121 protein-coding genes and 2 pseudogenes (2 of these 123 cut by a window edge) are annotated in these 115,343 nt (G+C 26.8%); 32 read left to right on the top strand and 91 right to left on the bottom strand.

All coding sequences use genetic code 11. From position 1 onward, the window contains the following. A protein-coding gene (urtA, locus tag CKV87_RS04000) for an urea ABC transporter substrate-binding protein (RefSeq protein ID WP_012012541.1) crosses the window boundary here: on the bottom strand, positions 1-407 show its start. It extends 868 nt beyond the left edge of the window; the window shows 407 of its 1,275 coding nt (coding positions 1-407); its start codon is at positions 405-407; its stop codon lies beyond the left edge, outside the window. A 165-nt stretch (positions 408-572) separates the two neighbouring features. Between urtA and CKV87_RS03995 the strand changes: the two genes are divergently transcribed. From CKV87_RS03995 to CKV87_RS03980, 4 genes are all read left to right on the top strand, one after another. Beyond that, positions 573-872: a nucleotidyltransferase family protein gene (locus tag CKV87_RS03995; RefSeq protein ID WP_144033638.1), complete on the top strand. Its 300-nt coding sequence runs from the start codon at positions 573-575 to the stop codon at positions 870-872. Beyond that, positions 865-1,227 carry a HepT-like ribonuclease domain-containing protein gene (locus CKV87_RS03990; protein ID WP_012012539.1) on the top strand — a complete coding sequence of 121 codons (363 nt, stop codon included), beginning with the start codon at positions 865-867 and terminating at the stop codon, positions 1,225-1,227. Before CKV87_RS03995 ends, CKV87_RS03990 begins: the two co-directional genes overlap by 8 nt. After that, positions 1,220-1,990, top strand: a complete 771-nt coding sequence (locus CKV87_RS03985) for a DUF2971 domain-containing protein (protein WP_012012538.1) — start codon at positions 1,220-1,222, stop codon at positions 1,988-1,990. Before CKV87_RS03990 ends, CKV87_RS03985 begins: the two co-directional genes overlap by 8 nt. 76 nt (positions 1,991-2,066) lie before the next feature. After that, positions 2,067-2,477: an NUDIX domain-containing protein gene (locus CKV87_RS03980; protein ID WP_012012537.1), complete on the top strand. Its 411-nt coding sequence runs from the start codon at positions 2,067-2,069 to the stop codon at positions 2,475-2,477. Here CKV87_RS03980 and CKV87_RS03975 read toward each other — a convergent pair. Further along, positions 2,454-4,751 carry an ATP-binding protein gene (locus CKV87_RS03975; RefSeq protein WP_012012536.1) on the bottom strand — a complete coding sequence of 766 codons (2,298 nt, stop codon included), beginning with the start codon at positions 4,749-4,751 and terminating at the stop codon, positions 2,454-2,456. The two genes, CKV87_RS03980 and CKV87_RS03975, sit on opposite strands and share 24 nt — an antisense overlap. Before the next feature lie 65 nt (positions 4,752-4,816). Between CKV87_RS03975 and CKV87_RS03970 the strand changes: the two genes are divergently transcribed. Together CKV87_RS03970 and CKV87_RS03965 are read left to right on the top strand one after the other, a co-directional pair. Beyond that, a complete protein-coding gene (locus tag CKV87_RS03970; RefSeq protein ID WP_012012535.1) occupies positions 4,817-5,881 on the top strand; it encodes a hybrid sensor histidine kinase/response regulator in 1,065 nt (354 codons plus the stop codon). Then, positions 5,878-6,540: a response regulator transcription factor gene (locus tag CKV87_RS03965; RefSeq protein ID WP_012012534.1), complete on the top strand. Its 663-nt coding sequence runs from the start codon at positions 5,878-5,880 to the stop codon at positions 6,538-6,540. Before CKV87_RS03970 ends, CKV87_RS03965 begins: the two co-directional genes overlap by 4 nt. Before the next feature lie 7 nt (positions 6,541-6,547). Here CKV87_RS03965 and CKV87_RS03960 read toward each other — a convergent pair whose 3' ends face one another. The 5 genes and pseudogenes from CKV87_RS03960 to CKV87_RS03945 form a co-directional block, all read right to left on the bottom strand. Then, entirely contained in the window at positions 6,548-8,572 is a 2,025-nt protein-coding gene (locus CKV87_RS03960) for a HAMP domain-containing methyl-accepting chemotaxis protein (RefSeq protein ID WP_012012533.1), read from the bottom strand. 350 nt (positions 8,573-8,922) lie between these two features. Beyond that, complete coding sequence (locus CKV87_RS03955) at positions 8,923-10,917, bottom strand: HAMP domain-containing methyl-accepting chemotaxis protein (protein WP_012012532.1); 1,995 nt, start codon at positions 10,915-10,917, stop codon at positions 8,923-8,925. 41 nt (positions 10,918-10,958) lie between these two features. Beyond that, a pseudogene (locus tag CKV87_RS11885) lies at positions 10,959-11,900 on the bottom strand (methyl-accepting chemotaxis protein); the annotation flags it as partial. A gap of 588 nt (positions 11,901-12,488) precedes the next feature. Continuing rightward, positions 12,489-12,962: pseudogene (locus CKV87_RS11880) on the bottom strand (MCP four helix bundle domain-containing protein); the annotation flags it as partial. Positions 12,963-13,395: 433 nt separating this feature from the next. Continuing rightward, entirely contained in the window at positions 13,396-15,792 is a 2,397-nt protein-coding gene (locus CKV87_RS03945) for a methyl-accepting chemotaxis protein (protein WP_012012530.1), read from the bottom strand. A gap of 155 nt (positions 15,793-15,947) precedes the next feature. On the opposite strand from CKV87_RS03945, the gene uvrC reads away from it, so the two are divergent. The 3 genes from uvrC (at position 15,948) to CKV87_RS11875 (ending at position 21,209) form a co-directional block, all read left to right on the top strand. Further along, positions 15,948-17,798, top strand: coding sequence for an excinuclease ABC subunit UvrC (gene uvrC / locus CKV87_RS03940; protein WP_095065851.1), 1,851 nt, complete (start codon positions 15,948-15,950; stop codon positions 17,796-17,798). Between the two features lie 2 nt (positions 17,799-17,800). Beyond that, complete coding sequence (locus CKV87_RS03935; RefSeq protein ID WP_012012528.1) at positions 17,801-18,823, top strand: alanine racemase; 1,023 nt, start codon at positions 17,801-17,803, stop codon at positions 18,821-18,823. Between the two features lie 124 nt (positions 18,824-18,947). Continuing rightward, a complete protein-coding gene (locus CKV87_RS11875) occupies positions 18,948-21,209 on the top strand; it encodes a methyl-accepting chemotaxis protein (RefSeq protein ID WP_012012527.1) in 2,262 nt (753 codons plus the stop codon). A 48-nt stretch (positions 21,210-21,257) separates the two neighbouring features. On the opposite strand, the gene CKV87_RS03925 is transcribed toward CKV87_RS11875, so the two are convergent. From CKV87_RS03925 to CKV87_RS03905, 5 genes are all read right to left on the bottom strand, one after another. After that, positions 21,258-22,385: an iron-containing alcohol dehydrogenase gene (locus tag CKV87_RS03925; protein ID WP_012012526.1), complete on the bottom strand. Its 1,128-nt coding sequence runs from the start codon at positions 22,383-22,385 to the stop codon at positions 21,258-21,260. Positions 22,386-22,422: 37 nt separating this feature from the next. Next, positions 22,423-23,565 carry an NAD(P)-dependent alcohol dehydrogenase gene (locus tag CKV87_RS03920; RefSeq protein ID WP_012012525.1) on the bottom strand — a complete coding sequence of 381 codons (1,143 nt, stop codon included), beginning with the start codon at positions 23,563-23,565 and terminating at the stop codon, positions 22,423-22,425. Between the two features lie 124 nt (positions 23,566-23,689). Next, positions 23,690-24,334 (bottom strand): type A chloramphenicol O-acetyltransferase, encoded by a 645-nt coding sequence (gene catA, locus CKV87_RS03915; protein WP_012012524.1) that lies wholly within the window; start codon positions 24,332-24,334, stop codon positions 23,690-23,692. A 25-nt stretch (positions 24,335-24,359) separates the two neighbouring features. Then, positions 24,360-25,127 (bottom strand): competence/damage-inducible protein A, encoded by a 768-nt coding sequence (locus tag CKV87_RS03910; protein WP_012012523.1) that lies wholly within the window; start codon positions 25,125-25,127, stop codon positions 24,360-24,362. Continuing rightward, positions 25,127-25,696 (bottom strand): adenylate kinase, encoded by a 570-nt coding sequence (locus CKV87_RS03905; RefSeq protein WP_012012522.1) that lies wholly within the window; start codon positions 25,694-25,696, stop codon positions 25,127-25,129. Before CKV87_RS03905 ends, CKV87_RS03910 begins: the two co-directional genes overlap by 1 nt. Before the next feature lie 129 nt (positions 25,697-25,825). Here CKV87_RS03905 and CKV87_RS03900 point away from each other — a divergent pair, with 129 nt between their 5' ends. Continuing rightward, positions 25,826-26,467: an adenylate kinase gene (locus CKV87_RS03900; RefSeq protein ID WP_012012521.1), complete on the top strand. Its 642-nt coding sequence runs from the start codon at positions 25,826-25,828 to the stop codon at positions 26,465-26,467. 35 nt (positions 26,468-26,502) lie between these two features. On the opposite strand, the gene CKV87_RS03895 is transcribed toward CKV87_RS03900, so the two are convergent. From CKV87_RS03895 to ruvA, 35 genes are all read right to left on the bottom strand, one after another. Continuing rightward, the gene (locus CKV87_RS03895; RefSeq protein ID WP_012012520.1) at positions 26,503-28,260 is read right to left on the bottom strand and encodes a YgiQ family radical SAM protein; all 1,758 of its coding nucleotides are present in this window, start codon (positions 28,258-28,260) and stop codon (positions 26,503-26,505) included. 60 nt (positions 28,261-28,320) lie between these two features. Further along, a complete protein-coding gene (locus tag CKV87_RS03890) occupies positions 28,321-30,906 on the bottom strand; it encodes a chemotaxis protein CheW (RefSeq protein WP_012012519.1) in 2,586 nt (861 codons plus the stop codon). Between the two features lie 140 nt (positions 30,907-31,046). After that, complete coding sequence (gene aspS, locus CKV87_RS03885; RefSeq protein ID WP_012012518.1) at positions 31,047-32,816, bottom strand: aspartate--tRNA ligase; 1,770 nt, start codon at positions 32,814-32,816, stop codon at positions 31,047-31,049. 43 nt (positions 32,817-32,859) lie between these two features. Then, complete coding sequence (locus CKV87_RS03880) at positions 32,860-34,053, bottom strand: hypothetical protein (RefSeq protein ID WP_012012517.1); 1,194 nt, start codon at positions 34,051-34,053, stop codon at positions 32,860-32,862. Then, positions 34,050-34,718, bottom strand: coding sequence for a uracil-DNA glycosylase (locus CKV87_RS03875; protein WP_012012516.1), 669 nt, complete (start codon positions 34,716-34,718; stop codon positions 34,050-34,052). Before CKV87_RS03875 ends, CKV87_RS03880 begins: the two co-directional genes overlap by 4 nt. Positions 34,719-34,806: 88 nt before the next feature. After that, a complete protein-coding gene (infA, locus tag CKV87_RS03870; RefSeq protein WP_004510841.1) occupies positions 34,807-35,025 on the bottom strand; it encodes a translation initiation factor IF-1 in 219 nt (72 codons plus the stop codon). Positions 35,026-35,034: 9 nt separating this feature from the next. Further along, on the bottom strand, positions 35,035-35,799 hold the full coding sequence (gene map / locus CKV87_RS03865) for a type I methionyl aminopeptidase (RefSeq protein ID WP_004510840.1): 765 nt from the start codon (positions 35,797-35,799) through the stop codon (positions 35,035-35,037). Position 35,800: 1 nt separating this feature from the next. After that, on the bottom strand, positions 35,801-37,063 hold the full coding sequence (gene secY, locus CKV87_RS03860) for a preprotein translocase subunit SecY (RefSeq protein ID WP_012012515.1): 1,263 nt from the start codon (positions 37,061-37,063) through the stop codon (positions 35,801-35,803). Positions 37,064-37,065: 2 nt separating this feature from the next. Beyond that, positions 37,066-37,464, bottom strand: a complete 399-nt coding sequence (rplO, locus tag CKV87_RS03855; protein ID WP_004510838.1) for a 50S ribosomal protein L15 — start codon at positions 37,462-37,464, stop codon at positions 37,066-37,068. Positions 37,465-37,467: 3 nt separating this feature from the next. Then, positions 37,468-37,908: a 30S ribosomal protein S5 gene (rpsE, locus tag CKV87_RS03850; protein WP_012012514.1), complete on the bottom strand. Its 441-nt coding sequence runs from the start codon at positions 37,906-37,908 to the stop codon at positions 37,468-37,470. A gap of 9 nt (positions 37,909-37,917) precedes the next feature. Next, positions 37,918-38,277: a 50S ribosomal protein L18 gene (gene rplR, locus CKV87_RS03845; RefSeq protein WP_004510836.1), complete on the bottom strand. Its 360-nt coding sequence runs from the start codon at positions 38,275-38,277 to the stop codon at positions 37,918-37,920. Positions 38,278-38,286: 9 nt separating this feature from the next. Further along, positions 38,287-38,823, bottom strand: coding sequence for a 50S ribosomal protein L6 (gene rplF / locus CKV87_RS03840; protein ID WP_004510835.1), 537 nt, complete (start codon positions 38,821-38,823; stop codon positions 38,287-38,289). A gap of 9 nt (positions 38,824-38,832) precedes the next feature. After that, positions 38,833-39,231, bottom strand: coding sequence for a 30S ribosomal protein S8 (rpsH, locus tag CKV87_RS03835; RefSeq protein ID WP_004510834.1), 399 nt, complete (start codon positions 39,229-39,231; stop codon positions 38,833-38,835). Positions 39,232-39,243: 12 nt separating this feature from the next. Further along, positions 39,244-39,429: a type Z 30S ribosomal protein S14 gene (locus CKV87_RS03830; RefSeq protein ID WP_004510833.1), complete on the bottom strand. Its 186-nt coding sequence runs from the start codon at positions 39,427-39,429 to the stop codon at positions 39,244-39,246. After that, complete coding sequence (gene rplE, locus CKV87_RS03825) at positions 39,429-39,977, bottom strand: 50S ribosomal protein L5 (RefSeq protein WP_034226929.1); 549 nt, start codon at positions 39,975-39,977, stop codon at positions 39,429-39,431. The genes CKV87_RS03830 and rplE overlap by 1 nt, the downstream gene beginning before the upstream one ends. Before the next feature lies 1 nt (position 39,978). Beyond that, the gene (rplX, locus tag CKV87_RS03820; protein WP_004510831.1) at positions 39,979-40,218 is read right to left on the bottom strand and encodes a 50S ribosomal protein L24; all 240 of its coding nucleotides are present in this window, start codon (positions 40,216-40,218) and stop codon (positions 39,979-39,981) included. Further along, complete coding sequence (gene rplN / locus CKV87_RS03815) at positions 40,218-40,586, bottom strand: 50S ribosomal protein L14 (protein WP_004510830.1); 369 nt, start codon at positions 40,584-40,586, stop codon at positions 40,218-40,220. Before rplN ends, rplX begins: the two co-directional genes overlap by 1 nt. Then, the gene (gene rpsQ / locus CKV87_RS03810) at positions 40,586-40,837 is read right to left on the bottom strand and encodes a 30S ribosomal protein S17 (protein WP_012012513.1); all 252 of its coding nucleotides are present in this window, start codon (positions 40,835-40,837) and stop codon (positions 40,586-40,588) included. The genes rplN and rpsQ overlap by 1 nt, the downstream gene beginning before the upstream one ends. 10 nt (positions 40,838-40,847) lie before the next feature. Then, positions 40,848-41,039, bottom strand: coding sequence for a 50S ribosomal protein L29 (rpmC, locus tag CKV87_RS03805; RefSeq protein ID WP_004510828.1), 192 nt, complete (start codon positions 41,037-41,039; stop codon positions 40,848-40,850). Beyond that, entirely contained in the window at positions 41,026-41,451 is a 426-nt protein-coding gene (rplP, locus tag CKV87_RS03800) for a 50S ribosomal protein L16 (RefSeq protein WP_004510827.1), read from the bottom strand. The genes rpmC and rplP overlap by 14 nt, the downstream gene beginning before the upstream one ends. Positions 41,452-41,453: 2 nt before the next feature. Further along, positions 41,454-42,158 (bottom strand): 30S ribosomal protein S3, encoded by a 705-nt coding sequence (gene rpsC / locus CKV87_RS03795; RefSeq protein WP_004510826.1) that lies wholly within the window; start codon positions 42,156-42,158, stop codon positions 41,454-41,456. After that, positions 42,158-42,490 carry a 50S ribosomal protein L22 gene (gene rplV / locus CKV87_RS03790; RefSeq protein WP_004510825.1) on the bottom strand — a complete coding sequence of 111 codons (333 nt, stop codon included), beginning with the start codon at positions 42,488-42,490 and terminating at the stop codon, positions 42,158-42,160. Before rplV ends, rpsC begins: the two co-directional genes overlap by 1 nt. Positions 42,491-42,492: 2 nt before the next feature. Further along, entirely contained in the window at positions 42,493-42,768 is a 276-nt protein-coding gene (gene rpsS / locus CKV87_RS03785; RefSeq protein ID WP_004510824.1) for a 30S ribosomal protein S19, read from the bottom strand. A gap of 9 nt (positions 42,769-42,777) precedes the next feature. After that, entirely contained in the window at positions 42,778-43,605 is an 828-nt protein-coding gene (gene rplB / locus CKV87_RS03780) for a 50S ribosomal protein L2 (protein ID WP_004510823.1), read from the bottom strand. Between the two features lie 10 nt (positions 43,606-43,615). Next, positions 43,616-43,897: a 50S ribosomal protein L23 gene (locus tag CKV87_RS03775; RefSeq protein WP_004510822.1), complete on the bottom strand. Its 282-nt coding sequence runs from the start codon at positions 43,895-43,897 to the stop codon at positions 43,616-43,618. Position 43,898: 1 nt separating this feature from the next. After that, complete coding sequence (gene rplD / locus CKV87_RS03770) at positions 43,899-44,510, bottom strand: 50S ribosomal protein L4 (RefSeq protein WP_004510821.1); 612 nt, start codon at positions 44,508-44,510, stop codon at positions 43,899-43,901. Further along, positions 44,507-45,082: a 50S ribosomal protein L3 gene (gene rplC, locus CKV87_RS03765; protein ID WP_004510820.1), complete on the bottom strand. Its 576-nt coding sequence runs from the start codon at positions 45,080-45,082 to the stop codon at positions 44,507-44,509. The genes rplD and rplC overlap by 4 nt, the downstream gene beginning before the upstream one ends. 18 nt (positions 45,083-45,100) lie before the next feature. Continuing rightward, a complete protein-coding gene (gene rpsJ, locus CKV87_RS03760; RefSeq protein ID WP_004510819.1) occupies positions 45,101-45,415 on the bottom strand; it encodes a 30S ribosomal protein S10 in 315 nt (104 codons plus the stop codon). A 206-nt stretch (positions 45,416-45,621) separates the two neighbouring features. After that, positions 45,622-46,839, bottom strand: coding sequence for a hypothetical protein (locus tag CKV87_RS03755; RefSeq protein WP_041644899.1), 1,218 nt, complete (start codon positions 46,837-46,839; stop codon positions 45,622-45,624). A 113-nt stretch (positions 46,840-46,952) separates the two neighbouring features. Then, positions 46,953-47,945, bottom strand: a complete 993-nt coding sequence (locus tag CKV87_RS03750; RefSeq protein ID WP_012012511.1) for a hypothetical protein — start codon at positions 47,943-47,945, stop codon at positions 46,953-46,955. 107 nt (positions 47,946-48,052) lie between these two features. Next, positions 48,053-48,541, bottom strand: a complete 489-nt coding sequence (locus CKV87_RS03745; RefSeq protein ID WP_012012510.1) for an HIT family protein — start codon at positions 48,539-48,541, stop codon at positions 48,053-48,055. A gap of 10 nt (positions 48,542-48,551) precedes the next feature. After that, on the bottom strand, positions 48,552-49,988 hold the full coding sequence (locus CKV87_RS03740) for a Mur ligase family protein (RefSeq protein ID WP_012012509.1): 1,437 nt from the start codon (positions 49,986-49,988) through the stop codon (positions 48,552-48,554). After that, positions 49,975-50,694 carry an alpha/beta fold hydrolase gene (locus CKV87_RS03735; RefSeq protein WP_012012508.1) on the bottom strand — a complete coding sequence of 240 codons (720 nt, stop codon included), beginning with the start codon at positions 50,692-50,694 and terminating at the stop codon, positions 49,975-49,977. The genes CKV87_RS03740 and CKV87_RS03735 overlap by 14 nt, the downstream gene beginning before the upstream one ends. Positions 50,695-50,696: 2 nt before the next feature. Next, the gene (locus CKV87_RS03730) at positions 50,697-51,740 is read right to left on the bottom strand and encodes a D-alanine--D-alanine ligase (RefSeq protein WP_012012507.1); all 1,044 of its coding nucleotides are present in this window, start codon (positions 51,738-51,740) and stop codon (positions 50,697-50,699) included. 18 nt (positions 51,741-51,758) lie between these two features. Beyond that, entirely contained in the window at positions 51,759-52,316 is a 558-nt protein-coding gene (gene ruvA / locus CKV87_RS03725) for a Holliday junction branch migration protein RuvA (protein WP_012012506.1), read from the bottom strand. 108 nt (positions 52,317-52,424) lie between these two features. Between ruvA and CKV87_RS03720 the strand changes: the two genes are divergently transcribed. Beyond that, positions 52,425-54,617, top strand: coding sequence for a methyl-accepting chemotaxis protein (locus tag CKV87_RS03720; RefSeq protein WP_012012505.1), 2,193 nt, complete (start codon positions 52,425-52,427; stop codon positions 54,615-54,617). A 25-nt stretch (positions 54,618-54,642) separates the two neighbouring features. On the opposite strand, the gene CKV87_RS03715 is transcribed toward CKV87_RS03720, so the two are convergent. From CKV87_RS03715 to CKV87_RS03705, 3 genes are all read right to left on the bottom strand, one after another. Continuing rightward, entirely contained in the window at positions 54,643-54,996 is a 354-nt protein-coding gene (locus tag CKV87_RS03715) for a hypothetical protein (RefSeq protein ID WP_012012504.1), read from the bottom strand. Positions 54,997-55,048: 52 nt separating this feature from the next. Further along, positions 55,049-56,113 (bottom strand): tRNA pseudouridine(13) synthase TruD, encoded by a 1,065-nt coding sequence (gene truD, locus CKV87_RS03710; protein ID WP_012012503.1) that lies wholly within the window; start codon positions 56,111-56,113, stop codon positions 55,049-55,051. A 133-nt stretch (positions 56,114-56,246) separates the two neighbouring features. After that, complete coding sequence (locus tag CKV87_RS03705) at positions 56,247-57,068, bottom strand: thiamine-phosphate kinase (protein ID WP_012012502.1); 822 nt, start codon at positions 57,066-57,068, stop codon at positions 56,247-56,249. Between the two features lie 117 nt (positions 57,069-57,185). Between CKV87_RS03705 and CKV87_RS03700 the strand changes: the two genes are divergently transcribed. Together CKV87_RS03700 and CKV87_RS03695 are read left to right on the top strand one after the other, a co-directional pair. Next, positions 57,186-58,577, top strand: coding sequence for a sensor domain-containing diguanylate cyclase (locus CKV87_RS03700; protein WP_012012501.1), 1,392 nt, complete (start codon positions 57,186-57,188; stop codon positions 58,575-58,577). Between the two features lie 43 nt (positions 58,578-58,620). Then, positions 58,621-59,322 (top strand): nitrous oxide reductase accessory protein NosL, encoded by a 702-nt coding sequence (locus CKV87_RS03695; protein ID WP_012012500.1) that lies wholly within the window; start codon positions 58,621-58,623, stop codon positions 59,320-59,322. A 39-nt stretch (positions 59,323-59,361) separates the two neighbouring features. Here the strand turns inward: CKV87_RS03695 and ppnP are convergent, their stop codons facing one another. Next, complete coding sequence (gene ppnP, locus CKV87_RS03690; protein ID WP_004510805.1) at positions 59,362-59,676, bottom strand: pyrimidine/purine nucleoside phosphorylase; 315 nt, start codon at positions 59,674-59,676, stop codon at positions 59,362-59,364. Between the two features lie 116 nt (positions 59,677-59,792). Between ppnP and CKV87_RS03685 the strand changes: the two genes are divergently transcribed. Together CKV87_RS03685 and recO are read left to right on the top strand one after the other, a co-directional pair. Continuing rightward, a complete protein-coding gene (locus CKV87_RS03685; protein ID WP_004510804.1) occupies positions 59,793-60,047 on the top strand; it encodes a hypothetical protein in 255 nt (84 codons plus the stop codon). Next, entirely contained in the window at positions 60,047-60,664 is a 618-nt protein-coding gene (gene recO / locus CKV87_RS03680; RefSeq protein WP_012012499.1) for a recombination protein RecO, read from the top strand. The genes CKV87_RS03685 and recO overlap by 1 nt, the downstream gene beginning before the upstream one ends. Here recO and CKV87_RS03675 read toward each other — a convergent pair. Together CKV87_RS03675 and ychF are read right to left on the bottom strand one after the other, a co-directional pair. Continuing rightward, positions 60,659-61,483: an HDOD domain-containing protein gene (locus CKV87_RS03675; protein ID WP_012012498.1), complete on the bottom strand. Its 825-nt coding sequence runs from the start codon at positions 61,481-61,483 to the stop codon at positions 60,659-60,661. The two genes, recO and CKV87_RS03675, sit on opposite strands and share 6 nt — an antisense overlap. Before the next feature lie 9 nt (positions 61,484-61,492). Further along, a complete protein-coding gene (ychF, locus tag CKV87_RS03670; RefSeq protein WP_012012497.1) occupies positions 61,493-62,596 on the bottom strand; it encodes a redox-regulated ATPase YchF in 1,104 nt (367 codons plus the stop codon). Between the two features lie 194 nt (positions 62,597-62,790). On the opposite strand from ychF, the gene CKV87_RS03665 reads away from it, so the two are divergent. Both CKV87_RS03665 and kccS read left to right on the top strand, forming a co-directional pair. After that, positions 62,791-64,890 (top strand): carbon starvation CstA family protein, encoded by a 2,100-nt coding sequence (locus CKV87_RS03665; RefSeq protein ID WP_012012496.1) that lies wholly within the window; start codon positions 62,791-62,793, stop codon positions 64,888-64,890. 2 nt (positions 64,891-64,892) lie between these two features. Continuing rightward, positions 64,893-65,090: a KCU-star family protein gene (gene kccS / locus CKV87_RS03660; RefSeq protein ID WP_004510798.1), complete on the top strand. Its 198-nt coding sequence runs from the start codon at positions 64,893-64,895 to the stop codon at positions 65,088-65,090. 84 nt (positions 65,091-65,174) lie between these two features. On the opposite strand, the gene CKV87_RS03655 is transcribed toward kccS, so the two are convergent. From CKV87_RS03655 to CKV87_RS03620, 8 genes are all read right to left on the bottom strand, one after another. Then, on the bottom strand, positions 65,175-66,419 hold the full coding sequence (locus CKV87_RS03655) for a PepSY-associated TM helix domain-containing protein (RefSeq protein WP_012012495.1): 1,245 nt from the start codon (positions 66,417-66,419) through the stop codon (positions 65,175-65,177). Positions 66,420-66,430: 11 nt separating this feature from the next. Next, positions 66,431-67,096 (bottom strand): DUF4198 domain-containing protein, encoded by a 666-nt coding sequence (locus CKV87_RS03650; protein ID WP_012012494.1) that lies wholly within the window; start codon positions 67,094-67,096, stop codon positions 66,431-66,433. A 98-nt stretch (positions 67,097-67,194) separates the two neighbouring features. Then, on the bottom strand, positions 67,195-68,475 hold the full coding sequence (locus CKV87_RS03645; protein WP_012012493.1) for a class I SAM-dependent methyltransferase: 1,281 nt from the start codon (positions 68,473-68,475) through the stop codon (positions 67,195-67,197). 12 nt (positions 68,476-68,487) lie between these two features. After that, on the bottom strand, positions 68,488-69,357 hold the full coding sequence (locus CKV87_RS03640; protein ID WP_012012492.1) for an alpha/beta hydrolase: 870 nt from the start codon (positions 69,355-69,357) through the stop codon (positions 68,488-68,490). A gap of 78 nt (positions 69,358-69,435) precedes the next feature. After that, complete coding sequence (locus CKV87_RS03635; protein ID WP_012012491.1) at positions 69,436-71,526, bottom strand: TonB-dependent receptor domain-containing protein; 2,091 nt, start codon at positions 71,524-71,526, stop codon at positions 69,436-69,438. Positions 71,527-71,740: 214 nt separating this feature from the next. After that, a complete protein-coding gene (locus CKV87_RS03630) occupies positions 71,741-72,817 on the bottom strand; it encodes an alpha-hydroxy acid oxidase (protein WP_012012490.1) in 1,077 nt (358 codons plus the stop codon). Continuing rightward, positions 72,814-73,494, bottom strand: a complete 681-nt coding sequence (locus CKV87_RS03625; protein WP_012012489.1) for a Fe2+-dependent dioxygenase — start codon at positions 73,492-73,494, stop codon at positions 72,814-72,816. Before CKV87_RS03625 ends, CKV87_RS03630 begins: the two co-directional genes overlap by 4 nt. 83 nt (positions 73,495-73,577) lie before the next feature. Further along, positions 73,578-75,725, bottom strand: a complete 2,148-nt coding sequence (locus CKV87_RS03620; protein ID WP_012012488.1) for a TonB-dependent siderophore receptor — start codon at positions 75,723-75,725, stop codon at positions 73,578-73,580. 242 nt (positions 75,726-75,967) lie between these two features. Here CKV87_RS03620 and CKV87_RS03615 point away from each other — a divergent pair, with 242 nt between their 5' ends. Together CKV87_RS03615 and CKV87_RS03610 are read left to right on the top strand one after the other, a co-directional pair. Continuing rightward, positions 75,968-76,702, top strand: coding sequence for a response regulator (locus tag CKV87_RS03615; RefSeq protein ID WP_004510791.1), 735 nt, complete (start codon positions 75,968-75,970; stop codon positions 76,700-76,702). Beyond that, positions 76,686-78,539 (top strand): histidine kinase dimerization/phosphoacceptor domain -containing protein, encoded by a 1,854-nt coding sequence (locus CKV87_RS03610; protein ID WP_012012486.1) that lies wholly within the window; start codon positions 76,686-76,688, stop codon positions 78,537-78,539. Before CKV87_RS03615 ends, CKV87_RS03610 begins: the two co-directional genes overlap by 17 nt. A 37-nt stretch (positions 78,540-78,576) precedes the next feature. On the opposite strand, the gene CKV87_RS03605 is transcribed toward CKV87_RS03610, so the two are convergent. From CKV87_RS03605 to CKV87_RS03595, 3 genes are read right to left on the bottom strand one after another with little or no spacing between them, the layout of a single operon-like run. Continuing rightward, the gene (locus CKV87_RS03605; RefSeq protein WP_012012485.1) at positions 78,577-78,822 is read right to left on the bottom strand and encodes a hypothetical protein; all 246 of its coding nucleotides are present in this window, start codon (positions 78,820-78,822) and stop codon (positions 78,577-78,579) included. A gap of 21 nt (positions 78,823-78,843) precedes the next feature. Further along, positions 78,844-80,241 (bottom strand): class II fumarate hydratase, encoded by a 1,398-nt coding sequence (gene fumC / locus CKV87_RS03600; protein WP_012012484.1) that lies wholly within the window; start codon positions 80,239-80,241, stop codon positions 78,844-78,846. A 22-nt stretch (positions 80,242-80,263) separates the two neighbouring features. Next, positions 80,264-80,656: a hypothetical protein gene (locus tag CKV87_RS03595; RefSeq protein WP_012012483.1), complete on the bottom strand. Its 393-nt coding sequence runs from the start codon at positions 80,654-80,656 to the stop codon at positions 80,264-80,266. 150 nt (positions 80,657-80,806) lie between these two features. On the opposite strand from CKV87_RS03595, the gene CKV87_RS03590 reads away from it, so the two are divergent. From CKV87_RS03590 to CKV87_RS03550, 9 genes are all read left to right on the top strand, one after another. After that, entirely contained in the window at positions 80,807-81,274 is a 468-nt protein-coding gene (locus CKV87_RS03590) for a Fur family transcriptional regulator (RefSeq protein ID WP_012012482.1), read from the top strand. 60 nt (positions 81,275-81,334) lie between these two features. Then, complete coding sequence (locus CKV87_RS03585) at positions 81,335-81,649, top strand: hypothetical protein (RefSeq protein WP_012012481.1); 315 nt, start codon at positions 81,335-81,337, stop codon at positions 81,647-81,649. Next, positions 81,649-82,332, top strand: a complete 684-nt coding sequence (locus CKV87_RS03580) for a ferritin-like domain-containing protein (RefSeq protein ID WP_041644894.1) — start codon at positions 81,649-81,651, stop codon at positions 82,330-82,332. The genes CKV87_RS03585 and CKV87_RS03580 overlap by 1 nt, the downstream gene beginning before the upstream one ends. 3 nt (positions 82,333-82,335) lie before the next feature. Further along, entirely contained in the window at positions 82,336-82,590 is a 255-nt protein-coding gene (locus tag CKV87_RS03575) for a hypothetical protein (RefSeq protein ID WP_004510782.1), read from the top strand. Continuing rightward, complete coding sequence (locus tag CKV87_RS03570; protein WP_012012479.1) at positions 82,590-82,940, top strand: hypothetical protein; 351 nt, start codon at positions 82,590-82,592, stop codon at positions 82,938-82,940. The genes CKV87_RS03575 and CKV87_RS03570 overlap by 1 nt, the downstream gene beginning before the upstream one ends. Further along, positions 82,941-83,303 (top strand): YtxH domain-containing protein, encoded by a 363-nt coding sequence (locus CKV87_RS03565; protein ID WP_012012478.1) that lies wholly within the window; start codon positions 82,941-82,943, stop codon positions 83,301-83,303. A gap of 1 nt (position 83,304) precedes the next feature. Continuing rightward, positions 83,305-85,416: a heavy metal translocating P-type ATPase gene (locus CKV87_RS03560; protein ID WP_012012477.1), complete on the top strand. Its 2,112-nt coding sequence runs from the start codon at positions 83,305-83,307 to the stop codon at positions 85,414-85,416. A gap of 187 nt (positions 85,417-85,603) precedes the next feature. Then, entirely contained in the window at positions 85,604-85,834 is a 231-nt protein-coding gene (locus CKV87_RS03555; protein ID WP_041644892.1) for a hypothetical protein, read from the top strand. 66 nt (positions 85,835-85,900) lie between these two features. Further along, on the top strand, positions 85,901-86,380 hold the full coding sequence (locus CKV87_RS03550; RefSeq protein ID WP_012012476.1) for an ankyrin repeat domain-containing protein: 480 nt from the start codon (positions 85,901-85,903) through the stop codon (positions 86,378-86,380). A gap of 25 nt (positions 86,381-86,405) precedes the next feature. On the opposite strand, the gene CKV87_RS03545 is transcribed toward CKV87_RS03550, so the two are convergent. From CKV87_RS03545 to CKV87_RS03530, 4 genes are read right to left on the bottom strand one after another with little or no spacing between them, the layout of a single operon-like run. Beyond that, positions 86,406-87,617 carry an ABC transporter permease gene (locus tag CKV87_RS03545; RefSeq protein WP_012012475.1) on the bottom strand — a complete coding sequence of 404 codons (1,212 nt, stop codon included), beginning with the start codon at positions 87,615-87,617 and terminating at the stop codon, positions 86,406-86,408. Beyond that, positions 87,617-88,321 (bottom strand): ABC transporter ATP-binding protein, encoded by a 705-nt coding sequence (locus CKV87_RS03540; protein WP_020847589.1) that lies wholly within the window; start codon positions 88,319-88,321, stop codon positions 87,617-87,619. The genes CKV87_RS03545 and CKV87_RS03540 overlap by 1 nt, the downstream gene beginning before the upstream one ends. Next, positions 88,311-89,573 carry an efflux RND transporter periplasmic adaptor subunit gene (locus tag CKV87_RS03535; RefSeq protein WP_012012473.1) on the bottom strand — a complete coding sequence of 421 codons (1,263 nt, stop codon included), beginning with the start codon at positions 89,571-89,573 and terminating at the stop codon, positions 88,311-88,313. Before CKV87_RS03535 ends, CKV87_RS03540 begins: the two co-directional genes overlap by 11 nt. 6 nt (positions 89,574-89,579) lie before the next feature. Continuing rightward, positions 89,580-90,794 (bottom strand): TolC family protein, encoded by a 1,215-nt coding sequence (locus CKV87_RS03530; protein WP_012012472.1) that lies wholly within the window; start codon positions 90,792-90,794, stop codon positions 89,580-89,582. A gap of 157 nt (positions 90,795-90,951) precedes the next feature. Between CKV87_RS03530 and exbB the strand changes: the two genes are divergently transcribed. Genes exbB through CKV87_RS03515 form a run of 3 tightly spaced genes read left to right on the top strand, consistent with a single transcriptional unit; the run spans position 90,952 to position 92,429 of the window. Next, on the top strand, positions 90,952-91,380 hold the full coding sequence (gene exbB / locus CKV87_RS03525) for a TonB-system energizer ExbB (protein ID WP_004510771.1): 429 nt from the start codon (positions 90,952-90,954) through the stop codon (positions 91,378-91,380). Beyond that, the gene (gene exbD / locus CKV87_RS03520; RefSeq protein WP_004510770.1) at positions 91,361-91,738 is read left to right on the top strand and encodes a TonB system transport protein ExbD; all 378 of its coding nucleotides are present in this window, start codon (positions 91,361-91,363) and stop codon (positions 91,736-91,738) included. Before exbB ends, exbD begins: the two co-directional genes overlap by 20 nt. A gap of 7 nt (positions 91,739-91,745) precedes the next feature. Then, positions 91,746-92,429 (top strand): TonB family protein, encoded by a 684-nt coding sequence (locus tag CKV87_RS03515; RefSeq protein ID WP_012012471.1) that lies wholly within the window; start codon positions 91,746-91,748, stop codon positions 92,427-92,429. Between the two features lie 27 nt (positions 92,430-92,456). Here CKV87_RS03515 and CKV87_RS03510 read toward each other — a convergent pair whose 3' ends face one another. The 4 genes from CKV87_RS03510 to CKV87_RS03495 are packed head-to-tail and all read right to left on the bottom strand — an operon-like array spanning position 92,457 to position 96,360. Further along, the gene (locus CKV87_RS03510) at positions 92,457-93,869 is read right to left on the bottom strand and encodes a leucyl aminopeptidase (RefSeq protein ID WP_012012470.1); all 1,413 of its coding nucleotides are present in this window, start codon (positions 93,867-93,869) and stop codon (positions 92,457-92,459) included. Next, positions 93,859-94,560 carry a DedA family protein gene (locus CKV87_RS03505; RefSeq protein WP_012012469.1) on the bottom strand — a complete coding sequence of 234 codons (702 nt, stop codon included), beginning with the start codon at positions 94,558-94,560 and terminating at the stop codon, positions 93,859-93,861. The genes CKV87_RS03510 and CKV87_RS03505 overlap by 11 nt, the downstream gene beginning before the upstream one ends. A gap of 17 nt (positions 94,561-94,577) precedes the next feature. Continuing rightward, positions 94,578-95,786 carry a tryptophan synthase subunit beta gene (gene trpB / locus CKV87_RS03500; protein WP_012012468.1) on the bottom strand — a complete coding sequence of 403 codons (1,209 nt, stop codon included), beginning with the start codon at positions 95,784-95,786 and terminating at the stop codon, positions 94,578-94,580. Positions 95,787-95,802: 16 nt separating this feature from the next. Then, positions 95,803-96,360: an adenine phosphoribosyltransferase gene (locus CKV87_RS03495; protein WP_012012467.1), complete on the bottom strand. Its 558-nt coding sequence runs from the start codon at positions 96,358-96,360 to the stop codon at positions 95,803-95,805. A gap of 67 nt (positions 96,361-96,427) precedes the next feature. On the opposite strand from CKV87_RS03495, the gene CKV87_RS03490 reads away from it, so the two are divergent. After that, positions 96,428-97,279 (top strand): DNA ligase, encoded by an 852-nt coding sequence (locus CKV87_RS03490; RefSeq protein ID WP_228126925.1) that lies wholly within the window; start codon positions 96,428-96,430, stop codon positions 97,277-97,279. A gap of 3 nt (positions 97,280-97,282) precedes the next feature. Here the strand turns inward: CKV87_RS03490 and CKV87_RS03485 are convergent, their stop codons facing one another. The 19 genes from CKV87_RS03485 to asnB all read right to left on the bottom strand — a co-directional run. After that, positions 97,283-97,681: a type II secretion system protein gene (locus tag CKV87_RS03485; protein ID WP_012012465.1), complete on the bottom strand. Its 399-nt coding sequence runs from the start codon at positions 97,679-97,681 to the stop codon at positions 97,283-97,285. A gap of 61 nt (positions 97,682-97,742) precedes the next feature. Next, positions 97,743-99,485: a UDP-N-acetylglucosamine 4,6-dehydratase (configuration-retaining) gene (gene pglF, locus CKV87_RS03480; RefSeq protein ID WP_012012464.1), complete on the bottom strand. Its 1,743-nt coding sequence runs from the start codon at positions 99,483-99,485 to the stop codon at positions 97,743-97,745. Positions 99,486-99,494: 9 nt separating this feature from the next. Continuing rightward, positions 99,495-100,067 carry a dTDP-4-dehydrorhamnose 3,5-epimerase gene (gene rfbC / locus CKV87_RS03475; RefSeq protein WP_012012463.1) on the bottom strand — a complete coding sequence of 191 codons (573 nt, stop codon included), beginning with the start codon at positions 100,065-100,067 and terminating at the stop codon, positions 99,495-99,497. Continuing rightward, positions 100,067-101,029, bottom strand: a complete 963-nt coding sequence (locus CKV87_RS03470; protein WP_012012462.1) for an MraY family glycosyltransferase — start codon at positions 101,027-101,029, stop codon at positions 100,067-100,069. The genes rfbC and CKV87_RS03470 overlap by 1 nt, the downstream gene beginning before the upstream one ends. Next, entirely contained in the window at positions 101,026-102,024 is a 999-nt protein-coding gene (locus tag CKV87_RS03465) for a glycosyltransferase family 2 protein (RefSeq protein WP_012012461.1), read from the bottom strand. Before CKV87_RS03465 ends, CKV87_RS03470 begins: the two co-directional genes overlap by 4 nt. Then, on the bottom strand, positions 102,017-103,087 hold the full coding sequence (wecB, locus tag CKV87_RS03460) for a non-hydrolyzing UDP-N-acetylglucosamine 2-epimerase (protein ID WP_012012460.1): 1,071 nt from the start codon (positions 103,085-103,087) through the stop codon (positions 102,017-102,019). Before wecB ends, CKV87_RS03465 begins: the two co-directional genes overlap by 8 nt. Continuing rightward, entirely contained in the window at positions 103,084-104,193 is a 1,110-nt protein-coding gene (locus tag CKV87_RS03455; RefSeq protein ID WP_012012459.1) for a glycosyltransferase family 4 protein, read from the bottom strand. The genes wecB and CKV87_RS03455 overlap by 4 nt, the downstream gene beginning before the upstream one ends. Continuing rightward, positions 104,193-104,960, bottom strand: coding sequence for an AglZ/HisF2 family acetamidino modification protein (locus tag CKV87_RS03450; RefSeq protein WP_041644891.1), 768 nt, complete (start codon positions 104,958-104,960; stop codon positions 104,193-104,195). Before CKV87_RS03450 ends, CKV87_RS03455 begins: the two co-directional genes overlap by 1 nt. After that, the gene (gene hisH / locus CKV87_RS03445) at positions 104,960-105,565 is read right to left on the bottom strand and encodes an imidazole glycerol phosphate synthase subunit HisH (protein WP_012012457.1); all 606 of its coding nucleotides are present in this window, start codon (positions 105,563-105,565) and stop codon (positions 104,960-104,962) included. The genes CKV87_RS03450 and hisH overlap by 1 nt, the downstream gene beginning before the upstream one ends. Positions 105,566-105,573: 8 nt before the next feature. Beyond that, positions 105,574-106,719 (bottom strand): N-acetyl sugar amidotransferase, encoded by a 1,146-nt coding sequence (locus CKV87_RS03440; protein WP_012012456.1) that lies wholly within the window; start codon positions 106,717-106,719, stop codon positions 105,574-105,576. Next, complete coding sequence (locus tag CKV87_RS03435; protein ID WP_012012455.1) at positions 106,709-107,872, bottom strand: glycosyltransferase; 1,164 nt, start codon at positions 107,870-107,872, stop codon at positions 106,709-106,711. Before CKV87_RS03435 ends, CKV87_RS03440 begins: the two co-directional genes overlap by 11 nt. A 5-nt stretch (positions 107,873-107,877) precedes the next feature. Beyond that, complete coding sequence (locus tag CKV87_RS03430; RefSeq protein WP_012012454.1) at positions 107,878-109,080, bottom strand: O-antigen ligase family protein; 1,203 nt, start codon at positions 109,078-109,080, stop codon at positions 107,878-107,880. Next, positions 109,073-110,218 (bottom strand): glycosyltransferase family protein, encoded by a 1,146-nt coding sequence (locus CKV87_RS03425; RefSeq protein WP_012012453.1) that lies wholly within the window; start codon positions 110,216-110,218, stop codon positions 109,073-109,075. Before CKV87_RS03425 ends, CKV87_RS03430 begins: the two co-directional genes overlap by 8 nt. Further along, positions 110,215-110,583 carry an acyltransferase gene (locus CKV87_RS03420; RefSeq protein WP_169712278.1) on the bottom strand — a complete coding sequence of 123 codons (369 nt, stop codon included), beginning with the start codon at positions 110,581-110,583 and terminating at the stop codon, positions 110,215-110,217. The genes CKV87_RS03425 and CKV87_RS03420 overlap by 4 nt, the downstream gene beginning before the upstream one ends. A gap of 161 nt (positions 110,584-110,744) precedes the next feature. Then, the gene (locus tag CKV87_RS03415) at positions 110,745-111,872 is read right to left on the bottom strand and encodes an N-acetyl sugar amidotransferase (protein ID WP_012012451.1); all 1,128 of its coding nucleotides are present in this window, start codon (positions 111,870-111,872) and stop codon (positions 110,745-110,747) included. Continuing rightward, the gene (locus CKV87_RS03410) at positions 111,872-113,110 is read right to left on the bottom strand and encodes a lipopolysaccharide biosynthesis protein (RefSeq protein WP_012012450.1); all 1,239 of its coding nucleotides are present in this window, start codon (positions 113,108-113,110) and stop codon (positions 111,872-111,874) included. The genes CKV87_RS03415 and CKV87_RS03410 overlap by 1 nt, the downstream gene beginning before the upstream one ends. Before the next feature lie 248 nt (positions 113,111-113,358). Continuing rightward, the gene (locus CKV87_RS03405; protein ID WP_012012448.1) at positions 113,359-114,129 is read right to left on the bottom strand and encodes a glycosyltransferase family 4 protein; all 771 of its coding nucleotides are present in this window, start codon (positions 114,127-114,129) and stop codon (positions 113,359-113,361) included. Between the two features lie 58 nt (positions 114,130-114,187). After that, positions 114,188-115,294, bottom strand: a complete 1,107-nt coding sequence (locus CKV87_RS03400; protein ID WP_012012447.1) for a glycosyltransferase family 4 protein — start codon at positions 115,292-115,294, stop codon at positions 114,188-114,190. Then, on the bottom strand, positions 115,287-115,343 hold the 3' portion of the coding sequence (gene asnB, locus CKV87_RS03395) for an asparagine synthase (glutamine-hydrolyzing) (protein WP_012012446.1). Its footprint extends 1,842 nt past the window's final position; only the last 57 of its 1,899 coding nucleotides appear in the window; its start codon lies beyond the right edge, outside the window; its stop codon occupies positions 115,287-115,289. Before asnB ends, CKV87_RS03400 begins: the two co-directional genes overlap by 8 nt.

Below are 115,343 nucleotides of genomic sequence, written 5' to 3'. Positions count from 1 at the left end.
AATACATTTTTAGAAGACTCTTCACCCTCATATTGAACTGGGTAAAATAATAATCCATTTAACTCTTCAACAACTGGAAGAACTGATTTTCTTGAAACTGATGTCCAACAACCAAAAGTTACATCAACTTTGTCTTTTGTTAATAATCCTCTCATTTTTTCAGCAAAAAGTGGCCAATTTGACGCAGGATCAACAACAACTGGTTCAAGTTTTTTTCCTAAAACTCCACCTTTTTTATTTTGCTCTTCAATTAACATCAAAACTGTATCTTTTAGTGTTGTTTCACTAATAGCCATAGTTCCTGAAAGTGAGTGTAAAACTCCAACTTTAATAGTATCAGCAGCGTGAACTATCATACCACCTAACAATGCAGAAGTTACGATTGCTTTTGCAAATAGTTTTTTCATCTGGTCTCCTTTATTTTATTTACAAAAGAAGTATAAAAAAGAAGTGTTGTTTTAGTGTTGTTTTTATTGTAGGTTGGAAATAGTTGGTGTATAGATTTTAGACAAGAGGTGTTTTTTGATTTTATTAGAAAAAATCATAAAATATTTTATGATATAATCTTTCCTATGAAAAAAGAAGAAATACTAAATAAATTAAAAGAACTAAAACCAATATATCAACAAGAAGGCTTAGAAATAGTTGGTCTTTTTGGAAGTTATGCAAAAGATAATGAAACTGAATATAGTGACATTGATATTGCTTATAAATTAAACTATGAAGAGTTCTCAAAAAAATATGTTGGTGGCTTTTCTAAACTTCTAAGAATCGACTCAATCAAAGATGAATTAAAATCAATATTCAAAAAAGAGATTGATTTTGTACCTGATTCAAATAAAAAAATTTTAAAAGATATAATTTATGTGTAAAGTAATACATAGACTAGATAAGATTTTAGAATGTATTGAAAATATTGATTTTATTATCAATGAAAGTAATCTAAAAATAACTCAAGCAATAGAAGATAAAATCATAAAACCAGCTATTAGAATGAATATTATAAGAATTGCTGAACAGTTTGCAAAACTAAAAGATGATAATGAATTCAAAATACTAGAAAACTTCACAAATGAAGATTTGAAAGGTATTAGTTCAGTTAGAAATTATATAGCTCACGATTATGATAGTACTGATGATAATATCATTGAAGATGTGATTAGGTATAACTTGCCTATTTTTAAGAACATTATTGAGAGTATTAAAAAAGAAAATTTTAATGACTGAAGAATTAACAAATTTTCTAAATTCTGATGATGCAATATTTCATTACACAAAAAAAGAAACTGCAATGGAATATATACTAAATGATAAAAAATTAAAATTTGGTTTTTTTCATTCTACTAATGACCCATATGAATATAAAGATAGATTAACTTCTGCCACAGGATTAGGACATATTAATGACTCTTTATTTAATAAATCAATGGATTTAATTGATAATACTATTAAAAATGCACCTTTTTTATCTTTTTGTAAAAATTCAAAGAATAAAGGATATGAAAAACCTAGAATGTGGTCACAATATGGTCAAAATCATTCAGGAATTTGTTTAGTTTTTTCAAAAAAATCACTCATAAAAACTATCAAGAATCAATTATCAAACGATTATCTAATTTATGGTAAAAATATAAATTATAAAAAAATTAGTTTTGAAGATTTATATATTTATGATGATGATTTAAGCGTGAGACAAGTAGTTATAAACAATATAGAAGAAAATTATCAAAATTTTTTATTCCAAAAACATTTAGATTATAAAGATGAAAATGAATTTAGAATAATTTTAATTCAAAAAACTGAGAATAATTTTTATAAAAATATTTTTGTTGATATTTCTGATTCTTTAAAATTTATAATATTGGGAGATAGCTTTCCAAAAGTGTATTTGCCAACTATAAAAGAGTTGTCTTCAAAGTTAAATATTACCTACGAAAAATTAGAGTGGAGAAATAATCAATATTTTTTAGATGAATGTCATAATTCCTAATTTAATGATGTCTAATATAAGAAATTAGTCTTAACTTTAATCTCACAGTTTAATATATCTAAAAAAGGAAAAACAGATGATAAAAACACCATTTTTAGCAGTTGATGGAATAATAAAACTATATGATGAAAATGAAAAATTTCAAGGAATAGTTTTAATCGAAAGATTAAACAAACCTTTAGGTATTGCAATTCCAGGTGGATTTGTGGATATTGGTGAAACTGTTGAAAATGCAGTTATAAGAGAGATGAAAGAAGAAACTTCACTTGATATTACTATTGAATCACTTCTTGGAGTTTATTCAGACCCCGCAAGAGATGAAAGATTTCACACAGCTTCTGTGGTTTATGTTTGTAAAGCTTATGGAGAACCTATTGCACAAGATGACGCAAAAGAGGTTTATGTTTATAAGTTAGATGAAATACCACTTGAGAAGTTAGTTTTTGACCATAAACAAATTATTTTAGATTTTTTGAAAATCCAATAATTCTTGATATTTAAACTCATTTATTAAATTTTTTATATAATTTTGTAGTTTTTTCGATAAGTTATGCTCTTTTAACAGGTTTAAAATCTCATCGTTATTCATCAATAAAACTTCTTTATTTAGTTTTTCTAAAAACTCTTTTGGAAGATTTTTTAACTCTTGAGATATCTCATTTATTTGCTCTTTTTCTTCATATTCAAACTCTAGTTTTAGATATTTTTGAAGTATTTGCAAAATCTCTTTTTCTTCAACTGGTTTTGGTAAAAAGTCATTTGCTCCAGCTTTTATTGCTTGTTTTTTATCATCTTCAAAAACATTTGCACTTAAAGCAATGATTGGAATATTTATACCATTTTGTTTTTCTCTAATAATTCTTATAGTTTCTAAACCATCTAAATCTTCCATCAAAATATCCATAAAAATCAAATCTATTTTTTCATTTTCATTTTGTTTTTCAAAAACCTCAAGAGCCATCAATCCACTATTTGCTTCGAGAGTTTTAAAGCCATAAAAACTTAAAAGTTGCACTATTAAATCTCTATTTTCTTTTATATCATCAACTACTAAAATTGTTTTATTATCTTCAGAATTTTTTATTCCTTTTATCTCTTTTATTTGAGAATTCAAACTTAATTCTCCATTATCTACTTTCTCATAATTGATACTAAAATAAAACTCACTTCCTTTGTTTATTTGACTTTTAACATAAATCGTTCCACCCATTAATGCGATTAATTCTTTTGTAATTGCAAGACCCAAACCTGTTCCTTGTTGTGTGTAATTATCTAGTTTTACTTGCTCAAATGGTTTGAAGATTTTTTCTTGATTTTTTAGGTCAATTCCAATTCCCGTATCTTTTACCTCAAAAAATAACTTATTATTTAAAGAATAAATATTTAAAAAAATTTGTCCTTCATTTGTAAATTTCAAAGAGTTTCCTAAAAGATTTATTAAAATTTGCCGCAGTCGTTGCTCATCTGCTTTTATAAATTTTGGCAAATTATTTGTTTGATTTATAGTAAATTTTAGATTTTTACTCTTGCATCTTAAAGCAAAAATATCCTCTATCTCTTTTATTAACTCACAAAAATCAAAATTCTTAGGATTGATTTCTATTTTCCCAGCTTCAATTTTTGAAAGTTCCAAAATCTCATTTATGATATTTAGTAAGTGTTCACCACTTTTTTTGATGATATTTAGATTCTCTTTTTCCTGATTTGTGGCGTTCATTGATTTTTTTAAGATATTTGCAAAACCTAAAATTGCATTTAGTGGAGTCCTTAATTCATGGCTCATTCGAGCTAAAAATATTGATTTTGCTTGGTTTGCATTTTTGGCATCTTCCATTGCAATTTTTAGTTGATGTTCACTTGTGATTAGTTTTTCTGTATTTTCTTTGAAAATCTCAACAGCTCCTATCATATCTCCCATTTCATCATCAAATTCATTTTTTTCTATTTCTACATTTGTTTCATTTGATGAGAGTTTTAACATCACGATTCTAAGTAAATCCATAGGATAAATAATTCTAAATAAAATGATAAAAAATGACATTAAAAACAAAATTATTGAAAGAATAACTATTGCATTTACATTAAACTCTTGTTCATTTACACTCTTTTTTGCCTCTTCAACTTTTTGTTTTGTTCTATTTTCAAAGGCTTTATAAAACCTATCAAGTGGTTCCATAATTCTTATTTTTGCAAGATGATATTGTGATGAATGCATTAATTCTTTAGCTAAAACAAAATCAGGCTCACCTTTGATTGTATAATTTCCATTTTCATCTTGAAAAATTCCTTTTATTGCATTCATGGCTTTGTGTTCAAGATTTGTTAAATCATCTGATTCATTTTGTGAAGTAAAAAGTAGATTTAACTCTGATTCTGGGAAATTTGCATTTTTCATCAGTTCTCGAAGTGGTATTTTTTCACCATCAAGTAAAGGTTTTGTCCCTTCTAAAGTCAAAAAATCCCAAAAAATTCCATTATATCTTTTTGGTCTTGGAAGTTCTCCGTTTCGTATGGCTAAAACAGTTTTGTATTGTTCTTCAAACATAGGATTTCCAGTTATTACATATGTTCGAGCCATTCTTGTTAAATCATCACTACTTTGTCTTAACTCATCTGCAAGTATTAAAGATTTGTATTGCATATTATAAGCATCTTCAAGTTTTATTGTGGCTTTTTGATATTTATTTATAACAAATGCAACACAAATAAAAGAAACTGTATTTAAAATAAACAGCAACATAAATAAATTCTTTAATTTCAAACTAAATCCTAATTAATTTTTCCATATAATCTTAACAAACTACAATATGTAAAAAGAATAATTATATGGATAAAAAATACACAATACTAATAATAGATGATAAAACAGAAAATTTACACTACTTAAATACTCTTTTAAAAGAAGAAAATTATTTAGTACGAGCTTCAACAGATGCAATATTTGCTATAAACTCTTCAAAAGTAAATCCTCCAAATTTAATTCTTTTAGATATAAAAATGCCAAATTTAGATGGATTTGAGGTTTGTAAACTTCTTAAAAATGAAGAGAATTTAAAAGATATTCCTATTATTTTTATTAGTGCTTTAGACGATGTGCAAAGTAAAATAAAAGCTTTTGAAAATGGTGGAGTTGATTATATAACTAAACCTTTTGAAAAAGAAGAAGTTCTTGCAAGAATAAAAACTCAATTAAATATTTTTGAAAGTAAAAAAACTATCTCAAATCTTTTAGAACAACAAGATTTTTTCCTAAAAAAAATCATCCATGAAATGAACACTCCACTTAGTATAATAAATCTAAATATCGATAATTTAGAATCAACTTTAGGTCATAAAGAGGAGTTTGAAACAATCAAAGCTTCAAGTAAATCTTTATCTTCAATCTACAATGATTTATATTATCTAAGTAAAAAAAAGAAAAGAGTTTCTGAAATATCAAATATAAATTTAGTAAGATTTTTATCTTCAAGAGTTGCTTTTTTTGATGAAATGGCAAATGTAAAAAATATAGACATGAGTTTAGATATTCATGAAGAGTTCGATATTTTGATGGATTCTTATGAGTTAGAAAGAGTTATTGATAACACCCTTTCAAATGCCATAAAATACTCTTTTGAAGATTCAAATATAGATATTCTTTTAGAAGTTATAGATGATATTTATAAACTTGAAATAAAAAATGAAGGAATAGAAATCCTTGATACAAAAGCAATTTTTAATGCTTATTATCAACAAAAAGATAAAAATATAGGTTTTGGATTAGGACTTAGTATTGTAAAAGAGATTTGTGATAAATATGAGATAAGAATAGAGGTAAACTCTTTAAACAATCAAACAACTTTTAGCTACATTTTTCCAAAAGATCTGATTTCTAAAGGAAAAATTTTATGAAAATATTTTTACTTGAAGATGATTTTGCTCTAAATAAAATCATAAAAATTTCACTACAAAATAGAGGTTTTTTTGTCGATAGTTTTAGTGATGGATACAAAGCTGTTGATGTGATTTTAAATAGTAAATATGATTTATATATTTTGGATTTAAATGTTTTGGGATTTGACGGACACAAGATTTTAGAATTTATTAGAAAAGATGATTTAACTGTTCCAATTATTATGATAAGTGCTGAAATTGATATTGAAAATATCAAAAAATCTTACACTTTAGGTTGTAATGATTATATTAAAAAACCATTTGATTTTGAAGAGCTATTTTTGCGAATCCAATATCATTTAAGTCATATAAGAAAAGATGAAAATAGTGATTTTATAGTAGAGTTAGGTTATGACTTTTCCTTTAATTTACTTGAGCAAACTTTATTTAAATCAAACAATGAAATAGAACTGACAAGTAAAGAAAAATTACTTTTAAGCCTACTTGTAAAAAATATAAATAACACAGTTACAAATGAAATGATTCATGAATATGTTTGGGACAACAAAGAGATGGAAGCAGTTAGCATGAGAACAATTGTTCATAAACTGAAAAAAAAGCTTAAAAATGGAATGATATTAAATCTAAGATCTATTGGATATAAACTTATTAAATAAGGAAAGCTTAAAAGCTTTCCCAATCATTATCATTATTTTTAGATACTACTTTTGTATCTTTTTCTGATTTATTTGAACTCTTTTTATTTACAAATGGCGAATTTAATGATTTTACTTTTTGATTATTATTCAACTCTTTTGATTCATTAATATCTTTACCTTTTACTTCATTTTTTCCAATAAACTCTTTTTCATCAGCACTAGAAACAATCAATTTAGCTATTTGGTCTGTCATAGTAGAAATTGTATGAGTTTGCATTGCTACATTTGCATTTTGTTGTGTTTGTTGGTCAAGTTGCGTTACAGCTACATTTATCTGCTCTATTCCTGATAATTGTTCTTTACTTGACATTTCAATATCAGAAATTAAGTTAATTGTATTTATGATGTTTTGATTTAATTCTTTATAACCTTCTATCATATTTGTCGCTATTTGTTTCCCTTGATTTGCTTTACTTGTAGCATTTTCAACTATTGCTTTTATCTCTTTTGCTGCTTCTGCGCTTCTTGATGCTAGGTTTCGCACTTCTTGAGCAACAACTGCAAATCCTTTTCCTGCTTCTCCTGCTGTTGCTGCTTCAACTGCTGCATTTAAAGAAAGAATATTTGTTTGAAATGCTATTTGATCTATAACACTTATTGCTTCATTAATCAAATTAACTTGATTATTTATTTCATCCATAGCAACTGTTGTTTCATTTGCTAATTTTTCACCTTGATTTGCGGAAGCTGTTACATTACTAGAGTAACTTGCCATTTTTGCAATACTCTCTGTATTATTTCTTATATTACTTGTTATCTCTTCTAAAGCAGCTGCTGTTTCTTCTAAAGATGCTGCTGCTTCATTTGAGCTTAGGTTTAGTTTATCTACATTTGCTAATAAAATATTAGAGCTTTTATCTAAAGTTAATCCATTTGTTTTATTATCGATTAACATTTGCGTTATTGAGTCACCTAAGTTATTTACACCACTTGCTAGTTTTAAAAGGTGTTCTTTTAAACCTTTTTGGTCTATTTTATTTAAGTAATTATAGTTACTATATTGTTCTAATACTTTTAATACATTATCTATATTATTCTCTAAATTAGAAGCCATATTATTTAGAACTTCTTTTAACTGCATCAATGCTGGGTTTGAAACACTTAGGTTTAATCTTTGGCAAAGGTCACCTTGTTCAAATTCACCTAATACTGCTATTGTTTCATCTATTAGTTTTCTATCTTCTTCTATTCCTTTTTGTGTTTTTACTATATTCTCATTTACCACTTTTGCCATTTGTCCAAATTCATCTTTTGAGTCTAGGTTTATTAATTCTGCTTTTGTTGATTCTCGGTTTAAATAAGCAAAGAAACTAAATAGTCCATCTTTAAAAACTGTTAAAGCATTTACTAACATTGAAGAAATCAATAAAGATAAAACAATTGTTATTAAAATACCTATTATAGATATTGCTATTATTATATCTCTTGAACTCTCATATAATTTGTTTGTTATTTCATCTTTTTGTTTTAACATTTCCTTATTCATCATTACAAGTTGATTTAAAAGATTCTCACAATTATCAACTTCTTCTCTTCCTTTAGTTTGAGACAATAGTATTGCTTCACTATTATTTTTTGCTAAAGTTAAATCAAATATTTCATTTGCAATTTTGGCATATTTGTTTTTACTATCAATACATCTTTGTAAAAACTCTTTCCCCTCTTTTGAAGCTACAGCACTCAATTCTTTTGCCATAGCATCAAATCTTTTATCATACTCTTCAAATCTATCAATATATTTTTTTGTCTCTTCATCATTTTCAGCTAAAATTGCATTTTTTTCAACTCTTTGCATAGACATTAAAGCAATTGTAATTTGATTTGCAAACTCAATTCTTGGAACATTTGTATCTATAATATCGGTAATTTCACTATTTAATAATGATGATGTAGATAATCCTCGCCATGAAATAGTAATAGCAACAACAGTAAACACTATCAAAATTAATAATAACTTTGATTTAACCTTTAAGTTTCTTAGAAAACTCATTTTATCCCCTTCAATTTAAATTATTTTTTTAGCTCTAAAAATTATTATCTTATCTTATCTTATCTTTCTATTAATTTGCCAATTACTTTATAATTATTTTATAATAAGATTTAAAAGAGAAAATATATAGATTTTTTATTTTATTATTTATCGATATATCAACTAAGTAATAACAAAATAATTGATATTAAAAAATATTCTTATAAAGATTAAATAATATTTTATTTAAGTTTTTTTATTTATTTGAATAATTATTTTTTAGATAAATTTTATTATTTAAATAAGATTATTATTAAATAATATTGATTATAGTAAACAAAATATATTTATTTAAAAGGGAAGAGGAAAGCCTAAAAGCTTTCCCATTCATTGTCATTAGTTTTAGATGATACTACTTTTGTATCTTTTTTTGTTGGTACTATTTTCTTCTCTACTTCATGTATTTGCTTATTATTTGTTCCCATATTCATATTTTTCGCTTTAACATCATGTTTACCAACAAACTCTTTTGCATCTGCATCACTTACTATTAGTTTTGATATCTCATCTGTTATCAATGCTACATCATGTGTTTGACTTGCTATCATTGCATTTTGTTGTGTTTGTCTATCTAATTGTGTTACTGCATCATTTATTTGTTCAATTCCAAGCAATTGTTCTTTACTTGCGTTTTGTATATCACTTATCAAGCTTATTGTTTGAGAAATATTTTGATTTAACTCTTTATATCCTTCTATCATATTTGTTGCGATACTTTTACCTTGATTTGCTTTACTTGTTGCATTTTCAACTATTGTTTTTATTTCTCTTGCTGCTTCTGCGCTCCTAGATGCTAGATTTCTTACTTCTCCTGCAACAACTGCAAATCCTTTTCCTGCTTCTCCAGCAGTTGCTGCTTCTACAGCTGCATTTAAAGAAAGGATATTTGTTTGGAATGCTATATTATCGATTACACCTATTGCTTCATTAATCAAATTAACTTGATTATTTATTTCATCCATAGCAACTGTTGTTTCATTTGCTAATTTTTCACCTTGGTTAGCAGAGGCTGTTACTTCTGTTGATAGTTTTGCCATTTGTGCTATATTTTGTGTATTATTTCTTACATTTGAAGTTACTTCTTCTAGAGCTGCTGCTGTCTCTTCTAAACTTGCTGCTGCTTCATTCGAGCTTAGGTTTAATTTATCTACATTTGCTAATAATACATTTGAGCTTTTATCCAATGTTAATCCATTTGTTTTATTCTCTACTAGCATTTGTGTTATTGAATCACCCAAAGTATTTACACCATTTGATAGTTTTAGAAGATGTTCTTTTAAACCTTTTTGGTCTATTTTATTTAAGTAATTATAATTAGAGTATTGTTCTAATACTTTTAGTACACCAGCTATATTATTTTCTAAATTAGAAGCCATTTTATTTAGAACTTCTTTTAATTGAGTTAAAGCTGGATTATTAACACTAATATTTAATCTTTGAGATAAATCTCCTTGTTCAAATTCTCCTAATACTGATATTGCTTCATCTATTAGTTTTCTATCTTCTTCTATCCCTTTTTGTGTTCTTTCTATATTGTGGTTTACTACTTTTGCCATCTCTCCAAACTCATCTTTTGAGTCTAAGTTTATTAACTCTACTTTTGTTGATTCTCGGTTTAGGTATGCAAAAAAGCTAAATAATCCGTCTTGTAAATTTTTAAGAGAAATAACAATTGAGTTTGTAATAAAAAATGCAATAAGTACTGAAAATAAAATAACAATAGAAATAATAGTTATAAGTAAAACTTTTGAATTTGAGTAAATCTCATCTCCATTTGCACTTGCATCTTGTGCACCTTTTACATTTAAATTAACCAATTTTGATAAATCTGTAGAAAAACTGTCATACACTACTGTACTTTCTCTAATTAGTTTTAAAGCATCGTCTGTTCTGTTATCTCTTGAAACAGCTATTAGCTCATCATGCATTTTTAAATATTTATTAAACTCTTTTGAAAAATCTGCATAGATTGCTTTTTCATTTTCTGAAGAGATTAATTTTTCATATTTTTCAAGATCTTTTTTCATAATATCTAACAGCTCTTTCATTTTTGCTTCATTCTTTGTCATCTCTTCATCTGTTTTTGATAAGATATGATCGTATTCAAGTATTCTATAATCAGATGTTGCTGTATTAATTTTATTTGTTATTACCACGCTTGGTAACCAATTTTCTGAGATTATTGTTGATTGGTCATTTACTGTTGACATCTTTTGTGTTGAAAGTATCCCTAATATGATAACTAAACCTACTATTATCCCAAAACCTGTAAAAAGTTTCTTCGATACCTTTAAATTCTTAAGCATTTTTTCTTCCCTTTATTCTAATTTTAATTTTTTATAAAAGCCTAAAAGCTTTCCCATTCATCACTGTTTGTTTTTGCTGATACCACTTTTGTATCTTTTTTTGATACCTCATTTTTTTCTACTATTTTTGAACTTGATTTCTTAGTTGTAGTAAAACTCTCCTTATTTGAATTTATCTTTTTTGCCTTAACTTCATGTTTTCCTATAAACTCTTTTTCATCAGCACTTGAAACGATTAATTTTGCTATTTCATCCGTTATTGCTGCAACATCGTTTGTTTGATTTGCCACTGCTGCATTTTGCTGTGTTTGTCTATCTAATTGTGTTACGGCATCATTTATTTGCTCAATACCAGCTAATTGCTCTTTACTTGACATCTCTATATCTGAGATTAGATTTATTGTTTGAGAGATATTTTGATTTAACTCTTTGTATCCATCTATCATATTTGTCGCTATTTCTTTACCTTGATTTGCTTTACTTGTAGCATTTTCAACTATTGCTTTTATCTCTTTTGCAGCTTCAGCACTTCTACTTGCTAGGTTTCGCACCTCTTGTGCAACTACTGCAAATCCTTTTCCAGCTTCTCCAGCAGTTGCCGCTTCAACAGCAGCATTAAGAGAAAGAATATTTGTTTGAAATGCTATTTGGTCTATTACTGAAATAGAATCGTTTATTAAATGAACTTGATTGTTTATCTCATCCATTGCAACTGTTGTTTCATTTGCTAATTTTTCACCTTGATTTGCAGAAGTTGTTACTTCACTTGATAGTTTTGCCATTTGTGCTATATTTTGAGTATTATTTCTAATATTCGAAGTTACTTCTTCTAAAGCTGCTGCTGTTTCTTCTAAAGATGCTGCTGCTTCATTTGAACTTATATTTAATTTATCTACATTTGCTAATAATATATCTGAACTCTCTCTTAATGTTAATCCGTTTGATTTATTTTCAACTAACATTTGTGTTATTGTTTCTACTAGATTATTAATACCAACTGCAACTTTTCCATTGTCTTGGATTCTCTCTTTGAAGTCTAGTTTTGCAAAGTTATCTAAAACTTTTAATAGTTCATTTATATCTTTTGCTACACTATTTTTTGTACTTTCTAACATTTCATTAAAAATATTTTTTAGCTCTTCAAGATTTTGATTTTCAGTTGATTTTTCTATTCGTTTAGTAAATTTACCATCATTTACTGCACTTACAACAGCTTTTACATCTTCAATTAATAGGTTATCTTGAACTATCAAGTTTTCAGTTTTTATTATATTTTTATTTATTACTTCTGAAATTTGAGCTATTTCATCTTTTGAAGAAGTATCTAATAATGAAACACTTTTTGTCTCTTTATTTAAAAAATTGAAAAATTCTAGTAAACCATTTTGTAATTTTTTAATTGAATTATTAAATGTTTTACTAATTGCATATGAGAAAAATAGTGTTATTAATATTGTTAATATTGTTATACTCACAAAAGTATTTAAAGATGAAGATATTAGTGACTCAACTTCAATTTTATTTTTCTCAACAATCTTATAAGTCTCATCACTAAAAAAATCTATTATGTCTCTCATAGACTCATAATCTTTTGAGTATGTTGAAAAATAAAATGTTTTTGCGTCATCTATTTTTCCATCTTTTACTAGCTTAATTAATGTTTGAGTATTACTTTTTGTTAAATTATAATATTTGTCAAAATCATCTAACTCTTTTGATTTAGAAGACAATTCATCTTTTAAAAATCCTTTAAACTTATCAAATCTTTGTCTAATTTGTGATAAATTATCTTCTACACCTTTTGTTATTAGCTTTTCAATTTGTTGATTATCTTTTAGATTCATTATTTGACTCAAAGCCAAATTTGATTGATAAGAGTCCCTATCTGCTTCTAATAATACTGTAATACCAGCAAAATCTTTTTCCGCTAAATTATCTGTGTTATTATTGATATTTTTTATATTAAAAGAGACCAATAAACTGCTTATTATTGATACAACTATTAATATTAAAAATGCACCCATTATTTTATTTTTTATGCTCATTTCCTTCTCCTATTAACTGGTAAATTCATATCCTATTTATAATTATATAATAAAAAATCTCATTTTATGCGATGCTATTTGAATGCTATTAAAATAACGATAAAATCGAGTCCTTTTATTAATAATGTTTCTTAAAATTAAGATTTAAAAATAACTTTATCATTATTACTTTTTAGCTGATTATTTACTTTTTTTAATTCTACTAACTCGAGTAACTTTACTTTTATTTTTAAATTTAAAAAACATTTTTTATCTCCTAAATTAATTAAGTAATTATAATATTAGAATGTAAGTAAACTACTAGCAAAATCTGAGGAATCAGAGGAAATCTGAAATAAAATATTTTTTTAGTATGAAGAGTTTATTGATTTTTTTAAAATAAAAAATTGTAATAAATTATTATAAGTTAGATAAATAAAGGGTAGAGGAAAGCCTAAAAGCTTTCCCATTCATTGTCGTTAGTTTTAGATGATACTACTTTTGTATCTTTTTTTGTTGGTGATACTATTTTCTTCTCTACTTCATGTATTTGTTTATTATTTGTTCCTACATTTACATTTTTAGCTTTAACATCATGTTTACCAACAAACTCTTTTGCATCTGCATCACTTACTATTAGTTTTGATATCTCATCTGTTATCAATGCTACATCATGTGTTTGACTTGCTATCATTGCATTTTGTTGTGTTTGTCTATCTAATTGTGTTACTGCATCATTTATTTGTTCAATTCCAAGCAATTGTTCTTTACTTGCGTTTTGTATATCACTTATCAAGCTTATTGTTTGAGAAATATTTTGATTTAACTCTTTATATCCTTCTATCATATTTGTTGCGATACTTTTACCTTGATTTGCTTTACTTGTTGCATTTTCAACTATTGTTTTTATTTCTCTTGCTGCTTCTGCGCTCCTAGATGCTAGATTTCTTACTTCTCCTGCAACAACTGCAAATCCTTTTCCTGCTTCTCCAGCAGTTGCTGCTTCTACAGCTGCATTTAAAGAAAGGATATTTGTTTGGAATGCTATATTATCGATTACACCTATTGCTTCATTAATCAAATTAACTTGATTATTTATTTCATCCATAGCAACTGTTGTTTCATTTGCTAATTTTTCACCTTGGTTAGCAGAGGCTGTTACTTCTGTTGATAGTTTTGCCATTTGTGCTATATTTTGTGTATTATTTCTTACATTTGAAGTTACTTCTTCTAGAGCTGCTGCTGTCTCTTCTAAACTTGCTGCTGCTTCATTCGAGCTTAGGTTTAATTTATCTACATTTGCTAATAATACATTTGAGCTTTTATCCAATGTTAATCCATTTGTTTTATTCTCTACTAGCATTTCATTGATGATTGTTGCTAGGTTATTTATACCAACTGCAACTTTTCCATTATCATTTTCTATTTTAGGTCTAAAATCAAGTTTTCCAAAACTATCTAATACTGCTACAACCTTATTTATATCTATACAGATATTTTGTTTTGTAATTTCTAGCATTCCATTGAAATTATTTTTTAGCTCTTCTAAACTCTCATTTTGAGTAGATTTTTCAATTCTTTTATCTAAATAACCTGCTTTCACCTCATCAACTACTCTTTTTACATCATCTATTAAAATATTATCTTGAAGTATCAAACTTTCAGTTTTTTTGATATTCTCGTTTATCACTTTTGCCATTTGCCCAAATTCATCTTGAGAATCTAACTCTATTAAATGAGCTTTCTTTTCTTCTTTATTTAAGAAAGAGAAGAATCCTAAAAGTCCATCTTTTATTATTGTTAAATTTTTATTTAATATTCTCATACTAATTAGTATCACAAAAATGATTATAGATAAAACAACTATACCCGCAACAATAGAAAAGTTTCTAACAAAACTAGCTTCACTTAAATACTCACTTTCAGGAGCAGTTGCTATAAATGTCCAATAATTTTTTGTATCTCCAAATTGTATTGGATATACATAGTTATAAGAGTCTGTTCCTGTTTTTAGATTTTTAGCAAAATATGAATTTTTTTCACCATTTTTACTTTTTTCAATTGCATTTAATATAGTTTCATTTTTTGTTACATCTTTTATATATTTACCTATATTTTCAGGTTTTGGATGAGCTATAAATTTTCCATAGTTATCAAATAATGCTCCATATCCATTTTCAAACAATTTAATCTCACCTATTTTTTTGTTAAAAAAGTCTAAAGAAAAATCTACTCCAACGGCACCTACAAATTTTCCTTTATAATAAACAGGCGATGAAACTGTTGTTAAAAGTACATTTTTTCCATCTATTTCATAATTATATGGTTCTGTTATAGATACTTCTTTATTTTTATATGGCTTATTTATCCATTCTGATTCTAAACTAAAATCTGATGAAGGTTGAATAGTAAAAGAACCATCACTATTTCTTACAACATAAGGTTGAAATACTCCATCTTTAGTATAATAGTTTGTTTTATCTGAACCATCATTTTTTGTATAAACAAGTGTTCCATCTTCAAAAGTGAACCAAACACCTAATAAAAACTTATTTTGATTTAACACTTCTTTTAAATATTTTATAGTCCCCTCTTTTGAAAGTTTTTCATTATGCTCAATCGCACTTTCATATCTGTTTGCTATATTATTTGAGATAACAATAGCTTTGTCAAGCGTATTTCTTATTTCTAAAGCGTTACTTTTAGCCATTTCATTAACATACTCTTGAGATTGATTTTTCAAAGATTCAAAAGTGTTTGAAGATATTATATATATCATTAAACTTAAAGAAACTGCCGTGATTGAAACTAAAACTAACAACAATTTAGTTCCAAAATTTAATTTTTTCATTTTATTTTCCTCTATCCTAATTTCTAAAATATAATGAATTATATTTTATTTGAATTACAAAACAATTATATATTATATTTTATTATATGTGTTTATTTTTTTGTTCTTTTTATATACTGTTTTATAATTTAATGCTTTTTTGATACAATCCCCAAATGAATTTACAAGAAAAGCTACAACAACTTCCTAATGATGCAGGAGTTTATCAATACTTTGACAAAAATGGTCATTTACTTTATATAGGAAAAGCAAAGATTCTAAAAAATAGAGTTAAATCCTATTTTAAATTTACTCCAAAACTACAACCAGCAGATAAATTAAGTCCAAGAATTTATAAAATGATTAGTGAAGTGGAAAGTTGCGAGTGGATTGTTGTACCAAATGAACATGATGCTTTAATTCTTGAAAACTCTTTAATCAAACAATTAAAACCAAAATATAATATTTTACTTCGAGATGATAAAACTTATCCATACATTTTTGTAGATTTTGATGAAGATTTTCCAAGACTTGATATAACTAGAAGAATTCAAAAAAGTAAAAGTATCAAATATTTTGGACCATACTCAACTGGTGCTAGAGATATGCTTGATTCTATTTATGAAATAGTTCCATTAGTACAAAAGAAATCTTGTGTAAAGGGTAAAAAAGCCTGTTTATTTTATCAAATACAAAAATGTTTAGCGCCTTGTGAAAATAAAATCTCAAAAGAAGAGTATGCAAAAATAGTTGAAAATGCTTTAGAGTACATATATAATAAAACAAAACTAATTTCAAAACTAAATGAAAAAATGCTTCAATATTCAAATGATTTTAGGTTTGAAGAAGCAATGACTTTAAGAGATAGAATAAAAACTATTGAAAAATCTCAAATAAAATCTGGTATTGATTTAGCAACAAATGAAGATATTGATATTTTTGCAATAAATGCAAATAATAAAAAAGCTGTAATTGTAAGAATGTTTTTAAGAGATGGAAAACTAACCTCATCAAGTCATGATTTTTTAAAAATAGATAACTTTGATGAAGAGTTCGAATTTGATTATCAAGAAGCTTATGAAAGAGCAATTATTAACTACTATGATAATGAAATTCCTCTTTTACCAAAAGAGATTTTGATTGCCCATGAACTTGAAATTACAAATGAATTAGAAGAGTTTTTACATACAAGATTTAACAAAAAGATTAAACTAATAAATCCTAAAAAAGATAAAAAAAGAGAGATTGTAAATATAGCTTTAAATAACTGTGATGAATTATTAAGAATTGAAAATTCAAAAAATCAAACATCAATTTATGAAGAATTAAAAGAGTTGTTTAATCTTCAAACTCTTCCATATTTAATAGAGAGTTTTGATAACTCTCATATGATGGGACAAGCAACAGTTGGAGCAATGATTGTTTGGAATGAAAGTTTAAATACTTTTGATAAAAAAGCCTTTAGACATTATAATCTTGAATCAAAAGATGAATACTCTCAAATGAAAGAGATGTTAATAAGAAGAATTGAGAGTTTTGAAAAAAATCCTGCTCCTGATTTATGGATAATAGATGGAGGAGAAACTTTACTAAAATTAGCTTTTGATATAGTGCAATCTGTTGGTGTAAATCTTGATATTATTGCAATAGCAAAAGAAAAAATTGATGCGAAAGCCCATAGAGCAAAAGGAAAAGCAAAAGATATAATTCACTATAAAACAAAAAATGGTGAATTTAAAAGTTTTAACTTATTAACAAGTGATAAAAGACTACAATTCGTTCAAAGACAAAGGGATGAAGCTCATAGATTTGCAATAACTTTTCATAAAAAGCAAAAAAGAGCACAAGATAAACAAATCTCTTTATTACAAATCAAAGGTATTGGTGAAGCAAAAATCAAAAAGCTTCTTTTATATTTTGGAGAATTTGAAAAGATTAAAAAAGCATCATTTGATGAACTAAAAACTGTTTTAAACGAAAAAGATGCAAGTACAATTTTAGATTATTTTACTAATTTCAAGGATTAATTTTGGCAAAAATTTTATTAAGCAAAGAGAATCTATTTTACAATTTAGATGTTATTTCAAAAAAAGCTGGCTCAAAAGAAAAAGTTGCAGTCGTTCTAAAAGATAATGCATATGGACATGGTCTTGTAGAAATTGCAACTTTAGCAAAAGAATTTGGAATAAAAAAAGCAGTAGTTAGAACAATAGATGATGCACTAAAAATTGAAAAATTATTTGACTTTATTTTAGTATTAGCAGAAAAATCATTTCACACTTATTCACATACTTTTCACATTGCATTAAATAGCCTTGAAGATATAGATAAACTACCAAATAATAGTAATGTTCACATAAAAGTTGATACAGGAATGCACCGAAATGGAATCTATCCAGAAGATTTAGAAAAGGCTTTTTTAGGGCTTTTGGAAAGAAATATCAAGGTAACTGGCGTGTTTACGCACCATAGAGGGGCAGATGAATTGTCAACAGATTTTTTCTGGCAAAAAGAGAATTTTTCTCTTGTGAAAAAGAGTGTAAAAAATATATGTGAAAAACTTTTTTTACCAATTCCACTATTTCATTCTTGTAATTCAGCAGCACTTTTTAGAACAGAAAATTTTGATGAAGATTTTACAAGAGTTGGAATTGCAACTTATGGTTATTTAGATGATTCTGATGTTTTTAATTTTCCAAAGTTAAAACCAGTTATGTCACTTTGGGCAAGTAGATTATCAACTAGAATTTTAAAAAAAGGACAAAGTGTTGGTTATGGTGGAACATTTACAACAACTGAAGATATGCTAGTTTCAACTTATGATGTAGGCTATGGAGATGGCTTTTTAAGGTTAAATGAAAGAAAATCTTACACAACACCAAAAGGATATAAAGTTTTAGGAAGAGTATCTATGGATAACTTATCTTTAAATACAGATGATGAAAAGGTTTGTATTTTTGATGATGTAAGAGAGTTAGCAAAAATTCACGATACAATTACTTATGAAATAACAACTACTTTAAACCCTAATATAGAAAAAGAGATAATTTAATCTCTTTTTTAACTTTCGCTTTTTCTATCATATTTCATACTAAATAAATAATATTTATTAATTTAATTAAAATTGACTATAATTATGTTCAAAAGACAAATTTACATAATTTTTAGGACATAAAATGGATTTTTTAAAAAAATCAGTAATTGCAAAAGTAATTTTTGTATCGATTATTTCTATTATCATTTCTATGAGTATTTTAACTTTTTTAGTATCAAATAATACTTTTGAAGCAATGAAAAAAAATACTGAAAGTACAGTACATAAAGAGATATCTTTATTAGTTGAAAATATTAATACTTTTAATAAAGTAGCAAAAACTGGAGCAGACACAATAGGTAATATATTTTTAGATATGCTTCAAGGAATAAAAATAGATAAATCTCAAAACATAAAAGTTGGAGATTTACAAACACCTGTTTTATCAATAAATGGTAAAGCTTTAAACCTTAACTTTGATATTGTTGATAAATTTACTGAAATGACAAATGGTTCAGTTGCAACTATTTTTGTAAGAAAAGGTGATGATTTCATAAGAATTTCAACAAGTTTGAAAAAAGAAGATGGAAATAGAGCAATTGGTACAAAACTAGACATCAATCATCCTGGGTATAAAAAAGTATTACAAGGTGAGACTTATTTAGGAAAAGCTACATTATTTGGGAAAAACTATATGACAAAGTATATTCCAATAAAACAAGATGGTGAAGTTATTGCAATTGCATTTATAGGTTCTGATATTAGCAAAGATTTAGATAATTTAACACAAACAATAAATAGCAAAGTTATTGGAAAAACTGGTTATTACTATATTGTAAATTCTAATGAAAAAGATTCAAAATATGGTAATTTTATAATTCATCCAAAACTAAAAGATACTTCAGGATTAGAGCTAACTGATAAAAATGGTCTATTGATAGTAAAAGAGATGTTAAAAGCTAAAAATGGTGAATTAACTTATCTTTGGAATGAAGGTGAAAAGTTTGTAGTATTTGAAAACTTTGAAGAGTGGAATTGGCTTTTAGTAGGTGGTGTTAATTCAAGTGAAATATTTGCAGATGCGAATAAAATAATGGTTTTAATCATAACTTTATCTATTATAACAGTAGTTATAATATCTTTATCAATATTTATAACAATGAGAATTTCACTAAGATCTCTTAAAAAAATAAAAGATGGTCTTTTATCTTTCTTTGAATATTTAAATAGAGAAATTGTTCACGCTGAAAAAATAAATATTGATACAGAAGATGAATTTGGAGTTATTGCAAAACAGATAAATGAAAATATAGAAAAGATTGAGAAATCAATTGATGAAGATAGAAAACTAATAGATGAAACAATAGCAGTATTAGGTGAATTTGAACAAGGTGATTTATGCCAAAGATTAAATATAGAAGTTTCAAATCCAGCTTTAATGCAACTAAAAAATGTTTTAAATAATATGGCAAATACTCTTGAATCAAATATCGATAATGTTTTACATATTTTAGAAGAGTATTCTCACTATAACTATTTAAATAAGATTTCAACAAAAGATTTAAAAGAACATCTTTTAAATCTTGCAAATGGAGTAAATATTTTAGGTGATTCGATAACTGAAATGTTAGTTGAAAATAAATCAAATGGTTTAACACTAAGAAAAAGCTCAAATGTATTATTAACAAATGTTGATAAACTAAATACTAGTTCAAATGAAGCAGCAGCTTCTTTAGAACAAACTGCAGCTTCTTTAGAGCAAATTACTTCAAATATTAGAAATAATACGCAAAATGTTTCAAAAATGTCAAAATTCTCAAAAGAGTTGACAAATTCTGCAATAGAAGGTGAAAAACTTGCAAGTAAAACAACTCAAGCAATGGATGATATCAACAATCAAGTAACAGAAATAAATGAAGCCATTTCAGTTATTGATAACATAGCTTTCCAAACAAATATTCTTTCACTAAATGCTGCTGTTGAAGCTGCAACTGCTGGAGAAGCTGGAAAAGGATTTGCTGTTGTTGCACAAGAGGTGCGAAACCTAGCAAATAGAAGTGCTGAAGCTGCTAGAGAAATAAAAACTATAGTAGAAAATGCAACTTTAAAAACTAATGAAGGTAAAGAGATAGCTAATAATATGATAAATGGTTATAAAGAGTTAAATACAAATATTTCTAACTCTACAAAATTGATTTATGATATTGAAAATTCTTCAAGAGAACAACTTTTAGGTATTGAACAAATAAATCATGCAATAAATCAACTAGACCAACAAACACAACAAAATGCTTCTATTGCATCTCAAACTCAAGAAATTGCAGTTTCTACAGATAACATAGCAAATTTAATTGTAAGTAAAGCAAATGAAAAAGAGTTTATTGGAAAAGATAAAATAAATTAAAAGCAGTTTTTTTAAATTTGAATGGATTTTAAAATCCATTCAAATCTTTTATATCATATTATTTAAGATTTGTTCTAACTGCTCTTTTGAAAACTCTTGTTGATTTGATAAGTTTTCTATAATCTCAGGAATATTCTCTTTTGATAAATTAAATTGATTTAATCTTGTTGGTGTTCCTATTTTATTAAACCAATTTTCTAAAGCTTCAATTCCTTCTAATGCACTATTTTTAGCAAAAACTTCTTTTGCAAATCTTATAAATTGAGCTTCATTTTGTTTATAATACCACTTCATCCAAGCTGGCATTACAACAGAAAGCCCTGCTCCATGAGGAACATTATAAAGTGCTGATAAAGAGTGTTCAATTAGATGATTTGGAAAAGAAAAATCTTTTGTTCCAACTGTTGTTGTTCCATTTAAAGCATTTGTAGCTGCCCAAGCAAACTCTCCTCTTGCACTATAATCATCTTTATTTTCTATTAAAATTTCTGTTGTTTCAATAACTGTTTTTATGATAGATTCAACAACCCTACTCATATAAGTTGGTTGAATTTTTGCAGTAAAATATCCTTCAATACAGTGAGCAATAATATCAGAAGCAGAATAAACTAAATACTCTTTTGAAACACTTTTTTGAAGTTCTGGATTAATAACTGATACTTTTGGATAAATACATGAAGACCAAATAGATAACTTTTGTTTTGTTTTTTCATTTGTAACAACTGCATATCCGTTCATTTCACTTCCAGTTGCTGCTAAAGTTATAATATCAAATATAGGTAATGCATCTTCTATTACTTTTTTACCAACAAAAAAATCCCAAACATCACCATCATATAAAGTTCCAACAGCTATTGTTTTTGAACTATCAAGTACAGAACCTCCTCCAACACTTAAAATAGCTTCAATATTTTCTTTTTTTGCAATTTTTATAGCATCTTGAATTGTTCCTAAAATTGGATTACTAATAACTCCACCAAACTCTATAAACTCAACACCATTTTCTTTTAAACTATTTGTCACACTATCAAAAAGCCCATCTTTTTTTACTCTTTGACTTCCATAAACTAATAAAACTTTTTTTATATTATATACACTAAGATATTTTCCAATGTTTTTTTCTTTATCTTTTCCAAACTCAATTTTCGTTGGATTATAAAAACTAAAATTTTCCATAAATTTACTCCTTTTTTGTAATTTTATCTATATTCTTCTAAAATGTAGAAGCATCAATAACATATCTAAATCTAGCTTTTTTATCTAAAACTTTTTGCCAAGCTTCATTTATTTGTTCTGCTTTTATTATCTCAATTTTTGGTAAAACTTTATTTGTTGCACAATAATTTAATACATCTTGAGTATCTTTCATCCCACCAATAAGAGATGATTTAAAATTTACTCTATTTTGTGCCATCAAAAAGCTATTTATTGGTAATTCTGATTTTGGTAAACCTAATTGAACAAAAGTTCCATTTGGTTTTACGACATTACAATAAGCAGAAATATCAAATACTTCGGGAATTGTTGAAATCATATAATCGACTTTTTTATTATATTTTTTTAATATTTCTATATCATCTACAACAATTACTTCTTTTACTCCAAAACTTTTAATATCTTCAATTTTATCTTTTGAAGTCGTAAAAGCATAAACTTTTGCACCTTTTGAAATAGCTAATTTTACTGCCATATGTCCAAGCCCACCAATTCCTGCAACACCTACTTTCATACCTTTTTTTATTTTTGCTTTTATTATTGGTGAATAAGTTGTAACTCCTGCACATAAAAGTGGAGCAGCTTTTTGAAAAGTAATATTTTTAGGAATAAATACTGCAAAATGACTATTTACAACAATGTTATTTGAATATCCACCTTGAGTAATTCCTGTTGGTTCTTTTGAAGTTTCATAACCATAAGTAAAAATTGTATCTTCACAATATTGTTCTTTATTATTTCTACAACTACCATCAACCATGCAACCAACACCAACTCTATCTCCAATTTTAAACTTTTTTACTTTTTTTCCAATTGCACTTACAATTCCAACTATTTCATGTCCTGGAACTTGAGGATATTGCTGTTGTAACCAATCACCTTTTATATGATGAATATCAGAGTGACAAATACTAGTATATTTTATATCTATTAAAATATCATTTTCGCCAACTGCTTTTCTTTCAAAACTCCAAGGTTTTAAAATACCTGTTTCATCAAAAGCTGCATAACCACGAGATTTGATATTACTATTTTTTTGAAAAGAGAAAGAATTTGTAGGATTTACTGCAAAAAATAAAGCTGTACTAACTAAAGCTGATTTTTTTAAAAATTCTCTTCTTGTATTATTATCTTTATTCATTTTACTTCCTTTCTCTTAATTTTATCTATATACTAAATTTAAATCAAATGAATAAGCAATTTCTAATAAGGTTGTTTTACAAAAGTATTGATGAAGAGACAAAAGAGCAACAAATACTAAATCTTTATAAATACTTTTCAGGTTCATTACACCATTCTTGCAATTTATTAATAAACTTAGCAACATGAAATCCATCACAAACAGCATGATGTATTTGAATAGTAACAGGTAGCACTATTTTATTTTCATTTTTATCATATTTACCAATTGTGATAATTGGTTGGAAATAATCATTTAAATGTGGAAGATTTAAATTAAAACCACTATATTTTATCCAAGGTAAACAAGAGATATTAAAATGATTTTCTGGAATATTAAACTTTGGGAAAAGAGATTTATTATTTTCGTAATTGGTACAATCTTTTTCAAATTCATCAAAAAAGATTGTTTTATCGTCACTATATTCACTCCAAATTGAAGAGAAAGTTTCCTCTTTTTGATGGAAAATTGTATAACTTGGATGTAAAACATCCCAAGTAACAATTTCATTATTTTTGATTGACATCCTAAATTCAAAAGTTGAATTTACTAATTTTGAAATTAAATATATAATCGATGAATAAAATTTATATTTATTTTCTTTTAAATATTGTAAAAATGTAGTAATTTCAATCTCTGAAGTTAAACTAAATGAACATTGTAAATTTCTATAATGTTCAAAATGTTCTTTTCTATTCCATGAATTAATATCAAATTTTTTATATTCCATATTATTCCTTCAAAATAAGTTGTTATCAATCTTTTATATTATGTATATCTTCTAAAATATACTCTTTTTTAAATTCTATACAAAAATCTATAAATAGCTGAAAATAAATATCTACTTGAACTTCATCATATCCAGCAAGTGAAATGACAACTTTTCTTTCATTTCCAATAAACTTTGGTAATGATGAAAAATCAAGTTCTTTTGGTATTTTTTTCATAGTATCTATTAAATCATTTTCAGTTGAGTTTATAGTCATAACTTTTCTATATTTATTTTGTGATTTAGGATATAGTTTATCCAAAGCTTCAATAACCATAGCTTGACTCATAGATGGAAAACCTGGTGTGAAAAAAAATCTATCTTCTAAATAAAATCCAGATACATTATTTACTACATTTTTAAGAAGTTTTGCATTTATTGGTAAATATGCCATATTTACTCGATGAGGATAAGCATCATCTTTAAATTGATTTATTATATTTGTTTTTGCTTCTTCGTGAAATTCCATTTTCCCACTTGTAAAAGCTTGTGATGCAATTTGCCTTGTATAATCATCAGGTGTTGCACCAATTCCTCCAAAACAAAACATCACAGAATTTGGATCTGATTTTATAAGATTAAAAATATTTAACATAAGTTCAGGGTCATCTTCAATCACAAAAGAAGCTTTGTGTTCCCAACCACGGTCTAAAAGTTGTGCATTTAAAAAAGGAAAATGAGAATCTTTTCGACGCCCATTTAAAAGTTCAGTTCCAATAATTACAGAATAAAAATTGATTTTTTTATTTGTCATTAGATTCTCGATTGTATAAATGTATCCATTTCATCAACAATCTCTTTTATAGTGCCTTCACCATTTATTATTTTTAATAAACCTCTTTTTGAATAAAATTCTTTTATCTGCTCTAAAGGCTCTTTATAAACTTTCATTCTATTATTAAATACTTCAATATTATCATCAGCACCTCTTGAACGACCAAGAACCCTATCTCTTGCTACTTCTTCAGATACTTCAACTTCTATACAATTTAGTAATTTTACTGCATCTTCTTTTTCTAAATATTTATCTAATTCCAACATTTGCTCAATACTTCTTGGGTATCCATCAATAACAATAATATCTGTTGGTGCATTTTTAATAGCCATTAGAATAGTTTCAATTGCAATATCAATTGGTACTATATTTCCAGCTTTTATATAAGTATCAATTATTTGACCTCTTTGACTTCCACTAGCTACTTCTGCTCTAAACATATCTCCAGTTGAATAGTGAGTTACATTAGTATATTTTGAAGCAATTAATTCTGCATCGGTAGTTTTACCAGAACCAGGAGCTCCAATAATTAAAAATAATTTTTTCATATATTCCCTTTGAATTTTCGAGGTACAATTGTATCAAAAATCATTTAAATTCTTGGTGTAGTGTGAAAACCTTATCTGTTATTAAAAGCTTTTTCTATACAATATGCGAAAAAGTAAGGAAAGTAAACTATGAATTTAATGCTATTTGGAGCACCAGGAGCTGGTAAAGGAACTCAAGCAAAGTTCTTAATCGAAAAATATAATATTCCTCAAATCTCAACAGGTGATATTTTAAGAGCTGCTATTGCAGATAAAACAGATATGGGAATGGAAGCAAAAAAATTTATGGATGCTGGACAGTTAGTTCCAGATTCGACAATTATTGGAATTATTAAAGATAGACTTGCAGAAGCTGACTGTAAAAATGGTTTTATTCTTGATGGATTTCCAAGAACTTTAGCACAAGCTGAAGCTTTAAGCGAATTAATGTCATCTATGAAAATCTCTCTTGATAAAGTAATCTCTTTAAATGTTCCTGATGAATTAATCGTTGGAAGAATTACAGGAAGAAGAGTATGTTCTAAATGTGGAGCATCTTTCCATGTAGAATTTAATCCATCAAAAGAAGAAAATGTATGTGATTATTGTGGTGGTGAATTAATTATTAGAAAAGATGATAATGCGCAAACTGTTATTAGCAGACTTGACGCATATCATACACAAACTGCACCACTTATTGATTTTTATAAAAAAATGGGTGTATTTATGGAACTTGATGGAACAAAAGATGTTTCAGAAGTTACAGCTGATATGTTTAACGCATTAGCATAAACTATTTCTTTATTAAAAAGGGAGTTTATCCCTTTTTATCCTTGCATTCCAGAGCTAAAACTTTTTTTATTATTTCCAGCAAATTGTTTTTTTGCTATTACAATCTCTTTTTGTCTCTCTTTTCTTCTTGGGTCTTTTTCTACAAATATTTTTTTCTTCGTAAATGGATCAAGTTCTGTGTAATACATAACAGCAGAGTAAGTTCCAGGAGTTGGAGTAAAGATTTGAGCTTGTTCTGGATTCATTTTAAGTTCATGAGTTGTAAACTGTTTTAACTCGTGCATATGTTTCTCTTCACAGCCTGGATGTGCAGCAATCAAATAATAAGTTAGATATTGTTTTTTACCACTCTCTTTATTTAAATCATCATACATCTTTTTAAAATCAATCAGTGTTTGTTTTCCTGGTTTTCCCATATGATGTAAAACCTCATCATTTGTGTGTTCAGGGGCTACTTTCATTTGACCTGAAATATGATGGTCTATCATCTCTTTTAAATACTCTTTTCCATGGTTTTTATCAGCAGTTATCAAATCATATCTAACACCTGAAGCTACAAAGGCTTTTTTTATTCCTGGAACTTTTCTAATATCTTTTAAAAGTTGTATATTTCTATTATGGTCAACTTTCATAGTTCGGCAAAGTCTATGCGCATCAACACATCTTTTATTATCTATACAAGTTCCAAGATTTATTTTTTTCTTACACTCATATCCATACATATTAGCTGTTGGTCCACCAACATCTGAAATAATTCCTTTAAAATCTTTCATGCTGACAAAGTGTTTTGCTTCTGCTAAAATATTTTGTTCACTTCGTGTTCGTATAGTTCTTCCTTGATGAGCTGCAATTGCACAGAAGTTACACTCTCCCCAACATCCATGATGAGTCATAATTGAAAATTTGATAGTTTCTAAGCATTTAACTTTTCCATCTTTTGCATGATACGGATGAGCATCTCTTTGATATGGGAAAGATGCTATTTTATCCATTTCCTCTTCTTCCATATGCCTACTAGGTGGATTTTGTATTAGATATCTTCCATCAACTTCTTGGCAAAGTCCTTTTGAATATATTGGGTCATTATTATCATAAAAAGTTCTAAAAAGGTCTATATATTTTTCTTTATTTGTTAAACACTCTTTATGAGAAGGAATTTGAATATAATCATCTTTAGGCTCTTTTGAAATATAACAAAGCCCTGCTATTGTTCGTACATCTTTTCCCTCTTTTAAATATGTTCCTAAATCAATAATAGCTTGTTCTGCCATACCATAAACCATATAATCAGCTTTTGAATCAAATAAAATTGGTTTTCTAAGACTATTTGACCAATAATCATAGTGAGTAAGTCTTCGCAAGGAAGCTTCAATTCCACCTAAAACTATTGGAACTGTATTTTTAAAATATCTTCTTATAAGATTTGTATAAACTAAAGTTGCACGATCAGGTCTTTTATTGTTTTTTCCACCAGGAGTATAATCATCATCATTTCTAAATTTTTTACTTGCAGTATAGTTTGAAACCATAGAATCTATACTTCCACCACTTACTCCCCAAAAAAGTTTAGGTTCACCAAGTCGTTTTACATCTACATCACTATTAACATCTGGTTGCCCAATAATACCTACACGAAGTCCAATATCTTCTAAAATTCTTCCAACAACAGCAATTCCCATAAAAGGTGAATCTATATAAGCATCACCTGTTATTAAAACAACATCAAGTTCATCCCAACCTCGTTGTTTCATCTCTTCTTTTGTTGTAGGCAAAAATTTATTTAATTTACTCATCTATCTTCTTTTTAAATATATATTACTAATATAATACCCAAATAGATTTTATGATACGATTTAAACCCTTTTTGTGAAGTTATCATCTAACTTTTTAATATTTAAAAGCATTGCAATTTTTGAATCTTCACTATCTTTTATATCTACAAGACTTTCAATCAATGTTCCACTTCCTAAAAAGTGATTTTGAATATGTTGAATTGATTTTTCTTCAACTGTACAAATAGTTTCAAGTGATGATACTAAAAGCCCCACACAATGTTCAACATTATCTTTATCATATTCTACTAATATTATATTTTTAAGAGTTCCATCTTCTATCTCTTCATTTACAAAGTCTCTTATATCTAAAACAGAAATTAGTTTATTTTTATGTAAAACCATTCCTTTAAAGTGATTTTTCTTATCCATTTCTATTGATTCTTGAAGTTCTTCTATTCCAATAGATTCTATTACATTTTTTGAATTTACTGCAAGCAATCTTTTACCTAAATAAAAAGTTGCTAATTCAATAGTTTCTCCTATAAATTCTCTTTTTTGAGAAGTTAAAAATTTTGTTTTTGAGTGAGATAAAATAACATTTGAATTTGCTTTTCCAATAAGTATAAATACAAAAGATAAAACATCATTTTTATAATCATCAACTGCACTTTTATACTCTCTATATCCACTTGAACATTTTACTCCAACAGCATAATAATTCCCACGAAACTCTATAATACGACTTAAGTTTTGACCATTTTTCAATTTAAAAAATGAGTCATCAATATCCAAATATGAATTTACTTCAAAGTTTGTACTTGTTGTAGCGATAATTTGTTTATTTTTATCAGTGAAAAAAGCATAAACTCCTTTTTGTTTATTTCCATAAATATCTTTTGGTAAAATCTCATCAAGCATTGTATAAAATTGTGCAGAAGAATCAAAAACAATAGCAATTCCTCCTACAACATCATTATCATCTTTAAAAGAACGTATCGCACTACAATATATATAAGTTGATTCATTTTCATAAAGATTTGTTTTCTCAAATTTTGAAACACAATATTTTGAAGTATCTTTTAAAGTTAAAGTTTTTTCTATCCAATCTTGAGTTAAAATTTTTCCAATAAGATACTGCTCTTTTTCATTTGAAACAGCAATAATTTTTCCATTTTTGTCAAAAATTATTAGATTTGAATAGACTGTATATAAATCATTTATATATTTTAAAATAGAACTTATTTCTTCTTTTTTTTCACTAATAGTTGAATAATCATCTAAAGCTTCTTTAAAATAAGAGTTTAAAGCCCACCATCTACAATCATTTGCTCTTTCATAAAGATTTCTATCCATAATATCAATAGCAAGTGAAGATAAAAATTCACAATCCTTTAGTATAGATGAGATAATAGTTTGATTTAAATTATCCAAAGAAGAATTTGCTTTATTTCCTGTAATACCTATTTCATTTAATAAAGCTCTTGAAAACTCTCTATTTGTTGAGTTTAATTTACTTTGAACAATATTACCATTCCAAATAACTCTTATTAAGTTATCTTGAATTGTTTTACTATTATAAAAAACTTCTTTTAACTCTTTTGAAAAATGTTGTTCATTCTCCATCATAGAATTTATAATATTTTCATCAACAACCAAACTATTAAGTTCATCACTTAAAAAAGCATATTCAAGAGGTATCATAATATGTCCATACCACTTAAGCCCATAAAACCCTTGATAACCATTTGTCTCACAAGTTTTAGCAATATAGTCTCGTCCTGCATAAGATACAATTTTATAGTTTTCATTTAAAACTATAGGAAGTTTTACTCCTAAATTTATATGTTCTTTATCACTACTTGCTATTACATAACCATCTTCATCTAGTATTGTTAAACACTCTTTATTTTTAGTATCTACTAAATTTCCAAAAATTGCATTCATTTCATCTGTAAATCTAAAACAAAGAGCTAAAACTCCTAAATCTTTGCTTCCTGAATCATTTGATTTTGTTACTTTATATGAATAAACTAATGATTTTTTATATTGAGGAAGGAAATCATGATATTTATAACTTTCGATGTAATCATCACTTGTATTTAAAACTTTTTGAATAAATGAAGTATCAACTTTTTCTAAATTTATATCTTCATTCAATCTTACAACTATTTTTCCATGAACATCAAATAAAACAATATCAAAATAGACAGAATATTTTGAGACATATTCTTTGAATTTTTTTTGAATTTCTTGTTTTATAACTAGACTATTTTCATCATATTTTGACACAAAGTTTTCTAAAAATAGTCTAATATCATCATCGGTTGCTAAAAATCCTATATCAGCTGTTCTTTCAAATAAGTTTCTAATCAATACATCAATAGTAACTTGTGACTTAAATCTCATCTCTTGAGTTACTTTTTTTATTTGTTGAAAACTTAAGTGATTTAATAAAGTTGAAGTTAGATTTAAAAAGTTCTCTTTTGTTTTTCCTATATCTATGTTTATATCACCAAGTTGTCCTAAAAGTGCTAACATATCCCAAGAAGAACTTAAAGTTCCCAATTCGTCTTTATATTTATCTACATCTTCAATATATTTTATAATTGGATATAACTCTCTTTTTATAGTTATACCTTTATAACTTATAGTTTCGTTTAACATATAATTTCCTAATACTTATTAAATATAGAAAATTATATAACTTTGGTTAATTTTTTTATTTATACAAGTGTATATAAAATATACTTTTGGAGAATTCTTGAGATTTTAGGAGTTTAAAAAAGGTTTAGTAGTAGCTAAAATTAGCTATCTACTACTGTTTTTCTTATTCTTATACTTAACTCTTTTAATTGTTCTTCATCAACAGCTGAAGGAGCTTGAGTTAGTAAACATTGAGCTTTTTGAGTTTTAGGGAATGCTATAACATCTCTGATTGAATCAGTTCCAGCTAAAAGCATAATCATTCTATCTAATCCTAATGCAAAACCACCATGACTTGGAGCACCATAAGAAAGTGCGTCAAGTAAGAATCCAAATTTCTCTTTTGCTTCTTCTTGGCTAATTCCCATTAGTTTAAATACTTTTGATTGAATCTCTTCTTTGTGGATTCTTATACTTCCACCACCAAGTTCTGTTCCATTTAAAACAATATCATAAGCTATTGATTCAATCTCTTCTAAATCTTCAATATTATCTAAATCATATTTTTCAACATTTGGCATTGTAAATGGATGGTGAAGTGCTTTAGTTCTTCCATCTTCAACTTCAAACATTGGGAAATCAATAACCCATAAAAATTCATAAGCATCTTTTGGAACAATATTCATCTCATTTGCTAAGAACAATCTAAATCTTCCCATATAATCCCAAACTACTTTTTTAGCTCCTGCGCCAAAGAATACAACATCACCAACTTCAAGTTCTGTAACTTTGATAATCTCTTCTAAATCAGCTTCACTAAAGAATTTAGTTAATGGACCTTTTAATCCATCTTCTTTCATTTGGAAATAACCTAAACCTTTAGCTCCAAATTTTCTTACATAATCTTCAAAGCTTTTCATTTGTCTTTTTGAGAAGATGTTATCTCCATTTTTACATTTTAAAGCTTTTATTCTATTATTCTTTTTATCTTTTGCAATTTCAGCAAAAATTTCATTTGTTGAGTTCGCAAAAATATCAATAACATCAACAAGAGGCATATCAAATCTTAAATCTGGTTTATCAGAACCATATTTTTCCATAGCTTCACTATATTTCATTCTTCTAAATGTTGAAGGAACATTTTTTCCACATTTTGTAAAAATATCATAGATTAATTTTTCAGCAACTTTTATAACATCTTCTTGATTACAAAATGACATTTCAACATCTATTTGTGTAAACTCAGGTTGTCTATCTGCTCTTAAATCTTCATCTCTAAAACATTTTGCTATTTGGAAGTACTTATCAAATCCTGCAACCATTAAAAGTTGTTTAAATAATTGTGGTGATTGAGGAAGTGCATAAAATTCACCAGCATGAACTCTTGAAGGAACTAAATAATCTCTTGCTCCTTCTGGAGTAGATTTTGTTAAAATTGGAGTTTCAACATCTAAAAAACCTAATTCATCAAGTGTATTTCTTGCTTGAATAGTTGCTTTACTTCTTAATTGGAAAATATCAAATGATTTTTTGCTTCTTAATTCTAAAAATCTATTTCTCAATTTTATTTCATCATTTACTTTTTCATCATTTATATCAAAAGGCATTGGTCTTGATCTATTTTCAATTACAAGGTTTTCTAAAATTATTTCAATTTTTCCTGTAATTAAATTTGGATTTTCTAATCCTTCTCCTCTTGCTCGCACTTTTCCTGTTGCTATTAAAACAAACTCATCTCTAACAGTTTCTGCAATAGCTAAAGCATCTTTACAATCTTGTGGATCGGCAACTAATTGAACTAATCCACTTTTATCTCTTAAATCTATAAATATAATTCCACCATGGTCCCGTCTACTATTTACCCAACCAGCAACAGTAACAGTTTGACCAATAAGTTTTTCAGTAACATCTGTACAATAATGTGTTCTCAATTTCAACTTCCTTTTCTAAATAATTCGCGATTTTACCTAATTTCTACTTAATTTCTAAAAAGCCTATGTCTGTGCTTTTAAATAATCTTGGAGTATAAACTGCTTGATTATTCTCTATTTTTGTTGAAATCAAAGATGAATTACCATTTGAAAACAAGTAGTTTGTTCCAACTAATGTTGAGTAATCAACCCATTCAAAAGTTATATTTCCACCCACTGTTGCTATTTCATCTTTTAATTTTGAATCAACATTACCAATAGAATTTGCAATAATTAAATTTTGTCTATCCCTTTCTTGCGTTAATACCATAAGCATTGGGTCAAATAAAATTTGAGTTGCTAAAATAGTATTTGGATTTATCTCATAAACTGTCATTTGAGATAAAATCAAAGAGCTTTTAACTAAATCTGTATTTAAAAATAGTGATGAATTTCTCAATCTTGAATCATTTACTATATTTTTAAAATTTTTTTCATCGTTACTTATCTCTTTTCTTAAATTAGAGTTTCCAATAACAAAATCATAACTATTTTTTAATTTAGTTCCTAAATATGTCTCTTGGTAAAATGTACTATTTTTTCCATTTGAATAATAACTTAATTTTTTAAGTTGATCATCATAAGAGATAGAACCAAAAATTAAATTATCATTATTTTCTAAACTATCCTTTTTTTCAATCAATGGCAAATAAACTTTAAAATCATCTGTTACAATTTTATTTAAATTATTTAAAGCATTTGGAGTAAATAAAGCTATAACTTTTGTAACACCCTCTTCTTTTAACTTAGAAAAAGCATTATTTATATTCTCATAACTCTCATTTTTGCTATCAACCACAATTAAATTATAGTTTGCTTGTTTATATGATAAATAACCAGAAATAGTACTTAAAGAACTTTTTGCATATTTTGAAACTAAAGTTGATGGATAAACAAAAGCTAATTTAACATTAGCTCTTGTTTCATCTATATTTATATTAATACTTTGTTGTGCAACTGTTTCTTCATCAGCTTGAGGTTGCACTGTATTCATACTTCCATTATTGCTATTATCAATAACTTCCTCTTTAATTATAGAATCATTCGAAATAAACTCTTCAACAACAGTTGTTTTGTCTTCTTTAACTTTTGTAGGAACACTTTTATTTTGATTTGGCATTTTTAGTTGTACTACTTGTTTTTGATTACAACCTAAAAAAACAAATGCAACAAATAATAAAGTCAATAATTGTTTCAATTTAACTCCTCCATAAAACTTTTAATTTTTAACATATCATAATAAGCATCTTTTTTTAAAGAAGGATTTCTTAATAAAAATGTTGGTGAATATACTGCTATTAATGCAATTGAATTAAAATTTAGCATTTTACCTCTAATTTGAAAAAAATTATCACCATTTTTCATTAAATAAGAATAAGTTTTTTCACCTAAACTAACTATTAATTTAGGTTTGATTAATTCAATTTGTTTGAGTAAATAATCGTTACAAGTATCAAAACTTGAATTTGTAGCCCCATTTAAGCTTTTACATTTTACCAAAGTAGTTATATAAACATCCTCTTTTTTAATATTTAGCACATTTTCTATCATTTTAGATAATAGTTCACCACTATTTCCAACATAAAAAGAGCCTAATTCATCTTCGCTTTTTGTAGGTTCATCACAAATAAACATAATTTTTGAATTTATATTCCCATATCCAAAAAGAACATTTTTTCTTACCTTACAAAGTTCACATAAATAACAGTGTTCTACACTATTTTTCAACTCTTTTATGTCATTTGGTAATTTGAAATTTTTTATCTCTTTAGAAAAAATATCAAAAGATTCATGGTATGAAAATCCAAATGATTTTAAATTATATAAATATCTTAAAACTTGATTCTTAACTGATTTTGTCATACGTGATTCTACAAAAATATTACTTTAGTACAATTTATGTAGTTTAGAAGATTAAATAAGGAATAAATCCTTATTTAAATTTTAGATACTATTTGTATCTGTGAGTAATTCTACCTTTATCTAATGAATAAGGTGTAATTTCTACTTTTACAGTATCGTTAGGTAAAATTTTAATGTAGTGCATTCTCATTTTTCCTGAGATATGACATAAAACTACATGCCCATTATCTAACTCTACTCGAAACATTGCATTAGGCAAAGCTTCTATTACTTTACCATCAACTACGATTACATCATCTTTTGCCACATTTTCCCCTTAATTTTCCGAATTACTTAAAATAACAGCTCTACCATCAATAACAGCAACTGTATGTTCATAATGACTACCTCTTAAACCATCAGCTGAGACAACATCCCAACCATTTTTTAGAATAACAGGATTTCTGTCTTTACAACAAATCATTGGTTCTATACAAAATACCATTCCATTTTTAATTTTTGGTCCAGATTTTGTATCTCCATTTTCTAAATAATTTGGAATTTCTGGCTCTTCATGTGGTTTTTTACCAATACCATGACCACAAAATCTAACTAGTGGTTGATATCCTCGAGCAACAATAAAGTCTTCGATTTTTTTAGATAACTCTTTAAATCTCATGCCTTCTCTTATAATATCAATTGCATAATATAAAGAGTCTTTCGAACAAGCAATTAAAGCTTCATCTTCTTTTGAAATTTTACCAATTGGCATAGTAATAGCACTATCACCATACCAACCGTCAACCTCTGTACCAATATCAAGTCCAAGGATATCACCTTCTTTTAAGACAACATCACTTGGAATTCCGTGTATTATAACTTCATTTAAAGAAGTACAAATAGCATTAGGAAAACCATATAAACCTTTAAATGCAGGTCTTGCACCTAAATCTCTTATAAACTTTTCTCCCATTGCATCAACTTCTTTTAAAGTCATTCCTGCTTTTACATTATCTCTTAAATAGTTTAATGTTTTTGCAACAGCAACATTTGCTACACGAAGTTTTTCAATCTCATTTGGTTTTCTCAATGGAATTGCCATTTTAAAGCCCAACTGCACTTAATGTTTGATATTTATTCATATATTGTTGTGCTTCTATTTTTCTCATAGTATCAATTGCAACTTGAACAACGATTAAAACAGAAACCCCTCCAAAATAAAAAGGTACTCCCATAGCTTTTACGATAAGCCAAGGCAATGTCGAAATTAGTCCCATGTAAATTGCACCCCAAAAAGTCAATCTACCTGCAACTTCATTTAAGAAATCAGCTGTACTTGCTCCTGGTCTAACACCTGGAATAAATCCACCTTGTTTTTTTAAATTTTCTGAAATATCTTTTGCATTAAATGTTATTGAAGCATAGAAAAATGCAAAGAAAACAACAAATAAAAACATAAATAAATTAAATGTATATGAATTTGGATTAAGATAATCAGCAATCATAACTAGATATTTATTTTGACTTCCTTGTAAAACTGTTGCAGGGAACATCAAAATAGCACTTGCAAAAATTGCAGGAATTACTCCACTTAAATTTACTTTAATAGGAATATAATTCATAACTCTTCTTTTTTGATTCTGCATCATAACTTTTCTAGAATATGAAACAGGAACTCTTCTCTCACCTAATTCAACATAAATAATAGCTCCAACTGTTGTTAAAATAACAACTAAAATTCCAATTACTGTTAAGAAGTTCATTTGACCATTATTTACTAAGTCAATTGTTCCACCAATAGCACCAGGAATTGCTGAAACGATACCAGCAAAGATAATTAATGAAATACCATTTCCTATACCTTTTTGAGTGATTTGTTCACCAATCCACATTAAAAGCATAGTTCCAGTTAACATTGAAATTGCAGAAACTGCAATAAAAGTATTCATATCAATAGAAATTGCACCTTGTCCACCTTGTCCAGTTAATGAATTAAGACCAACAGAAACACCAATTGATTGAATTAATGTGATTACGATAGTTGTATATCTGATGATTTGCATATATTTTTGCATACCATCTCTTTCTTTTTTCATTTTACCAAGTGCTGGGAAAGTTGCTGCTAGAAGTTCCATAATAATAGAAGCAGTAATGTAAGGCATAATTCCTAGTGAAATAATACTTAGTCTTTCAACTGCATTTCCACTAAACATATTTACAAGACCTAATGCATTATGTGCATTTGAGTCAAAAAATTCTTTAACTACATCTATATTAACTCCAGGTACTGGCACATATGCCAGTAGTCTGTAAAGAAAAATAAAGCCTAATGTAATAAGAATCTTATTTATTAGATCTTTACTCATAATTATTTTCCAGTAGTTGTAACGTTTTCGTCTTTAATCTTAGCTACTAAATTTTTTGCAGTTGTTCCAATTAATTTAACTTTTTCAACAGATTTTGATAATTTATACACAGATTTAATTGAATCTAATGTAATTTCATCTAAAGTTGAAATTTGAGTTATTCTATCAACATTAATTGAATAAGGTTTTACTGTTCTTGAAGTAAATCCAATTTTTGGAAGTCTTCTAGCTAATGGTTGTTGACCACCTTCAAACCCTCTTTTTACGTTATAACCAGATCTTGCTTTTTGACCTTTGTTACCTTTTCCAGCAGTTTTACCTGTACCGCTTCCTTGACCTCTACCGATTCTTTTTACGTTTTTTGTACTACCAGCAGCTGGTTGTAAGTTATCTAATACCATATCTTATCCTTTTATCTTAGCTAGTGCTTCAACAGTAGCTTGTACAAGGTTGTTAGGATTATTTGAACCTAAAGATTTTGCAATAATATCTTTAACACCAGAAAGCTCAAGAACAGGTCTAGCAGCTCCTCCAGCGATTAGCCCAGTACCCTCAGATGCTGGTCTTAATAAAATTTTACTTGCATTATATTTATGTTCAATATCATGTGCTATTGTAGTTCCTTTAATAGAAACAGTAACTAAGCTTTTAAACGCATCATCTAACGCTTTTTTAATTGCATCAGGAACCTCTTTTGCTTTACCTGTTCCAAATCCTACTGTACCGTTTTTATCTCCAACAACAACTAAAGCTGTAAATCTGAATCTTCTTCCACCTTTTACAACTTTTGTTACTCTACCGATCTTAACGATTGCTTCTTGAAAGTCTTCTCTATTTACTGCCATCATTAACCCTTATAATTTAATACCATTTGCTCTTAATCCGTCGGCAAATGCTGCTACAACACCATGATAAAGATAACCGTTTCTATCATAAACTACTGATTCAATACCAGCTGCTTTTAGATTTTCTGCAAGTTGTGCTGCAACTTTTCCAGCATTTTCTTTATTTACATTTAAACCCATAGTTTTAGAGCTAACTGCTGCTAAAGTTACACCTTCAACATCATTAATAGCTTGTGCACTAACGTATCTGTTAGATTTAAAAATTGATACTCTTGGTTTTTCAGCCGTACCAAAAATGTTACCTCTAACTCTTTTTTTTCTTTTGATTCTTAAAGCAACTTTTTTTGCTAAATCTTTTTCTCTACTCATAGTTACACCTTACTTCTTAGAAGTTTTTCCGGCTTTTCTGATGATTTTCTCATCAGTATATTTAACACCTTTACCTTTGTAAGGTTCTGGTTTTCTAAAGCCTCTAATAATTGCAGCAGCCTGACCAACTTGTTGTTTGTCCGCACCTTTTACACTAACTATATTTTTTTCAACAGTGATTTCTAATCCTTTTGGGATTTCATAGTTGATTGGATGAGAGTAACCTAATGCTAACTCTAAAATATCACCTTTTAATGTTGCTCTATATCCAACCCCGTTGATTTCTAAAGATTTAGTGAATCCTTCGTGTAAACCATTAATTGCGTTTGCAGTTAATGCTCTATAAGTTCCCCAAAATGCAGAAGACTCTTTTGTATCACCATTTCTAGTTAATATAACTTGTCCATTTGCAACTTCAATACCAACTCTTCCATGAGTTTCAACAGTAGAAACATTGTTTCCTTTTTTTACACTAATTAGTGTTCCATTTACTGTTACTTCAATTCCTGCTGGAATTGTGATAGGTTTTTTACCAATTCTTGACATTACACTCTCCTACCATACAGTACAAAGTACTTCACCACCAACATTAGCTGCATATGCTTCATCATTAGCAATAACACCTTTGTTAGTTGAAACGATAATAGTACCGTACCCATTTTTAAAGTTTTTAATTTCAGAAGCACTTTTATAAACTCTTCTTCCTGGTTTAGAAACTCTTGTTATTTCATTAATTACTGATTTCTCATTATCATCATATTTTAATTCAACTTGAATTGTTTTTTTATTGTTTTGACCGTCAATAACTTTGAATCCAGCAATATACTCTTTTTGTAATAAAACGTTTAAAACACCTACTACTGTATTTGAGTGTAATAATGTTGCAACTTCTAATCTTCTCATTGCAGCATTTCTAATTCTAGTTAAAGCATCTGCGATTATATCATTCATCATAGCTTATATCTCCTACCAACTAGCTTTTCTAACACCTGGTAATAAACCTTCGTTAGCCATTTTTCTTAAACAAACTCTACATAAACCAAAATCTCTATAAACAGAGTGAGGTCTTCCACAAACAGAACATCTTGTGTATGCTCTTACAGCAAACTTAGGTGTTCTTTGTTGTTTAGCGATCATAGATTTCTTTGCCATTACGCTCTTCCTTTTGTAAATGGAATTCCTACTAATTCTAATAATCTGTATGCTTCAGCATCATTAGTTGCACTAGTAGCAATTGAAATATTCATACCGTGTGTTTTAATGATGTTATCATAAACTACTTCAGGGAACATTAATTGCTCATCTAGTCCAAAGTTAAAGTTTCCTCTACCATCAAATCCATTTTTATTAAGACCTCTAAAGTCTTTAACTCTTGGTAATGCAACATTGCATAGTTTATCTAAGAAATGATACATTTGTTCACCTCTTAAAGTAACTTTAACACCAACTGGCATACCTTCTCTTACTTTAAATCCAGCTACTGATTTTTTAGCAATAACTTTAACAGCTTTTTGACCAGCAATTAAAGAAATTGTATCTTCAATATTTTGAATTAATTTAGAATCTTTCATAGCTTCACCAGCACCAACAGAGATAACTACTTTCTCTAATTTTGCTGTTAAAGTTTTATTTTTTGGAAATTCAGTTTCTAAAACTGGTTTAATTTCTGATTTATATTTTTCAAATAATCTTGATGCCATTTTACTCACCTTCTACTTTTGCTACATTTGAAATATCAATTGGCATTTCTTTGTTTACAAATCCACCTTCTGGATTTTTTTCTTGATCAGGTTTAACAGTTTTTTTAGCAACTTTGCAATCTTTAACGATTACTTTTTTTTCTTTTGGTAATACAGCTAAAACTTCTCCAGTTTTACCTTTATCATCACCAGCGATGATTTTTACAGTATCACCTTTTTTAATTTTTAATTTAATTGCCATTATAATACCTCCGGTGCAAGTGAAACGATTTTCATGAAACCTGAATATCTAACTTCCCTAGCAACTGGTCCAAAAATTCTTGTTCCAACTGGTTCTCTTTTTGCATCAAGAATAACAGCTGCATTATCATCAAATCTAATTAATGAACCATTTTCTCTTTGAACTTCTTTATGAGTTCTAACAACAACAGCTTTTACAACTTGACCTTTTTTAATTTTTCCAGTTGGTAGAGCTTTTTTAACTGAAGCAACAATAACATCACCAACAGTTGCGTATCTTCTTTTAGAACCACCTAAAACTTTGATACACATAATCTCTTTAGCACCTGTGTTGTCAGCTACATTTAATCTTGTAAAACTTTGAATCATTATTTAACTCCTGTAGCAACTATCGTCTTTAATCTAAAAGATTTAGTCTTTGACAATGGTCTACACTCAATAGCGATAACACTATCACCAACATTTAACTCATTTTTTTCATCATGAATTAAATATTTTTTAAATCTTTTTACCGTTTTGTGATATTTTGGGTGTAAAACAGATCTTGTAACTAATACAGAAGCAGTTTTATCACCTGATTTTTTTACCACTACACCTTGAATCTCTCTTTTATGTGTCATACTTAGATCCTTAGTTAGCTTTTACAGCAGTTAAAGCTGTTTGAATTTTTGCAATATCTTTTTTTGTTGCTCTTAATTCAGAAGTGTTAGTTAACTGCATAGTTTTTAGCTTAGCTTTTAATTCAAAAAGAAGCACCTTTTTCTCTTTTAATAATACTTGTAATTCATTCAAGTTTTTGTCTTTTAAATCAGTATAGTTCATTTTCGCTATCTCTTGTTACAATTTTAGTTTTGAATGGTAATTTGTGCATAGCTAAAGCTAAAGCTTCTCTTGCTAATTCTTCACCAACACCTGCCATCTCAAAACAAATTCTTCCAGGCTTAATGTTCATAACCCATTTATCAACTGAACCTTTACCTTTACCCATTCTTGTTTCTAATGGTTTAGCAGTAAGTGGTTTGTCTGGGAATACCATAATCCAAACTTTAGCTTGTCTTTTTACTTTTCTTGTCATAGCAATTCTTGACGCTTCAATTTGTCTTGAATCGATTCTTCCATGCTCAACAGCTTTAATTCCGAAATCTCCGTACGCTAAAGAGTTACCTCTATGAGCCATACCTCTATTTCGTCCTTTCATCATTTTTCTAAATTTAGTTCTTTTAGGCATTAACATAATTATTTACCTCTTTTCTTTGCTGGTCTTCTTTTTGGTTTAGAAGTTGTTTCTTCAGCTTTTTCAGTAGGAATACCTTTTGCTAATACTTCACCTTTAAAAATCCAAACTTTAATACCAATACAACCATAAGTTGTATGAGCTTCAGCAAAACCATAATCAATTCTTGCTCTTAAAGTATGTAATGGAACTCTTCCTTCTAAATACCACTCAGTTCTTGCCATTTCAGCACCACCAAGTCTTCCAGAAACAGATACTTTAATACCTTTTGCTCCACCTTTTAATGCATTTTGCATAACTCTTTTCATAGCTCTTCTGAATGCAACTCTTCTTTCTAATTGTTGAGCAACATTTTCAGCAGATAATTGAGCAGAAATTTGTGGTTTTCTTTCTTCTTTGATGTTAACAGCGATTTCTTTACCAACTAATTTTGAAAGTGCATCTTTAAGTTTTTCAACATCTGCACCTTTTTTACCGATAATAATACCAGGTCTAGCAGCAACAACTGTAACTCTTACTTTTTTAGCAGTTCTTTCAACAACAGTTTGAGCAATTCCAGCATAGTATAACTCTTTTTTTACATACTTTCTGATTTTGTCATCTTCTGCAACGTTTGCAGGCATAGTTTCAAATTTAGGAAACCATCTTGATTCCCAGTTTCTATTAATACCTAATCTTAGTCCAATTGGATTAACTTTTTGACCCATTATTTGTCTCCTTTAGTTGCAGCAGCTACTTCAATCATAATATGTGCAGTTGGTTTATGCTTTGGTGAAGCTGAACCTCTTGCTCTTGGAGTAAATCTTTTTAAAACTGGTCCTTTATCTACTCTAGCTGATGTAATAACTGCATCAACTGGATCTAAACCTGCATTTGCAACAGCAGATGCGATAACTTTAGAGATAATTCCAGCAGCTTTATTTGGAGTAAATTGTAAAGATGCAATAGCATACTCTGCATTCATTCCTTGAACTTCTCTTGCAATAAGTCTTGCTTTAATAGGAGAAACTCTAATAAATTTTAATATTGCTTTAGCCATTCTTATGCCTTTCTTTGAACAGAACCTTTATGGCCCTTAAATGTTCTAGTTGGTGCAAACTCACCTAATTTATATCCAACATGGTTCTCTGTAATTAATACAGGAACAAAGTTTCTTCCATTGTGCACATTAAAAGTTATTCCAATCATTTCTGGTAATACAGTTGATCTTCTTGACCAAGTTTTAATTGGTTTTTTATCATTAGCACTATTTGCACTAAGAACTTTTTTCATTAGGTGTGCGTCTACAAATGGTCCTTTTTTTATTGATCTTGCCATCTTAAACCCTTACTTCTTTCTTTTTGAAATGATTAGTTTGTCACTAGCTTTTTTCTTTCTAGTTTTATAACCTTTAGTTGGCATACCCCATGGAGTAACAGGATGTCTACCAGAGTTAGTTTTACCTTCCCCTCCACCGTGTGGGTGATCGATAGGGTTCATCGCAGATCCTCTTGTTTGAGGTCTAATACCAAGGTGTCTACTTCTACCAGCTTTACCAACAACCATATTTGTATAATCTTCATTTCCAACTACACCAACTGTAGCCATACAAACACCAAGAATTTTTCTCATTTCACCAGAAGGTAATCTTAAGATAACATATTTATCTTCTCTACCCATAATTTGTGCATATCCACCAGCAGCTCTAGCAATTTGAGCACCTTTTCCAGGTTTTAATTCAATGTTATGAACCATTGTACCAACTGGAATATTACTTAGTTGCATTGCATTTCCAGGTAAAATATCTAATCCTGATTCAGCAGCTTGTACTTTATCACCAACTTTTAATCCAGAAGGTTGAATAATATATCTTTTATCACCATCTAAATAAGAAACAAGACAAATTCTGCAGTTTCTGTATGGGTCATATTCAACAGTTGCTACTGTACCTTCAATACCGAATTTATTTCTTTTGAAATCAATAATTCTATATAATTTTTTAGCACCTGCTTCTTTGTGTCTAGATGTAATTCTACCGTTATTATTTCTACCAGCGCTTGCTTTTACTTTTACAAGTAAAGATCTAACTGTTGGTTTTGAAGTAATATCAGAAGTATCCATAACAGACATAAATCTTCTTGCAGGAGTTATTGGTCTAAATTTTTTAATTGCCATTTTTTACTCCTTAAGCTGATAGGTTCGCAATAGCTGCGCCCTCTGGTAATGTTACATAGAATTTTTTGAAATCAGCTCTTTTACCGATTTTTCCTCTAAATCTTTTAACTTTACCATCTTGTCTCAAAGAATTAACTTTTGATGGAGTAACACCAAAATACTCTTTAAATACTTCTTTTAAACCGTTTTTAGTCATTCTTGGACTAGTTTGAACAACGATTACACCATTTTCTTGAAGCTCAATTGTTTTTTCTGTATATAATATTGCTTTAATATCTGTAATATCTGCCATCTTAAGCCTCTTTTGTTAATGCATCAAGTACTGATTTTTCAATTAGTACTGAGTGGTAAACAGCAATTAAATAAGCGTTAACTTCTTGCTTTTCAACCATATAACAGTTTTTAATATTTCTAAATGCTAAATAAGTTTTTTCATCAATAACATCACATACTATTAATGTATCTCTCTTATTTATTTTACTTAAAACTGCAACTGCTTCTTTTGTTTTACCTGATTCAATTTTTAATGAATCAACAACAAATAACGAACCATTATTAGCTTGTGCATTTAAAGCATATTTTAATGCTAAAGCTTTTTGTTTTTTATTTACTTTTTGGTTATAGTTTCTTTTTGTAGGACCAAATGCTTGTCCTCCACCAACAAATAATGGTGATCTTTTTGAACCCCATCTAGCTGCTCCAGAACCTTTTTGCGCTTTAGGTTTTTTACCACCACCGCTTACTTCTGCTCTAGTTTTAGCTCTTGCAGTGTTTGCTCTTAATGAAGCTAAATATGATTTTACATATAAATATAAGTTGTGAGAGTTAATCTCTTCATAACTTGCTGGTAAAACTACTTCACCATTATTTTCAAATTTTTCATTTAATACTATAGCTTTGCTCATTTAGCAACCTTTATTTTTCCTAATGAACCATTTGCACCAGATACTGAACCTTTTAAAACTAAAATTCCTGTTTCAGCATCAAATGAAATAATTTCATTTTTTACAGATACATTTGTATTTCCGTATTGCCCTGGCATTTTTTTACCTGGCTGAACTCTTCCTGGCCATTCGCAGTTACCGATTGAACCAGTTCTTTTACCCATTCTGTGACCATGAGATGCTCTACCACCAGCAAAATTCCATCTTTTAACAGCACCAGAGAAACCTCTACCTTTTGTTTTAAAAGTTGATTTTACTACTTTAGCTTCACCTAATCCAGAAACATCTAAATCACCAGCTTCAGCATTTGCTACAGTAATTGTTGCAAATCTATTAAACTCTTTAGATAAGTTGAATTTTTTTTGTTGACCTTCAATAGCTTTGTTAAATTTTTTACCATTGCTATAAGAAACTAGTGCTACACCTTCAGTTACTTCACATACTTTTGTATCAAGAACTCTTAAAAGTGTAACAGCTGTACTTGGAACAGAAACTGTTCTACTCATACCGATTTTTTGAACTATAAATTCCATCTTGTATTACCCTTTCTTTTATTCTTGACCCATTGATCTAACTTCAACATCAACTTCAGGAGCTAAGTCAAGTTTCATTAATGAATCTACTGTTTCAGGAGTTGCAACTATGATATCAATAATTCTTGAATGAACTCTGATTTCAAATTGTTCTCTTGAATCTTTATTTACGTGAGGACCTTTAATAACTGTGTATCTTCTGATTTTTGTTGGAAGAGGGATTGGACCTCTCAAATCAGCACCAGTTCTTTTTACGGCTTCAACAATTGAAGCAACACTTCTGTCTAAAACTCTATGATCATAAGCTTTAAGCTTTAATCTGATTTTTTCCATTTAATTTCCTTTAAAGAACTCGTTAGATGTGTAAAATTACACCCTAACCACATTTAGTGGACGCGGATTATAACTTAATTTGAGTTAAATGTCAAGTATTATGGGAGTTTGATTAAAAATACAGTAAATTTATTTCCTTATAAAAAGGAATAATATATAAAATAGTAGCTAAAAAAGATATATTTTAAGTTTCATTAAAGAGCAACTTACTCTTTAATGTTATTTCCACAATTCATACAAAAATCTAATACACTTATAGTTTGTTTATTACATACTTTGCATTCAATTTTTAACTGATTTTTACAACAAGGACAATAATTCATAAAAATATAATCAACTTTATTTCCACAAATATTACAAATGTTTTTATTATAAGAATCATATATTGATATTTTATTATTTTTTAATTTTTCATTTTCTTCTTTAAATCTTTTTTGTATTCTAATTATAATAAAAATGAATAATAAAATTGCAATTGCTATAGCAAAATAATAGACAATAAAAGGCACTTCTAAGTTATAAAAAAACATCAAAAGTTTTTCTAAAAATATCTTTGGAATAAATATATTTATCAAACTAAAAATAGAAATTAAAGTTGGTATCATAGTAACAACTAAAATGTTTTTATATATGATGTATAAAACATATTTATCTTTTTTTAAATAGTTTTTCATTAGATAAAAGAAGATTAAAACTAAAGGGATTAAAAATAATAAAATTACAAATTCATATTTAATTGAATAATATTTTTCAACTTTTTTAATATCATTTAATACTGAAGTTTTATTTGAATTTATGTAAGAACTTAAATCATTTACTAAGTTTTCTTCTTTAAATTTATTAGATAAATCATCTTTTAATTTAGTTATTTCTTCTAATTCTAATAATAGATTTTCATACTTTTCTTTGATATTTTGTGCTGTTAAATTACCTTCAACAATAGATTTATCTACTTCTTGGTTACTGATTTTTTCAAATAATAAAGTATTATAATTTTCTTTTAAATATGATATTTGATTATTTAATTCATAAGATTTATTTGATAACTCATCGTTTTTCTTTTTTAAACTTTTAATATCTATATTATTTTTAATTAAACTTATTTTTTCAAATATTAAGCTACATCTACTATCTAATTCCAAATCTTTAATATTTTGATACTTTGAATTATAATTTTGAGCATTGTAAATATAATTATTAAAGTCATCTACATTTAAATTGTAAGTAAAAATATCTCTACAATCGTATGGGAATTTTGTCATTGGATTATTTAAAACTCTTGTTTGAAAATCTATTCCTTTATCAAGAATAAATAAAACTAAAATATTTAAAATAATCAAAGATAAAATAGTGAGTTTCGAGAGTTTTTCTTTTCCTTTATAAACAAAATTGTTTGAAAAGAAATTTTTAATTTGATTTTTCATCATCTTTCCTATTTATAAAATAAGAAATGATTGTATCATATAAAATATTTATCCATTTATTATTTCTTTTAATTGCAGATGTTGTGTATCAGTTGACATTTTATACTCCTTACTTATTCTTTATTTAAAATTTTAAGAACTTCAAATACTTCTTCTTTTAAACTATCACAATTGTTTAATGATTTCACTAAATTTTTTAACCATGAAGTTTTCCTAAATATATATGATAATAAAGGTTTATCATATTCTACTTCTAAATTTATACGCAAATTTTCAATATCTCTTATACCTTTAAATAATTCTTTATATTTTGAGTTTTGACAATCTACTTTCAAAGTTTGATACTTATCTATATTTAATAAATATGATAATATCCTTATTTCAAAATATTTATTATCAATTAGCCGTTTATCATCATTGTTTATTAAATAATGTTGATATAAATTATAAACACTATTTATATCATCTAAATATTTTCGTTCTAGTATTAAATTAGATTTTTTTTCTATCAAATAATCATATATAAATCTATTAACTAAATCCAAATATTCAGTAAGAAGCATATTCATCATTCTTAACTTATTATCTTTTATAAGAAGTGCATTATATTTAAAGTCAAGTGTTCCTAATCTTGTGATTTTATCTAGTATCTCTTCATAATATTTTTTATACTCTTCTTCTGTTTTAAAGTCTTTATCATAGCGAAGAGAGTTATCATTATTTGATGTCATAGCCCCTATTCCATATATTTTTCTATAAAGTAACATATACCAAAATACATCTTCTGCAGAAGTTTCTGGAAGCAATGATTTTCCTTTTTCATAATCTTTATTCATTTTATATAAGAATGGTTTCATCAAAAAACTATCATAATTCACAAAATTATGTAACCTTTCAATATAAGATGCTACTCCCATAGCATCTATAAAATGTTCTGTTGCTTCTGGATTTGAAGATAATTGTGGTTGAAACATCTCTTTTATTGTTTTTATTTGGATTCCATATTGAAAAATAGCTAATGAACCTATAAAAAGAATTATCAATATAAAAATTCTTAGTTTTATATTTTTTATTTGAAATATTTTTCTAACTATTTGTTTAACCATTTTTATCCTTTTAAATTCTTACTTTGAAATCAATTATCACTTTAATATAAAACTATAACAAAAAGTTGTCACAGTTTGCGTCACAATTTCAAATAATTTAAAAAGATTTATACAAAATATTTAGAAGCGTTATCTTTTAGTTTTTTAAATATTTCATCAAAAGAAGCAGGATAAACTCTTGTTCCACCAATTGTACTTATAAAATTTGTATCACCAATCCATCTTGGTAAAATATGATAATGTACGTGTTGTTCTATTCCAGCACCTGCTGCACGTCCAAGATTCATTCCAATATTACAACCTTCACAAGGCATAATTTCTTTTAAAAGCTTAACAGCTTGTCTTACTCTAATGCTTATTTTTAACCAAACATTTTCATCCAAATCTTCGATATTACAAGTATGAAAATAAGGAATAACCATAATATGACCTGGACTATATGGATATTTATTCATAACAACATAACAATATTCATCACTAAATATTACTTGTAGTTTTTCATCCTTTAAGTTTTTTCCAATATGACAAAAAACACAACCTTCTATTTTATCTTCACTTACATATTCATATCGCCAAGGTGCGTAAAGGTGTTCCATTTAAAAAACCTTATATAAAATTTGGTGCATCGTTTGCAAATAAAATTAAATCACCAGTTCTTGTAAGTTCTGCTAAAACTTCTTGCATTTTTGATTTATCTTTTAAAATATAGACTTTATTTTCATTTATATTTGCTTTTAAAAGTTGAGTATTTAAACTTCCAGTCAAAATAACATAATCAAAATTTTCATCTATTGCTTTTGCTAAAAGTATATTTGCTTCGTCAGTTGATTCTACAAGCCCAGGAGTTATAATAACTTTTCTACCTTCATAACTTGAACAGATATTCACAGCTTCAAGCATTCCTTCAAGATTTCCATTAAAAGAGTCATCTACGATAATTTTTCCATTTGCTTCAATTTTTTGTAACCTATGTTCAACTTGAGGTAAAGTTGTAAGTGCTGCTTTTATCTCTAAAATATCCATTCCTAGATAATGTGCAACTAAAATAACAGCTGTTAAATTTATAGCATTAAAACTTCCTAAAATTGGTGCATAAAAATGTTCAATATTTCCACCAACTTCAACATCAAACCAAATACCATCTAAATTACTTTTTACTATATGTAAACTATTTGGGAATTTTGTAATATTTTGACTGTTTGAAATTGGAACTGATTCATGTACAAATCCCATTTTCATATTTGGAGATTTTAAAATCTCCATTTTTGTATTTATAATATTTTCTAAAGTTTTAAAATACTCAATGTGTTGTTCACCTACACTTCCAATAACACAAATTTGAGGTTCTAAAAACATAGTTATTTCTTCAATATCACCTTTTACTCTAGCCCCTGCTTCTGCTATATAAATTTGAGTATCAGCTGGTAAATCTTTATTTACATCAAGAACTATTCCTGCAATAGTATTTACACTTCTTGGTGTTTTATAAACTTTATATTTATTTTTCAAAATATGATAAAGATAATTCTTAATTGAAGTTTTACCAAAAGATGCAGTGATTTCTACTATTTTTAAATCTTTTATACTTTTTACTCTTTTTTTACCTTTGTGCTTAAAAGAGATAAAAAACAGTTTTTCTAATAGTGTAGAAAAGATATAAGCCAAAAGTAATGGAGTAAAAATAAATAAATTTGCACAATTTGGATTAGATAAACAAAAAGAAATTATAGCAAATGTACTCAATAATAAAATCACTAAAAATCTTTTAACTCTTGAAGTTAAAACTAATCCACGATCTAATTTTTTATTCCATAAAACAAAACTTGTCAAAAATACTAGAAAAAAATAAATAGTAAAATAAGGTTCAGGAATGATATAAAATAAAACAATAGGAGAAAGAAAGTATGTGATATGCCATTGCCATTTATGATGTTTAAATATAACTCTATCTAATTTATAATTGTACCATTGCAGATTAGTTATCAAATACCAACCTAAACTCATTATTAAAACAATGTGTGTGATTATATTAATATATTCCATTTTCTATTCTTTCACAAATATTTTTTGCTTTTTTTATAAAAAAGTAATGATCCCCTTCAAAAGCTTCAAAAGTAGATTTTTTTATCAAATTTGCTATTTTTTGTCCAGATTCTAAAGAAGTTGCTTTATCATCTTTGCCCCAAAAAATAAAAGCTTTATTTGAAAAATCTGAAAAATAAGAAGAAAAATCTTCATTTACAACATTTTTAAAAGTTGCATACATATTTTCACTCATTTTATCTACATCTTTACTTCTAAATCTTTTTGTTATATTTTTTAAACCTAAAAAATTTAAAACTTTTGCAAAAAAGATTTTTAGTTTCACATCAAAAGGTTTTTCTTCTAAAATTCCAGCGCTACTTAAAAGTATAAGATTTTGTGGATTAAGCAAAGTTGCCACTTTTCCACCATAAGAATGTCCTGCTATAAACTCTTTAGAAGAGTGAAGAAGTTTTAAAAATTCTGAAGTAATATTTACATAATCATTTGTAGTTAAAACATACTCATTTGGACTTTTTCCAAAACCTGGTAAGTCAATATAGATATGTCTAAAATCTTTTAGATATCTAGAAAATGCACTTTTCATAATATCTTTATTTGAACCCCAGCCATGAAGAAAGATTATATCCTTTGTTGCACTTGGATTTATAATCTCATAAGAAATATCAAAAATTTTATTATCAATAACTATATTTTTGATTGCCAAAGTTATTTTCCTTTAGCTGAATGAATTTTATTTACATACTCATAAGTTATTGGAATATGTTTTTTTCTAGGAAGATTTTTTGCTACTTGATGAAATAAAGATTGAAAATCTTCAAATAAATAGTTTGCCATAGATCCTGGAATTGAGTTGATTTCATTTAAATAAATCTCATCATTAATCACAAAAAAATCACATCTTATGATTGAACCTTCAAACAGTGTGTTATAAAGTCTTTTAAATGACTCTTTTATTTCATTATTTAACTTCTCGCCTAAATCAACCTCTTTTGCTTTTGATGTTCTTGAAAAGTCTAAATATTTTTTATCAAAATCTAAAAATTCAGCTTTTTGTGGTTCTTCAATAATTGAAAATTTAAACTCTCCATTTACTTTTGTTCCAGCTAAGTTATACTCTTTTACTCCACTAATAAAAGGTTCAATTATAATTGCATCATCAAATTCAAAAGCAACATCTAAAGCATATTGAAGTTCTTCTTGAGATTTAACTATTGCTACACCAATTGAACTTCCTAATTTTACAGGTTTTAAAATAATAGGGAAACTATCTACTTCAATTTTGTCATCTTTTGTAAAATATTTGTAATCTAAAGTATTAACATTAACACTTTTCGCATAACCTTTTGTTAAAAATTTGTTTGAACTAACAACACAAGCTTCTGTTCTTGGTGCAATAAAAGGAATAGAATAAAAATCTAAAACAGAAGATAAAATACCATCTTCTCCATCTCCACCATGAGAAAGATTTAAAACAACATCAAAATCTATATTTTTATCTTTTGAGAAAACTCCACCTTTTTTATAAAAACCACCTTTTTGAAAATAAACTTTATCAAATTTTTTGTATTCACCACTGCTAAAAAGTTTTGATTTTATAATATTTGTTGGAATATGATACATCTGTCTTGAAGAGTCTAAAAACAAATAAATTATTTCATCTTTTTTTAAAACATCTTTTAATGCAATTGAACTTACTATTGAAATTTCATGTTCAAAACTTATTCCACCAAAAACTATTGCTACTTTCATTAATAAACCTTTTTTATACTATTTTTGTAATTTTTTTAATGCTTCTTTTACTAAATCACTTGTATTTGAATTAACACAAGTTTTTAATACACTTGATACTAAATCTTTTTTAAATCCTAAAGATTCTAAAGCTAAGGCAGCTTCTAAAGCTGAAGATGAACCACTTGTTTCATCATTTGAATCAATAATAAATCCAGATAATTCTACTAAAATTCTACTAGCACCTTTAGGTCCAATTCCTGGAACTCTTTTTAACATTGAAACATCATTTGAGCTTACTATTTGTGCAAATGATGTTGGTGTAAAAGTAGAACAAATTGCAAGTGCAACTTTAGGTCCAACTCCATTTATTTTTATAACTGTATCAAAAAGCTTTTTTTCATTTGAATCCAAAAAACCATATAAACTTTGTGCATCTTCTCTTATAATATGAGTTATTTCCAATTTTACATCATCAGAAACAATCTTTGAACTACAATTTAATGAAACAAAAACCTCATAAATAACTCCATTTACGTTTACATTTAACTGTGTTGGTTCTTTTTTTATTATTTTTCCTATAAGTCCTACTATCATAAACTATTTTTTTTCTCTTTGTAAAAATTATAATTTTTATTTAAAATTAATATTTAATAAATAAACTTCATTATATAATAAATACACTTAAATAAAAAGGCTTGTACGATGTTTGAAATTATAACTAAAAAGATTAGTAATAAGATCATAGTTGCTCTATTTGCATTGATGTTTATTAGTAGTACCACTATTGTATATATAACTACATCTAAAGTTACCAAAGATTCTATTGCTAATGCTAAAGAAAATTTAGGGATGCTAAACGCATCTATGTTTCAAACTCTAAGAAATACTATGAATACAGGAGATCCTGCACTAATTGCAAAGGCTGAAGAAGAAGCTAGACAAATAAAAGGTGTAAAAAATCTAACTGTTGCAAAAAGTCAAGCTTTACTTGAATTATATCCTTCAAATACTCAATTTACTACAGACAAAGAGATTCTAAAAACTTTTGAAACAAAACAACCGTCAATTATTCAAAGTGATGATAAAAATGGTCACTCTTTAAGAATGATTAAACCTATGATTGCAACAAGTGAATGTTTGATGTGTCATGCGAATCAAAATGAAGGTGATGTTATAGGAGTTATGGACTTAACTTTCTCTTTAGATGAAGTAGATGTTTCTATTAGTCGTTTAGTGGCTGATATTTCAATAATGTCATTAATCTTAGGTTTAATCACTATTGGTCTTATCTTTATAATTGTTAGAAAAGCAACAAATCCTATAGATGATTTAAAAGATGGTTTTTCAAATCTTTTAAATTCAAATGATTCTAATATCAATTTAAACATCAAATCAAACGACGAGATTGGTGATGTTGCAAAACTATTCAATGCTTATATGGATAAAGTAAGAGATGGTTTAAAACAAGATGAAAAAGTTATTGAAGAAGTTAGCAATGTTATAGAAAAAACATCAAATGGTTTCTTTGTTTATAATGTAAATTCAAAAGCTGCAAATCCTCACGTAGAAGATTTAAAAAATAAATTGAATATTATGATAAGCACTATAAAAGAGACTTTAGATAAAATAAATGAAACATTAAGACACTATTCTGAATCAAAATATGATTTTATTATGAATGATAATATTCATGGAAACTTAGGTTCTTTGGTATCTGGTATAAAATTAGTTGGTAATAATACTTCAGAAATTCTAGCTATGATTATGAATGCAGGAAATGCTCTAAACCAAAATAGTAAAACTTTAACTGAAGCTTCGAAAAATTTATCTCTTTCGTCAAATGAACAATCTGCATCTTTAGTTGAAACAGCTGCTGCAATTGAGCAAATCACAGCAACAATTCATAATAATACAACTTCAACTGTAGAGATGTCTAAACTTGCACAAAATCTTATAGATTCAGCAAAAAATGGACAAGTTTTAGCAAATCAAACTGCACTATCTATGGATGAAATAAACAAAGAAGTAAGCTCAATAAATGAAGCTATTGAAGTTATTGATCAAATTGCATTTCAAACAAATATCTTAAGTTTAAATGCAGCAGTTGAAGCAGCAACTGCAGGAGAAGCAGGAAAAGGGTTTGCTGTTGTTGCAGCAGAGGTACGAAATCTTGCAAATAGAAGTGCTGAAGCAGCTAGACAAATAAAAGATATAGTTGAAAATGCTACAAATAAGGCAAAAGAAGGTAAAAAAATCTCAGATAATATGATACATGGATATACTGAGCTAAGTGGTAATATTGCAACTACATTAGAAACAATTGATGATGTTTCTAATTCGTCAAAAGAGCAAGAAAAAGGTATTGTTCAAATTGGAAATGCTATTACTCTTTTGGATAAAGCAATACATAAAAATACTGAAATTGCAAAACAAATTTCAACAATAACATCAAATATTAGTTCAATGTCAAGTTCACTTATAACTGTAGCTTCAAGAGCATCATTCTTAGAAGATTCTTTAGATAAAGTTTGTGATATTGACTTAGTTTATGATACAGCTTTAATTAAAGTAGATTTATTAAATACAAAAGATGGAATTTATGGAAAACTTGGAAGTTATGACAATTTTAGAATTGAAAAAAATCAAAATCTAAAAAATTGGCTAACTAATGTATCTGCTTCTAATAAAGAAATAGATTCTGAATTTATAGAAGAATTAAATAAACTAGATGAAAGTTTCCACAAAACACTTCAAGAATTAGTTGAAATAAATTCAAATAAAGATAAAAATACATTTTTAAATAAAAAAGCTGAAGAGGTTGAAAATAAATTAGCACAAATTTTTGAAAATTTAAATAATCTAAAAAAATACCACTGTAAAGAAAATCAAAAATAAAAGAAGATTTTTCTTCTTTTATTTATCAATCTTGCATCTGTTTTATCAAAGCTTCTAATTCTTCATCTGTTAAACTATCTTCTGTCTTATCAATAGTTTTTGCACTTGGCGCTAAATTATACTGACTCTTGTCAATATCATTTTTTTCACATACATAATTTACTACTCTTTCAATTTTTTGTCTATATAAATCTTGATGCTGTAAAGAACCATAAATATTTGATATCAAAGTAGTTATTTTTTCTCTTTTATATAAAGGGATTTCTAAGTCTTCAATTATACTTGCTATATCTTCAGTATTACTAAAAATTTGCTCTGCATCATTTTCAGACTCTTTTATCACTTCACAAAGTTGTGTTATCAATTCTTCGTATTTCATTCTTTCCCTTTATATATAGTTTAAAAAGTCTAACTTATTTTAACTTAATAAATTAATGAATTATTTCTGCAATTACTTCAGTTGCATAAGAACCTTTTGGAAGATAAAATTGTAGTTCTATCCAATTTTTATCCTCTTTATAATTACTTTCTAATTCTTCAGGGAAAATCCAAGCAAATCTTCTTGCTCCATCTTCGTTTATATCTTCTTCAAACTCTTTTTCTATTTCGTAAGCTAAACCTTCAGAATTTTTTACTCTTTTACCACACAAAAGACCAGTTGGTACTCTATCTCTTTCATAAAATTTTAAAGATTCTGTTTCTAAATCTTCAATAGTAAAAATTTTTCCAAAAGGATAATGTGATAATAAATCACCTGTCATAATTTTAAAAGGGTGTTTTTGTTTTTTCATTCTTTTTACAACTTCAAGTGGAAGATTTAATTTTTGATAAATCTCTTTTGGTTCAAAAGCATCAATAAGTTTTGAAATTTCTATTCTTTTAGAAAGCCAAGAATTAAAAAGATAACTTTGATAAGCATTGATATACATTTGTTTTAAGTTTCTATTTCTCTCTTTTAATTTTCCATCAATTATATCTTTACCTTTTTTATAATTATCACCTTCTATTCCAAATCTTTGGAAACCAAAGTAATTTGGAATTCCAAAAGTAGCAATTTGACCTAAAGCTTCTTCAATTTTTCTTTTTTCTACAAGCCCTACTCTTTTTAATCTAATAAAAAATTTATTACCTTTTAAATGTCCAATTTTGATTTTATTATTATGATAAGTTGTTTCAAGTATTTTTATATTTTCGTGTTGAAAGTTTTGTAATTTTTCTTCAAACTTTCTATGAATAGAAATAGATTGGATTGTCATCGCATTTTTATCTTTAAGTCCTGCATATCCAAACTCTCTTGTACTACACTCTAAATATCTTGCTAATATTTCAATAGCATCCCAAGTTGCTAAATCTTTTTTTCTTAATTTTAATATAAGATGTTCACCCTCACCTGAGAACTCATAAAGTGGTATTTCTGTAACCACAAAATCATCTTTGCTTTGCTTAAATACTACATCTATTTTAGAGTGATTTAAATATCTTTGTAATTGTTCCAAATTTTTTCCTTTAAATTAAGTTCCTAATTTTAAGGAACCGATACATTTTTAACTACTTTTAACAATTTATAAAAAATTGTTAAAAGTAGCAAAATACTAAAGAGAACAACGAGTTGTTCTTTCTACTTCTTAACTAAAAATGATGATTTTTACAATCTGTTTTGTATTCACCTTTTATCGCTTTTGCAAAAATATTTAGTTTTATTTTATGTTTTTTTGCTATTTTTTTTATTTTACTTAAATTCTTTTTATTAAAAGAAAAAAGTATTTCATATTCTTCACCAGAAGTTCCTATTTTTTCATCTATTTCATGAAAAAATTCAAAGCCTACTTTACTTGCTTTTGATAAACGTTCAAGTTCAAAAAATAATCCATCAGAAATATCAAGTGAAGCTGTGACATAAGAAGATATTTCATAAAAAAATTCTGGATTTAAAATGGGTTTTATAAATTTTGATTTTTTAGATATTTTTTTATCTTCAAAAAGTTTTTCTAAATCTTTTTTTGTAGTTCCTAATTTTCCAGTATAACAAAGAATTTCACCTTTTTTTATACCATTTCTAAATATTGGATTTGATGTTTTTGAAATAATTGTTACACTAATATCAAGTTTTTCATTTGCTATTGTATCTCCACCAATTATTTCTATATCAAATTCACTAGCAGCTTTTTTAAAACCTTTTGCTAACTCTTGTAAATCTTCATTTGAATATGACTTTGGAATAGCAACACTTAAAAGTGCATACAAAGGTCTTGCATTCATTGCAATCGCGTCAGAAATATTAACTATCATTGATTTATAAGCAATTTGTTTTAAACTCATCCACTCTTTTTTGAAATGAACATTCTCAAAAAAAGCATCCATTGAGTAAACAAAACCATCAATAAAAGCTCCATCATCACCAATAAATTTATTATTTGAAAATTGTTTTATAAAATATTCTTCTTTATTCATTAGGACATTATATCAAATATAACTGCTAATTTTGTTTTATTAGATTTAATAATTTTTTTATTTACTATATCTTTATTTTTATGTATAATTAACTTATATTTTTTATAAGGTTAATAAATGAAAGGGATTATCTATTTAAAAGAATTTTCACATCTTTTAAAAATCAATAAAAATAAAATTGTTGATTACTGGCTTGAAATGCAAGAGGTAAAGGATATATGTCTAACTGCTCAGTTATCAAATGAAGAAAAAAGAATATTTTATGATTTTTTTGATTGTATAGTTAATGTTCTAAAATGGGAACTTACAATGTCAGATTGTCCTATTAGAAATGACTTTTTAAAACTATTAAATAAAAATTCATTAAATATTATAAATCTATTTACACTTTTATCATCTCTAAAAGCATCTCTTTTCCGTTTTTTTTATGAGGAAGAACTCTTATCATTTGCTTTGCAAACGGACATAGAAAAAAACTTTTTATTAATAAAAAATGAACTTTATATTGATTATGAACATTTATTTAGTCAAAAATATAATATAAAAGATAATCATTCTAATTTACTTTCTGAATATAAAAAGGCTGTTGATTTAAGCAATATTGTTTCAAAAACAAATCCCAAAGGTCTTATTACTTATGTAAATGATAAGTTTTGTGAAGTTTCAGGTTATAGAAGAGAAGAATTAATAGGAAAAGCTCATAATATAATAAGACATCCTTCAATGCCAAGTAAGATATTTAAAGAATTGTGGGACACAATAAAAAATAAAAAGCCATGGCAAGGGCTTATTACGAATTTGAGAAAAGATGGTAGAAGTTATGTTGTTTACTCAACAATTGTACCTATTTTAGATATTGACGGAGATATTGTTGAATTTATTGCAATAAGAAATGATGTAACAGAATTTGAAAATGCTAAGGAGCAATTAAGCACTCTAAATAAAGCTATGAAACACAAAGTTGATGAGCTTTATTCTATGGCACAAACTTTAGAACAACAAGCCTCTATCGATATTTTAACTGGTATATTTAATAGAATGAAGTTTGAAGAATTTTTTGATTTAGAAGTACAAAAAGCAAAAATACAAAAAAATCCATTAAGTATTATTTTACTAGATATTGATGATTTCAAAAGAATTAATGATACTTTTGGTCATGATGAAGGAGATGAAGTAATAAAATCTATTTCAAATTTACTAACAAAAAATGTTAGAGGAACAGATACTCTTTCAAGGTGGGGAGGAGAAGAATTTGTAATTCTACTTCCAAATACTTCTCTTGAACAAGCAAAAATAGTAGCAAATAATTTAAGAAGAATTATATTTGAACATGATTTTAACGTATCACAAAAGAAAATAACTTGTAGTTTTGGAGTTGCAATTTATAATTATGAAGATACAAAAGAAAAATTATTTAAAAGAGTAGATAAAATTTTGTATAAAGCAAAAAATAGTGGTAAAAATATAGTTTTAGGAGAAGATGAACTAAATAATTTAACAAAAAATTAACACCTTTTTTATATAATTAAATATTTTAAAACAAAGGAAATTTATGAAAAAAAGTATATTTTTCATGTTTGTTGCTTCTTTATTTACGAGCTTAAATGCTCATGACATGATGTCACATTCTAATCATATGGAAGAGACATCAAAAAAAGTAGATATAAAAGAAACATTAATTGCAAAAAAAGGTAAAAAGATATTTGAAGAACTGTGTGATAAAAATCAAATTAAAGATTTTACTTCACTAGATGAAGCAAAAGAGTTTTTAACAGCAAATGCTATTTGTAAAAATTTAGATGAAGATAAAGTTGAAGCTGTAAGTCTTTATTTATCAAATCCACTTTTAGCAAATGAAAAATCTCAAGTTATTGATGTTCCTAAAGATGCTAAATGTCCAGTTTGTGGAATGTATGTAGCAAAATATCCAAAATGGGTAGCAAAAATTTCAACAAAAAGTGGAAATTCTTACTATTTTGATGGTGTAAAAGATATGTTAAAATTTTATTTTGATCCATCAAAATATAGTAAAAATGAAGTTAACATAGATGAAATAACTGTAACTGACTATTATTTCCTTGAAGCAATTAATGCTAAAAATGCTTATTTTGTAATAGATTCTAATGTTCATGGTCCTATGGGAAAAGAGATTATTCCTTTTAAAGATGAAACTCAAGCTAAAAAGTTTATGCAAGACCATTTTGGGAAAAAAGTTTTAAAATTTGAAGAATTAGATAAAACTATCTTTGAATAAATTACATTACAATGCGATTTTTTCGCATTGTTAGTAAAATTAATTTTTTATAAAAGAACAACAATAATCAGTTAAATTATGTACTCTTAGTTTAAATTTTGAATTTGCTGGAACTTCAAAAGAAGCAGGAGCATCATATTTTTTCCACTCTTGTGCTGGTAATAAAACTTCTAAAGAACCCATTTGAATATCAATAATCTCTTTATTTACTGTATTTAACTCATATTCACCTGGAAGCATAATTCCTAAAGTTTTTTTAGAACCATCTTCAAATGTAATTGATCTACTAGTAATATTTCCTCCATAAAGAATGTTTGCTGCTTTTGCAATAGAAACACCTTTGAACTGTGCCATATATTCTCCTTACTATCAAATATCTTATATTCTAACACAGATATTATACTAAATAATTGAAGCAAAAGGGTAACTCTTTTTTGTTATAATTACCAAATTTAAAAAAAGGTGTAAAAATGACTATCCAAAAAGAGTTAGAAAAATTAATAAAAGATGAAGTTCTTATCGAAATAGAAGATTATATTGATGATTTATTTGAAATTATTGCTTCAAAAAAAGATGATGAAAATGTAAAAGAAGAGTTAAAACATATGCAAGAAATGAAAAAAGATTTTGAAGATATGTTAGAAGATTTGGGAAATAACGAAATTGATGATGAAGAGTGCAAAGAGATAATTGAAGAGATAAAAGAGATGCTAAAAGAAGATTAATGCAAGGTTATATTCTAGATATAAAACCTGTAAAAGACGATGATTTAATCGTAACTATTTTAACTGAAAATGAACTTCTAACAACTTATCGATTTTATGGTGCTAGACACTCAAATATAAATATAGGATATAAAATCGATTTTGAATTAGAAAAAACTAGATCAAGTATTTCAAGGCTTAAAGATGTTTTACAACTAGGATTTCCTTGGATACTTGATAATGAAAAAATGTACTGTTGGCAAAGATATATAAAACTATTTTATCCCCATTTAAAAGATTTAGAACAAGTTGATAGTTTCTATTTTTACTCTTTAGATAATTTAGTTCATATTATTTCAAAACAAAATGTATTACGAGCAATTTGTGAATCTTATATATCTCTAATAGAGTTTGAAGGAAGATTACATAGTGATTTTGAATGTTTATTATGTGAATTACCAATAGAAAATGAGATTTCTTTAATTCGTGGATTTATTCCTGTTCACTCGAAGTGTATATTAAAATCTAAAGTTTTTGAGATTTCTAAAATAAAAGAGTTATTTAAAGAAAAAAAAAGCATTCATCTAAGTGATAGTGAAGTTGAATACTTATGGAATATTCTACTTCAAGGCTTATAACATATTGTCAACTCTATCTTTTAAAGTAGTTATTGCATTTTTTAAACTTGTTATATCTAGTTTATATTTTGAAGCTTTTTCTATAGCTTTTTTAACATTTTCATCACTTAATGGATTTTTTATATAAGCTGCTGTTTTTATAACTTCTAAAATTTGAGTCTGTTTTTTATATTCATCATTAACATTTGAGATATTATCAACATTTTCAATCATATTTACTAATTTATCACTTAGTTTCCAATGTCTAAAAATTTGAGCTGTTACTTGAGAAGTTGTAATTCCTAATAGATTTCTTTCAACATCTTCAATCAATTCACCTGAATCAACTTTTCCTCTAAATGTCTCAGATAAATTTTCTTGTTTAATATAATCAGCTAAAATAAATTTTCCAGTTTCTTGTAAAAGTGCAGGTAAAACAATCTCTTCTTTTAAAGCTAAATCAATTTTTGAAAGCCACAAATTTGCTAAAATTGAGGCGGTATTTGAAGCTTTCATAAAATCATTTACATTTACACCATAAGGTTCTAAATCTGATTTTAATAAATTTTGTACAGTTCCTGCTATTGCAATAGAAATTGTGAAATTAATTCCAAGCAAACTTACAGCACGAGCTGGCGTTTCAACTCTTGATCTAAATCCAAACATCGCTGAATTAGATATTTTTAATAAAGTTGAAACAATTAAGGCATCTTTTTCAATAATCTTTAATAAATCAGCTATTTCTTTATTTGGTTTTTTTCTAAATTCTTCAACTTCTATTATCGTTTTTGGTAAAGGAGGTAAAGAATCTATCTTATTTAAAATATTAGTTGAAAACAAATTTTATTCCTATACATTAAATCTAAAGTGCATTACATCCCCATCTTGTACAACATAATCTTTTCCTTCAAGTCTTAACTTACCTGATTCTTTACATTTTGTCTCTCCACCAAATGTTATAAAATCTTCGTAAGAAATAACCTCAGCTTTTATAAACCCTTTTTCAAAATCATTATGAATAACGGCTGCTGCTTGTGGAGCTTTTGTATTTTTTCTAATTGTCCAAGCTCTAACTTCTACTTTTCCAGCTGTAAAATAACTCATAAGACCAAGTTTATCAAATGCTTTATGAATAATTTGCTCTAATCCTGATTCTTGTACACCTAAATCTGATAAAAACTCTTTTGCTTCTTCATCAGAAAGTCCAACTAACTCTTCTTCTATTTTTGCACATAGCATAATAACATCAGCATTTACACTATTTGCATGTTCTTTTACCATATCAACATATTTATTTCCACCATCAGCTAATGAATCTTCATCAACATTTGCTCCATAAATTACATCTTTATTTGATAAAAATCTTAACTCTTTATCAAGTTGTTTGAAAGCTTCATCTTCAAGTTTTTCAAAAGTTTTAACTGGTTGTAATTCACCAATATGAGCATATAACTCTTCTGCAATAACTAATTGAGAAGCAGCTTCTTTACTTCCTTTTGCTTGTTTTTTAAGTCTATCTATTTTTTTCTCTAATTGAGAAATATCAGCATAAATAAGCTCTGTTTCAATAATCTCAATATCTCTTAAAGGATTTACATCACCTTCAACGTGAGTAATATTTCCATCTTCAAAACATCTTACCATATGTAAAATAACTTCAACTTCTCTAATATTTGATAAGAATTGATTTCCTAAACCCTCACCTTTTGAAGCTCCTCTTACAAGTCCTGCAATATCAACAAAGTCAATAGTTGAATGCTGAATTTTATTTGGATTTACTATTTTTGCTAACTCATCAAGTCTTTTATCAGGTACTGGAACTACCGCTTTATTTGGTTCAATAGTACAGAAAGGATAATTTTGAGCCTCTGCATTTTGTGCTTTTGTTAAAGCATTAAAAGTTGTTGATTTACCAACATTTGGAAGTCCTACTATACCTACACCTAATCCCATATTTATCCTTTTAACTACTATAATTTTGGCTGATTATAGCTAAAATAGATAAAAAAAAAGATAAATTTTTATTTAATTTATCTTTGTTACTTTTCGTACTCTCTTATCCGATTTTTTGCCTATTTGATTAAATTTTTTTATAATAATGTGTTATACTAAATTGCGATTTCAAAATTAATAAAAAAGGCTAGATTATGAACAAAATTCTATGGTTTTTTGTTGCTTTGCTTGGGGCTGTTTGCTTTGGGTACTTAGCACTTCAAAACGGTGAAACTGTTTCAGCTATGTATTTAGTTGTTGCAGCGGTTTGTATCTATATGATTGGATATAGATTTTATGGTAGATTTATTGCTTATAAAGTTTTAGAACTTGATAAAAACAGAGCAACACCTGCTGTTGTTCAAGATGATGGAAGGGATTTTGTTCCTACAAATAAATCTGTTTTATTTGGTCATCACTTTGCTGCTATTGCTGGTGCTGGTCCACTTGTAGGTCCAATTTTGGCAGCTCAAATGGGTTATTTACCTTCTATGTTATGGATACTAGTTGGTGGAGTTTTTGCAGGAGCCGTTCATGACTTTATCGTTCTATTTATTTCTACAAGAAGAAATGGTAGATCTTTAGGAGAGATGATAAAAGATGAATTAGGAACATTTACTGGTGGAGTTGCAATGATTGCAATTTTTGGGATAATGCTTATTATTATTGCTATTTTAGCGATGGTTGTTGTAAAAGCACTTGCTGAGTCACCTTGGGGATTATTTACTATTGCAATGACTATTCCTATTGCTATTTTTATGGGAATTTATATGAGATATTTAAGACCAGGAAAAGTTGGAGAAGCTTCAGTTATAGGATTTGTTCTCTTAATTTTAGCAATTCATTATGGAAGTGTAATTGCAGCAGATCCAGTATGGGCAGCTAGATTTACTTTTGATGCTCCAACTTTAGCAATTATTATGATGGCTTATGGTTTTATTGCAGCAGTTTTACCTGTATGGTTTTTACTTGCTCCTAGAGATTACCTTTCAACATTCTTAAAAATCGGTGTAATTGTTCTTATGGCTATTGCAATTGTTATTGTTGCACCTGAAATTCAAATGCCAAAAACAAACTCTCAATATTTTAATGGTACTGGTCCAGTATTTGCTGGTGCATTATTTCCATTCTTATTTATAACAATTGCTTGTGGAGCTATTAGTGGATTCCATGCTTTAATTTCAAGTGGAACAACTCCAAAAATGTTAGAAAATGAAACTCATGCTCTTCCTGTTGGTTATGGTTCAATGCTTATGGAAAGTGCTGTTGCAATTATGGCTTTAATTTGTGCAACTATTTTACATCCAGGTCTTTACTTTGCTGTAAACTCATCTGCTGCATTTATAGGAACTGACATAACACAAGTTGCAACAACAATTTCAAGCTGGGGATTTACTGTTAGTCCTGAAGAAATTATTTCATTAACAACAAATATTGGTGAACAAACAATTTTATCAAGAACTGGAGGAGCTCCAACATTTGCTATTGGAGTTGCATTAATCTTACATGAGATTTTTGGTGGTGTTGATATGATGGCATTTTGGTATCATTTTGCTATTTTATTTGAAGCTCTATTTATTTTAACAGCAGTTGATGCAGGAACAAGAGCTTGCAGATTTATGGTACAAGATATTTTAGGAAATGTTTACAAACCATTAGGAAATATTCATAGTTATCCTGCAGGAATACTTGCAACAGCACTAAGTGTAGCTGGTTGGGGATATTTTTTATATCAAGGTGCTATCGATCCTAAAGGTGGAATTTATTCACTTTGGCCACTATTTGGAGTAAGTAATCAAATGCTTGCTGGTATGGCTTTACTTTTAGGAACTACTATTTTAGTAAAAATGGGAAAAGCAAAATATACTTGGGTTACAGTAGTTCCTGCTGTTTTTGTTTTAACAGCAACAATGTATGGTGGAATTCAAAAAGTATTACCATTCAAAGAAGGTGATAGAGTTCACAACGCAGTAAGTCACGTTGCTGTTGCACAAATTCAATCTAAAAAAATTCAAGATCTTGAAGCTTCACTTTCAACTATGACTGATCAAGCAGAAATTGAAAAAGCACAAAAAGCAATTTCAGCTGCTAGTAAAATCAAATTTTCTAATATTGTAAATGCTATTTTATGCGTATTCTTTATGATTACTACTCTTTTAGTTATTATTGCAACTATTGGAATTTGTTTTGGAAAAATCAAAATCCCACTAAAAGAATCACCTTACGTAAAGTTAGATAGTCTTCAAAAGGCTTAAAAATGTTTGACAAAATAAAAACATTTTATGAAAAATCTGAAAAGTTTTTTCATCCCCTTGTGGGGCTTTCAAGCTATGAAAAATATTTAGAACACATGAAAAGAGTTCATCCAGATAAGGAAGTTTTGAGTCGAGGTGACTTTTTTAAAGAGTGTATAGAAAGAAAATATAATAGTGGTGGTATTAATAAATGTTGTTAATCTCTTTAGGATAAAGTTTTTATCAACTCTTATATTTTCAACATTATAAAAGGAAGAAGTTTTTAACTTCTTCCTTTTTTTTATTTAAGATTTTATTTTTTGAGTTTTTGAATTTTTCTTTTTATGTCTATTTATAAATAACATATATCCTGTAACAGTAAATAATATCATCAGTAAACAAGCAATAAACATTAAAGTTTGCCCAATAATACCAAAATATTCTCCTGAATGAAGAGGAAATATACTTTTAAGTAGTTGCTCATTTAAACCTAAATTCTCAAATCTATCATGTTTTAGCATTTTTTCAGTACTTATATCTATTTCTAAACTATTTATTTCTCTAAAATGTGTTGCATTTTCGTCTAAATATGTAAATTTATAAACTGTACCTTTTTGAGGAAAAGTAACACTTGCATTTGTATATGCTCTTTGCACAAAATTGTTAAACAATAAAACAGCTTTTTCATAATCCTCAAAATTTGCTTTAGACATTTCTCTTACCTGATTTTCAGAATTTTGTACTCTATCTGTTTGAGTTTTTTGCTCTTTCTGGGCTGTATTATTTTGAGATTTTTCTGCTTGCATTTTTTGTGCATTTTGTTGATTTGCTTGTTGTGGCATATTTCGTACAGGTTGTTCAACTCCTGCTATATTAAATAACATTCCACGATACCAATCATAAGACCAATAAAGTCCTGTAAAACATGCTAATAGATAAAAAATCAATACCCACATACCAACAGCACTATGCATAGTTGATAAAAATGCTCTTCCATTATGTTTAAAACTAAAAGTAAAACTCTTGAAGAATGCTCTTTTTACTCTTGGCCAATAAATAATCAATCCTGAAATAGACAAAATTATTAAACTAATAGTTGAAATAGCTACAATTTGTTTTCCAATAGGTTTTAAATCACCTTCTAAAGCAAACCATCTGTGAAATAGCATTACAAAAGTAAAAAAATCATTTCCTTTAATCTCAGGTAAAATATCTGCATTATATGGATTTACATAATATCTTTTTCCACCTCTTGCATTTCTATCTTTTGATTCAATAGTTATAATAGAAGAAGACTCTACATCACTTGAAAATGTTATACCATTTATTTTTGCATCAGGAAATTTTGTTTGAAAATTATCTAACATATCTTTTGTTGATAATTTTATTTTATTTTCAGGCACACTAACAATATAACTATCTTTGTTTATAAATTTAGTTATCTCTTTTTGGAAAGATAAAATAGCTCCACTTACTCCAATAAGCAAGAGAAAAACTCCTGCTACAACTCCTAAAATCCAATGGATTTTAAACCATATCTTTTTATGCATCTACTACCTTTTTATTTTTTAATTTCCCAAGATAAACCTTGATTATTTTCGATAGTATAAGTCATAACATGAACTGTTTTATCATAAGCTTTCCCATCAACTTCACCTTTTGTTTCATCTTCATATTTTGCTTGAATTAAATACAAACCTTTCCAAGGAGTAATAATAGTAAAATCACCATTATCATCTGTCATAAAAGTTTTTTCCCATCCAGTTGGAGAAATAACTTTGATTTCTGATTTTTTCACTCCTTGATTGTTATATATTAACTTAAAAGTATTACTATTTTTTTCTATAGGAACTATATCAAATGCTGTTATAACCTCAGTAATTGTTCTACCTGCTTTTATATATGCAATTCTTTTTGTAGTTATACCTGTGTCTCTATTTTTTCTAGGTTCACTTTCTTGAACTACTACAATATCACTTTTTTTAGAAAGAGTATATGTAATATTGTCATTATTTCTTTTGATTTCTTTTATTAAATCTTTTGGATAAGTAACACCCTCTTTTATTCTTTCGAACTTTTCACCACTTTCTTTTTGATTATCAGCAAAATGTCCGAAAAACAACTGAGCTTCATTTTTTTTATCATCTAACTTTAACCAAACTTCATGAGCATTTGCTCCTAATATTACAATTGATGATAACATCATCGTATAAACTAATTTTTTCAAGATAAACTCCTTTTTTAATAAAATAAGATTTTAACATACCAATTTTAATCATTTTTTAACAAATTGAGAATTGTTATTATAATAATTTTGACTATATTTTATATTGCAGTACAACATTTTGGATAAATTTCTAAATTTATTCCATCTTTTTTCATTTTGTCATTAAATTTATCAACAAAATGCTTATCTATATATTTTTCGTTGCTTGAAACTACTTGTAAATAGTTTGCATTCATAAGTAAAAATATTGTTTCTATTAAAAACATTGGTTTATTTATAAAACTTTTTAGAGTAGATAATTCTTCAAAACTCATTTCTTTTTTTGACAATTTTTCCAACATTTCTGAAATAACTTCTTTTGGTGCTTCTATATCTCCAATTAAAGTATTAAAAGTTATGGCACCATTTTTTGGTGCATTTGGAAGAAGTTTAAATTTTAATTTATTTATTACTTCTATATGTTCCTTATTTGAAAATATTTGTGGATTTTTTTGAAAAATGTCAACTCTTTGTTTGGAATTTCTAGCTAAATCTTTTAAATACTCTTTTAAATCTGGTGCTTTTGTATTTTTTATAATCTCTTGCATTTTAGAAGGAATACTTATATTATCAAGATTTTCAATAACATTTGCGCTACCTAAAAATGTAGCTTTTGCATTTTCAAAAACCATTTTATGAATATCAACACTAAATAAAGGATTCCAATAATCTGTTAAAAACTCATGAGCCAAGTATGAGTTACTATTTTCTAAAGTTTTTACAATAGAATTTATTTTGGGATTATCAACAAAGGTTCCTGCATTATTTAAATCATTAAATAAATTTTTACCTATTTCAATACTTTTATTAGATGACTCATTTACATGATGATCAACTAAATTTAATAATTTTTGAATTGGTAATAGTGGAGTTGAACCAGGATAACACATATAATGAAGATAAAGAATTCCTAAGTCATTTAAAAATTCTGATACTATTTTCAAGATATTTTTTTGGTTAGTTGGCGAAATCCAAGAAAAAGTACCATGATTTACGATAAAATCAAATTTGTTATGATTAATTTCTAAAAATGTAGCAAAATCAGAGTGTATAAACTCTATATTTTTAAGTCCAATAAAATTTGCATCATTTTTTGCTTTATCTATATGTTCTTTATTAAAATCTACCCCTATAAAATGTCCATTTGGATTATTTATTGCACTAATTATTAAGTTTGTCCCTGTTGCACAAGCTAGTTCTAAATATGAAAATTTTTGTAAAATATTTGGTGTTTTAAAGCCCAAAAAATTTATAGTACTATTTAACCAAAGTGGTTGCATTTCCTTATAAAAAAATATTGGGTAAGAAACATCTAAAATATAGCCATCTTTTTGTTTCATATATATCCTTTTTTATTCTATCGATTCTAATTTAAAAATTTCATTCAAGGCAGGAAATAATGCTTCAAGATGAGAAGCATTAGAAATATTTAGAATTTTTATTTTTAAATTCTGAGTATTTTTTAAATATGAAGAAAAAGTCTCAATATCGCTTGGATTCTTCCCTTTATTCTCTATCTCACCAACACTTAAATATAATCTTGTAGGATTTTTAACTTCTAAATTTTTATTTTTTAACTGATTTAAAATAAAAAAATCATTCCACCAAATAGATGGACTTGCTGCTATGAAGTTTTGAAAATCTTGATTATGATTTAAAAAAGCATATAGAGTAAAAAGTCCACCATAAGAGTGACCAAACAAAGTCTGTTTTTTTGTGTTTATTGGATAATTTTCTTCAATTATTGGTTTTAACTCATTTTGTAAAAAATTATAAAATTTTTCCGCTCCACCTTGTACATGCTCTGAACTTCCACGATTTGATATAGTTTTTAATTCACCTTTATATGGTGGTGTATAATCGAAACTTCTAGCTTTTAAATCAAAAAGTTCTCCAGAAGTATAACCAATAGCAACTATTAGTGGTGGGACTTTTTTTGTACGATAAGACATATCATCAATAGCTTGTGCCATAACAGAAGCATAAGGAAAAGTTGCATTTCCATCTAAAATGTAAACAACATCATAGCCATTTATAGGCTTTTCTGCTTTTGGCTTATAAACTTGTATTAAATATTTTTGTTCATTTGAAGATATAACAAATTCTTGATTATGTTCGTTTCCAATTAATGAAATACCTTTTTGTATATTTATATTAGAATTTCCAAACAAATAAAGATTTAAAAAAGATATAAAAAATAATAACTTTATTAAATTTTTCACTATATACTCCTTACGATTTCTTAGAAATTGAATTTAATTCACAAATTTATAAAACAAGGATTAAAATCCCTGTTCATATTAAAATTTTAGATTCATAGCAACGCTATATCTTCTACCGTCTATATCTCTTTCATTATCTGCATCTTCATTAATTTCATTTGATATATTATAAACTCCAGCTAAAAACTGCAATTTATCATCATATTTATAAACTCCACCTAAATCAAGAAGAGTGTAGGCTTTTCTTTCAACATAAGAAGAACCTCCACCACCTTGAGATTTGCTACCTGTTGTTTTACCATTATAATTAACTTGTGTCCACAATAATAATTTAGAAGTTACATCCCAATCAAGTCCAGCATTAAACATATGTTTTGGAGTATCTGTGAAAGGTCTTCCTTTATCAGTTCCACTTTTTTGTTCTGTTTTGTTATATGTATAAGAGTGTCTATATTTTAAATTTTCTAAAATATAATAATCTGTTGTAAGTTCTATTCCCTTACTTTCTGCCTCATCAACATTTTTTGTTTCAGTATAACCCCATTGATGAGGAGCATAAGTCGTCCCTTTATATGTACAAGGTTGATTTGCTTCGCAAACTTTTGGATTAGTAATTCTCATAAGTTTATCTTCAAAATCTGTTTGAAATAACATTAAGCTCCCAGCAAGTCCTAAGTCAGAATTATCATAAGCTAATCCAGCCTCATAATTCATACTTTTTTCAGGTGTTAAGTCTGGATTTCCTAACATTACTCCACCCATAGAAACTCCTGCAAAATCTGGAGCAGATTGTCTTAAGCTTGGTGCTTTATATCCAGAAGTAACTCCTCCTTTTAAGTTTAAATTATCTGTTAAACTATATACTGCATAAGCTTTTGGTGAGAAATTACTTCCAAATTGTTCATTGTAATCATATCGTCCACTTAAAGTTAAAGCTAAATCATCAGTTACGCTCCAAGTATCCTCTGCAAATAAAGCCCATTGATATCTTTCCATTTTTACAATATCATTTATATTTGCAGGTAATCCATTTGTAGCACCATCTTCAAGATTCTCTTTTTTATAATTTGCACCAATAGTTACTGAATTTGTATCAAAAAAATATGTACCTTGGGAATTTAAAGTTGTTGTTTCGAATTCAATTCCATTTCCAGTTGTTGCATTTACTCTTGATGGATTTTTATCTTTATCATAATTAACATATGAATCAATTACAAACTTATCATATTTAGCTTGATGATCAATAAAATATTTATTTTTTATTGATTTAGAATAACTCTCAGTTTGTGCTACTGGAACACCCATACTATTTAAAAGTTCTTTAGGAATACTTTTCCCGGGAGTTGAAGTTCTTTCTTGAATTGTGTAAGAATATCCAAGATTTACAGTATTATTTTCATCTGGAGTTACAACAAATCTTCCACCTGCATTTTTTCTTTCAAATTCGCTATCCCCAGATAAAGTTGTACTTTCTGAACCATTTGCATTTTTTTTAACTTTAAAAAAATCACTTTCACTTGTATCCATAATACCTGCATCAAATTGAAAAGATAAAGTTTTTTCAATAAGTGGTGCATTTACATATACACTTGTATTTGATGTAGTATCATTCACTTTATTAGATTTATCTGCTTTTATATATTCTGTTTTGATACTAGCTGTTGCTTTATCCATATGTTTTTTTGTAATTATATTTATAACTCCGCCCATAGCATCACTTCCATAAAGTGAAGAAGCAGGTCCACGAATTACCTCTATTCTTTCAATAGCTTCTAAAGGTGGTAAAAAGTTAATAGGAGCACCAACAACTCCTCCATTTGGATTAAAAGCATCATTTCCTTGTACTGGCTTTCCATCAATCAAATATAATGTATACTCTGAACCCATACCCCTTATAGAAATTGTTTTATTAGCTCCACTACCGCTTACATTAATACCTGGAACATTTTTAAGAGCGTCAGATATATCTCTATAAGATTTTTTCTCTAATTCTTCTTTTGTAATAACTGAAATTGTTGCTGCAGCATCTTTAATATTTTGTTCATACCCACCAGCAGTAGTTACAACTTGTACCTCATCTAATGTAGTTGTTTCATTTGCACTTAATAATGTTCCACTGCTTACAACTAAAAGAGTTGCAACACTTCTTGCCATTTTAATTTTTATCATAATATATCCCTCTTTTAAAATTTGATCTATTAGTTTGATATATTTAAATTTTTTATATCATCAACTATATATCATTTTAATAATGAATGTTAAAATTATAATATTAAAAAATGACAATAAAATGACATTTTGATAATTAGTATTAAAAATTGTCAAATAATAATTTAATAAATCGAAATAAAAAATGATGAAGATTTAGTTTTTTATACTATATTTATTGTACCAATATTGTTTCATCTATACTTTGTATATCTTTACATCCTGTAAATATCATAGAAACTTCTAACTCTTCTTTTAAAATTTTTAAAGTATGAGCAACACCTAAAGCACCAGCAGTAGCCAAACCATAGATAATAGGTCTACCAATTAATACAGCATTTGCACCAAGTGCTATTGCTTTTAAAACATCTGTTCCTCTTCTTATACCACCATCAAATAAAATAGGTATTTTTTTATTTATAACTTTTGCAATTTTAGGTAAAAGTTCTATTGAAGCAGGAAGAGTATCCAAAGTTCTTCCTCCATGATTTGACACAACAATACCATCAATTCCTAAATCTAAAGCTTTTTTTGCATAACTTACAGAAGTTATTCCTTTTAAAATAACTGGCAATTTTGTATTCTTTTTCAAATATTCTATATCCTTCCAAGTTGGAAGATATTCGACAATATCAAATATATTTTCAAAATTATCAGTTGTTTGGAATGGATTTTTTATATTAATAGCACTTATTCCATCAGGTAAAAAAAATCCCATTCTTTGTTCAACATTTCTAATACCACTTATTGGTGCATCTATAGTTATAACTAAAGCCTCATAACCAAGCTGTTCTACTTTTTTTATAAGTTCTAAATTTACATTCATATCAGGTTGAATATATAACTGAAACCATAAAGGAGAATTTGTATATTTTGTAATATCATCAAAAGTTGAACTAGAAAATGAACTCACAATCATACAACTATTCATAGCATTTGCAGCTTGTGCCGTTGCTATTTCACCATCAATATCAACTAATTTTTGGTATGCAACAGGAGCTATAAAAATAGGAGTTTCATAGTTTTTTCCAAATAATTGTATATTTGTATTTGCATGGCTTAAATCTTCCAATGTTTTTGTTTCTAAAAAAATCTTTTGAAATGATTTCTCATTACTTTTATAAGTAAGCTCATCACCAGCTCCACTACAAACATAAGCCAATGAATTTAAACTCATTCTCTCTTTTGCATATCTTTCATAGTCATATAAACTTACCAAATCATTTGGTATATAATCTAATTTTTGTTTCAAAGTTCAGACCACTCTTGAATTAATTTATGATAATGAATAGACAAATTTAAAGTTTCTTCTATTTCTCCATAATTTACTCTCAAACTTTGAATAGTATTGTCTAATTCAAATAAAATACTTCTTTTCCAAGCACTTCTAATCATACTTTGTATCCACATAAAACTAACCATTCTTACACCTTTTGTTACAGGTTCAACTCTATGCAAAGAAGTTGAAGGATAAAGTATCAAATCACCTGCAGGAAGTTTTACTTCATGAGTTCCAAAAGTGTCTTCAATTACCATTTCTCCACCCTCATACTCTTCGGGGTCAGTAAAAAAAAGAGAACATGAAATATCTGTTCTAAAAGCCTTTTTTTCATTCATATCAAATAATATTGAATTATCAACATGATTACCATAATTTCCACCATTTTCATATTTATTAAAAAATGGTGAAATTATATGTTTTGGTAAAGCAGCACTTATAAATAAAGGATTAGAATTTAATGCAGTTTTTATAATATCTCTTAAATAATTTGTTAAAGGGTCACTTTCAGCTAATTGAAAATTATTTTTTGCATTTATCGCTTGATTGCCAGCAGTTATTTTCCCATCTATCCAATTTGCTTTATTTAGTAAATTTCTGCATTCAGTTAATTGTTCTTTACTAAGAACTTCTGGTATATGTAGTATCATGTTTCCCCTTTGATTACTTTGTAAATAAAAACTTTTTATTTTATCTACAAAATAATAAATTCAATCCTATTAGGATTGAATTTTTAAAATTTATAATTTAAAGAGAATAATCCACTTCTTGAAGCACCTGGTGTATATCTTCTTCCTGAATTATTCATATTTGCAACATACTCTTCATCAGTTAAATTATACACATTTAATTGATAAGTAATATTTTTATTATATTTGTACGAAGCCATAACATCATAAACAACATAAGAATCAATTTTAGGAGTAGTTGATGTTGTATTTGTTTTAACATCTTGACTTCCTACATATCTTGCACCAGCTCCAAGATTAAATGCTGGTGTAAATTTATATGTTGTCCATAAAGTTGCTGTGTGCTCTGGAGCAAATCTTAAACTTAAACCTTCACTTGTTGAAGTAGAATTTGTATACTCTGTATCCATTTTTGCAAATCCTGCACTCATACTCCATTTATCAGTAATATCTCCAACTATTCCAAATTCTATACCTTTAACCTCTTTCTCTCCATTTTGAGAAGTAGTTCCATCTGATTCAGTCATTGTTTCATTTTCAACCACTGTTTTATAAATCGCTGTTGTTATAGATAGTCTATTATCTAATAAATCCCATTTTGTACCAATTTCGTCTGTTACAGATTTTTGTGGTTCCATATCTGGATTATTTGCATTTGTAGTTGTTGCACTTAAAGTAAAGTTAGCTCCACCTGGAGGCAATTGTGTTGTAGCTCTTGAAATATAAACACTTCCATTATCAAGTGGTTTGTAAACTAAACCTGCTTTGTAACTATTTAAGTGTCCATCATCTTCTAAAGTTGAAGGAACTAATGTATTTGAAACTATATCATTTGTTGTATCATATCTATCAAATCTTCCTCCTCCTGTTAAGATAAATTTCTCACCAATATTTATTGAATCAAATAAGTATGCACCAACAGTTGTAGTTTCTCCATCACTTTTTTGACCACTAAAAGATAAATCATTCCATGAAATATTTGTTGGATTATATAAACTTGTTACTTGTGCTGCTTGAGAAACATAATTTTTTGTAAGTTGATTTTCTTTTGTTAATTCTATACCTGTACTTATTTTATGTAATAATATACCAGTTTGTATTTCTGTTGTAAGATTTAATTGATTTGTTAATATCTCATTTTCTTGCCATCTTGCATGCATTCTTCTATCAACAGTTGAATTCGTTGTCGAATAATTAAAAGGTGAAGTTAATAACATCTCTTGGCTTGTTTTTGCATATCTTGCAGTATTTGTAAACATAGTATTATCTGATATATCTTGTTCAAATTTTATAGTAAATGTATCACTTTTTGATTCTTCAAAATCATCAGAGCTTCCATAAAATTTAGAAGTATCAGCTTTTTTTGCACCACCATTTAAACCTACTGTTGGGATTCCACCATCTGGAACATCATCTTGTTCTGTATGTTCATAATTGATAGTTGTTCTTGTAGCAGTTCCTATTCCAAAAGCAACAGAAGTAGCAATTCCTGTTCTATCTATTTCAACTTCATCACGTCCTGCAACATCACCTTTTTGTTTCAATACATTTAATCTAATACCTGTAGTTTCATTTAATGCTTTATTTAAATCAGCTGTTAATCTAGCATTTTTTGCAGTACTATATCCAGCTGTTCCAGAAGCTTCATCAACATTTTTTGCTGTTTTTGAAACTTGATTAATATATCCAGAAGAAACACCTCTTCCATTATCAGAACCAACTGCGCCTTTTGTAACTTCAACTGCTTCAGTGTTGTACATATCTTTTACTGCATTTGATAAATCTCTAATTCCATCTTTAAAAATACTTCCTTGAACATCAAAACCTCTCATATTGATATTATCTTTAGCATTTGTATTTCCATTTTCACCAAGATTTAAAGTAATACCCGGAGTATTTCTAAGTGCCTCTTGTAAAGTTGTAGCTTGTTGTTCATCCATTACTTTTTTTGTAATAACTTGAACAGTTTGAGGAGTATCAATTAAATCTTGTGTAATTTTTGAAGAAGAAGATTTATCAACTTTATAACTTTCTGAATAATTATCTTTTTTTTCATTAACATTAATTTCATCCAATACAGTTTCTGCACTTAAAATAGCAGGTGTTGATAATAAAATTGTTGCAGTAATAGCTGATGCAGTTAAATATATTTTTTTATTTGCATGTTGTTTACTTACAATGTAGTTTTTCATTCTATTCCTTTTTTTATATTTTTAACTTTGTAAAGTATTTTGAGAATTGTCCTTACTCTTATCATTAAATCAATAATGAATCCTAGAATTATAATATTTAAAAATGATAAAAAAATGATATTTTGATAATCATTACTATAAAATTAACAAAAAATAAACACTTGATTAATGATTCACAAAGAATTAAACCATTTAATGATAAAATAGTGATAATAATTATTATATCTAAAAGGAAACACAAATTGTCAAATAATTTATTTTCAAAAAAACACTTTGACATACTAATCGTAGAAGATGAACCAATACTAGCCATGGCGATGGAAGTAAAACTCAAAAAACTAGGTTTTGGTGTTAGTGGAATAGCTACATCACCTGATAATGCAATTTTACATACAAATAACAATCATCCAGATCTTGCAATTATCGATATTAACTTAAATGCATCAAAAACAGGAATTGAAGTAGCGTGTTATATGTGGAAAAATTTTAATATTCCAATTATTTTTTTAACTTCATACTATAACGATAAGATTTTAAATCAAGCTATGGAAGCTGAACCTTACGCATATTTAATAAAGCCTTGTAAAAATGAAGAACTAAAAGTTGCAATAAATACAGCATTACATAAACATCAATTCTTTTTTAAAAATAAAAATTTAATAAATTCTCAAAATAATAAATATATTCAAATTGAACAAAATATAAAGTTTGATTTGATAAACACAGAATTATATGTTGATGAAAAAATTGTAAAACTTACTAAAACAGAAAAAAAACTTTTTGAGATTCTTACATCACAAGCTGGTAAAATTGTTAGCTTTGATACTATTTTTAACTTTATTTGGAGAGAAGATGTATATGATTTATCAAAACTTCGTTCTTTAATATACAGAGTTAAAACAAAATTAAACTTCAACCCATTTGAAAGCTTTTATGAAGAAGGTTATAGGATAAAAACTCTTGAAAAAACTAACTAAACTTTTTAATTTTAATTCTTACTCATTTTCAACAAGAGTTATTTGTTCTTTGATTTTATTTATTGTATTTTTTATATTTATCAAAATTGCTTTAACTAGTACAAAAATAGAAAATAATAGTTTAAACAATGAAATAGATTATATAACCAAAACCCTACTTTTAACAAAAGAACAGATTAAAATAATTGGTAAATCTTTAGGAATGCAAACTGAACTTGAGATGGACTTAACAAAAAAGATTATTGAAGATGAGATAAAAAATATCGATTTAAAAATAGACAAATACTCTTCAAAAGATTATATAACTGACATTTTGCAAAAAAGTGCTATTTCAAATTATTGTTCATACAAAACATCAAATGATATTAAATACATAAAAGATGATGATAATTTTGATAAAAATAATCTTGAGATTTTAAAAGATTGGCAAATTGTTAAAGTAGAAGAAAAAAACAAAACTTTTTCTAAAAAAAATTATTTTTTATATAACTATTTACTAAAAGAACAAAAAGTTTTACTAGAAGTTGGTTGTAGTAAATCATTTTTAAATCTAAATCATATGGGATTTGAAATGAGTTTAAAAGAACATCTTAAAGCAAATTTACTAATAGACCCAACATTAAGCAGTACAAAAATGGCTATTGTTTGGATAAATCCAAAAGCTCTGGATAATTTGAACTCTATTTTATTTGAAGAAAATGAAGAAATACGAAAAAATAAATATACAATAAGTATGTTATCAAATGTTGAAAATATTCCAACAGGTAATTTAACATTAGGAGAAATTTTAAATCAAAAAGATACACATAAACCAATTTCTCATAAGATAGATAAAGAAGAAGTTTTAACTTGGATAATAGATTTAAGTACAAATAATAGTTCAAGGAAATTATTGCTTTTATATAGTGTAGATAAAAAACAATTAGAAGAAAAAAATCATTCACAAATATTTTTCTTATTGCCTGAAACATTATTAGCTATTAGCATTAGTATTGTTTTAATACTTTTTTTCTTTAGACGAATAATAAATAATATAAATACTTTGACAAAAACAGCAATAAAAGTAAATAAAGGTGAAAAAAATATTCGAAGCAATGTAAAAGGCGATGATGATATAGGAATACTTGGAGAGTCTTTCGATTCTATGCTTGATATTTTTGAAAATAATATTAAAATTTTAGATGAAAAAGTTGAAGAAAAAACAAAAGAAATTACAAAATCATTGGAAGAAAAAGAGATTTTATTAAAAGAAATTCACCATAGAGTGAAAAATAATCTTGCATTAACAATTAGTTTAATTGAACTGCAAGAAGAAGAAATAGAAGATGAAAAAACAAAAAAAGTTCTAGTTGATATTCAAGAACGAATTTATACAATGGAACTTTTACATAGAAAACTTTATGAATCAACAAATCTAAATAAAATTCCTTTTAAATCATATACTTTAGATTTAATAAAAACTATTTCAAAAACTTATGATAAAGATGAAAAAGTAAAAATTGAAACTTCAATAGAAAATATTGATCTGAATATTGAAACAGCTATGCCTTATGGAATTATTTTAAATGAACTTATAACAAACTGTTTTAAATATGCATTTAAAAATCAAGATGAACCAAAACTTGAAATTACTATTTCAAAGAAAAATAATGAAGAAATATCACTAATATTAAAAGATAATGGAAAAGGGTTATCTAAAGATTTTTCTAAACTTAGCAACGAAACATTGGGACTAAGACTTATAAATATGATAGTAAATTTCCAACTTATGGGAAAAGTAATTTATGAATTTGACAATGGTGCAAAATTCACTATTTTAGGAAAAATCAAAGAGTAAAAAAGAGAACATTTTCGTTCTCTTTTTACTCTTTTAATTAAGAACTCTCTTTTGCATTTTTCAAAAGATTTACATACCAATCATCATTGATATCTTCACTTTCTAAATCAGCTAGAATTATTTCTAACTCATCATCTTTCATATTTAACTCTTCTATTTTATCATCAGGTATAAAAAGAACTTCTGTACAATAATCATAAAGTTGTTCTTCACTTTCAACGTTTTCCATTCCCCAACCATCTTCAAATTCATCAATTATAAAGTATTTTTCAAACTCTTTCATTAGTCAATAGTGCCTTCTTTTTTATAAACTAGGTTTTATCATATTTTCTGGTTTTACATAAGAGTTAAACTCTTCTTCACTTAAGATACCAAGATTTATTGCTTCTTGTTTAAGTGTTGTTCCATTTTTATGTGCTGTTTTTGCTATAAGTGCAGCTTTTTCATATCCAATATATGGATTAAGTGCAGTTACAAGCATAAGCGAATCATTCAAGTATTTATTAATATTTGCCATATTTGGTTCTATTCCAATTGCACAATTATCATTAAATGCTAGCATTGTATCACTTAAAAGTCTTATTGATTGTAAAAGATTTAATGCAATTACAGGTTTAAATACATTTAATTCAAAGTTTCCTTGCGATGCAGCTATACTTATAGTTGAATGATTTCCCATAACTTGAACAGCAACCATTGTCATAGCTTCACTTTGAGTTGGATTTACTTTTCCTGGCATTATTGAACTTCCTGGTTCATTTTCTGGAATATTAAGCTCACCTATTCCGCATCTAGGACCTGATGAAAGCCATCTAATATCATTTGCTATTTTCATAAGATTTGAAGCAAGTGCATTTAGTGCTCCACTTAAAAATACTTCTCCATCATGAGCTGTTAAAGCATGAAATTTATTTGGATGAGATTTAAAAGCATATTTTGTTTTTGTTAAATCATTTAAAGTATCACAAACCATTGGTGAAAAATCTGGATGTGAATTTAATCCAGTTCCAACAGCAGTTCCTCCAATAGCAAGTTCAACAATATATTTCATAGCATCATCAACTTGTGCTAAAGCTTTATTTAGCATATCAACATATCCAGAAATTTCTTGTCCTAATGTAAGAGGTGTTGCATCTTGAAGATGAGTTCTTCCTATTTTTACAATATTTTCAAACTCTTTTTCTTTTTTTTCTAAAGTAGTTTTTAAAATATTTATTGCAGGAATTAATCTTTTTTGTACATCAAGAACAAAAGCAACTCTCATTGCCGTTGGATAAGTATCATTTGAACTTTGTCCTTTATTTACATCATCGTTTGGATGAATAAGTTTTTTTGTTCTAAAATCTTCTCCTAAAATTTCCGTTGCTCTTGAAGATATAACTTCATTTACGTTCATATTTGATTGAGTTCCTGAACCTGTTTGCCAAACAACTAAAGGAAATTCACCATCAAGTTTTCTTTCAATTATTTCATCACAAGCTTGACTAATAACTTTTGTTTTCACATCATCTAGTCTTTTTAATTTGTTATTTACAATTGCACAAGCTTTTTTCAAATATGCAAAACCTTCAATAACTTCTTTTGGCATTTTTTCATCACCAATTGGAAAATTTTCAACACTTCTTTCCGTTTGTGCTTGCCAGTATCTATCTTTAGGTACTTTGATTTCACCCATCGTATCTTTTTCTATTCTGTAATCCATACTTTTCCTTTTTTTGATTTAACTATAAACGAATATTTTTTTGTAAATAAGAAATCATATCTTTATTTACTAAATTTAGTGCATTTTTATCAATCTTTTCATTTTGGCTAAATTTATTTAGTCTATTTAGATAATCTTCTATTTTATTTTCTAAATTTCTATCATTTACCAAAAGAATAATCTTTGCACATGTTCTTTTTATCTCTTTAATTTGTGCTTGAAAATTTTCTAAATCAACCACTATTATTTCTTCTGTTAATTTTGAGAAAAGTTCTAATTTTGTACTTCTTAACCATTTATTTTGTTCAAATTTATTATTAATTTTTGTAGAAACAAAAGTATCCACCAATTTAGTAGCAACTGCACCAACTAAAGCACTTTTTGCAACTGATGTTAAAACTGTAATATTTAGCATAAAAAATCCTTATAAAATTTTTTTGTCATTATTAGATATAAAAAATTAATTTACTCTTAAAGTGATAATTAAAATCACTTCTTTATTAAGAATAATAATGTTAGAATCAAATTTATTGTATAATTTTTTTAAATTAAGAGGTTTTATAAAGTGGAAAATAGTCAAGAAATGGCATTTAATATCTTTTTAGATAGTTTTAAAAAAAATGTTTCAAAAGTTGGATTTAAAAATACAATTCAAAAAGATTATATTCTAAAAACTTTATATCTTTCAAAAAAACATTTAACAGCTGATGATATTTTCCTTGAAATAAAAGAAAAATATAATATGAGCGTTGGAATGGCTACAATTTATAATGCTATAAAATTTCTTCATGAAATGCATCTTGTAAATCTATTAAATATTGGTGATGGAACTATTCGATATGAATTCAATCACGAAATCCACCACGATCATCTAATTTGTACTAATTGTAGTTCAATAATTGAATTTACAGATGAGATTATAGAAGAACAACAAAATACAATTGCTAAAAAATATGACTTTTATTTAAAAGAACATATAATGATACTTTATGGAATTTGTGAAAAATGCCAGAAAGTTGATAGTAATTCTTAATTTATAATAAGTTAAATTTAATATTAGAAAAGAAAAAATACAATTCAAGAAAGGATTATTGTGATACAAACAGAGGATATTATAAAAATTGCTAGTTTTTTTTCTATTATTGCACATACTCCTGGAAGATTAAGAGTAAGAGTTAATCCAAAAATTACTCAAGCTTCTGGGAATATAACTTTGAGCGATATAGAAGATTTACCAAATAAAATAGATGGAATAGAAAATATTAAAATAAATAAAATCATTGCGTCTGTTACTATTCATTATAACCCAGATGTTTTCCAACCAAAACTTTGGGAAGATTTGGTTAAAAATGAAAATATTGAAGAGTTATCAATTTTAATAAATAAACTTGCAAAGGAGGTTATTTGATGAATGAAAATCTTGATGAACAACTTTTAATTAGTGCAAGAGTTGATATAAATAGTCCTATTCCAATTAGAACACAAATTTTAAGAATAGCTGTTTATGATGAATTTAAAGCATATGAGACTTATTCAAAAATTATTGAAAAGTTTGGTTTAGTTCAACCTTTTGTAAATATAAAAGAGGCTGAAGCTATTCATTATTCTGCACTTATTCAACTAATGCAAAAATACAATATTGAAGTTCCTTTCAATAATTGGGCAACTAAAATAGAAATACCAAATACTTTAATTGAGTGTTGTGAAATGGGAGTTGCAGCAGAGATAAATAATATTGCTATGTACAATAATCTGTTATCTTATGCAACTGATAATGACGTAAGAGATGTTATATTTAGACTTCAAGCAGCTTCTTATAATAATCATTTACCAGCATTTAGAAATTGTGTTTTAACTCATTACAATGCTAGTGTAAACAATGGTGATTTATCACAAGCAAATATCATGGAAAAATTAGGAGAATATCAAGTATTACTTGATGATATTATGTCTGGAAATATTGATGAAAGTTCTATTTCACAAATTTTTTCAAAACTAAATATGTCTATGGTTAGTGGAGCAGTTTTTGGTGGTGCAATAATCGCACTTTTAAATAACTATATTTCAAAACAAAATCAAGAAGAGGAGTAAATTATGGCTTTACCATTTCTATTAGGATTGGCTTTAGGTGCTGGTGCTGTTGTAGCTTATAACAAAAGTGATAAATTAAAAGATAAAACTTCAAAAATACTTGAAAAAACAAAAGATGGTCTTGAAGAAGTAAAAGAAAAAATCAATTCTACAAAAGAGACTATCAAAGAAAAGTTTGAAAAAAAAGAAGAAAAAGCTGAACAAACAAAAGCAAAAAGAAAATATGTAAGAAAACCAAAAGCTAAGGAAACAAAATAATGAAAGATTTAACAATCAACACAGGGACACCTAGAAATGTTTTAGGTCATGTAATAAGTGGAGCAATTGCAAGTGCTGTTGTAAGTAGTGCAATTAATTATAAAAAAGTTCAAAGTAAACAAATTTCAAGAAATGATGCAATAAAAGATACAGTAAAAAGAACTTCTCAAGGTGCTATTGCAACTGGAAGTGCTATTGCAACTGCAAATTATATTGGTCAAAATAGTTGGCTTAAAGCAGTAACAGCTTTAAGTATTGGAGCTGCTGGAATTTATGCACTTGAAGTATTAGAAGAAAAAATTGAACAAAAATATTTAACAAATGAAAATATTGAAATTGAAGGAGAATAAATGAATACAAATAAAAACCAAAATCAATATGATTTAAATATAGATAATACAAGAAATCAAAATGGACAAACGGGAATTAATATAAACCAAAATCCTTATTTAAATCAAAATTTTAACCAAAATCCTCAACAAATAGTACCAACAAATAATCCAACAACGCAAAATGGATTTTTAAATGGAGATTTTGTAAAAGGTGCATTAATTGGTGCAGCAGTTACATATTTACTAACTAATAAAAATGCTCAAGAAACAATTTTTAAAGTATTTGGAAAAGGTAGTGAACTTTTCTCTGCAGGAATTGAAGAACTAAAAGAGAGATACGAAGACGCAAAAGCGCAAATGCAAGCACAACAAGAACAGTAAAATGAAAAAAAACTTTGAAAAAGTACATCAAACTCCTTCAAGAGTTCGTTATAAATTCTCTTTATTAAAAGAGAAATTTATTGATGAAGATATTTTAAAAAACTATTTTCTTAAAATAGATGGTGTACGAAGTGTTAGAATAAATAGAAAAGCTTATAGTATCATTTTTGAATTTGATAAAAATATTATAAGTTCTTTAGAAAAAATTCTGAACTCGTTAACTATCGAGGGATTGCTAAAATCTTGTGAAAATGAAATGGCAAGTGTTTGTGTTTCATGTGTAAGTAGTGATGAACCATCTATGAATGGTACTATTAGAGCAACTAGTGCATTAGTAGCTGAAAGATTTATCACAAATAACACTTTAAAAGCTGGTGTTACAACAGTGGCTTCTGTTCCTTTATTAATTGAAGGTTCAAAAGAGTTATTTAAAGAAGGATTAACATCAAAAGTTTTAGAAAGTGCAGCAGTTGCAATTTCAATATATAGAAAAGACTATTTAGCAGCAAATTCAACAAATGCAATGATTGAACTTGGTGAATACATAGAAGAGACAACTGTACATAAAAGTGATGATTTATTAAAAGAGTTATCAAAACCAAATGTTGAAGAAGCTTGGATAGAGAAAAAAATAGACGGTAAAATAACTGAAGTTTTAGTAAAAAGCGAAGATATCAAAGTTGGCGATATTGTTGTAGTTGGTGTTGGAAATACAATAGCTGTTGATGGACATATAGTTGAAGGAAGCGGTAGCGTAAATCAAGTTTCTATGACAGGAGAAGCACAACCAGTTGTTAAATACAGAGGAGATAGAGTAATCTCTGGAACTATTGTTGAAGAGGGAAGATTTAGAATTTGGGCTGAGCATGTTGGAGCAAATACAGCAACTCAAAGAATAAAACACTATATAGAAAACTCTTTAAATGAAAAATCATCAGTTCAACTAAAAGCAAATCGTCTTGCAGATAAACTTGTTCCCGTTACATTAGGACTTGCTGCTTCTTCATATATTTTTACAAAAGATTTTGAAAGAGTAGCTTCTATATTACAAGCTGATTATTCTTGTGCATTAAAACTTGCAACTCCAGTTGCTTTTAAATCAACTATTTCAAAAGCTGGTCATAATGGGATTATGATAAAAGGTGCAAAATCAATAGAAGCTTTAAGTAGTGCGGATACTTTTATTTTTGATAAAACAGGAACTTTAACTGGTGGTGAACTTGAAGTAATAAGTGTAGAATCATATAATCCAAAATGGACAGAAGAACAAATACTAAATCTAACTGCTTCAACAGAAGAACACTATTTTCATCCAGTAGCAGAAGCTGTTGTAAAAGCTGCAAAACAAAGAGGCTTTGTACATATGCACCATGAAGAAGTCGAATTTATTGTAGCACATGGAGTGAAAACTGAAGTTAATGGGAAATCTGTAATTATTGGAAGTCGTCATTTTTTAGAAGATGATGAAAAAATTGATTTTAGCGAACATAAAGCTAATATTGAGAACTCTTTAAAAGATGGAAAAACTTTACTTTATGTTGGTTATGATGGGAAATTATTAGGTACTATTGGTCTTTCTGATGAGTTAAGATCTAATGCAAAAGAATCTATTTCAAGACTAAAAAAACTTGGTGTAAAAGATATCATTATGTTAACTGGTGATACAAAAGAAAAAGCTCATAGAATAGCAAAAGAGTTAGGAATAGATGAAGTAAGAGCAGAACTTTTACCTCAAGATAAAGCAAGTATAGTAAAAGAGTTTATGCAAAAAGGTAAAAAAGTTGCATTTGTAGGAGATGGTATAAATGATGCTCCTGCTTTAATTTCAGCTCATGTTGGTATTTCTATGAGTAGAGGTGCAGATATAGCAAAAGCAACAGCAGATATTAGTTTATTAAAAGATGATATAGCAGCAGTTGTTGAAGCAAAAGAGTATGCAAATAAAACAATGAATTTAATAAATAACAATTTTAATGCAACAGTTGGTATAAACTCTGCTATTTTAGCAGGAGCAACATTTGGAGTATTTTCTCCAATAGTTACAGCTGTTCTTCATAATGGTACAACTATTGGATTATTGTTAAATTCTATAAAAGGTGTAAATATCAAATAATTATTCCAATAATAGTTATCAGTTCTATTTAAGTTTTTCTTGATAGAATGCTGATAATTATTATCAAAGGAATTTATTATGCCAATATTATTACCAATTGCAACTGCTTTAACAGCAATTTTAACTGTAAAAACTGTAAATAAAACTATAAAAACTGTAGAAAGAAGAAAAAAAAGGAGTAAAAGATATGAAATTTGATTTAGAAATGCAAAAAGAAGTTGCAAAAATCGGTATGACTGCAACATTAGGTGCAACTGTTGTAACTTCTATGTTTATGAAAAATAGTCTTGCTAAAAAAACTCATGTAATAGCTGGCGTTGCATTATGTGGTTTTGCTCTATGGCATCATATGCTTTATCAACCTAAAACATCTAAAAAACTTAAAAATTCAAAAGAAGAAAATCTACAAGCAAATTAATTTTTAAATTCATTTTAAGTTTATTTATATTACGATACTAATTATCATTAATATAAAGGATTTAAAATGTCTAATAACTTCCTAATCGATAAAAATATAAATAAACAAATTGTTTCAAATATATTTTCATCATTAATTGCAGGTGAAAAATGGGATATGTTAATCGAGATATTTAGATTAAAAATTTTAGATATAAATGCTAGAGACTGCAATGGTAGGAATGCTTTATATTGGGCAATTTTAAAAAATAAAACAGATATAATCAAAAAATTAATAGATTTAGATATAAGTACAGAAGTATCTCCAAACTTCTTAGCAATGAATTTTGCAGTTTATAATGACAATATAAAAGTTATAAAATGTTTAAAAAATTGTGGTCTAAATATTAATGTAATTGATGATATTAACTCTACTCCACTTATTTATGCAATATTGTACAATAAGCAAAATAGTATAAAATATTTAATCGAAAATGGTGCGAATTTAGACCATGAAGATTTTTTAGGTAATAGTCCTTTAAATTTGCTAAATAACTTGAATAAATAGATATTTAAAAAATATCTATTTATTTTTACTCATATCTTAGAGCATCTATTGGATTTAACCTTGCAGCTTTTCTAGCAGGAAAATATCCAAAAATAATACCTATTAAAGTTGAAAATACAAAAGATATTATAATAATTTGATTATTTATAATAAATGGTAATTGCATCATATTTACAATTGTATAACCTATTCCTAAACCTAAAAATATTCCTATTATTCCACCCCATGTAGATAAAACTACAGCTTCTACTAAAAACTGCAATAAAACTTCACTTTCCATAGCTCCAATTGCAAGTCTAGTTCCTATTTCTCTAGTTCTTTCAGTTACAGAAACTAACATAATATTCATAATACCAATTCCGCCAACAAGTAAAGAAATTGCAGCAATTGAACCTAAAAGATAAGTTAACATATTTGTAGTTGAAGTCATAGTATCTAATATATCTTTCATATCTCTAATATGAAAATTATCTGGTTCACCTATTTTTACAGCACGTCTTTCTTGCATTAAAGATGTAATTTCTGTTTTTGCATTTTCTATATATCTCTCTTCTGTTATTGAAATAATAATTGAAGAAACATCTTTATCACCTTTAATTTTTCTTTGATACATTTTTAATGGAACGATAACTATTTCATCTTGGTCATTCCCAAAAGCAGCAGCTCCTTTTGAAGCTAAAACTCCAATAACATTACAAGTCATATTTTTTAATCTAATACTTGCACCAATTGGATTTTCATCTCCAAAAAGTTGAGTTACGATAGTTGTTCCTATAATACAAGATGATTTTCCACTACTTAATTCACTATCATCGAAAATTCGTCCATCTTTCAAAGCCCAATCTTTAATTATGAAATAATCATTATTTGTTCCAATTACTGATGAGTTATTACTTTTATTTCCATAAACTATATTCATTTTTGTTGAATTTTCAGCAGCAACAGCTTTTATATTTTGTATTTCATTTTTAATTGCAATTATATCTTCATTTTGAAAAGCTTTTGAACTATTATCTTCTCTTGGTGGTCCTCTTCTTTCTTGCCCTACTCTTAAAGTTAACATATTAGTTCCAAGTTTTGTAATACTCTCTTTTACACTAGCTGTTGTTCCATCACCAATCATAACCATTGCAATAACTGACGCAACTCCAATTACAATTCCTAAAATTGTAAGAATAGAACGTAAAATATTTCTTCTTATTTCTTTGATTGCTATTAAAAAGGCATTTGATAACATTATTTATATCCTTTTTTTAAACTATCTTCTATATGCCCATCTCTAAAATATATTATTCTATCTGCATAAGCAGCCATTTCTTCTTCGTGAGTTACCATAATAACCGTAATATTAGACTCTTTATTTAATTGTTTTAATAAATTCATAATCTCTACACTTTTTATACTATCAAGATTTCCTGTTGGTTCATCTGCAAGTAAAACTAAAGGATTTGTCACTATTGCTCTTGCTATTGCAACACGTTGTTGTTGACCACCTGAAAGTTCAGCTGGAGTATTTTTTATAACACTTCCTAATCCTACTTTATCTAAAGCTTCAGTAGCTAAAATTTCTCTTTGTTTTGCTGGAATTTTTCTATAAATCAAAGGAAGTTCAACATTTTCTAAAGCAGAAGTTCTTCCTAAAAGATTGAAGCCTTGAAAAACAAAACCTAAATAATTTCTTCTTAACAAAGCCATTTGATTTCTATTTAGTTTTTCTACATTTATTCCATTAAACAGATACTCTCCGCTAGTTGGTTTATCTAAACAACCTATCATATTCATAGAAGTTGATTTTCCACTTCCACTAGCTCCCATTATTGCTACAAATTCACCTTCATATATTTTTAAATCTACTCCATTTAAAGCGTGAGTTTGAGTATCACCAGAACCATAGGTTTTTACAATCTTTTTAAACTCTATGATAACTTTTCTATTTTCCATCATCACTCTTTTGCGAAATTATTACCTCATCATCTACTTTTAGTTCTTCTGATTCTATTGAAGTTAATTTTCCATCACTATCCAAAACTTTTACCATAACTCTTTTTGGTTGATTATTTTCTAAAATAAATATAGGAGCTAACTCTTTTTTACTCAAATCTCTTGCAACATTTGCAGGTCTATTCATATTTGGTCCAACTAAATTTACACCACCATTTTTTTGCTCTTGCATTTTTGGCTTAAATCTTAATGCTCCATTTGGAATAAGAAGTTTATTTTTACTCTCTTTTGTAATAATTTTTGCAGTTGCTGTCATACCTGGTTTTAAAAGTAAATCTTCATTATCAACAGAAACAACAGTTTCATAAGTTACAACTCCATTTGTATCGACTGGATTTAGCCTTACTTGTTTAACTTTTCCATTAAATACTTTATTAGGATACGCATCAACAGTAAATGTCACAGGTAAATCTTTTTTTATATCAGCAACATCAGCTTCATCAATACTTACAATCAAATCCATATTTGTCAAATCTTTTGCTATTGTAAATAACTTTGGAGCAGACATAGTTGCTGCTAAAGTTTGTCCAACTTCAACTTCTCTATTTAATACAATTCCATCAATTGAAGATTTAACTGAAGCTTTTTCAAGATTTTGTTTATCCGTTTTTAAATTTGATTGAGATTGAAGAACTTTTGCTTTTGCAGCTTCTAAAGACTCTATTGCAGCTTCATAAGAAAATCTTGTATCATCTAATTCATTCTTTGAAGGATATTTGCCACCTGAATTTTTATACATATTCAAAGTTCTATCATAAAGTGTTTTTTTATTGTTTAATAATACTTGGCTCTCTTTTTGATTTGCAACTGCTATTGCTAAAGCTGCTGTTGAACTATCAACTTGAGATTGAAGTTTAACTGTATCAATTTTTGCTAAAATTTGTCCAGCTTTTACTTCATCATTAAAATCAACAAAAATCTCTTTTAAAGTACCTGAAACTTCAATCCCTATTTCAACACTATTTGTTGGATTTAAATTTCCTGTTGTGCTTACAACTACACTTAAATCACCTTGTGTTACTTTTTTTGTAATATATTCAATTTTATTTGATTTATCATTTCCATTAAATATAAAAAATAAAACAATAGCTAAAAATGAAACAATAGCAGTGGCTATATAAATTAATTTTCTATTTATTCTTTTCTTACTACTAAAAGACTCTAACTCTTCTAATAAATCTTTATTTTGCATTTTATCTTACCCTTTGATTTTAAAATATAGTTTTGAATATTGTAATTTAATGTTAATATCATTTATTATTAAATCATATTCATTTATCTGTTTTGTATTTCTTAAAATATCTAAATCATAAACAGAAGTCATTCCTGCTTCATTTGATATTTTATTTGCAGCAATTAAATCATCATATAGTCTAATATTTTCAGCAATTGTTTTATTTTGTTTTTCATATGTATTTATTTGATTTAAAATTTGCTCATAATCATAAGCTATTTCATTTTTTAAATCATTCACACTACTTTTTTGTTTTAAATAGTTTAACTTTGCTTCTTGAAGTTTATTTGATTTATTATAATCGTATAAAGGCATAGATAGAGTCAAACTAGCACTTGATTGAGCATCATCTTTGTTAGTATCTCTTATCATAATATTTTCTTTTTCATCTGAATTACTATAACTTGCTTTTGTAGATAATGCAACTTTTGGTAAATAGTTTGTTTTCATTTTTTTATAATTCGTATTTAACATCTCTACTTTTGAATCTTCTTGTAAAATATCTAAATTTTGATTTATAAAATCCTCTTTTGAGACATTATTAAAATCCAATATTTCTATCTCATCATATTTTAAATCTGTATATTTTGATAATTCAAACTCTTTATCTTTTAAAGAATTTTCTAAAGCTATATTATTTTTTATTTGAGTATTTTTACTCATAACTGCATTATTTAACTCAACAATATCAGTTTTTCCAGCTTCATATTGTATTTTTTTTATAATTAACTCTATATCTTTATTTTCAAGTTGGTATTTACCTTGAATTATTTGAAATTTTAATTTAGTAATTTCTAACAAAGTATCATACATAGATTGCAAAATTTGGGAATTTTGATTTTCCCAAGACAATAAATCATATTTAAATTTATCTTTTGCATATTGAATAGTAAACTCTATTCCTCCTGATTCATAAATACTTTGTGTAAATCCTATTGATGCAGATTTTCCAAATTTATTACTTTTATTTTTATCACTTTCATCTGAAAAAGAGTGAGTTTGTGATAAACCTGAACTAAAATCTATTGAACCTATCCAATCATTTTTTAAGCTTTCATAACTTGATTCTATATACTGTTTTTCAAGTTCTCTTGACTCTTTTTTGTCTTTTTGCAAAAGATCTAAATTATTTGCAAAAGCTAGGCTACAAAATAAAGAGCATACTATTATTTTACGCAAATTTCTTTCCTTAAGTTATAATTAGTGAAAATTTATTGATGAAATTCTACACAATCTGTTTTAATGATTATTTAACAAATTTTTAATTTTTTCTTACAATTAAGATAATTATTATCACTATATGACTATAATAACAGAAATTTTTTTAAGGACGCATATGGAAAATATTGAAACGTTACAACATTTAGTTGACTATGGAGTTATCGTTTTACTTGTAATTATGAGCTTTATAGCTGTTTTCTTTTTTATTGAAAGAATTATATTTTATAAGAATATAGATATAAAATCTTATAAAAACAAAAAACATTTAGATATCGCACTAACAAAACATTTAACAATTATTGGTACTATTGCTTCTAATTCACCTTATATCGGTTTATTAGGAACTGTTTTAGCAATTATGCTTACGTTTATGAATATGGGAAATGGTGACATAGAAGCTGCAAAAATTATGGAATCTTTAGCATTAGCATTAAAAGCAACTGCTGTTGGTCTTGTTGTTGCAATTATTTCTATGGTATTTTATAATATCTTAAGTAGATATGTTGAAGTTACGGAGAGTTTATATGAAGCTGAAGAAATATGATTCAATAAATGTTATTCCATTTATTGATGTATTACTTGTACTTTTAGCTATAGTTTTATTAACTTCAACTTTTATTACAAGAGGTATTATTCCAATTTCATTACCAAATGCTTCAAATGCGGATAATTTAAAACCTGACAAAGAAGTAATTATTGTAATTCAAGAAGATGGACAATTGATGATCGAAGACAAACCTGCTACTTTGGAAAGTATTGAAAGTGAAATTTTACAAAAAACTGTAGAAACACCAATTCACATAAATACAGATAAAAATACAAGATTTGAATCATTTGTACAAGTACTTGATATGCTAAAAAAGAATAATTACTCTAATGTGTCAATAGTAACAAAAAAGTGATGAGAAAATGAACAGATATTTAAATTCTTTTTTTATTACAAGTGGTGTATATTTTATTGCAGCTTTTTTTCTATTTTTTGTTTTTGCTGATATGTTAATTACACCTCCAGCAAAAGAGGAAATAGTTACAAAGATATCACTAAATAGTGTATCTATTGTTGAGCCTCAGCCAGTTGTTGAACCAACTCCTGAGCCAATAGTTGAACCTCAACCTGTAATAGAGAAACCAAAACCAGTAAAAAATAAACCTGAAAAACCAAAAAAAGAGCATAAAAAACCTGTAGAAAAAATTGTTCAAAAAGAAGAAGTTACTGAAGTTGTTGCAGCTGTTCCTCCTCCAACAAAAACACCACCAAAAGAAGAAGTATCAGCTCCAAGTATTAATCAAAATCAAATCGATACTATTGAAACAAAATATTTAGCAAAAGTAAGAGCAACAATTGAAAAAAATAAAATTTATCCAAAAGCTGCGAAAAGATTAAATCAAACTGGAAAAGTAAATGTTAATTTCGATATTTTAAAAAGTGGAGAAATTAGAAATGTTAAAGTTTTAGGAAAATCTTCATTTGCAAAATTAGATGAAGCATCTATTGAACTGTTAATTAAAATAAGTAATTTTGATGAGATTCCAGAAGAATTGAAAAAAAGTGTTTGGAATGTTACTATTCCAATAGACTACTCGATAAACTAATATGTAGGAAGAGAATCTTCCTACTTTTTATAATAGATTTTGTAAAAGTTTTATAGTTGTTCTAACACCTATACCACTTGCTCCATAAGGATTGTATCCCCAAGCTTTCTCAACATATGCAGGACCTGCTATATCAAAATGTATCCATTTATTTTTATTTTCTTCATATATAAAATTATCTAAAAACATTCCAGCTGTTATTGCTCCACCATATCTAGTATTTGCAACATTACAAATATCTGCAATCTCTGATTTTATACACTTTTTCAAATATCTATTAAAATCAAGTGCAGTTGCATATTCTCCTGCATCTAAAGCACTAGAAACCGCTTTTCTTTTTAAAATCTCACAATTTCCCATAACTCCAGTTGTATATTCACCAACTCCAACAACACAAGCTCCTGTTAAAGTTGCATAATCAAATATATAATCAATATTTTTGATTTCATCTTGAGCATAACATAAACAATCAGCAAGAACAAGTCTTCCTTCAGCATCAGTGTTTCTTACTTCTATTGTTTTACCATTTTTAGCTTTTAGTATATCATCTGGTTTATAAGCATTTCCACCAATCATATTTTCAACTGCACCTAAAATAGCATGAACTTCAATAGGAAGTTCAAGTTTAGCAATAGCCCAAATAGTTGCTAATACTGCACAAGCTCCTGATTTATCTGCTTTCATTGTAACCATAAAATCACTTGGTTTTAAAGATAAACCACCTGAATCATAAGTTAAGCCTTTACCAACAAGTACTATTTTGTGTTTTGCTTTTTTTGGTTTATATGTTAAGTGAATAAGTTTTGATTCGTGAACTGAGGCTCTTCCAACACTATGCATTGCCATCATTTTATGTTTTTCTAAATAACTTTCACCATGAACTTCGCAAGATATATCTACATCTTGCGCTAATTTTTGTGCCATTTGTGCCATAATTTGTGGATAAAAATCAGCTGGTGCACTATTTACCATATCTCTTGCTTTATTTACAGCTTTTGAAATTATTGTTGATTCTTTTAAAATATCTTCTAATTTAGAATTTTTCTTTTCAACAACAAAACTTAATTCAATCTTTTTTGTCTCTTTTTCACTTTTGTATTCATCAAATGCATATTGACCTAAAAGTGCTCCTTCAACTAAAGCATTAAAATTATCTTCTAAACATTTATCTAAAGTTATTTTTGCACTTTTAAATTTTGTTGATTTTAATTTTTTAATTGCCGTTGCAATTGCAATTGCTAAACTATCATAAGAAGATTCTTCATATCCAACATATATCTTTTTTGATTCAGCTAATAATACACAACTTTCATCTTTTGCTTTAAACTCTAAAATTTCTAATATTTCTTTGTCTTCTTTTAAAGTTTCAATATCTTTTACAAAAATTATTTCTGTATCAAAACTCTTTTTTTTATTTATTTCAACAATATTAATTTTCATGTCTCATCCTTTTTTCAACTTTTTGTGTTGCTTTATGAAAATAGTAAACAATGCTTCCTCCAACTACAACTGCAATAGGAATTGCCATATACCAGTGTTGTTTTGCCCAATGTAATACAATCATAATTTGTTCTCCAAAATACCAAACCGGCACTATTGTAAGAGCAGCCCAACACCAAGCTGAGATTAGATTTATAAAGGCGAACTTTCTAGCATCATATCTTGTTAATCCTATTGAAATAGGAATTATTGTTCTCATTCCATACATATATCTTTGAATAAAAATAATAGGCCAACCATGCCTTTTTAACAAAAGGTGCGCAAATGCAAATTTTCTTCTTTGCCCTCTAAATTTTCTATGAACAGACTCTTTATTAAATCTTCCTATGTAAAAATATACTTGATCACCTGCAAACCCACCAAAACCTGCAACAAATATAGCCAAATACAAATTCATCATCTCTTTATGAGCTAATAATCCTGCCATAACAAGCCCAGCTTCACCCTCAAGCATTCCCCAAACAAAAAGTATTATATATCCATGCTTTTCTAGTAAATATTTGAATTTCTCATCAATTCCTTCAACTGGTGCTTGAGATAAACTATATATTAAAAAAGACATAAACAATATAAGGAATACTGCAAATATTTTTCCTGAATAGGGTTGGATTTTTCTAAAGAGCTCTTTCATATAAAATATTCCTTTTTTTAATTAAAATTCAGCAAACTTTTTGCTTGAATCATATCTTTATCTCCCCTACCAGATAAACAAACAATAACTGTTTTCCCTTTTATTTTCTCTTTTGCTTTATTCAAATATGCAATTGCGTGCGCTGATTCAAATGCTGGAATAATTCCCTCACGTCTACTTAACCAAACAAAAGCATCTAAAGCTTCTTGATCTGTAATTGAATCATAACTTATTGATTTATTATCTTTATGAAAAGAGTGTTCTGGACCAATTCCTGGATAATCAAGACCTGCACTCATACTATGTGCTTCTAAAACTTGTCCATCTTCATCTTGAAGCAAATATGAGCATTGACCATGAAGAATTCCTGGAGTTCCTTTTTCTAAAGAACATCCATGTTTATTAGTATCAATTCCTAATCCACCTGCTTCAATTCCAATACATCTTACATCTTTATCTTCTAAAAAGTGAGAAAACATACCAATAGCATTTGAGCCACCACCAATACATGCAACTACATAATCAGGAAGTTTTTCCTCTTTTTCTAAAATCTGTTTTCTTGATTCATAACCAATAATTGATTGGAAATCTCGCACCATCATAGGATATGGGTGAGGGCCAGCAACTGTACCAATTATATAAAAAGTATCTCGTGCATTTGTAACCCAATATCTTATTGCATCATTCATAGCATCTTTTAAAGTCTTACTTCCACTTTGAACTGAAATAACTTTTGCTCCTAAAAGTTTCATTCTAAAAACATTTAGTTCTTGTCTTTCAACATCTTTTGCACCCATAAAAATAGTACATTCAAGTCCCATGAGTGCTGCAATTGTTGCAGTTGCAACACCATGTTGTCCAGCCCCTGTTTCTGCAATTACTTTTGTTTTACCCATTCTTTTTGCTAATAGACCTTGAGCTATTACATTATTTACTTTATGAGCACCAGTATGATTTAAATCTTCTCTTTTTAAATAAATTTTTGCATCTAACTCTTTACTTATATTTGAAGCAAAATATAATGGATTTTCTCTACCTACATAATCTTTTAATAAAGCATTAACCTCTGCCCAAAACTCTTTATCAAATCTATATTTTTTATATGCAAGTTCTAAGTCTTTTAAAATTGGCATCAAAGTTTCAGGAACATATTGTCCACCAAAAATACCAAATTGACCTTTTTCATCTGGGTCAAAAATACTAGGTTTTGGAATATAATTACTCATTTTTTTTCTTCTTTTTTCAAATTTCTAATACACAATAAACTGGTGATATTTCACTTAATTTTTTTGCACCATCTAAAATAGCAATATTCATCAAAAAACATGATTCAACTAAATTTACATTCAATTTTTTTATTAAATTAGCAGCCGCATAAGCTGTACCACCACTAACAATAATATCATCAATCAACAAAACATTTACATTCTTTTCATTATTAAAAGCATCAAGATGAAGTTCAACTTCACTAAAACCATACTCTAATTCATATTTCTCACAGATTGTTGTACTTGGTAATTTTCCTTTTTTTCTAACTGGAACAAAACCAATTTTCAATCTACTAGCAAGTGCAGAAGCAAAGAAAAAACCTCTTGCTTCAACTCCTGCAATATAGTCTAAATTATATGATTTGTATCTTTCTTCTAAATGGTCCATTAAAAGATTAAATGCATTTTTATTATTCAATAAAGTAGTGATATCTTTGAAAATAATTCCAGGTTTTGGATAATCATTTATAGTTCTTATGCTATCAAGTAATATATTTTTGCTATTTTCATCTAACACATTTTTTTCACTCAAAGTAAGTCCTTATATAATATTTGTGAAAAGCGATCTATTTTAACCAAATATTTATTAGGGTTTTATGATGTTTTTTAAGAATATTAAAAATATAATAAATTTATTTGGTGGTTTAATTATGAAACTTTTATTATATTTTTTTCTTGCAATTTATGGATTTTCTTTTGAACTACAAAAAGCAAATATTTATGATGAAAAAAAAGACAACATAAATAACTGGTATATGAGTGAAAAACTAGATGGAATAAGAGCTTATTGGAATGGTAAAGAACTCTTAAGCAAAAATGGTAATAAAATTTATGCACCAAGTTGGTTTATACAAAATCTTCCACCGTTTGAACTTGATGGTGAACTTTATACAAAAGTGAATGATTTTGAAAATATTCAAAGTATAGTTTTAGATACAAAACCTTCGAAAGCTTGGGAGAAAATAACTTATAATATTTTTGAAGTTCCTAATACAAAAGGTGATTTTGACACAAGACTAAAAAGACTAGAAGATTGGCTAAAAATAAATCCAAATAATTTTATTAAAATCATTCCTCAAATAGTTTGTAAAGATAAAGAGCATTTAGATAAATTTTTAAATCAAATGTTAAAAAAACAAGCTGAAGGAGTTATGATAAAAAATCCATTTTTGGAATATCAAGAAGGACGAAACTCAAATATACTCAAAGTAAAAACTTTTTTTGATGAAGAAGGAGTTGTGATTTCTCATAACTATAAAAATGGAAAATTTAAAAGTTTAGTTATAAAACAAAAAGATGGAATAACTTTTAATTTAGGAAATGGTTTTACAAATAAAGATAGAGAAAATCCACCAAAAATTGGAGATATTGTAACTTTTAAATATTATGGTTTAACAAAAAATAACAAACCAAAATTTGCTTCATTTTTAAGAGTTAGAAAAGAAGAATAAAATCTAATATAACTCTACACTTTTAGATACTAATCCTGCATCTCTTAATTTTTTGCATATTGTTGTCTCTTTTGTAGAATCAACAACTAATTCGATGTTTTTTGTTTCATTTGAAGATGTTTTTACTTCAATAGTTAAACAAGAGTTTTTATCAGTTAATTTCAAATCTTCTACTTTCCAATTTGAATCACTTATTTCCATAGCATCTGTTAGCTTTTCTATTTTTTGATTTAATAAATAGTAACTTTGTATAGAATTTATAGCTGTATTTACATCCCTTTTTATAGTTGATACTAAAGCACTATCTCTAGTATCTAAAAACTTTGGAACAGCTACAGATACTATAATTCCTAAAACAACTATGGCAAAAATCAATTCAAGTAAAGAAAAAGCTGGTTTCATAACTAATCCTCAATATAATATTAATGATATTGATTATAATTCATATTATATTAAATATTTATTAGTTATTTAATCTATGCTCAAATTCTGGAACAATCTCTTTTAATTTTGCTACTTTATCTTCACAAATTAATAATTCTTCTATTTTTTTATTTAGTTCTTTTATATAAAATTTTGTAGAATTTGCAACTGTGATTGATTCATATTTTGTTTTTTGATCGCTATCATTTATTAATAATTCTTCATATAATTTTTCACCAAGTCTTAATCCACAAAACTCTATATTGATGTCATTTCTACCACTCAGTTCAATCATTTTCTTAGCCAAATCAACTATACGTATTGGTTCTCCCATATCAAGAATAAATATCTCTCCACCTTTTCCAATACTCGCAGCTTGAAGCACAAGTTCACAAGCTTCAGGAATAAGCATAAAATATCTTGTAATTTCTGGATGAGTTACTGTAATATTTTTACCTTGTTCAATTTGAGATTTAAATTTTGGAATAACACTTCCACTACTTCCTAGAACATTTCCAAATCTAACTGCTACAATCTCTGTATTTTTTGATTCTACATTTTGAGCATAAAGTTCACAAATTCGTTTTGTTGTTCCCATAATATTTGTTGGACGAACTGCTTTATCTGTTGATATAAGAACAAACTTTTGAGCACCATATTTTATAGATAAATCTATACAATTTTTTGTTCCAATTATATTATTTGTAATACCTTCTAAGATATTGTACTCAACCAAAGGCACATGTTTATAAGCTGCTGCATGAATAACTATTTGTGGTTTATATTTTTCAAAAGTACTCTCTAAAGCTTTTATATCTCTTACACTTTGCATAATAGGAACTACATTTTCACCTTTTAATTCTTCTAAAATTGAATAAAGATTAAATTCACTATGATCTAAAAGTATCAGCTGTTTTGCTCCATACACTTTACACTGTCTTGATATTTCACTTCCTATACTTCCACCTGCACCTGTAATTAAAACTATTTTGTCTTTTATAAAGTTTTCTATTTGTTTTTTATCCAAATCTTTTGGATAACGTGCTAGTAAATCTTCTACGCCAATATCTTTAAGTTGTTTTGTGAATTCTTCTTTTTTCAGAATATTATTCATCGAAGGCAAAATTTTTATTTTTTCAAACTTATCTTGCATAAATTCATAAATTATTTTTATTTGTTCTTGAGAAGCTGATGGCATAGCAATAATCATCAAATCAAATTTTTGATTTTCAAATAAACTACAATATTTTTCTTTTGAATATATAGAAATACCATCAATACTTCTATGGTGCAAGATTTCATCATCATCTATAAAACAAACAAGTTTATATTCACTATTTAAAAACTCTCTTTGAAGTTGAAGTCCAGCTTTTCCTGCTCCATATATTACTAAACTTTTCGTTTTTTTGTTTTTTCCAACAGAGTGATAATATTTATATACATAAACTAAAATATTTATAATAAATGTATAAAAAATCAAATCGATAAATAAAAGATTAAAAGAAATATGATAAAAATAATATAGGATAGGCATATAAATCATAAAACTTATTAATGCAAGTATGATCTTCATCAAACCTGTTTTTGTAGATGCTTTTGACCAAGAGAGTTTGTAATCATCAAAAAGTAAAAATGAAAACAATATTCTAGTTATAATTATAGTAATCAAAGTAAATAATGAGAGTTCTTTATGTATTAAAAAACTAACTAAATAAAGAGAAAATGTAGATATAACGATAGTTACTAATATTCCAAGAAATCTCTTGTCTCTTAAATAATTCATTTTTACCTTCTAATAATAATTTTTATTGTACATAAATGGTGAATTTGTATCTTTAAAAGCTAATAAATTTTTATCAGCTTCAGAAACAATGACTGATTCTTTTTTTATTTTCCAATCAATATTTAAATCTTCATCATTATATCTCACTCCAATACTCTCATCTAAAGCAAAGTATCTATCGACTTTTATCATAACTAAAGCATCTTTGCTTAAAACTGAAAAACCATGTAAAAATCCTCTTGGTATGAAAAGTTGTTTATTTTCTTCACTATTTAACTCTATACTTACCACTTTACCAAAACTTGCACTTCCTACTCTAAAATCAACTGCAACATCAAGAATTTCACCTTTTAATACATTTACAAGCTTTGATTGAGAATAGTTTAAAGTATTTGTATGAAGTGCTCTTATAACTCCATACATGCTATAAGAAATATTATCTTGGCAAAAATCTACTTCAAATCCTAAAAAGTTATTAAAAGACTCTTTTTTAAATGATTCATAAACAAATCCACGATTATCTTTATGAAAAGTTGGTTCACAAAGTACTAAATCTGGAATTTCTAATCTTTTATAATTCATTATTCAAAAGCTTTTTTACTATCTATAAATTTCATAATTAAAACTAAAACTAAAAAAGAAAATAAAAAAGATACAAAGATATTTGATATAAAATATACAACTGCAAATAGTAATATATTTAATCCTATAGAATAATTTGTAACTTTGTAGTGACTCCAACCTGCTTGTGTAAGTCTCTGATATGCATGTTTTTTATGTGCAAGAGAGAGTTTTTCTTTATTGAGTTTTCTTCTTATTAAAGTCAAAGTTGCATCAAACCAATAAACTCCAAATAATATAATCCATATCCAAAAGTTTGTTGGTTCTTGATTTGCATAATATATAGTAAAAATTGCTACATTATATCCTAAAAGAGTACTTCCAACGTCTCCCATAAATATCTTAGCTTTATTCCAATTCCAATATAAAAATCCTAAAACAGCAACGGTTAAAACTAAAAAATGATTTCCACCAAATAGAATAAATCCAGCAAGACTTAAAAAAATGGCTTCACTTCCTGCATAACCATTGATACCATCTAAAAAATTATAAAGATTTATAAACCAAATTATCATAAAAAAAGCAAAAATATTTGTAAAAATGGAATTTTGTATATCAAAAATACCAAAAGCAAGAGTTTCAAATCCACCTAAAAGATATAATCCACCAATAGCTACAATAGCTTGAATTATAAGTCTTAATTTTGGACTTAATTCATAAATATCATCAAAAAAACTAACTATTGAAATAACTGCTCCAAAAAGTAAAGCATAAAAAAGATTATTTTCTATTTGTCCAATAAAATAAATATAAAATAAACCTATAAACCAAGTAATAGCAATAGCTATTCCTCCACCATGAGGTGTTGGAACTGTATGAGAACTTCGTTCATTTACACTGGCAACCAATGATTTTTTTATCATATAATTTTTAATAAAATATGTAAGAAAAAAAGAAAATAGCAGTAGAATTAAATAAATCATTTCTTAATTTTTCTTTTTAATATCTCAAATATACCACATAAGGAACCTAAACCATAAGAGAAGTGTAAAATAAAATATCCAAACAAAATATAAAAAGAAATAAAAATATCTTTTTTAATTTTTAAAGATCGTAAAAATAATATTGAAGAATAAAATACTACTATAGATATAAAAAAATAAAAAAAATATTTATTTAGAAATCCTAATAAAAAAGACAAAATGATATTTGAAGTAAAAAATAATGGTATTAAATGTCTGAAACTTATACTTTTTAAGCTGTTTGTAAAATAAAGAGATAATATTACCCATTTACCAGTATCAAACCTATTTTTAAAAAATGATTTAAAAGTTTCTCTAGGGTAATATGTACATGTAATATCAGGAACAAGAAATATTTTTCCATTATTTTTTTTGAGTCTTTTATTTAACTCTAAATCTTGAACTCTAACTAATCGTTCATCATAAAATCCTATTTTATTAAAAACCTCTTTTTTGTAAAATCCAAAAGGTACAGTATCTACCTCCAAAGGTTCTTTTACTCCAATTCTAAATAAAGAATTACCAACTCCTAATTTATCTGACATTACGAATTGTATAGCTTTAGCAATATTAGATTTTGATTTTATATCTGTAATACAAACTGCTCCTACATTATCTGCATCAAGTTTTTTACTCCAATTAAGTAATTCTGAAATATAGTTTACTGGATACTTTGCATGCGCATCTAATCTACAAATATAATCACCAAAAGAAGCTTTTATAGCCAAATTCATAGCCGATGGTACTATCTTTTTTTCATTTTTTATCACTTTTATATAAGCATACTTTTCCATATATGATTCTATAATAGTAACTGTCTTATCATCACTCATTCCATCAACAAAAAGAACTTCTAAATACTCTTTATTATAGTCAAAATTTATAATTGATTCTATACAATCTTTTATATATCTTTCTTCATTTCTAACAGGAATAATTATTGAAACTTTATTCATAAGACAATAACTCTTTTATAATATTTTCACTAGCTTTTCCACCACCGTATAAATTTAATTTTGAATTTTGTTTATTAAATTCACTATTATTTCTATATGATTCAACTATTTTATCTTTATTTGCCCCAACTAATGTATTTGCTCCACATTCTACAAGTTCTACCCATTCTGTTTCATCTCTTAGCGTTATACATTGTTTTTCAAAAAAATATGCCTCTTTTTGAAGTCCTCCACTATCTGTCATCACAAAATCACAATTATCTATCAGCCATACCATTTCAAGATAACCAACAGGTTCAATAATAGTAAGATTATTTATATCTAATTTTAAATTTTCTAATATTTTTTTAGTTCTTGGATGAAGTGGTAAAATAACTTGTTTTTCTTTTGCTATTTCTTCCAATGCTTCAAATATATTTTTTAGTCTTGTTTCATTATCTGTGTTTTCTGCTCTGTGTATTGTACAAAGTATAAAACTATTTTTTATCTCAATATTTGGCTTTACTGCTAGATTTTTATAAAACATCGCTCCATCTTGCATAACATCACCACTTTTTACAATCTTACAATCAAGATTCTGAAACCCTTCATTTTTAAGATTTTGTATAGCAGTATCAGTTGGGCAAAATAGTATATTACTTACTCTATCAGTAAGTATTCTATTTACTTCTTCTGGCATTTTCATATTGAAACTTCTAAGCCCTGCTTCTATATGAGCTAGTTTTATATGAAGTTTTGAAGCAACTATAGCACCAGCTAAAGTTGAATTTGTATCACCATAAACCAAAATCCAATCAGGTTTTTCTTTAAGTGCAACTTCTTCAATCTTTTCTATCATTTGTCCAGTCATAGCACCATGAGATTTTCCACCAATTCCTAAAAAATAGTTTGGTTTTGGTATTTGCATCTCATCAAAAAATATATCACTCATATTTGCATCATAGTGTTGTCCAGTATGAACTATGATTTCTTCTATCTCTTTATATTTAGCTATTTCACGACTAATTGAGCCAGCTTTGATAAACTGTGGTCTTGCTCCTAAAATTGTAAGTATTTTTATCATCTCATTAATCCCTTATATACTTCAAATAATTTTTTCTCTTCAACACCCCAATTGTACTTTTCAAGAACAGCTTTTTTACCATTTTGTCCCATTTCTTTAGCTTCATTTGAGTGAGTTATAATATATTCAATAGCTTGTGCTATCTCTTTTGGCTCAAGTGGATTTATACATATCCCACAATTATTTCCTTCAACTATTTCTTTCCATAATGGAAAATTTGAAGTAATAATAGGTAATCCTGCACTCATATATTCAAACATTTTATTCGGTTGAGCATCTATATGATTTGGTAAAGGATGAAAAGTAACAATACCAGCTTTTGAACAACTCATTACATTTGCAACTTCATTTCTTCCCAAAAATCCAAGTTCATTTACTTTTTGCCATCCAAGATAAGATTTTGTTTCTTCTTCCACGACTCTTTCACTAAATGTACCTACAAGATTTAACCTTACATTAGAAATAGCAAATTCCATCGCTTTTACTACTTCCTTTATCCCTCGTATTTGTGTTATTCCACCTACATAACAAACTTCATCTTTTTTTTGATTCCAAGAAGTATCATTTGATAGCTCATCCAAAATTGGAAAGTTATTTATGTCAATACAATTCTTATTTATCTTTAAAAATTTATCTCTTATATATGGAGTTGCTGTAATAATATAATCAAACTTTTTACAGGCATATCTTTCATATATTTCAAAACCTTTTGAAAGTAAAATTTTGGCAGGTTTATTTAAATATGGTTTCCCTAAAAGTTGTTTTGGTAAATCTTCATGAGCATCAAATATCACTTTTTTACCCATTTTTTTAAGCTTCAATCCTATTGGTATAAGTTCTGGATCATGAAGATGATATATATCACTATTTAATTGAACTGCTTTTTGAAAAACTTTTTTTACAGTTCTTGTCATACGAGAGATTCTACCACCAGTTTTTCCACCAACATCTACTATATTTACACTGTTCTTAGTTTCATTTCCTTTCCCATCTGCTACTATTAAACTAACTTTATAGTTTTCATTTTTAGCCAAAGAACTGCACATTTTAAGAAATATTCTTGTGTCATATCTGGGATGTGCTGAAGTTAAGTGAACAATTTTCATTATTTATTCTTTAACAATTCTTGAATTTTTTGATATGAAGGATAACTAATGAGTACACCTTTAAGTGGTCCTTGATACACAAACATACTTCCACAAGCTACAGCATCTACTTTTGAACTTTCAAAAACATCTTTTATATGATTTAGATTTCCAGCTCCTCCAAGAGCTATTATTGGTACTTTTGTATTTTCTTTTATTTCTTTTAAAAGTTCAATATCATACCCTTTCATAATTCCATCATTATCACAAGAGTTTATCACTATTTCGCCAGCACCTAAAGACTCTACTTGTTTTATAAAATCAATAGGATTCAACTTAGTGTTTTTTTTACCATTATTTATAAAAATTTTCTTATTTCCCCAAAAATCTTTTTTTATATCTATTGTTACTATTACTGATTGATTCCCAAATAATCTAGCTGCTTCTTTTATAAGATTTGGATTAATTATTGCTTGACTACTTATAGATACTTTTTCAACTCCAAGAGCATATATTTTTTTCATTTGTTCTATATTCTTAACTCCACCACCATAGCATAATGGCATAAAACACTCACTTGCAATATCTTCTATCATTTTATAATTTGGTTCTCTATCTTCTACACTTGCATCGATGTCTATAAACATCAATTCATCTACTTCTTTTTCATTGAATATTTTAATAGCATTTATAGGGTCACCTATATATGTAGGTTTTTTAAATTTTTCAGTTTTATAAAGTCCACCTTTATGCAAAAGTAAACATGGAATTACTCTTTTTTGTAACATCACATATCTCCAAAGTTTTTAAGTAGTTGCATTCCAAATTTGTGACTTTTTTCTGGATGAAATTGAACACCATATATATTATCTTTATATATACTACAAGTAAAAGTTTTACCATAATTGGCTGTTGCTAAAATATTTTTCTGATTGTTGCAAACTACATGATAAGAATGTACAAAATAAAATCTATTTTCTTCTAAATTTTTGAAAATATCATTATTATTTGTAGCATTTACTTTATTCCATCCCATATGAGGAATCGATAAACTCTTATCCTCTAAATCAAATTTTATAGTTTGTGCATCTATCCAGCAAAGGCCTTTTTCTTTTCCTTCTTCACTTGAATTCGTCAAAAGTTGCATCCCAAGACAAATACCTAAAATAGGTTTTTTATTTTCTAATACCTCATTTTCTAAAGTTTTGAAAAAAGACGCACTCTTGAGACTATTTATTCCATGGTCAAAAGAACCAACCCCTGGTAAAAGATATTTATCAGCATTTTTTATAGTTTCAATATCTGATGTAATGATTGATTCAACTCCTACTTTTTTAAACATATTATAAATAGATTTTAAATTACCAATCCCATAGTCAATTATTGCTATCATTTTTTACCTTATGAATAATTTGACAAATTTTTGCCAAGTAGTTTTGATACAAAATTTTGAACTTTTTTCATTCTATTATATTTTTGTGTCATATTTGTAAAATCACTATATTTGTGTGATGGCATTTGTAAAATTTTTTCAAACTCTTCACCACTAACACGAAGTTTTTTAGCTATATACTCTTTATCTTCTTTTAACTCTTTTTCATCATACAATGGTTTTTTAAGTTCTTCTAAAGCTTCTTCTCTAGTCATTTGGCCTGCTACAATAAGGCTAGATAAGTGGGGTTTTCTTTTATCATAACCAAATTTCATAGGTAGCCAATAGTTTTGGAAAAATTTGGTAAATACTGATTCTCCATGTTTTCTAGCATACTCTTTATATCCTAATTTATCTTTTAATTCTTGTAATGCTTCACTTTTTATATATGGAATAAAATTAAGTGGTCTTATAGTTTTCATTTTTTTGATAAATGGATAATAAAAATATAATTCATAAAATCCTATAGTTTTATAATTTCTTAGTTTTTTTGAACCAAATTTATTATGAATAGCACATAAATTATCTGCATCCATAGCACTCCAATGCCAAGCTTTTGGAAATATACTTTCAGTTGCTAAATTTCCTCCACTAATCACATAATTTATTCCATACTTTGTAGCAAAATGATAAAGTGATGCAAAAAAAGCATGGTCTTGTGGTACATCTTGATTTGCTATAGCTGATTTTAAATATGCTAACTGTAAATCTCTCATTTCTTCCCAATCTATTACTATTGTATGTAAATGCCATCCACAATAATTTACAATATTTTCTATATTTTGTACAGCTAATTCACTATTCCATCCGCCATCTACATGAACAACTAAAGGTCTAATACCAGCTTCATAAAGTTTTAATGCAAGATAAGAACTATCTACTCCTCCACTAAGACCTAAAATACAATCATAATCTTTATGAGCATTTTCTTTTTTCATTTTTTCATAAATAGATTCAAGCTTCTTTGCACCATTAGCATTTGGGAACCATCTTCTTGATGTAAATTCATCAAACTCTCTGCAATGATTACAAACTCCCTTTTCGTCATAACTTATTTCAGGGTCTGTTGTATCCATAACGCATCTCGTACATATTTGATAGTTTCTATTCTTCATTATCTATTCTCACTTTATAATATTTTATAACATTTTCTATAAAAGTTTTTTCTCCAAATTTTTCTTTTGCACCATTTCTAAGTTTTTCTCTATCATATTTATATGAATTTTCATACATATAAAGCATAGCTTTTTTTAACTCAAGTTGATTATTTGTTTTTATCAAAATTCCATTTTGTTTATTTACAATATCTTTTGGTCCACCACATTCTGTCGCAATTAATGGTAATCCACAAGCAAGAGCTTCTATAAGCACTACTCCAAAAGTTTCAAAATTACTTGATAATACAAAACAATTTGACTTCATCATTTCATCTCTTACTTTTTCTTGTGATATTCGGCCTAAAAAATTAACTTGTTTTTGAATATCTAACTTTTTAACTAAACTTTCTAAATATTTTTTCATATATCCGCTTCCAGCAATATTTAGATATACATTATGGTTTAATTTTGCTATTTTTTCAAAGCTTTTAATTAATAATTCTTGATTTTTATTTTTATCAAGACTAGCAATATGTAAAAAAATAAAATTTTTAGATATCTTATTTTGAAATTCTTTTTGAAAAAAGAAATCATCTACTATATTTGGTAATAAATCTATGTTAGTTTTAGTATATTCTTTTAAAATATTATTAAAGCTAGAACTAACTGCTGTAACTTTTAATGCATTTTTTGCTACATTTTCTATTGATTTAATTTTTCCACTTGATAGCTTATTTCTAACAAAAGAAGAACTATGTTCTGTTACAATATAATTTACTCCATATTCATCTTTTATAAACTTAGCAATTATTCCAGCATATAAAAAATTGTGTGCATGAATAATATCCGGTATTCCGAATTCTTTAATATACTCTTTGTATAACTTATCAGCCATTTTTATATAATTGGCTTTCAAAACCTTGAAAGGTATATATCTATGAGGAAAATATAATTGCTTATATTCTCTTTTAATATTTATATTTTCTTTTTTTTCTTCTTTTTTATAAATATATTTGCTAACTAAATATCTAGGTGTAATATATCCAACAGAAAGTATACCTATTTGATGTCCAACATTATTCAATGCTTTTGCTTGATGATATTGAAAAATACCTCCTAAAGGTTGTATTTGAGTTACAAAATGCTCAGATGGAATTATTAATATATGCATTAATCTTATCTTTTAAAAAGTACTGGAGCTATTAGAATATATGGAAAAACCAATATATAATGTGTAAAAAAATTATTTGTGAACATTACAAATAAGCCAGATCCTAAATATGCAAAAAGTGTATAATATAAAACTTTTTCTTTAGAATCTAGTTGATTAATTCTAATTCTTTGTTTTATTACATAAAGTGGATAAATCATAGCAAGAATTACTAAACTAAAACCAATAAGTCCATATCTTCTTAAAAGAATAAAGTGTTCTCCATCAACTACAGTATCATGTATTCCTTTTGCAACTCCCCAGCCAAATATTTTAGATTGATAAAATATTTCCAATGCATCTTTCCAAAGTCCAAATCTTATATTTAAAGAAGCGTCTTTTAATTGTATTGCATTTAGTAATGTTAAAATTCTATTAATATAACTACTCATATATGGATATATGCTAATTAATCCAATGAAGATAAATATTAATAATATTATTTTATTTTTAACTGAAATAGCTTTTGTGAATATAAAAAATAATAAAAAAAATACAATAGCAATTAAAAAAGCTGTTCTACTTCCTGTATTTAAAAGTATATAAATAAGAAGAATACTACTAATCATATAATAATATTTTCTATATGTAATCAGCATACTTATACTAAAGAATAGAAAAAAAAGAGTAATAACTGCTCCATCATTTGGATTCAATGTTGTGGCATTAATTCTACCTACTCCATTTTGAAATTCTGAAGAATATATATTTATAAAGAAATCATTTAAATATGGTATTTTTAAACTTTCACTCAAACCTACAAAGATAAAAAATATCATAGCCAGAATCAAAAATTTAAAAAGTATTTCTTTATATATATCTTTATCTATAAGTAAAAGAAAAGAAAATAATAGTAAAGGTTTTAACATTCGAATTAATTCATTCACATCTCTCATGTTAAAAGGAACATCAAGTACTATATAGCCATATAAAGTACTAAATAGCATCGATAAAAATATAGTTGACAATATCTTTACATAAATTGATATTGTCAATTCTTTATAAAATAAGAGAATTGTAAATGGTAAAATAAATAGAATAACTATATCATCTATTCTAAAATAAATATTATTTATGTTTAAAATAGGTGGAATAAAAAATATCGATATTGCAATAAACAAAAAAGTAATATTTAAATATTCATATTTTAGGTTCAATTTGTTACTCATAATTTTCCTTTAAAATAGAAATAAGTTTAATGAGACCATATTCTCTAGAATAAGTATAACTATCAAAGTTATTTTTACTTAATTTTAAATTATTCTTAATAATATTTAAAACATTTTCAATATCACTTTGATTATTATTTACCCAGTAAGTATAAGGATAATCTTTTAAAATATCATATAACTGACCTGTTTTAATTTCTCCATCTGTAATAATTAAAATTACTTTATTCAATGCTATATAGTCAAAAACTTTTGTAGTAGATTCAAAAAAATGTCCAGAAGTAAATATAGTGCATACATTCATCGTGTTCAAAGTACTTATTGTTTCATAATATGACATAAAACCTAATGAATGTATCTGTTTTGAATTTCCTGATATATATTCACTTCTTTCACCTATATGATAAAATTCAACATCTTCAAAATTCTTTAGCGTATTAAAAAATATTTGTGGATTTCTATCTGCATATAGTTTTCCCGCATAAGCAAATTTAATTATTTTATTTTGCATATTAATATTATTATTTTGCATATTAATATTGGTAAATATTTGTTCATCATATCCATTATCTATAATTCTCATCTTATAAAAGTATTTTTTATAATTTTCAAATAGCTCTATACAATACTTATTTACTGTAATAATAAAATCTGCTTTTGATAAAAAATAATTTTCTATTTTTTTTAATGCAAAATGCTTAATTTTTTTAATTAATGTATCTTTTACTACTCCTCTAGGATTATTTGCAAAAGGATCACGAAAATCTATAATAGTTTTTATTCCTAAATCTTTAAAATCATTTACAATAAAAAAATGTAAAAAGGGGTCACCAGTTAAAATTACAAAATCATAATCATTTTTATTAATATTATTTTTAACAAAATTTTTTAAATTGTACAACCAGCTAGCACCTCTATCGAACTTGATAAATTTCCTTAATAAACCTTCATTTGTATTTTCAATATAAAATACATTATCAATATAATCAAATTTACTAACTTGAGGTATTGCCGTAATAACATCACATTTTGTAATAATATTATTAATTCTTTTTAAATTTTTTGCCCAATATGAAACTCTCTTTGCTCCAACACCAGAAAAAGGTTCAAAATAGTAAGCTATAAATAAAACTTTCATCTTCTTTTTATTACCCTTGCTGGATTTCCAGCAATCACAGAATATTCATCAAAACTTTTGATTACAACAGAACCAGCTGCAACTATGCTTCCTTGAGCAATATCAGACATAATAATGCTTCCCGTTCCAATCCAAATATCATTTGCAATAAAAATTTTTTCTTGTTTTCCATTTTGTTGATTAATAGGGATATCTCTTCTTTCATAATTATGTTGATTTTTACCACTTAAAAAATGCACATATTGTCCAATCAAAATATCATTGCCAAAATCAACTAAACCAATGGTATTATATGGTCCAAAACGAACATTATTACCTATAGAAATATCTTTATGAGAAAAAATAACTCCGTATGAAAAATGCACATTATTACCAATATTTTTTAACACTTTTTTATAAAAATGAAAACGAAATTTATCTCCTATAGAAAAAGGGATTTTAGAACAAAACACACTCATATTATAAAATGAAGTAAATCTTAAAGCTATAATAAATGGTATAACTAATATATTAAAAATTAAAGTAATCATTTTTTTAAAATCCCACGAATTTTTTGATATATTTTATACCACAATTTATTGTAATCACTTTTATATTCTTGATGTTTTTTTAATGGCAAGTTCATAATTTTATTCCACTCTTCAAGCGTTATATCTAGTTTTTTACATATATATTCTTTATCATTTTCTAACTCTTTAACATCGTATAATTTTTTTGATAATTCTTCCAAAGCACTATCTTTTGTTAATTGATTTGAAACTATTAAATTTGATAAATGTGCTTTTCTTTTATCAAAACCAAACTTTGTAGGTAAATAATAAGATTGAAAGAATTTTGTAAACCTAGATTCAAAATGTTTACCTCCATAATCTCTCCATCCTAATTTTTCTTGAATAAATTTTTTTATTTCTTCTTTATTGTAAGGAACATAATACAAAAATCTATGAGATTTAACAGGAAAAATCCAACGATAAGTAAACATTCTGTCAAATAGTGAATATCTTGGATATTTTTTTAAAGGTATTTTCCCAAATCTTTTATGTATATCTAGTATATGTGTCAAATCATTACTATCATAAGACCAATTTCTAGGAAGAATATACTCCGTAACTATATTATGCCCACTTACAATATGTTTTATTTTATTCTCTTTTGCGATTTTATTTAGTAATGCAGGAAAAACATGGTCTTGTGGAATATCACAATCTGGAACAGATGCTTTAAAAAATGCAAGTTGCAAATCCTTCATCTCTTCCCAATCAATAACATGCGTATGTAAATCTAAATTTAATATATTTACAACATTTTCAATATTCTGAACAGCTATTTCAGAGTTCCATCCAGTATCTATATGTACAACCAAAGGTCTTAGTCCAAGTTCAACAACAAGATATGCAAGATATGTACTATCTACACCACCACTCAAACCCAATATACAATCATAATTTTTATTTTTACCATCTTGTTTGATTTGTTTTACAATTTGATTTAATACTTCTTTTGCTTCTTCTCGATAAGGAATAGTCTTTATTACACTATCATATTCTCTACAATAATTACATACTCCATTTTGATCAAAGCATATATCTTCAACTGTTGTATCTAAAATACATTTGGTACACTGTTCTATATTACAAGTTATATTATTATTCATTACTTTTCTCCCAAACTAAAATAATACGATAAGATTAAATATAATACTTGATATATAGATATAACAAAAGATAAAAGAATCAATAGTGTTTTATCATCATCTTGCACTATACCAATAAATATTGCAAAAATAATAAAAATTAATAAAAATATTTGTCCTAAAAAATCAATCTTTTGTTTTTTAGCGATATAGAAAGTATAACTTAATGGATTTGATATCATTTTTAAATAAATCATAGGTGTCATTATCTGTGCAAATTCACCAGCTACTTTCCAATCTTTTCCAAATATAAAAGCAAATATTTCAGGTGCGAAAATACCTAAAATAGTAAATGGTATTATTCCAAGTATTACTAAACTTTTAAATGTCTTTATATATATATCTTTACAGTTTCCATATTTATTATAATCTTCAGTTGCTCTTTGTTTAAATACATCCAACACTGTACTTGAGAGTAGACTTATTGGCATCATCAAAACTTTGTACATCAAAGAATAAAATCCTACAACTCCTAATCCAAAAAATTTTCCAAGTGCTAAAAGTGGAAGCTGATTTGCTACCACATTTACAAGAACAGATGGTACATCATATTTTGGAAAGTTTTGATACTCTTTTGCTACTTCTTTTATCGAATTTTTTTTAAAATGAAAATATTTATTTACTACTTTACTTCTGATAATGAAATATATTGAAATTATATAACTAATAATATTTCCAAATAATAATCCAAATCCATTTGAAATAGCAAATTCATATCCAAGTTGAATTGAAGCATTTGTAGTGGAAACAATAACTTTATTTGTAGATAATCTTTTAAAATTTTTTTCTCTGATTAAAAGATAATTATATACTTGATATATTCCAACCAAAAAAACAGATATTGGTAAAAAATATAACCAATTAGATATTTCTTTATTTTGAAATAGGTTTGTAATTTCATTGTTAAAAATGAAAACTATTAAAAAAGTTACAAAAGTAACAATTGATAGCAAAATTATAATGAGTTTTAGTATAGATTTAACATTTTTTTCTTCTTTTGGAAGCATAATAGCCATTTCATATCTACCTGTAGCTATAACTGCTATTATAGAAGTTATAGCTAAATATATAGCAAATATTCCAAAATCTTCTGGAGTATATATCCTAGTTAAAATTGGGCTTATAGCAATAGGTATAGCTTGTGCTATTGTAGTACCCGTCATAAGAGTAATAATATTTTTACTAAACTCTGATTTCATTTTTAATCTATAGAATATTTTATTCATTTTAAATTTTTAGTAGTTAGAAGTAAATAAAACAGTATAAAAAGCATAATAAATACACCTAAAATATATATATCATCTCTTACTTTAAATCCTAAACCTATATATACAAAAATTAATTGTAAAAATATCAAAATTAAAGATGTTTTTCTTACATTCTTATTTTGTTGAAATAAGATTACATGATGAATATGTGTTTTATCTGCTTTAAATGGATTTTTCTTTTAGCTTATCCTTCTAAACATAACAATCAAAGTATCCAAAATGGGAACAGCAGCAAGAAGCAGTACTGTCACTGCACTAATATAGTTAGAATTTATCGAATATATAGATAAAACAACTATTACAAAGCCTAAAGAAAGACTTCCTGTATCTCCCATAAAAATCTTTGAAGGATACCAATTAAAAACTAAAAATCCACATAAAGAAAATATCAAAGTCATTGAAATATAAAATAAAAAATTATCATTATATTTAAATCCAATATATGCAAAGGATATTAAAATAACTATTCCAATACCAGATGAAAGACCATCCAATCCATCTATCAAATTCATAGCATTTATAAACCCAACTACTGCAAAAAGCAAAAATAAATAAGCTATAGAAGGTGGCATAATCAAATCAACCTTAGAAAAAACTCCAATAGAATTTATAAAATATCCATCAATATATAAAAAAGTTGCTGCTACCATTATCCAAAAGAATTTTATTTTTGAAGAAAGATTTTTTATATCATCGTATATTCCAAGAAAAAATATTATAAAAAAACCTAAAACTAAATAAAAAGAAAGATTTACATTAAAAAAAATCAAACCTATTATAAAAGATACAAATATTGCAATACCGCCAGCCCTTGATTTTTCTACTTGATGTAAACTTCTTTCATTTGGTTTATCTATTAATTTTAATTTATGAGAGTAATTTATTAAAATTTTATTAAGTATTAATGAAATGAAAAAAACAATAGTTAAAATATATAAATTATAATCCAAAATAAATATCCCTTTTTATGCTGAAAAGGTAGATTATACAAAACATTGACTTAATAATTTAAAATTGGTTTATCTCAAATAAATATTTATTTATAACTATTTTTTCATCATATTCTTTTAGAATTTTTTTTCTTCCAGATATTCCCATTTTATCACGCTGATTCTTATCTAGTAAAAACATTTTTTCCATTGCATTTTTTAAACTCTCAATACTCTTCACATCACATAAAAAACCATTTATATTATCATCTACAACATCTTTACAACCTACTGCATTTGTTGTAATAATGGGTTTTGCCATACTTGCACTTTCTAAAAGAGTTCTAGGAGTACCTTCTCTATAAGAAGGTAAAACTACACAATCTGCTTGTTTTATAATATCTTGAACATTGTCAGTTGTTCCTAAATAATTTATTATTTTTTTATCTACCCAATTATCTACTATTTCTTTAGGTACAGCAGTTTTATTTACTGCATCCAAAGAACCTAAAATTTGAAATTCTATATTCTGATATTTATTTTTTAACTCTTCAGCTGCTTTTACATATTCTGCAATTCCTTTATCCCAGAGAACTCTAGCAATAACTAAAAATCTAAAAATATTATCTTTTTTATTATATATAATTGGAGAAAACTTATCTGTATCTACTCCACTACCAGGCAAAACATCACATTTATTTTTAGAAATGAGTTTATTTTTTATGAATAATTCTTTGTCTTCATTATTTTGGAAAAAAACTTTTGATGATGTTTTTAATGAAAACTTATATAAAAATTTTGCTATTTTTGTAACTAAATTTTCATTTATAAATACAGTACCTAGTCCTGAAATATTATTTATTGTATTAATACCTAATAGTTTGCAAGCAATATTTCCATAAATATTTGGTTTTATAGTATAATTTAAAACAATATCTGGTTTTATTTTTTTATATAATTTATAGAATTCTATTAAAGTTTTTAAATCTTCTTTGGGATTAGTCCCTTTATTACTTATATAAATATCATGATATTCAAATTCTTGCTTTAAAAGCTCACTGTATTTATCATAAGGTGCTACTAAAATCACTTCATATCCACTTTTTTTAATAGCTCTTGCTAAATTTAATCGAAAATTATAAATATTCCAAGATGTATTTACACATACAACCACTTTTTTAAGCAAGCCATTCCTCCTTCCACATCTGATATATTAAAATAAACCAAATAGTTGT

Origin of the sequence: Aliarcobacter butzleri (genome assembly GCF_900187115.1) — a bacterium.
GTDB classification, from domain to species: Bacteria; Campylobacterota; Campylobacteria; order Campylobacterales; family Arcobacteraceae; genus Aliarcobacter; species Aliarcobacter butzleri.
Note: the sequence above shows the minus strand (reverse complement) of the source record. Positions and strands in the feature narration are given on the sequence as shown.

What these genes read in the sequence shown, in the direction of transcription:
- CKV87_RS03995 (WP_144033638.1), top strand. Translation starts at nt 573, where the DNA reads ATGAAAAAAGAAGAAATACTAAATAAATTAAAAGAACTAAAACCAATA.
- CKV87_RS03990 (WP_012012539.1), top strand. Translation starts at nt 865, where the DNA reads ATGTGTAAAGTAATACATAGACTAGATAAGATTTTAGAATGTATTGAA.
- CKV87_RS03985 (WP_012012538.1), top strand. Translation starts at nt 1,220, where the DNA reads ATGACTGAAGAATTAACAAATTTTCTAAATTCTGATGATGCAATATTT.
- CKV87_RS03980 (WP_012012537.1), top strand. Translation starts at nt 2,067, where the DNA reads ATGATAAAAACACCATTTTTAGCAGTTGATGGAATAATAAAACTATAT.
- CKV87_RS03970 (WP_012012535.1), top strand. Translation starts at nt 4,817, where the DNA reads ATGGATAAAAAATACACAATACTAATAATAGATGATAAAACAGAAAAT.
- CKV87_RS03965 (WP_012012534.1), top strand. Translation starts at nt 5,878, where the DNA reads ATGAAAATATTTTTACTTGAAGATGATTTTGCTCTAAATAAAATCATA.
- CKV87_RS03960 (WP_012012533.1), bottom strand. Translation starts at nt 8,572, where the DNA reads ATGAGTTTTCTAAGAAACTTAAAGGTTAAATCAAAGTTATTATTAATT.
- CKV87_RS03955 (WP_012012532.1), bottom strand. Translation starts at nt 10,917, where the DNA reads ATGCTTAAGAATTTAAAGGTATCGAAGAAACTTTTTACAGGTTTTGGG.
- CKV87_RS03945 (WP_012012530.1), bottom strand. Translation starts at nt 15,792, where the DNA reads ATGAAAAAATTAAATTTTGGAACTAAATTGTTGTTAGTTTTAGTTTCA.
- uvrC (WP_095065851.1), top strand. Translation starts at nt 15,948, where the DNA reads ATGAATTTACAAGAAAAGCTACAACAACTTCCTAATGATGCAGGAGTT.
- CKV87_RS11875 (WP_012012527.1), top strand. Translation starts at nt 18,948, where the DNA reads ATGGATTTTTTAAAAAAATCAGTAATTGCAAAAGTAATTTTTGTATCG.
- CKV87_RS03925 (WP_012012526.1), bottom strand. Translation starts at nt 22,385, where the DNA reads ATGGAAAATTTTAGTTTTTATAATCCAACGAAAATTGAGTTTGGAAAA.
- CKV87_RS03920 (WP_012012525.1), bottom strand. Translation starts at nt 23,565, where the DNA reads ATGAATAAAGATAATAATACAAGAAGAGAATTTTTAAAAAAATCAGCT.
- catA (WP_012012524.1), bottom strand. Translation starts at nt 24,334, where the DNA reads ATGGAATATAAAAAATTTGATATTAATTCATGGAATAGAAAAGAACAT.
- CKV87_RS03910 (WP_012012523.1), bottom strand. Translation starts at nt 25,127, where the DNA reads ATGACAAATAAAAAAATCAATTTTTATTCTGTAATTATTGGAACTGAA.
- CKV87_RS03905 (WP_012012522.1), bottom strand. Translation starts at nt 25,696, where the DNA reads ATGAAAAAATTATTTTTAATTATTGGAGCTCCTGGTTCTGGTAAAACT.
- CKV87_RS03900 (WP_012012521.1), top strand. Translation starts at nt 25,826, where the DNA reads ATGAATTTAATGCTATTTGGAGCACCAGGAGCTGGTAAAGGAACTCAA.
- CKV87_RS03895 (WP_012012520.1), bottom strand. Translation starts at nt 28,260, where the DNA reads ATGAGTAAATTAAATAAATTTTTGCCTACAACAAAAGAAGAGATGAAA.
- CKV87_RS03890 (WP_012012519.1), bottom strand. Translation starts at nt 30,906, where the DNA reads ATGTTAAACGAAACTATAAGTTATAAAGGTATAACTATAAAAAGAGAG.
- CKV87_RS03875 (WP_012012516.1), bottom strand. Translation starts at nt 34,718, where the DNA reads ATGACAAAATCAGTTAAGAATCAAGTTTTAAGATATTTATATAATTTA.
- map (WP_004510840.1), bottom strand. Translation starts at nt 35,799, where the DNA reads ATGGCAATTCCATTGAGAAAACCAAATGAGATTGAAAAACTTCGTGTA.
- secY (WP_012012515.1), bottom strand. Translation starts at nt 37,063, where the DNA reads ATGAGTAAAGATCTAATAAATAAGATTCTTATTACATTAGGCTTTATT.
- rplO (WP_004510838.1), bottom strand. Translation starts at nt 37,464, where the DNA reads ATGGTATTAGATAACTTACAACCAGCTGCTGGTAGTACAAAAAACGTA.
- rpsE (WP_012012514.1), bottom strand. Translation starts at nt 37,908, where the DNA reads ATGGCAGTAAATAGAGAAGACTTTCAAGAAGCAATCGTTAAGATCGGT.
- rplR (WP_004510836.1), bottom strand. Translation starts at nt 38,277, where the DNA reads ATGAGTAGAGAAAAAGATTTAGCAAAAAAAGTTGCTTTAAGAATCAAA.
- rplF (WP_004510835.1), bottom strand. Translation starts at nt 38,823, where the DNA reads ATGTCAAGAATTGGTAAAAAACCTATCACAATTCCAGCAGGAATTGAA.
- rpsH (WP_004510834.1), bottom strand. Translation starts at nt 39,231, where the DNA reads ATGATGAATGATATAATCGCAGATGCTTTAACTAGAATTAGAAATGCT.
- CKV87_RS03830 (WP_004510833.1), bottom strand. Translation starts at nt 39,429, where the DNA reads ATGGCAAAGAAATCTATGATCGCTAAACAACAAAGAACACCTAAGTTT.
- rplE (WP_034226929.1), bottom strand. Translation starts at nt 39,977, where the DNA reads ATGGCATCAAGATTATTTGAAAAATATAAATCAGAAATTAAACCAGTT.
- rplX (WP_004510831.1), bottom strand. Translation starts at nt 40,218, where the DNA reads ATGGCAATTAAATTAAAAATTAAAAAAGGTGATACTGTAAAAATCATC.
- rplN (WP_004510830.1), bottom strand. Translation starts at nt 40,586, where the DNA reads ATGATTCAAAGTTTTACAAGATTAAATGTAGCTGACAACACAGGTGCT.
- rpsQ (WP_012012513.1), bottom strand. Translation starts at nt 40,837, where the DNA reads ATGACACATAAAAGAGAGATTCAAGGTGTAGTGGTAAAAAAATCAGGT.
- rpmC (WP_004510828.1), bottom strand. Translation starts at nt 41,039, where the DNA reads ATGAACTATACTGATTTAAAAGACAAAAACTTGAATGAATTACAAGTA.
- rplP (WP_004510827.1), bottom strand. Translation starts at nt 41,451, where the DNA reads ATGTTAATGCCTAAAAGAACTAAATTTAGAAAAATGATGAAAGGACGA.
- rpsC (WP_004510826.1), bottom strand. Translation starts at nt 42,158, where the DNA reads ATGGGTCAAAAAGTTAATCCAATTGGACTAAGATTAGGTATTAATAGA.
- rplV (WP_004510825.1), bottom strand. Translation starts at nt 42,490, where the DNA reads ATGGCTAAAGCAATATTAAAATTTATTAGAGTTTCTCCTATTAAAGCA.
- rpsS (WP_004510824.1), bottom strand. Translation starts at nt 42,768, where the DNA reads ATGGCAAGATCAATAAAAAAAGGACCATTTGTAGACGCACACCTAATG.
- rplB (WP_004510823.1), bottom strand. Translation starts at nt 43,605, where the DNA reads ATGGCAATTAAAAAATTTAGACCAATAACTCCTGCAAGAAGATTTATG.
- CKV87_RS03775 (WP_004510822.1), bottom strand. Translation starts at nt 43,897, where the DNA reads ATGGCAGATATTACAGATATTAAAGCAATATTATATACAGAAAAAACA.
- rplD (WP_004510821.1), bottom strand. Translation starts at nt 44,510, where the DNA reads ATGAGCAAAGCTATAGTATTAAATGAAAAATTTGAAAATAATGGTGAA.
- rplC (WP_004510820.1), bottom strand. Translation starts at nt 45,082, where the DNA reads ATGGAATTTATAGTTCAAAAAATCGGTATGAGTAGAACAGTTTCTGTT.
- rpsJ (WP_004510819.1), bottom strand. Translation starts at nt 45,415, where the DNA reads ATGGAAAAAATCAGATTAAAGCTTAAAGCTTATGATCATAGAGTTTTA.
- CKV87_RS03755 (WP_041644899.1), bottom strand. Translation starts at nt 46,839, where the DNA reads ATGAAAAATCAAATTAAAAATTTCTTTTCAAACAATTTTGTTTATAAA.
- CKV87_RS03750 (WP_012012511.1), bottom strand. Translation starts at nt 47,945, where the DNA reads ATGGTTAAACAAATAGTTAGAAAAATATTTCAAATAAAAAATATAAAA.
- CKV87_RS03745 (WP_012012510.1), bottom strand. Translation starts at nt 48,541, where the DNA reads ATGGAACACCTTTACGCACCTTGGCGATATGAATATGTAAGTGAAGAT.
- CKV87_RS03740 (WP_012012509.1), bottom strand. Translation starts at nt 49,988, where the DNA reads ATGGAATATATTAATATAATCACACACATTGTTTTAATAATGAGTTTA.
- CKV87_RS03730 (WP_012012507.1), bottom strand. Translation starts at nt 51,740, where the DNA reads ATGAAAGTAGCAATAGTTTTTGGTGGAATAAGTTTTGAACATGAAATT.
- ruvA (WP_012012506.1), bottom strand. Translation starts at nt 52,316, where the DNA reads ATGATAGTAGGACTTATAGGAAAAATAATAAAAAAAGAACCAACACAG.
- CKV87_RS03720 (WP_012012505.1), top strand. Translation starts at nt 52,425, where the DNA reads ATGTTTGAAATTATAACTAAAAAGATTAGTAATAAGATCATAGTTGCT.
- CKV87_RS03715 (WP_012012504.1), bottom strand. Translation starts at nt 54,996, where the DNA reads ATGAAATACGAAGAATTGATAACACAACTTTGTGAAGTGATAAAAGAG.
- CKV87_RS03705 (WP_012012502.1), bottom strand. Translation starts at nt 57,068, where the DNA reads ATGAATAAAGAAGAATATTTTATAAAACAATTTTCAAATAATAAATTT.
- CKV87_RS03700 (WP_012012501.1), top strand. Translation starts at nt 57,186, where the DNA reads ATGAAAGGGATTATCTATTTAAAAGAATTTTCACATCTTTTAAAAATC.
- CKV87_RS03695 (WP_012012500.1), top strand. Translation starts at nt 58,621, where the DNA reads ATGAAAAAAAGTATATTTTTCATGTTTGTTGCTTCTTTATTTACGAGC.
- ppnP (WP_004510805.1), bottom strand. Translation starts at nt 59,676, where the DNA reads ATGGCACAGTTCAAAGGTGTTTCTATTGCAAAAGCAGCAAACATTCTT.
- CKV87_RS03685 (WP_004510804.1), top strand. Translation starts at nt 59,793, where the DNA reads ATGACTATCCAAAAAGAGTTAGAAAAATTAATAAAAGATGAAGTTCTT.
- recO (WP_012012499.1), top strand. Translation starts at nt 60,047, where the DNA reads ATGCAAGGTTATATTCTAGATATAAAACCTGTAAAAGACGATGATTTA.
- ychF (WP_012012497.1), bottom strand. Translation starts at nt 62,596, where the DNA reads ATGGGATTAGGTGTAGGTATAGTAGGACTTCCAAATGTTGGTAAATCA.
- CKV87_RS03665 (WP_012012496.1), top strand. Translation starts at nt 62,791, where the DNA reads ATGAACAAAATTCTATGGTTTTTTGTTGCTTTGCTTGGGGCTGTTTGC.
- kccS (WP_004510798.1), top strand. Translation starts at nt 64,893, where the DNA reads ATGTTTGACAAAATAAAAACATTTTATGAAAAATCTGAAAAGTTTTTT.
- CKV87_RS03655 (WP_012012495.1), bottom strand. Translation starts at nt 66,419, where the DNA reads ATGCATAAAAAGATATGGTTTAAAATCCATTGGATTTTAGGAGTTGTA.
- CKV87_RS03645 (WP_012012493.1), bottom strand. Translation starts at nt 68,475, where the DNA reads ATGAAACAAAAAGATGGCTATATTTTAGATGTTTCTTACCCAATATTT.
- CKV87_RS03635 (WP_012012491.1), bottom strand. Translation starts at nt 71,526, where the DNA reads ATGATAAAAATTAAAATGGCAAGAAGTGTTGCAACTCTTTTAGTTGTA.
- CKV87_RS03625 (WP_012012489.1), bottom strand. Translation starts at nt 73,494, where the DNA reads ATGATACTACATATACCAGAAGTTCTTAGTAAAGAACAATTAACTGAA.
- CKV87_RS03620 (WP_012012488.1), bottom strand. Translation starts at nt 75,725, where the DNA reads ATGAAAAACTACATTGTAAGTAAACAACATGCAAATAAAAAAATATAT.
- CKV87_RS03605 (WP_012012485.1), bottom strand. Translation starts at nt 78,822, where the DNA reads ATGAAAGAGTTTGAAAAATACTTTATAATTGATGAATTTGAAGATGGT.
- fumC (WP_012012484.1), bottom strand. Translation starts at nt 80,241, where the DNA reads ATGGATTACAGAATAGAAAAAGATACGATGGGTGAAATCAAAGTACCT.
- CKV87_RS03595 (WP_012012483.1), bottom strand. Translation starts at nt 80,656, where the DNA reads ATGCTAAATATTACAGTTTTAACATCAGTTGCAAAAAGTGCTTTAGTT.
- CKV87_RS03580 (WP_041644894.1), top strand. Translation starts at nt 81,649, where the DNA reads ATGAATGAAAATCTTGATGAACAACTTTTAATTAGTGCAAGAGTTGAT.
- CKV87_RS03575 (WP_004510782.1), top strand. Translation starts at nt 82,336, where the DNA reads ATGGCTTTACCATTTCTATTAGGATTGGCTTTAGGTGCTGGTGCTGTT.
- CKV87_RS03570 (WP_012012479.1), top strand. Translation starts at nt 82,590, where the DNA reads ATGAAAGATTTAACAATCAACACAGGGACACCTAGAAATGTTTTAGGT.
- CKV87_RS03565 (WP_012012478.1), top strand. Translation starts at nt 82,941, where the DNA reads ATGAATACAAATAAAAACCAAAATCAATATGATTTAAATATAGATAAT.
- CKV87_RS03560 (WP_012012477.1), top strand. Translation starts at nt 83,305, where the DNA reads ATGAAAAAAAACTTTGAAAAAGTACATCAAACTCCTTCAAGAGTTCGT.
- CKV87_RS03555 (WP_041644892.1), top strand. Translation starts at nt 85,604, where the DNA reads ATGAAATTTGATTTAGAAATGCAAAAAGAAGTTGCAAAAATCGGTATG.
- CKV87_RS03550 (WP_012012476.1), top strand. Translation starts at nt 85,901, where the DNA reads ATGTCTAATAACTTCCTAATCGATAAAAATATAAATAAACAAATTGTT.
- CKV87_RS03545 (WP_012012475.1), bottom strand. Translation starts at nt 87,617, where the DNA reads ATGTTATCAAATGCCTTTTTAATAGCAATCAAAGAAATAAGAAGAAAT.
- CKV87_RS03540 (WP_020847589.1), bottom strand. Translation starts at nt 88,321, where the DNA reads ATGGAAAATAGAAAAGTTATCATAGAGTTTAAAAAGATTGTAAAAACC.
- CKV87_RS03535 (WP_012012473.1), bottom strand. Translation starts at nt 89,573, where the DNA reads ATGCAAAATAAAGATTTATTAGAAGAGTTAGAGTCTTTTAGTAGTAAG.
- exbB (WP_004510771.1), top strand. Translation starts at nt 90,952, where the DNA reads ATGGAAAATATTGAAACGTTACAACATTTAGTTGACTATGGAGTTATC.
- exbD (WP_004510770.1), top strand. Translation starts at nt 91,361, where the DNA reads ATGAAGCTGAAGAAATATGATTCAATAAATGTTATTCCATTTATTGAT.
- CKV87_RS03515 (WP_012012471.1), top strand. Translation starts at nt 91,746, where the DNA reads ATGAACAGATATTTAAATTCTTTTTTTATTACAAGTGGTGTATATTTT.
- CKV87_RS03510 (WP_012012470.1), bottom strand. Translation starts at nt 93,869, where the DNA reads ATGAAAATTAATATTGTTGAAATAAATAAAAAAAAGAGTTTTGATACA.
- CKV87_RS03505 (WP_012012469.1), bottom strand. Translation starts at nt 94,560, where the DNA reads ATGAAAGAGCTCTTTAGAAAAATCCAACCCTATTCAGGAAAAATATTT.
- trpB (WP_012012468.1), bottom strand. Translation starts at nt 95,786, where the DNA reads ATGAGTAATTATATTCCAAAACCTAGTATTTTTGACCCAGATGAAAAA.
- CKV87_RS03490 (WP_228126925.1), top strand. Translation starts at nt 96,428, where the DNA reads ATGTTTTTTAAGAATATTAAAAATATAATAAATTTATTTGGTGGTTTA.
- CKV87_RS03485 (WP_012012465.1), bottom strand. Translation starts at nt 97,681, where the DNA reads ATGAAACCAGCTTTTTCTTTACTTGAATTGATTTTTGCCATAGTTGTT.
- pglF (WP_012012464.1), bottom strand. Translation starts at nt 99,485, where the DNA reads ATGAATTATTTAAGAGACAAGAGATTTCTTGGAATATTAGTAACTATC.
- rfbC (WP_012012463.1), bottom strand. Translation starts at nt 100,067, where the DNA reads ATGAATTATAAAAGATTAGAAATTCCAGATTTAGTACTTTGTGAACCA.
- CKV87_RS03470 (WP_012012462.1), bottom strand. Translation starts at nt 101,029, where the DNA reads ATGATTTATTTAATTCTACTGCTATTTTCTTTTTTTCTTACATATTTT.
- CKV87_RS03465 (WP_012012461.1), bottom strand. Translation starts at nt 102,024, where the DNA reads ATGAATAAAGTTTCAATAATTATTCCTGTTAGAAATGAAGAAAGATAT.
- wecB (WP_012012460.1), bottom strand. Translation starts at nt 103,087, where the DNA reads ATGATAAAAATACTTACAATTTTAGGAGCAAGACCACAGTTTATCAAA.
- CKV87_RS03455 (WP_012012459.1), bottom strand. Translation starts at nt 104,193, where the DNA reads ATGAAAATTGTTCACTTAACTTCAGCACATCCCAGATATGACACAAGA.
- CKV87_RS03450 (WP_041644891.1), bottom strand. Translation starts at nt 104,960, where the DNA reads ATGTTACAAAAAAGAGTAATTCCATGTTTACTTTTGCATAAAGGTGGA.
- hisH (WP_012012457.1), bottom strand. Translation starts at nt 105,565, where the DNA reads ATGATAGCAATAATTGACTATGGGATTGGTAATTTAAAATCTATTTAT.
- CKV87_RS03440 (WP_012012456.1), bottom strand. Translation starts at nt 106,719, where the DNA reads ATGAAGAATAGAAACTATCAAATATGTACGAGATGCGTTATGGATACA.
- CKV87_RS03435 (WP_012012455.1), bottom strand. Translation starts at nt 107,872, where the DNA reads ATGCATATATTAATAATTCCATCTGAGCATTTTGTAACTCAAATACAA.
- CKV87_RS03430 (WP_012012454.1), bottom strand. Translation starts at nt 109,080, where the DNA reads ATGAGTAACAAATTGAACCTAAAATATGAATATTTAAATATTACTTTT.
- CKV87_RS03425 (WP_012012453.1), bottom strand. Translation starts at nt 110,218, where the DNA reads ATGAAAGTTTTATTTATAGCTTACTATTTTGAACCTTTTTCTGGTGTT.
- CKV87_RS03415 (WP_012012451.1), bottom strand. Translation starts at nt 111,872, where the DNA reads ATGAATAATAATATAACTTGTAATATAGAACAGTGTACCAAATGTATT.
- CKV87_RS03410 (WP_012012450.1), bottom strand. Translation starts at nt 113,110, where the DNA reads ATGAAATCAGAGTTTAGTAAAAATATTATTACTCTTATGACGGGTACT.